General features: G+C 67.4%; 90 protein-coding genes and 1 pseudogene (2 of these 91 cut by a window edge). 39 read left to right on the top strand and 52 right to left on the bottom strand.

Annotated features, from left to right (window positions below; all coding sequences use genetic code 11):
• The 10 genes from ISF28_RS02405 to nadC all read left to right on the top strand — a co-directional run.
• Positions 1-846, top strand: partial view of an extracellular solute-binding protein gene (locus ISF28_RS02405; RefSeq protein WP_198115520.1) — the 3' portion only. It extends 471 nt beyond the left edge of the window; only the last 846 of its 1,317 coding nucleotides appear in the window; its start codon lies beyond the left edge, outside the window; its stop codon occupies positions 844-846.
• 22 nt (positions 847-868) lie between these two features.
• On the top strand, positions 869-4,135 hold the full coding sequence (locus ISF28_RS02400; protein ID WP_198115519.1) for an ATP-binding protein: 3,267 nt from the start codon (positions 869-871) through the stop codon (positions 4,133-4,135).
• Between the two features lie 79 nt (positions 4,136-4,214).
• Positions 4,215-4,850 carry a 7-carboxy-7-deazaguanine synthase gene (gene queE, locus ISF28_RS02395; protein ID WP_198115518.1) on the top strand — a complete coding sequence of 212 codons (636 nt, stop codon included), beginning with the start codon at positions 4,215-4,217 and terminating at the stop codon, positions 4,848-4,850.
• Between the two features lie 5 nt (positions 4,851-4,855).
• Entirely contained in the window at positions 4,856-5,302 is a 447-nt protein-coding gene (gene queD / locus ISF28_RS02390; protein ID WP_198115517.1) for a 6-carboxytetrahydropterin synthase QueD, read from the top strand.
• Positions 5,295-5,807: a tRNA adenosine(34) deaminase TadA gene (gene tadA / locus ISF28_RS02385; RefSeq protein WP_198115516.1), complete on the top strand. Its 513-nt coding sequence runs from the start codon at positions 5,295-5,297 to the stop codon at positions 5,805-5,807. Before queD ends, tadA begins: the two co-directional genes overlap by 8 nt.
• Positions 5,808-5,962: 155 nt before the next feature.
• A complete protein-coding gene (locus ISF28_RS02380) occupies positions 5,963-6,898 on the top strand; it encodes an alpha/beta fold hydrolase (RefSeq protein WP_198115515.1) in 936 nt (311 codons plus the stop codon).
• Positions 6,895-7,812, top strand: coding sequence for a muramoyltetrapeptide carboxypeptidase (gene ldcA, locus ISF28_RS02375; RefSeq protein WP_198115514.1), 918 nt, complete (start codon positions 6,895-6,897; stop codon positions 7,810-7,812). Before ISF28_RS02380 ends, ldcA begins: the two co-directional genes overlap by 4 nt.
• Before the next feature lie 65 nt (positions 7,813-7,877).
• Positions 7,878-9,479, top strand: a complete 1,602-nt coding sequence (locus tag ISF28_RS02370) for an ABC-F family ATPase (protein ID WP_198115513.1) — start codon at positions 7,878-7,880, stop codon at positions 9,477-9,479.
• 170 nt (positions 9,480-9,649) lie between these two features.
• Complete coding sequence (nadA, locus tag ISF28_RS02365; RefSeq protein ID WP_198115512.1) at positions 9,650-10,786, top strand: quinolinate synthase NadA; 1,137 nt, start codon at positions 9,650-9,652, stop codon at positions 10,784-10,786.
• On the top strand, positions 10,783-11,658 hold the full coding sequence (nadC, locus tag ISF28_RS02360) for a carboxylating nicotinate-nucleotide diphosphorylase (RefSeq protein ID WP_198115511.1): 876 nt from the start codon (positions 10,783-10,785) through the stop codon (positions 11,656-11,658). The genes nadA and nadC overlap by 4 nt, the downstream gene beginning before the upstream one ends.
• A 3-nt stretch (positions 11,659-11,661) precedes the next feature.
• Here nadC and ISF28_RS02355 read toward each other — a convergent pair whose 3' ends face one another.
• The 6 genes from ISF28_RS02355 to ISF28_RS02330 form a co-directional block, all read right to left on the bottom strand.
• The gene (locus ISF28_RS02355) at positions 11,662-12,684 is read right to left on the bottom strand and encodes an alpha/beta fold hydrolase (RefSeq protein ID WP_229518813.1); all 1,023 of its coding nucleotides are present in this window, start codon (positions 12,682-12,684) and stop codon (positions 11,662-11,664) included.
• 8 nt (positions 12,685-12,692) lie between these two features.
• On the bottom strand, positions 12,693-13,595 hold the full coding sequence (locus tag ISF28_RS02350) for an NAD-dependent protein deacetylase (protein ID WP_198115509.1): 903 nt from the start codon (positions 13,593-13,595) through the stop codon (positions 12,693-12,695).
• Positions 13,596-13,680: 85 nt separating this feature from the next.
• Positions 13,681-14,589, bottom strand: coding sequence for a DMT family transporter (locus tag ISF28_RS02345; RefSeq protein WP_198115508.1), 909 nt, complete (start codon positions 14,587-14,589; stop codon positions 13,681-13,683).
• An 8-nt stretch (positions 14,590-14,597) separates the two neighbouring features.
• On the bottom strand, positions 14,598-16,277 hold the full coding sequence (nadB, locus tag ISF28_RS02340; protein ID WP_370663376.1) for an L-aspartate oxidase: 1,680 nt from the start codon (positions 16,275-16,277) through the stop codon (positions 14,598-14,600).
• Between the two features lie 30 nt (positions 16,278-16,307).
• A complete protein-coding gene (locus tag ISF28_RS02335; RefSeq protein ID WP_198115506.1) occupies positions 16,308-17,468 on the bottom strand; it encodes a glycosyltransferase family 4 protein in 1,161 nt (386 codons plus the stop codon).
• Positions 17,468-18,655, bottom strand: coding sequence for a glycosyltransferase (locus ISF28_RS02330; protein ID WP_198115505.1), 1,188 nt, complete (start codon positions 18,653-18,655; stop codon positions 17,468-17,470). The genes ISF28_RS02335 and ISF28_RS02330 overlap by 1 nt, the downstream gene beginning before the upstream one ends.
• Positions 18,656-19,006: 351 nt before the next feature.
• On the opposite strand from ISF28_RS02330, the gene ISF28_RS02325 reads away from it, so the two are divergent.
• From ISF28_RS02325 to ISF28_RS02315, 3 genes are all read left to right on the top strand, one after another.
• On the top strand, positions 19,007-19,504 hold the full coding sequence (locus ISF28_RS02325; protein WP_198115504.1) for a pyridoxamine 5'-phosphate oxidase family protein: 498 nt from the start codon (positions 19,007-19,009) through the stop codon (positions 19,502-19,504).
• 76 nt (positions 19,505-19,580) lie between these two features.
• Positions 19,581-20,255, top strand: a complete 675-nt coding sequence (gene pnuC, locus ISF28_RS02320; RefSeq protein WP_441295199.1) for a nicotinamide riboside transporter PnuC — start codon at positions 19,581-19,583, stop codon at positions 20,253-20,255.
• Positions 20,252-21,481, top strand: coding sequence for a cation:proton antiporter (locus ISF28_RS02315; protein ID WP_370663382.1), 1,230 nt, complete (start codon positions 20,252-20,254; stop codon positions 21,479-21,481). The genes pnuC and ISF28_RS02315 overlap by 4 nt, the downstream gene beginning before the upstream one ends.
• A 16-nt stretch (positions 21,482-21,497) precedes the next feature.
• On the opposite strand, the gene ISF28_RS02310 is transcribed toward ISF28_RS02315, so the two are convergent.
• The gene (locus ISF28_RS02310) at positions 21,498-22,205 is read right to left on the bottom strand and encodes a DUF4396 domain-containing protein (protein ID WP_198115502.1); all 708 of its coding nucleotides are present in this window, start codon (positions 22,203-22,205) and stop codon (positions 21,498-21,500) included.
• Positions 22,206-22,545: 340 nt separating this feature from the next.
• Here ISF28_RS02310 and ISF28_RS02305 point away from each other — a divergent pair, with 340 nt between their 5' ends.
• Positions 22,546-22,881 (top strand): four-helix bundle copper-binding protein, encoded by a 336-nt coding sequence (locus ISF28_RS02305; protein WP_198115501.1) that lies wholly within the window; start codon positions 22,546-22,548, stop codon positions 22,879-22,881.
• A gap of 4 nt (positions 22,882-22,885) precedes the next feature.
• On the opposite strand, the gene ISF28_RS02300 is transcribed toward ISF28_RS02305, so the two are convergent.
• Both ISF28_RS02300 and ISF28_RS02295 read right to left on the bottom strand, forming a co-directional pair.
• A complete protein-coding gene (locus tag ISF28_RS02300) occupies positions 22,886-23,290 on the bottom strand; it encodes a hypothetical protein (protein ID WP_198115500.1) in 405 nt (134 codons plus the stop codon).
• 100 nt (positions 23,291-23,390) lie between these two features.
• Entirely contained in the window at positions 23,391-23,669 is a 279-nt protein-coding gene (locus ISF28_RS02295) for a hypothetical protein (RefSeq protein ID WP_198115499.1), read from the bottom strand.
• A 172-nt stretch (positions 23,670-23,841) separates the two neighbouring features.
• Here ISF28_RS02295 and ISF28_RS02290 point away from each other — a divergent pair, with 172 nt between their 5' ends.
• Positions 23,842-25,005, top strand: coding sequence for a tyrosine-type recombinase/integrase (locus tag ISF28_RS02290; RefSeq protein WP_198115498.1), 1,164 nt, complete (start codon positions 23,842-23,844; stop codon positions 25,003-25,005).
• Between the two features lie 50 nt (positions 25,006-25,055).
• Positions 25,056-25,373 (top strand): carboxypeptidase-like regulatory domain-containing protein, encoded by a 318-nt coding sequence (locus tag ISF28_RS02285; RefSeq protein ID WP_198115497.1) that lies wholly within the window; start codon positions 25,056-25,058, stop codon positions 25,371-25,373.
• Between the two features lie 34 nt (positions 25,374-25,407).
• On the opposite strand, the gene ISF28_RS02280 is transcribed toward ISF28_RS02285, so the two are convergent.
• On the bottom strand, positions 25,408-26,892 hold the full coding sequence (locus ISF28_RS02280) for a hypothetical protein (protein WP_198115496.1): 1,485 nt from the start codon (positions 26,890-26,892) through the stop codon (positions 25,408-25,410).
• Between the two features lie 319 nt (positions 26,893-27,211).
• On the opposite strand from ISF28_RS02280, the gene ISF28_RS02275 reads away from it, so the two are divergent.
• Positions 27,212-29,593: a heavy metal translocating P-type ATPase gene (locus ISF28_RS02275; protein WP_198115495.1), complete on the top strand. Its 2,382-nt coding sequence runs from the start codon at positions 27,212-27,214 to the stop codon at positions 29,591-29,593.
• Positions 29,594-29,649: 56 nt separating this feature from the next.
• Here the strand turns inward: ISF28_RS02275 and ISF28_RS02270 are convergent.
• Positions 29,650-29,892 (bottom strand): annotated as a pseudogene (locus ISF28_RS02270) (DUF3141 domain-containing protein); the annotation flags it as partial.
• Between the two features lie 257 nt (positions 29,893-30,149).
• On the opposite strand from ISF28_RS02270, the gene ISF28_RS02265 reads away from it, so the two are divergent.
• The 3 genes from ISF28_RS02265 (at position 30,150) to ISF28_RS02255 (ending at position 37,906) form a co-directional block, all read left to right on the top strand.
• Positions 30,150-31,523 carry a lipase/acyltransferase domain-containing protein gene (locus ISF28_RS02265; protein WP_198115494.1) on the top strand — a complete coding sequence of 458 codons (1,374 nt, stop codon included), beginning with the start codon at positions 30,150-30,152 and terminating at the stop codon, positions 31,521-31,523.
• Positions 31,520-33,490: a CHAT domain-containing protein gene (locus ISF28_RS30990; protein WP_198115493.1), complete on the top strand. Its 1,971-nt coding sequence runs from the start codon at positions 31,520-31,522 to the stop codon at positions 33,488-33,490. Before ISF28_RS02265 ends, ISF28_RS30990 begins: the two co-directional genes overlap by 4 nt.
• 348 nt (positions 33,491-33,838) lie before the next feature.
• Entirely contained in the window at positions 33,839-37,906 is a 4,068-nt protein-coding gene (locus ISF28_RS02255; protein WP_198115492.1) for an NACHT domain-containing protein, read from the top strand.
• 1,393 nt (positions 37,907-39,299) lie between these two features.
• Here the strand turns inward: ISF28_RS02255 and ISF28_RS02250 are convergent.
• From ISF28_RS02250 to ISF28_RS02165, 18 genes are all read right to left on the bottom strand, one after another.
• Positions 39,300-45,998: a hypothetical protein gene (locus ISF28_RS02250; protein ID WP_198115491.1), complete on the bottom strand. Its 6,699-nt coding sequence runs from the start codon at positions 45,996-45,998 to the stop codon at positions 39,300-39,302.
• Between the two features lie 3 nt (positions 45,999-46,001).
• Positions 46,002-46,241 (bottom strand): hypothetical protein, encoded by a 240-nt coding sequence (locus ISF28_RS02245; protein WP_198115490.1) that lies wholly within the window; start codon positions 46,239-46,241, stop codon positions 46,002-46,004.
• A gap of 9 nt (positions 46,242-46,250) precedes the next feature.
• A complete protein-coding gene (locus tag ISF28_RS02240) occupies positions 46,251-48,785 on the bottom strand; it encodes an eCIS core domain-containing protein (RefSeq protein ID WP_198115489.1) in 2,535 nt (844 codons plus the stop codon).
• 5 nt (positions 48,786-48,790) lie between these two features.
• A complete protein-coding gene (locus ISF28_RS02235; RefSeq protein WP_198115488.1) occupies positions 48,791-49,861 on the bottom strand; it encodes a hypothetical protein in 1,071 nt (356 codons plus the stop codon).
• A complete protein-coding gene (locus tag ISF28_RS02230) occupies positions 49,858-50,439 on the bottom strand; it encodes a Pvc16 family protein (protein ID WP_198115487.1) in 582 nt (193 codons plus the stop codon). The genes ISF28_RS02235 and ISF28_RS02230 overlap by 4 nt, the downstream gene beginning before the upstream one ends.
• Positions 50,440-50,500: 61 nt before the next feature.
• Positions 50,501-51,472, bottom strand: coding sequence for a hypothetical protein (locus ISF28_RS02225; RefSeq protein WP_198115486.1), 972 nt, complete (start codon positions 51,470-51,472; stop codon positions 50,501-50,503).
• A gap of 69 nt (positions 51,473-51,541) precedes the next feature.
• A complete protein-coding gene (locus tag ISF28_RS02220) occupies positions 51,542-52,912 on the bottom strand; it encodes an ATP-binding protein (RefSeq protein WP_198115485.1) in 1,371 nt (456 codons plus the stop codon).
• Complete coding sequence (locus ISF28_RS02215; RefSeq protein ID WP_198115484.1) at positions 52,909-56,637, bottom strand: contractile injection system tape measure protein; 3,729 nt, start codon at positions 56,635-56,637, stop codon at positions 52,909-52,911. The genes ISF28_RS02220 and ISF28_RS02215 overlap by 4 nt, the downstream gene beginning before the upstream one ends.
• A complete protein-coding gene (locus tag ISF28_RS02210) occupies positions 56,634-59,498 on the bottom strand; it encodes a hypothetical protein (RefSeq protein ID WP_198115483.1) in 2,865 nt (954 codons plus the stop codon). Before ISF28_RS02210 ends, ISF28_RS02215 begins: the two co-directional genes overlap by 4 nt.
• The gene (locus tag ISF28_RS02205; RefSeq protein ID WP_198115482.1) at positions 59,495-63,223 is read right to left on the bottom strand and encodes a baseplate J/gp47 family protein; all 3,729 of its coding nucleotides are present in this window, start codon (positions 63,221-63,223) and stop codon (positions 59,495-59,497) included. Before ISF28_RS02205 ends, ISF28_RS02210 begins: the two co-directional genes overlap by 4 nt.
• Entirely contained in the window at positions 63,204-63,632 is a 429-nt protein-coding gene (locus ISF28_RS02200) for a GPW/gp25 family protein (protein WP_198115481.1), read from the bottom strand. The genes ISF28_RS02205 and ISF28_RS02200 overlap by 20 nt, the downstream gene beginning before the upstream one ends.
• 4 nt (positions 63,633-63,636) lie before the next feature.
• Positions 63,637-63,885, bottom strand: coding sequence for a PAAR domain-containing protein (locus ISF28_RS02195; RefSeq protein ID WP_229518812.1), 249 nt, complete (start codon positions 63,883-63,885; stop codon positions 63,637-63,639).
• 51 nt (positions 63,886-63,936) lie between these two features.
• Positions 63,937-65,733, bottom strand: coding sequence for a type VI secretion system tip protein VgrG (vgrG, locus tag ISF28_RS02190; RefSeq protein WP_198115479.1), 1,797 nt, complete (start codon positions 65,731-65,733; stop codon positions 63,937-63,939).
• Positions 65,730-66,392: a CIS tube protein gene (locus ISF28_RS02185; RefSeq protein WP_198115478.1), complete on the bottom strand. Its 663-nt coding sequence runs from the start codon at positions 66,390-66,392 to the stop codon at positions 65,730-65,732. The genes vgrG and ISF28_RS02185 overlap by 4 nt, the downstream gene beginning before the upstream one ends.
• 12 nt (positions 66,393-66,404) lie before the next feature.
• Positions 66,405-66,566, bottom strand: coding sequence for a DUF5908 family protein (locus ISF28_RS02180; RefSeq protein ID WP_198115477.1), 162 nt, complete (start codon positions 66,564-66,566; stop codon positions 66,405-66,407).
• Positions 66,567-66,574: 8 nt separating this feature from the next.
• Positions 66,575-67,054, bottom strand: a complete 480-nt coding sequence (locus tag ISF28_RS02175) for a phage tail protein (protein ID WP_198115476.1) — start codon at positions 67,052-67,054, stop codon at positions 66,575-66,577.
• A gap of 8 nt (positions 67,055-67,062) precedes the next feature.
• Positions 67,063-67,515, bottom strand: coding sequence for a phage tail protein (locus ISF28_RS02170; protein WP_198115475.1), 453 nt, complete (start codon positions 67,513-67,515; stop codon positions 67,063-67,065).
• A 32-nt stretch (positions 67,516-67,547) separates the two neighbouring features.
• A complete protein-coding gene (locus ISF28_RS02165; RefSeq protein WP_198115474.1) occupies positions 67,548-69,092 on the bottom strand; it encodes a phage tail sheath family protein in 1,545 nt (514 codons plus the stop codon).
• A gap of 164 nt (positions 69,093-69,256) precedes the next feature.
• Here ISF28_RS02165 and ISF28_RS02160 point away from each other — a divergent pair, with 164 nt between their 5' ends.
• Both ISF28_RS02160 and ISF28_RS02155 read left to right on the top strand, forming a co-directional pair.
• On the top strand, positions 69,257-70,213 hold the full coding sequence (locus ISF28_RS02160) for a helix-turn-helix domain-containing protein (RefSeq protein ID WP_370663375.1): 957 nt from the start codon (positions 69,257-69,259) through the stop codon (positions 70,211-70,213).
• A 537-nt stretch (positions 70,214-70,750) separates the two neighbouring features.
• Positions 70,751-71,548, top strand: coding sequence for a lipid-binding SYLF domain-containing protein (locus ISF28_RS02155; protein ID WP_198115473.1), 798 nt, complete (start codon positions 70,751-70,753; stop codon positions 71,546-71,548).
• 6 nt (positions 71,549-71,554) lie between these two features.
• Here ISF28_RS02155 and ISF28_RS02150 read toward each other — a convergent pair whose 3' ends face one another.
• Complete coding sequence (locus tag ISF28_RS02150; RefSeq protein ID WP_198115472.1) at positions 71,555-72,955, bottom strand: hypothetical protein; 1,401 nt, start codon at positions 72,953-72,955, stop codon at positions 71,555-71,557.
• An 81-nt stretch (positions 72,956-73,036) separates the two neighbouring features.
• A complete protein-coding gene (locus tag ISF28_RS02145) occupies positions 73,037-73,471 on the bottom strand; it encodes a VOC family protein (protein ID WP_198115471.1) in 435 nt (144 codons plus the stop codon).
• 85 nt (positions 73,472-73,556) lie between these two features.
• On the opposite strand from ISF28_RS02145, the gene ISF28_RS02140 reads away from it, so the two are divergent.
• On the top strand, positions 73,557-74,393 hold the full coding sequence (locus ISF28_RS02140; protein WP_198115470.1) for a hypothetical protein: 837 nt from the start codon (positions 73,557-73,559) through the stop codon (positions 74,391-74,393).
• Position 74,394: 1 nt separating this feature from the next.
• On the opposite strand, the gene ISF28_RS02135 is transcribed toward ISF28_RS02140, so the two are convergent.
• The 3 genes from ISF28_RS02135 to ISF28_RS02125 form a co-directional block, all read right to left on the bottom strand.
• On the bottom strand, positions 74,395-76,737 hold the full coding sequence (locus ISF28_RS02135; protein ID WP_198115469.1) for an outer membrane beta-barrel protein: 2,343 nt from the start codon (positions 76,735-76,737) through the stop codon (positions 74,395-74,397).
• A 197-nt stretch (positions 76,738-76,934) separates the two neighbouring features.
• Positions 76,935-78,725 (bottom strand): hypothetical protein, encoded by a 1,791-nt coding sequence (locus ISF28_RS02130; RefSeq protein ID WP_198115468.1) that lies wholly within the window; start codon positions 78,723-78,725, stop codon positions 76,935-76,937.
• 89 nt (positions 78,726-78,814) lie between these two features.
• Positions 78,815-80,752: a patatin-like phospholipase family protein gene (locus ISF28_RS02125; protein ID WP_198115467.1), complete on the bottom strand. Its 1,938-nt coding sequence runs from the start codon at positions 80,750-80,752 to the stop codon at positions 78,815-78,817.
• 126 nt (positions 80,753-80,878) lie between these two features.
• Here ISF28_RS02125 and ISF28_RS02120 point away from each other — a divergent pair, with 126 nt between their 5' ends.
• Positions 80,879-81,253 carry a hypothetical protein gene (locus tag ISF28_RS02120; RefSeq protein WP_198115466.1) on the top strand — a complete coding sequence of 125 codons (375 nt, stop codon included), beginning with the start codon at positions 80,879-80,881 and terminating at the stop codon, positions 81,251-81,253.
• A 70-nt stretch (positions 81,254-81,323) separates the two neighbouring features.
• Positions 81,324-81,764: a DsrE family protein gene (locus ISF28_RS02115; RefSeq protein WP_198115465.1), complete on the top strand. Its 441-nt coding sequence runs from the start codon at positions 81,324-81,326 to the stop codon at positions 81,762-81,764.
• Here ISF28_RS02115 and fdhD read toward each other — a convergent pair.
• The gene (gene fdhD / locus ISF28_RS02110; RefSeq protein WP_198115464.1) at positions 81,749-82,591 is read right to left on the bottom strand and encodes a formate dehydrogenase accessory sulfurtransferase FdhD; all 843 of its coding nucleotides are present in this window, start codon (positions 82,589-82,591) and stop codon (positions 81,749-81,751) included. The genes ISF28_RS02115 and fdhD overlap by 16 nt on opposite strands.
• A 152-nt stretch (positions 82,592-82,743) precedes the next feature.
• On the opposite strand from fdhD, the gene ISF28_RS02105 reads away from it, so the two are divergent.
• From ISF28_RS02105 to ISF28_RS02095, 3 genes are all read left to right on the top strand, one after another.
• Entirely contained in the window at positions 82,744-85,062 is a 2,319-nt protein-coding gene (locus ISF28_RS02105; protein ID WP_229518810.1) for an FdhF/YdeP family oxidoreductase, read from the top strand.
• 96 nt (positions 85,063-85,158) lie between these two features.
• On the top strand, positions 85,159-85,785 hold the full coding sequence (locus ISF28_RS02100) for a response regulator (RefSeq protein WP_198115463.1): 627 nt from the start codon (positions 85,159-85,161) through the stop codon (positions 85,783-85,785).
• A gap of 66 nt (positions 85,786-85,851) precedes the next feature.
• The gene (locus ISF28_RS02095; RefSeq protein ID WP_198115462.1) at positions 85,852-87,828 is read left to right on the top strand and encodes a peptidase U32 family protein; all 1,977 of its coding nucleotides are present in this window, start codon (positions 85,852-85,854) and stop codon (positions 87,826-87,828) included.
• 256 nt (positions 87,829-88,084) lie between these two features.
• Here the strand turns inward: ISF28_RS02095 and lpxO are convergent, their stop codons facing one another.
• The 4 genes from lpxO to ISF28_RS02075 all read right to left on the bottom strand — a co-directional run bounded on the left by lpxO (position 88,085) and on the right by ISF28_RS02075 (position 90,755).
• On the bottom strand, positions 88,085-88,984 hold the full coding sequence (lpxO, locus tag ISF28_RS02090; RefSeq protein WP_198115461.1) for a lipid A hydroxylase LpxO: 900 nt from the start codon (positions 88,982-88,984) through the stop codon (positions 88,085-88,087).
• A 130-nt stretch (positions 88,985-89,114) separates the two neighbouring features.
• Positions 89,115-89,342 carry a DUF6139 family protein gene (locus ISF28_RS02085; protein WP_198115460.1) on the bottom strand — a complete coding sequence of 76 codons (228 nt, stop codon included), beginning with the start codon at positions 89,340-89,342 and terminating at the stop codon, positions 89,115-89,117.
• A 111-nt stretch (positions 89,343-89,453) separates the two neighbouring features.
• Positions 89,454-89,654, bottom strand: a complete 201-nt coding sequence (locus ISF28_RS02080; protein ID WP_198115459.1) for a hypothetical protein — start codon at positions 89,652-89,654, stop codon at positions 89,454-89,456.
• A gap of 177 nt (positions 89,655-89,831) precedes the next feature.
• A complete protein-coding gene (locus tag ISF28_RS02075; protein ID WP_198115458.1) occupies positions 89,832-90,755 on the bottom strand; it encodes a class I SAM-dependent methyltransferase in 924 nt (307 codons plus the stop codon).
• Between the two features lie 219 nt (positions 90,756-90,974).
• On the opposite strand from ISF28_RS02075, the gene ISF28_RS02070 reads away from it, so the two are divergent.
• Positions 90,975-92,315 carry a diguanylate cyclase domain-containing protein gene (locus tag ISF28_RS02070; protein ID WP_198115457.1) on the top strand — a complete coding sequence of 447 codons (1,341 nt, stop codon included), beginning with the start codon at positions 90,975-90,977 and terminating at the stop codon, positions 92,313-92,315.
• On the opposite strand, the gene ISF28_RS02065 is transcribed toward ISF28_RS02070, so the two are convergent.
• Together ISF28_RS02065 and ISF28_RS02060 are read right to left on the bottom strand one after the other, a co-directional pair.
• Positions 92,299-92,988: an ankyrin repeat domain-containing protein gene (locus ISF28_RS02065; protein WP_198115456.1), complete on the bottom strand. Its 690-nt coding sequence runs from the start codon at positions 92,986-92,988 to the stop codon at positions 92,299-92,301. The genes ISF28_RS02070 and ISF28_RS02065 overlap by 17 nt on opposite strands.
• A gap of 2 nt (positions 92,989-92,990) precedes the next feature.
• Positions 92,991-93,773, bottom strand: coding sequence for a TatD family hydrolase (locus ISF28_RS02060; RefSeq protein ID WP_198115455.1), 783 nt, complete (start codon positions 93,771-93,773; stop codon positions 92,991-92,993).
• Positions 93,774-93,930: 157 nt separating this feature from the next.
• On the opposite strand from ISF28_RS02060, the gene ISF28_RS02055 reads away from it, so the two are divergent.
• From ISF28_RS02055 to ISF28_RS02040, 4 genes are read left to right on the top strand one after another with little or no spacing between them, the layout of a single operon-like run.
• On the top strand, positions 93,931-94,275 hold the full coding sequence (locus tag ISF28_RS02055) for a GntR family transcriptional regulator (RefSeq protein ID WP_198115454.1): 345 nt from the start codon (positions 93,931-93,933) through the stop codon (positions 94,273-94,275).
• Positions 94,272-95,171, top strand: coding sequence for an ABC transporter ATP-binding protein (locus tag ISF28_RS02050; protein ID WP_198115453.1), 900 nt, complete (start codon positions 94,272-94,274; stop codon positions 95,169-95,171). The genes ISF28_RS02055 and ISF28_RS02050 overlap by 4 nt, the downstream gene beginning before the upstream one ends.
• The gene (locus ISF28_RS02045; RefSeq protein WP_198115452.1) at positions 95,168-95,842 is read left to right on the top strand and encodes a hypothetical protein; all 675 of its coding nucleotides are present in this window, start codon (positions 95,168-95,170) and stop codon (positions 95,840-95,842) included. The genes ISF28_RS02050 and ISF28_RS02045 overlap by 4 nt, the downstream gene beginning before the upstream one ends.
• 22 nt (positions 95,843-95,864) lie before the next feature.
• On the top strand, positions 95,865-97,100 hold the full coding sequence (locus tag ISF28_RS02040) for an acyltransferase family protein (RefSeq protein ID WP_370663374.1): 1,236 nt from the start codon (positions 95,865-95,867) through the stop codon (positions 97,098-97,100).
• A 28-nt stretch (positions 97,101-97,128) separates the two neighbouring features.
• Here the strand turns inward: ISF28_RS02040 and ISF28_RS02035 are convergent, their stop codons facing one another.
• Genes ISF28_RS02035 through mltG form a run of 5 tightly spaced genes read right to left on the bottom strand, consistent with a single transcriptional unit; the run spans position 97,129 to position 100,760 of the window.
• On the bottom strand, positions 97,129-97,647 hold the full coding sequence (locus ISF28_RS02035; RefSeq protein ID WP_198115451.1) for a GNAT family N-acetyltransferase: 519 nt from the start codon (positions 97,645-97,647) through the stop codon (positions 97,129-97,131).
• A 17-nt stretch (positions 97,648-97,664) separates the two neighbouring features.
• Complete coding sequence (locus ISF28_RS02030) at positions 97,665-98,066, bottom strand: PilZ domain-containing protein (RefSeq protein WP_229518809.1); 402 nt, start codon at positions 98,064-98,066, stop codon at positions 97,665-97,667.
• 13 nt (positions 98,067-98,079) lie between these two features.
• On the bottom strand, positions 98,080-99,123 hold the full coding sequence (locus ISF28_RS02025) for a DNA polymerase III subunit delta' (RefSeq protein ID WP_198115450.1): 1,044 nt from the start codon (positions 99,121-99,123) through the stop codon (positions 98,080-98,082).
• Positions 99,114-99,749, bottom strand: a complete 636-nt coding sequence (gene tmk, locus ISF28_RS02020) for a dTMP kinase (protein WP_370663373.1) — start codon at positions 99,747-99,749, stop codon at positions 99,114-99,116. The genes ISF28_RS02025 and tmk overlap by 10 nt, the downstream gene beginning before the upstream one ends.
• 6 nt (positions 99,750-99,755) lie before the next feature.
• Positions 99,756-100,760, bottom strand: a complete 1,005-nt coding sequence (gene mltG / locus ISF28_RS02015) for an endolytic transglycosylase MltG (protein ID WP_198115448.1) — start codon at positions 100,758-100,760, stop codon at positions 99,756-99,758.
• Between the two features lie 104 nt (positions 100,761-100,864).
• On the opposite strand from mltG, the gene ygfZ reads away from it, so the two are divergent.
• The 3 genes from ygfZ to ISF28_RS02000 are packed head-to-tail and all read left to right on the top strand — an operon-like array spanning position 100,865 to position 102,944.
• Positions 100,865-101,923 (top strand): CAF17-like 4Fe-4S cluster assembly/insertion protein YgfZ, encoded by a 1,059-nt coding sequence (ygfZ, locus tag ISF28_RS02010; RefSeq protein WP_198115447.1) that lies wholly within the window; start codon positions 100,865-100,867, stop codon positions 101,921-101,923.
• The gene (locus tag ISF28_RS02005) at positions 101,920-102,198 is read left to right on the top strand and encodes a DUF4936 family protein (protein WP_198115446.1); all 279 of its coding nucleotides are present in this window, start codon (positions 101,920-101,922) and stop codon (positions 102,196-102,198) included. Before ygfZ ends, ISF28_RS02005 begins: the two co-directional genes overlap by 4 nt.
• Complete coding sequence (locus ISF28_RS02000; RefSeq protein WP_198115445.1) at positions 102,189-102,944, top strand: NRDE family protein; 756 nt, start codon at positions 102,189-102,191, stop codon at positions 102,942-102,944. Before ISF28_RS02005 ends, ISF28_RS02000 begins: the two co-directional genes overlap by 10 nt.
• Positions 102,945-102,967: 23 nt before the next feature.
• Here the strand turns inward: ISF28_RS02000 and ISF28_RS01995 are convergent, their stop codons facing one another.
• From ISF28_RS01995 to ISF28_RS01985, 3 genes are all read right to left on the bottom strand, one after another.
• The gene (locus tag ISF28_RS01995; protein WP_198115444.1) at positions 102,968-103,870 is read right to left on the bottom strand and encodes an SDR family oxidoreductase; all 903 of its coding nucleotides are present in this window, start codon (positions 103,868-103,870) and stop codon (positions 102,968-102,970) included.
• 30 nt (positions 103,871-103,900) lie between these two features.
• Complete coding sequence (locus ISF28_RS01990) at positions 103,901-104,203, bottom strand: Dabb family protein (protein ID WP_198115443.1); 303 nt, start codon at positions 104,201-104,203, stop codon at positions 103,901-103,903.
• A gap of 195 nt (positions 104,204-104,398) precedes the next feature.
• On the bottom strand, positions 104,399-104,599 hold the full coding sequence (locus ISF28_RS01985; RefSeq protein WP_198115442.1) for a DUF1737 domain-containing protein: 201 nt from the start codon (positions 104,597-104,599) through the stop codon (positions 104,399-104,401).
• A gap of 162 nt (positions 104,600-104,761) precedes the next feature.
• Between ISF28_RS01985 and ISF28_RS01980 the strand changes: the two genes are divergently transcribed.
• Both ISF28_RS01980 and ISF28_RS01975 read left to right on the top strand, forming a co-directional pair.
• The gene (locus ISF28_RS01980; protein WP_198115441.1) at positions 104,762-105,811 is read left to right on the top strand and encodes a tyrosine-type recombinase/integrase; all 1,050 of its coding nucleotides are present in this window, start codon (positions 104,762-104,764) and stop codon (positions 105,809-105,811) included.
• A gap of 104 nt (positions 105,812-105,915) precedes the next feature.
• Positions 105,916-107,616: an MFS transporter gene (locus tag ISF28_RS01975; RefSeq protein ID WP_229518808.1), complete on the top strand. Its 1,701-nt coding sequence runs from the start codon at positions 105,916-105,918 to the stop codon at positions 107,614-107,616.
• A gap of 366 nt (positions 107,617-107,982) precedes the next feature.
• On the opposite strand, the gene ISF28_RS01970 is transcribed toward ISF28_RS01975, so the two are convergent.
• Positions 107,983-109,194 carry an MFS transporter gene (locus ISF28_RS01970; RefSeq protein ID WP_198115440.1) on the bottom strand — a complete coding sequence of 404 codons (1,212 nt, stop codon included), beginning with the start codon at positions 109,192-109,194 and terminating at the stop codon, positions 107,983-107,985.
• 46 nt (positions 109,195-109,240) lie between these two features.
• Positions 109,241-111,328 carry a 3-hydroxyacyl-CoA dehydrogenase NAD-binding domain-containing protein gene (locus tag ISF28_RS01965; RefSeq protein ID WP_198115439.1) on the bottom strand — a complete coding sequence of 696 codons (2,088 nt, stop codon included), beginning with the start codon at positions 111,326-111,328 and terminating at the stop codon, positions 109,241-109,243.
• A gap of 164 nt (positions 111,329-111,492) precedes the next feature.
• Between ISF28_RS01965 and ISF28_RS01960 the strand changes: the two genes are divergently transcribed.
• Positions 111,493-114,237 carry a bifunctional diguanylate cyclase/phosphodiesterase gene (locus ISF28_RS01960; protein ID WP_198115438.1) on the top strand — a complete coding sequence of 915 codons (2,745 nt, stop codon included), beginning with the start codon at positions 111,493-111,495 and terminating at the stop codon, positions 114,235-114,237.
• Here the strand turns inward: ISF28_RS01960 and ISF28_RS01955 are convergent.
• A protein-coding gene (locus ISF28_RS01955) for a 3-(methylthio)propionyl-CoA ligase (RefSeq protein WP_229518807.1) crosses the window boundary here: on the bottom strand, positions 114,210-115,343 show its 3' portion. The gene runs 522 nt beyond the window's last position; only the last 1,134 of its 1,656 coding nucleotides appear in the window; its start codon lies off the right edge, out of view; it ends in the stop codon at positions 114,210-114,212. The two genes, ISF28_RS01960 and ISF28_RS01955, sit on opposite strands and share 28 nt — an antisense overlap.

The following is a 115,343-nucleotide window of genomic DNA, read 5'->3' as shown; positions in this document are numbered from 1 at the left end:
GTCCTGTGGGGCAATCTGCGCTACCTGCGCGCCGTCGGCGCGCGTATCCCGACCTTGAAAGCGCCGTGGCGCCTGGACGAGTTCGAGCAGGTACTGGCGCGTCTGGCGGCCACCGGCAAGTTCGCATACCCGCTCACGATGGCCTTCTACAATGGCCGCGGCGACGAGTTCATCACCTATGCCTACTCCCCCATCCTGCAGGGCTTTGGGGGCGACCTGATCGATCGCGGCCCGCACGGCACGGCCAAGGGCGTGCTGGACGGGCCGCGCTCGCTCGCCGCGGTCCGGCGCATCCGGCACTGGTTCGATGCCGGCTGGGCCGGCGTGCGCGACAGTCCGGACGACCTGGAAAAGGGCAGGGTGGCCCTGGCCTGGAACGGACACTGGCACTACCGCTCCGCGCGCCAGGCCCTGGGCCGCGATCTGGTCGTGTTGCCCCTGCCGGATTTCGGCCGGGGCGTCAAGACCGGCATGGGGTCGTGGGCCTGGGCGATCTCCAGCACCTGCCCCGCGCCGGAAGGCGCATGGGCCTTCATGGCCGACCTGCTGTCGACCGAGGGCATCCTGCGCATGACGAATCTCAACGGCGCCGTGCCGGCGCGCCGCTCGGCCTTGCGCCGCTCGCCGCTGTACGGCGCCGGCGGCCCCCTGCACCTCGTCGTGCGCCAACTGGAACTGGGCGGCGTACCGCGTCCGGCGACCCCGGCCTATGGCTCGCTCAGCCAGGAGTTCCGCAATGCCATCGTGAACATCGTGATGGGCGGCGACGCCCAAACCGAACTGAGCAACGCCGCCGACCGCATCGATCGCGAGATCGCCGCGCACGACGGCTATCCGTATCCATGACGGCCGCGCCCGGCTCGCTGCCATGAGCAAACCCGGCATCAAGCGGAAGGTGTTGCTCGTGCTGGTCGGGGTGCTGTCGCTGACGACCGCGCTGGACGCGTTGCTGGCGTCCTATTTCACCGACCAGCAGAATCAGGACACCGCCTTCGTCGCGCTGAATCGTTCACTGCGCGCCTGGCATGACGACCTGCAAACCACGACCCGCCGCCTGCTGGGCGCGGCCCTGTCCACGGCAGGCGACACGAACGTCCTGAACCAGCTCGATGAACTCATCGTGCTGGAAGCGTTGAACGCCGAAGCGAAGACGTGGCCGGCCCTCGATGCCGTCACGCTCGCCCGCGGCCTGTCGTATGCCAAGTCGGTCTCGCTCAACCGCTTGTACCTCGCGCTGCGCACCGGCGGGTTTTCGCGGATCGCCGTCTACACCAATGGCAAGTTGAGCTATGCCGTGTCGGCGTCGGAGGCCGGCATGACGCGCCAGCGTGGAAACGGCGACTGGATCTGGGTCGTCACCCGGGCCACCCCGGACGGCAACCTGAACTTCCAGAATTGGCCGGCCTGGCGCCCCGGGGCGTTGGCGCCCGGCGTCCCGGCCACCCTGGCCGGCGTGACGCATCCTGCCGTGTCGGTCGCCTTTCCCGCTCCCGCGTTTGCCACGCTCGACATCATGGTCCCGGTGCAAGGAGTGTTCGAAGCCTTTAAGAGCGACTTTGGCTTGCGCAGGTACCGCCTGGTGTCCGACATGGCGGTCGCCGACTCGACGCGCCCGCAGCCGCCCCCGCCGGCGGACGGCCAGCGCAAGATCGTCGCGGTCCTGGTGTTCAGCCTGCTGCTCGACCGCTCCCTGCTCGGCGCCGTCGCCGCCCAGACCGGGATGACGCCGGAGCTGTTCTCGCCCGACGGCAGCCATCGCCAGTATCTGGGCGAGGCCTCCGTCATGCCGGAGCCGCTGGTGCGCGCGGCCGCCCGCCAACCCGCGGTCACGATACGCACCGTCCAGGCCGCGCATGGATCGTTCTACGCGGCACTGCTACCCTGGCAACTCGACCACCGCACCCGCCTGATGCTGGGGCTGAGCGCCTCGCGGGCGAGCACCCTGCACAACATCCGCCAGACCGTGAGCGCGATCCTGGTGGCCTCGAGTTTCATCCTGGCGCTCAGCCTTGCCGTGGGCATGTATTGGGTGGGCCGCTTCATCGATCCGATCGTCGCCCTGACCCGCGCCGTCAAGCGCATCGGACGGAAGCGCCAGCAGGCGGTGAGCGCATCGGCCGGGGAGGGCGCCGCGCCGCTGGAACCGTTGGTCTTCGTCCCGGTCACGGCCCCGGACGAAATCGGCGAACTCAGCGCGGCCTTCAACGTCATGACGGCCGACCTCCAGCGCGCGTTCGAGACCCTCGAGCAGCGCGTGCAGACCCGCACCGCCGAGTTGCGCCAGCAGACGCTTTATCTGCGCACGCTGATCGACACGTTGCCCCTGTGGGTCTGGCTCAAGGATCCGGAGCGGCGCTACCTGGCCGTCAACCAGGCCAACGCGGCGGCTTGCGGCCGTCGCGTCGAAGAGATGCTGGGCCGGACCGACGAGAGGCTCTGGCCGCCCGACCTGGCCGAGCGCTTCATGGCCTCCGACGCGGTTGTGCTGGGCACGCGCCAACGCACCACCGTCGAACAGGCGGTGGACGGCCCGCAGGGCCAGGCATGGATGGAGATCTACCGCGCACCGGTGCTCGACGAGGACGGCACGCTGCTGGGGATGGTCGGGGCCGCGCATAACGTCAGCGAGCGCAAGGCCGCCGAGGCGGCGCGCGAGGCGGCGCTGGCCGAAGCGGTGCGGCTGGCGCGCCAGCGCAGCGATTTCCTGGCGCAGATGAGCCACGAACTGCGCACCCCGCTCAACGCCATCATGGGCTATGCCCAGCTGCTGCGGCGCGACACGCACCAGCTGACCGAACGCCAGGCCAGCGCCCTGACCACCATCTACGAGAGCGGCCACCACCTGCTCACCTTGATCAACGACATCCTCGACCTGTCGCGTGTGGAGGCCGGCAAGCTCACGCTGTTCCCGGCGCCCACCCATCTCGCCACCTTCCTGCGCGTGGTGGTCGACATCATGCGCGTCAAGGCCGAAGAAAAGAGCCTGCTGTTCAGCTACGACGCGGCGCCCGACCTGCCCGCGGCCGTCACCGTGGACGAAAAGTGCCTGCGCCAGATCCTGCTGAACCTGTTGGGCAACGCCGTCAAGTTCACCGACCAGGGCGAGGTGGCCCTGCGCGTGACTGCGGTGCCCCTGGCCGGCGCGGACCCGGGCGCGCCGGCCAGGACACGCCTGCGGTTCGAGGTGAAGGACAGCGGGATCGGCATGAGCGCCGACCAGTTGGCCCGGCTCTTCCAGCCATTCGAACAGGTCGGGAATCCGAAGCGGCGTGAAGGCGGTACCGGCCTGGGCTTGGCCATCAGCCAGAAACTGGTGTGCCTGATGGGGGGGACGATCGAAGTCGAGAGCGCACCCGAGCGGGGCAGCCGGTTCTGGTTCGAACTGGATCTGCCCGTGGCCAGCGCGGCCGAGCGCGCGCCGGCTCCGGAACGCGGCGTGGTCGGCTACGAGGGTCCGCGCCGGCGCTTGCTGATCGTCGACGACGTGCCGCAAAACCGCGCCATGCTGCTGGACATGTTGCAGGCGCTGGGCTTCAGCGTCGCCGATGCCAAGAACGGCGCCGAATGCCTGTCGATGCTCGACAGTTTTCAGCCCGACCTGATCCTCATGGACGTGATGATGCCGGTCATGGACGGGCGCGAGGCGACGCGCCGGATTCGCCAGCTGCCCGATTGGTCCCACGTTCCCATCGTGCACGTCACCGCCAGCGCCAGCCAGGAGGACAAGGCGAAAAGCGATGCGGCGGGGGCGAATGCATTCCTGGCGAAGCCGATCGAGCAGGATCTGCTGCTGGCGGCCATCGGCAGCCTGCTGTCCCTGGCCTGGGTGCGCGCGCCCGCGTCCATGGAAGCCCTGGAAGCGAATGCCGAGGAGGCGGTCGAAGCGGCGATTCCGCCTGCGGAGGAAATCGACGCGCTCTTCCAGTTGGTGCGCGTAGGTAACATGCAAACGATCGCCGCACGGGCCGACTACCTGGAGAAGCTCGATCCCGCCTTCGCGCTGTTCGCCAGGCGCGTGCGCGCCCTGGCGCAAGGCTACCAGACGAAGGCGCTGGCGGCCCTTGTCGCGCGGTACCAGGCGGCGCCTCGTCCGGAGCGGCAAGCGGAGCCGCCCGCCGCATCCGCCCCCGGCTGAGCGCGCCATGCTGCAGTAGAAGCCCTCGTCCCCGCGCGGTATAATGGAAGGTTGACGCGCGCTTCCCCGGATCTTTACCGTGACTTACAGCATCAAAGAAATCTTCTATACCTTGCAAGGCGAGGGCGCCCATGCCGGCCGTCCGGCCGTGTTCTGCCGCTTTTCCGGCTGCAACCTGTGGACCGGCCGCGAGAGCGACCGCGCCACGGCCGTCTGCCAATTCTGCGACACGGATTTCGTGGGCACGGACGGCGAACGGGGCGGCAAGTTCAAGGACGCCGCCGGCCTCGCGGCCGAGATCGACGGCCTGTGGCCGGACACCTATCCGGCCAGCAAATACGTCGTGTTCACGGGCGGCGAGCCCTTGCTGCAACTGGACGCGGCCCTGATCGACGCCATGCACGCGGCCGGCTTCACGATCGCCATCGAGACGAACGGCACCTTGCCCGTCCCGCCCGGCGTCGACTGGATCTGCGTGAGTCCGAAGATGGGGTCGACCCTGGTGGTCGAGCGCGGCAACGAGATCAAGGTCGTCATCCCGCAGGCGGGCCAGGACCTGTCCGCCTACGAACACCTGGATTTCGACAACTTCTTCGTGCAACCGATGGATGGTCCGCTGGCGCAGTTCAATACGCAGCTGGCCATCGCCACGTGCCGCCGCAATCCCAAGTGGAAGCTCAGCCTCCAGACCCATAAACTCCTGAACATTCCCTGAAGCACATGCTGACCATTACCCGCAAGCTGGAATTCGACGCCGGCCACCGCATCCCCGACCACAAAAGCCAGTGCCGCAACCTGCACGGGCACCGCTACACGCTGGAAATCACGCTGACGGGCGCCGTCATCGACGTCGAAGGCAATTCCGACAACGGCATGATCATGGACTTTTCCGACATCAAGGCGCTGGCCAAGGAACACCTCGTCGACGTCTGGGACCACGCCTTCCTCGTGTACGAGAAGGACGAGGCCGTGCGCGGCTTCCTCGCCAGCCTGCCGGACCACAAGACCGTCGTGATCGACCGCATCCCGACCGTCGAGAACCTCGCTCAGGTGGCATGGAACATCCTCAAGGCCGCCTACAAGGACCGCTACGGCACCGGCCTGCGCCTGCAGAAGCTGGTGCTGCACGAGACTCCGAACTGCTGGGCCGAAATCACCGATGCCTGAGCACGCCGTCACCGCGTCGCCCGACGCCACGTACATGGGTCTCGCGCTGCAGGAAGCCCGCAAGGCGTGGGCGGCCGGCGAGGTGCCCGTGGGCGCCGTCGTCGTGCGCGATGGCGAAGTCATCGCGGCCGGCTTCAACCAGCCGATCGGGCGCCACGACCCGACCGCGCACGCCGAGATCGTCGCCCTGCGCGCGGCCGCCGAAAAACTCGGCAACTACCGGCTGCCGGGCTGCGAGCTGTACGTCACGCTGGAGCCGTGCGCCATGTGCTCGGGCGCGATGATGCACGCGCGCCTGGCCCGCGTCGTCTACGCCGCGCCGGACCCGAAGACGGGCGTGTGCGGCTCCATCCTCGACCTGTTCGCGCTGGACCGGCTGAATCACCACACGGACGTCGTCGGCGGCGTACTGGCGGACGAAGCCGCCGCCATGCTGAAGGCCTTCTTCGCCGAACGCCGCGCCGCCCGCCGCGCGCCGGCAGCCGACGCCGCACCCGCCGACTGACCCCGCGCGCGTCTCGCCGACGCCACCCCTTTGCCGAAAATGGTATGCTGGTTCCACGCCGCTTCTGCTGCACCGCAGGGGAGTATCCTTGGAGCATACGATCACATTTCGGCACCCCTACCTGATCCGGTCGACCCGGTGCCGGCGACGCCGCCATGCCTAGCCTGAACGCCAACGGGATCCGCATCGCCTTCGACACGGCGGGCGATCCGAAATCCGTACCCCTCCTGCTGATTGCCGGCCTCGGCCTGCAACTGACGGCGTGGCCGGACGAATTCGTCGAAGGCCTCGTCGACCTTGGCTTTTACGTGATCCGTTTCGATAATCGCGACAGCGGCCTGTCCACCAAGTTCGAGCACGCGGGCACGCCCAGCCTCACGCTGGCCTGGTTGAAGTCGCTGCTGCGCATCCCGCTCAAACCGCCGTACAGCCTGGAAGACATGGCCGACGACGCGATCGGCGTGCTGTCGGCGCTGGGCGTCGCGCGCGCGCACGTGGTGGGGTTGTCGCTGGGGGCCATGGTCGGGCAATTAATGGCCTCCAAATTCCCGTCGCGCGTGCTCAGCCTGACGTCGATCATGTCCAGCAGCGGCCGCCGCGGCCTGCCGGGGCCGGCGCCGGCCGTGCGGCGCGCGCTGCTGCGCCGCCCGCGCGGCTGGAACAGCACGGCCGACATCGACGCCGCCGTCGACTACAACGTCCAGCTGCTGCAAGCCATCGGCAGCCCCGCATATCCGACGCCGGAAAAGCACCTGCGCCGCCGCGTGTCGCGCGCGCTGCGCCGCAACTGCTGTCCCGGCGGGGTGGTGCGCCAGATGCTGGCCGTGACGGCGTGCGGCGACCGCACCCCGCAGCTGCAGGCGATCGCCGCGCCCACGCTCGTGATCCACGGCGCGGCCGATCCGCTCGTCCCGCTGGCGTGCGGCATCGACACCGCGCAGGCGATCCCCGGCGCCCGCCTCGAAGTCATCGAGGGCATGGGCCACGACCTGCCGGCCCAGCTGCTGGAACGGCTCCTCGCCTTGATCGACGCCCATGCCCACGGTAAGATGGCGCCCGACTCGACACCAAGGCTCTTCGTCAAACAGTGATCACGCAAAAACTCGGCATCGCCCTCGTCGCGCCGGGCGGCTACGCGCCCGAACCCGAGGCCATCCCGCGCGGCATCGCGCGCCTCGAAGCCCAGGGCATCCTGGTCCACAACTACTACCGGCACGAAGAACGCCACCAGCGCTTCGGCGCGACGGACGCCGAGCGCCTCGCCCAGCTGGAGGCGGCCGCCGCCGACCCGGACGTGCATATCGTCATGGCCATCCGCGGCCAGTACGGCATGAGCCGCCTGCTGCCGGACATCGACTTCGCGCGCATGGCGGCCAGCGGCAAGATCTTCGTGGGGTATTCCGACATGACTGCCTTCCACATGGGGCTGTACGCGCAGACCGGCGCGCTCAGCTACGCTGGGCCCATGTTCGCGGGCGACTTCGGCGCCGTCGAGCCCGTCGACTTCACGCTGGACGACTTCTGGCGCTGCCTGGCCGGCCCCACGCACACGGTATCCGGCCATGGCGCCCTGAATCCGCGCCTTGACGTGACGGGCACGGTGTGGGGCGGCAATCTCGCGATGACCATGTCGGTGGTCGGCACGCCATACTTTCCGCACATCGACGGCGGCATCCTGTTCCTGGAAGACATCGCCGAGCACCCGTACCGCGTGGAACGCATGCTGCTGCAACTGATGCACACGGGCGTGCTCGCGCGCCAGCGGGCCGTCGTGCTGGGCGATTTCTCCGCCTACCGCCTGTCGCCGGCGGACAATGGCTACAACTTCGACGAGATGTTGACGTACCTGCGCGCCACCTTGCCCGTGCCGGTGCTGACGGGACTGGAATTCGGCCACATCCCGCGCCGCGCGACGATTCCGTTCGGCGCGCAGGGGCGTCTGGCGTGCGACGGCGAGCATTGGACATTGACCCTGTCCGATTACCCGACGCTCCAGCGCGGCTGACGCAGGCCACCCCCGCGGTGGTAAAATGTCAGGTTGATCGAATACAAACGCAATAGGGTTTCCCAGTGCTCTCTACAGCAAACATCACGATGCAGTTCGGCGCCAAGCCGCTGTTCGAAAATATTTCCGTCAAGTTCGGCGATGGCAACCGTTACGGCCTGATCGGCGCGAACGGCTGCGGCAAGTCGACCTTCATGAAGATCCTCGGCGGCGACCTCGAGCCGTCCGCCGGCAACGTCAGCCTCGATCCGAACGAGCGCCTCGGCAAGCTCCGCCAGGACCAGTTCGCCTACGAAGACCAGCGCGTGCTCGACGTCGTCATGATGGGCCACACGGAGCTGTGGAACGCCATCCAGGAACGCGACGCCATCTACGCCAATCCGGAAGCGACGGACGAGGATTACATGAAAGCGGCCGAGCTCGAAGGCAAGGTCGCGGAATACGACGGCTACTCGGCCGAGGCGCGCGCCGGCGAACTGCTGCTGGGCCTGGGCATCGGCACCGACCTGCACCAGGGCCCGATGAGCGCCGTGGCGCCGGGCTGGAAGCTGCGCGTGCTGCTGGCGCAGGCCCTGTTCTCCGATCCGGACATCCTGCTGCTGGACGAACCGACCAACAACCTGGACATCCACACGATCAGCTGGCTGGGCGACATGCTGAACCAGCGCAACTCGACGATGATCATCATCTCGCACGACCGCCACTTCCTGAATTCGGTCTGCACGCACGTCGCCGACATGGACTACGGCACGTTGAAGGTTTATCCGGGCAATTACGACGACTACATGGAAGCGTCGACGCAAGCCCGCAACCAGCAGCTGGCCAACAATGCGAAGGCCAAGGAGAAGGTGGCCGAGTTGCAGGACTTCGTGCGCCGCTTCTCCGCGAACAAGTCGAAGGCCCGCCAGGCGACGTCGCGCGCCAAGCAGATCGAGAAGATCAAGATCGAGGAATTCAAGCCGTCTTCGCGCGCCTATCCGTTCGTCCGCTTCGAAGGCGAAAAGAAACTGCACCGCCTGGCCGTCGAGACGGAAGGCCTGTCGAAATCCTACGACCGCCAGCTGTTCAAGAATTTCTCGATCATGGTCGAAGCCGGCGAGCGCATCGCCATCATCGGCGCCAACGGTGCCGGCAAGACGACCTTGCTGCGCTGCATCGGCAGCGCGCCCATCACGGGCCTCGACGCCGACACGGGCCGCGTGAAATGGGCCGAGAACGCCAACCCGGGCTATATGCCGCAGGACCCGACGGAAGAGTTCGCGACCGACCTGAACCTGACGGACTGGATGGGCCAATGGACAAAGGAGGGCGACGACGACCAGGCCGTGCGCTCGATCCTGGGCCGCCTGCTGTTCGGCGGCGACGAGGTCAAGAAATCCGTGCGCGTGCTGTCCGGCGGCGAGAAGGGCCGCATGATGTACGGCAAGCTGATGCTGGGCCGTCACAACGTCCTGCTGCTCGACGAACCGACGAACCACATGGACATGGAATCGATCGAGTCGCTGAACATCGCGCTGGACAAATACGCCGGCACGCTGATCTTCGTGTCGCACGACCGCGAGTTCGTGTCGTCGCTGGCGACCCGCATCCTCGAAATCAAGGAAGACCGCATCATCGACTTCCAGGGCAATTACGAGGATTACCTGAAGAGCCAGGGTCTCGATTGATTTTCGTGACGCGACCCATATATCGCGGATGATTGGTGGGCACTGGGTGCCCACCCTACGAGAGGTTGCCGTAGGGTGGGCACCCCGTGCCCACCTTCGTATCGGAGAGTACAATCGGCGAGATCGGCCCGCTCCGGCAGGGCCATCCGTCTTATGCGATCATATTGCTTATGAATACCATTGCCCCCGTCAAGATCTTTGAATACGACCGCCCGGTCGGCGGCGTCTGCTCCACCGCCGAGGCCTGGGCCCGGACCCCGTCGCCGCTGGAAATCGCGGAGAAGACCGCGCTGAAGGACCGCATCCGGCGCCTGCTGAAGGAGCGCGAAGCCGTCCTCGTCGCCCACTACTACGTCGACGCCGACCTGCAAGACCTCGCCGAGGAAACGGGCGGCTGCGTGTCCGACTCGCTGGAAATGGCGCGCTTCGGCCGCGATCATCCAGCCAGGACGCTCGTCGTGGCCGGCGTGCGCTTCATGGGCGAGACGGCGAAGATCCTGAGCCCGGACAAGACGATCCTGATGCCGGACCTCGACGCGACCTGCTCGCTGGACCTCGGCTGCCCGGCCGACGAATTCGCCGCGTTCTGCGACCAGCATCCGGACCGCACGGTCGTCGTCTACGCCAACACGTCCGCCGCCGTCAAGGCGCGCGCCGACTGGATGGTGACGTCGTCGATCGGCCTGGACATCGTCAAGTACCTGCACGACCAGGGCAAGAAGATCCTGTGGGCGCCGGACCGCCACCTCGGTTCGTACATCCAGAAGCAGACGGGCGCCGACATGCTGCTGTGGCAAGGTTCCTGCCTCGTCCACGACGAATTCAAGGGCATCGAGCTGGACCTGCTGCGCGCCGAGTATCCGCACGCAAAAGTCCTCGTGCACCCGGAATCGCCGGCCAACGTCGTCGCCCAGGCGGACGTCGTGGGCTCGACCACCCAGCTGATCAACGCGGCGCAGACAATGGACGCGACGCACTTCATCGTCGCCACCGACAACGGCATCCTGCACAAGATGCGCATGGCCGCGCCCGGCAAGACCCTGATCGAAGCCCCGACGGCCGGCAACAGCGCCACGTGCAAGAGCTGCGCGCACTGCCCGTGGATGGCGATGAACGGCCTGCAGAACCTGGCGGACGTGCTCGAATCGGGCAAGAACGAAATCTTCGTCGATCCGGAAACCGGCCGGCAGGCCAAGCGCGCGATCGACCGCATGCTGGACTTCGCCGCGGCGAAGAAGGCGAACGCGTTGCCGACCGGCTCGCTGGAACAGGAAGCCAAACTTTTCAAAGGAATCGGACCCGCATGAGCAACCTGCGCAATCCCTACGCCGAAGCGGGCCAGTTCGACGAGAAACTGCAGGCCGCTTTCGAACAGAACCTGCTGGCCGCGCTGCTGGAAGACGTCGGCAGCGGCGACCTCACGGGCAAGCTCGTGCCGGAAGAACCCCGCGCGCAGGCGCGCGTGATCGTGCGCGAGCAGGCCGTCCTCTGCGGCGCGCCATGGTTCGAAGGCATCATGCTCGCCGTGGACCAGGACATCGACATCGACTGGCAATATGCCGAAGGCGACGTGATGGCGGCCGACAGCGTCGTCTGCCACCTCACGGGATCGCCCCGTTCGCTGCTGACGGCGGAGCGCGCGGCGCTGAACTTCCTGCAACTGCTGTCCGGCGTCGCGACGGCCACCCGCACCTATGTGGACGTCATCGCCGGCACGAAAGCGAAGATCCTCGACACGCGCAAGACGCTGCCGGGCCTGCGCCTGGCGCAGAAATACGCCGTGCGCGTGGGCGGCGGGGCCAACCAGCGCATGGCCTTGTACGACGGCATCCTGATCAAGGAAAACCATATCGCGGCCGCGGGCGGCATCACGCCCGCGCTGCGAGCCGCGGCCGCGCTGAACGCGGGCGTGTCGATCCAGATCGAGGTGGAGTCGATCCCCGAGCTGGAAGAGGCGCTCGCCGCCGGTGCGGCGTCTATCCTGCTCGACAATTTCGACCTGGACATGATGCGCACGGCCGTCCGCATCAACGAAGGCCGCGCGTTGCTGGAAGGGTCGGGCGGCGTCAATCTGCAGACCGTGCGGGCGATCGCGGAGACGGGTGTCGACCGCATTTCGATCGGCAGCCTCACGAAGGACCTGAAGGCCACCGACTACTCGCTGCGTATCGTCGGCTGAGGATTATGTCCCGCTTTCGCTGGCCCTAGCCAGCGCCTCCGCCTGCGGATTCCTCCGGTACACGGATTCCCCGACCCGCGCCGCGATGCCGTCGATCGCGGCCAGCAGCTTGTCCGGGTGCGCGTAATGCGTCATGTGCCCGACGCCGGGCTGCAGCTGCAGCTCGCTGTCCGGCAGGCGTTCGTCCAGGCGTTCGGAGTTGTGGCCGAAGTCGACGATCCTGTCCTGCGTTCCCGCGATGATCACGGCGGGCACCTTCAATTCCGGATAGCGCTTGGCCAGGGCCAGCGCGGCCGGGACCATCATCGCCGACTCGGCCGCGCTGGCGCGCAACTGGCTTGGGCGGAGCAACATCCACGCGGACAAGTCACGGAAACGGGCGTCGACCGGCAGCGGCGCGAACACCCGCTTCGTCAGCGGCCGCCACAGCATGCGCGTGACGAGAGGCGACACGGTGTAGCGCATCAAGTCGCCCACGAGCGGAATCGCGGGACCGGACAGCAACGGCACGTCCGCCCGCAAACTCGGGTAGTAATATCCGGACAGCAGCACGAGCCCGCGCACGAAGTCCGGCACCTCCAGCGCCATCGCGAGCGCGACGAGCGTGCCCCACGAATGCCCCAGCACGATGGCCGAATCGACGCCGATCTCCTGCAGCGCGTGATGCAGCAGGCGCGCCTGGGCCTGCGGCGTCCAGACCTTGCTGCGCGGCCGCTCGCTGTAGCCGAAACCCGGGCGGTCGAAGGCGATCACGCGGTAGTGTTCGGCCGCCTGGTCCATCAGGCCGCTGGTCTGGAAATCGCTGGCCAGCACGCCATTGCCGTGCAGCAGCACGAGGGCGGGGCCGCTGCCGCGCTCGATATAATGCAGGCGCACGCCGTCGACCTTGATGAAGCGGCCCTGGGGCGGGTTTGCCGCCTCCGCCTGCTTCGTCTTGGAACGCACGTAAAAAAAGGATGCCGCCAGGCCAAGGCCCGTCAGCAACGCGCCGGCCTGCCACGGCTTGATGCCGGCTGTGCTGCGCAAGGTTGTCGTCACAGTATTCCCCCGTCGAGTGGTATGGATGGTATGTCTGTTCCAGTGTGGTGCGAACCCTTGGTGAACCATTCCAGCGCGAGCGGCAGCACGTGCTCGGCCGTTTCCTCGATCTTGATGTCGAGCAGGTCGTCGGCGCGCGTGCGGCCGAGGTTGATGGCGGCGATCGGCTTGCCGGCCGCCCGCGCCATGCGGCAGAAGCGGAAGCCCGAGTAGACCATCAGCGACGATCCCACGACGAGCAACGCGTCCGCGCGTTCCATCTGTTCCAGCGCGATGGCCGTGCGGGCAGGCGGCACGTTGTCGCCGAAAAACACGACATTCGGCATCAACGTGCCGCCGCAGCAGGTGCAATACGGCAGCCGGAACGACGCCAGCGCCGTCGGCTCGACGGATGCGTCGCCGTCCGGCAGCGGCGTCGCGTGCGCGCCCGTCATCTGCGGATTAAACTCTGCCAATTGCCCCTGCACGAAAGCGCGCGGGAACATCGCGGAGCATTCCAGGCACACGACCGTGTGGATATTGCCGTGCAACTCCAGCACGCCATGGCTGCCGGCCTGGCCGTGCAGGCCGTCCACGTTCTGGGTCAGGACGGACCCGATCCGCCCGATCCGCTCCAGGCCGGCGATCGCCGCGTGGCCGCGGTTCGGCCGCGCCTGCGCGAGCACGGGCCAGCCGATCATGCTGCGTGCCCAATAGCGCCGCTGCACGGCCTCGGATTTACGGAAATCCGGGCCGTGGATGGGCGGTTTGCCGCGGCGGGCGCCGTCGCGGTCGCGATAGTCGGGAATGCCGGAGGCGGTCGACAGCCCCGCGCCCGTCAGCACGAGGGCGCGCGGGTAGCTGTCGAGGAATGCGGCGATGCGGGCCGCATGGTCGCGGATCGTGAATGCTTCGGCCATCGATGGGCTCCTTCCGCTTGGGATCGTAACATCCCCGATGCCCGCACGAAAACACGATTCCCGCAGCCATCGCCGCGGCGCCGCGTCAGCGCCGGGCCGACACGACGATGCCGCCGGCGATCATGCAGAATGCCAGCGCGTGATATCCATGCGGCAGCTCGCCCAGGAAGGCGGACGACAGCAGTGCCGTGAACAGCGGCGTCAGGTTGACGAAGAAGGCGCCGATGCCCGGACCGGCACGGCGGATGCCGGCGCCCCACAGCGCGAACGCCAGCACGGCCGGTCCGACGGCGACGAACAGCAGCGCGGCCGCGACGGGCCAGCTCCACGCGATGGACGCGCCACCCGCCGCCCACTCGACGCCGGCAAACGCGCCCGACCACAGCGCGCCGAAGGCCACCTGCGTGCCGAGGAAAGCGGCCCAGTCGGCGCGCAAGGCGGGATCGTCCCTCGGTTGCAACAGCATCCAGCTGTAGAACGACCAGGCGATCGTCGCCAGGATCATGTACAGGTCGCCCGCGACGAGGCGCAGCGCCAGCAATTGGTCGACGTCGCCGCGGCACAGCACGACGAGCACCCCGGCAATGGATAGCAATGCCCCGACGACCTGGCGCCGGCGTACGGCCACGCCGTAGAACAGGCGCCCGACGAGCATCATCCACACGGGCATCCCGGACGCGACGAGCGTGACGTTGATCGGCGTCGAGCTTTGCAGGGCCAGGTATTGCAGCGAGTTGTACATGCCGATGCCCAGCAGGCCCAGCAGCGCGTAACGGCGCCAGCGCAGGCGGATCGCCGCCAGCACGCCCGCCTGGCGCAACGTCGTCCAGCCCAGCGGCAGCAGCACGGCGAGGGCGATCGCCCACCGGAGCAGGTTCAACGTCATCGGCGGCACGGCCGAACGCACCAGCCGCCCGACGATGGCATTGCCCGCCCACAGCAGGGGCGGGACCGTCAGCAGCAGGGCGGTCTTCGGGGACAGCTTCTGGTTCATCGGGCCGGTCAGCGCCGGCGCGGCGTCAGCACGCTGGGCAGGGCCTTCGGCAGGGTGTCCGGATAATCGCGCGAATAATGCAGGCCCCGGCTCTCGCGGCGCGACAGCGCGCTGCGCACGATCAGTTCCGCCACCTCGACGAGGTTGCGCAACTCCAGCAAGTCGCTCGTGACGCGGAAGTTGCGGTAGTACTCGTCGATCTCTTCCTTGAGCAGCTTGATGCGGTGCTTCGCGCGCTCCAGGCGCTTGGTCGTGCGCACGATGCCGACGTAGTTCCACATGAAGCGGCGCAGCTCGTCCCAGTTGTGGGCGATGACGACTTCTTCGTCCGCGTTGGTGACGCGGCTCTCGTCCCACGCGGGCAGCGGCGGCAGGTCGACGGCCGGCGCGGCGGCGATCTGGTGCGCACAGGCGCGGCCGACGACGAGGCATTCCAGCAGCGAATTGCTGGCCAGGCGGTTGGCGCCGTGCAGGCCCGTATAGGCCGTCTCGCCCACGGCGTACAGGCCCGGGATGTCGGTGCGGCCCGCCATGTCCGTCACGATGCCGCCGCACGTGAAGTGCACGGCCGGCACGACGGGAATCGGTTCCTTCGTGATGTCGATGCCCAGTTCGAGGCAGCGCGCATGGATGGTCGGGAAGTGTTCCTTGATGAATTCCGGGCTCTGGTGCGTGATGTCCAGGTGGACGTAATCGAGGCCGCGCTTCTTCATTTCGAAGTCGATCGCGCGGGCCACGACGTCGCGCGGCGCCAATTCGCCCCGTTCGTCGTGCGCCGGCATGAAGCGGGTGCCGGCCGCCGCGCCCGCTTCGGGCGGCAGTTTCAGCAGGCCGCCTTCGCCGCGCACGGCCTCGGTGATCAGGAAGGATTTCGCGAACGGGTGGTACAGGCAGGTGGGGTGGAACTGGATGAATTCCATGTTCGACACGCGGCAGCCGGCGCGCCAGGCCATGGCGATGCCGTCGCCCGTCGCCGTGTCCGGATTCGTCGTGTACAGATAGACCTTGCCGGCGCCGCCGGTGGCCAGCACCGTGTGCTCCGCTTCGACCGTCAGCACCTTGCCGCTCTTCTGGTCCTGCACGTACAGGCCGTGGCAGCGCGGCTGGCCGACGAGGGCCGGGCCGCTGTGGACGCCGCCCGGCTGCAGCTTGTCGGACGTGATCACGTCGATGGCGCAATGGTGTTCGAACAAGGCGATGTTCGGATGGGCGCGCACCTTCTGTTCCAGCGTCACCTGCACGGCATGGCCGGTGGCGTCGGCCGCGTGGATGATGCGCCGCTGGCTGTGGCCACCTTCGCGGGTCAGGTGAAAGCCGAGTTCCGCCGTCTCGTCGCGGGTGAACGGCACGCCTTGCTCGATCAGCCACTCGATCGCTTCGCGCCCGTGCTCGACGATGTAGCGGGTGGCCGCTTCGTCGCACAGGCCGGCGCCGGCGACGAGGGTGTCGGCGATATGCTGGTCGTGGCTGTCTCCGGAGTCGAGCACGGCGGCAATGCCGCCCTGGGCCCAGTTGCTGGCGCCGTCCAGCAATTCGCGCTTGGAGATGATGGCGACCTTGCGGGTTTGCGCCAGGTGCAAGGCAACCGACAGGCCGGCCAGGCCGCTGCCGACGATGGCTACGTCAAATTTCATCGCATTCTCTTGGTTTTGCTTTTTGTTTTGTAAAGAGGCATCACTATAGACCATTTGGCGCGGTTTTGTGGGAGAAGGCCTTGTTCAATACCGGCGCCGGGCATCCGCGAGGACGGATTCGTACAGGCGGCGGTAGCCGGCGGCGGCGGCCGTCCAGTGATGGGCCGTCGCGGCGCGTTGCGCGGCCGCCTCGCCGAGGGCGCGCAGCCGCCAGGCGGCATCGAGCAGTTGGGCCAGCACGTCGGCGAGCGCCTTCCGGTTGCCGGCCGCGAACAGCATCCCGCTGTGGCCATGGACTAGCAATTCGCGGTGGCAGGCGGTATCCGACGCGACGATCGCGCAGCCCAGCGCCATCGCATTCAACAGATGGCGCGAAGGCGCGAGCGCACCGGCCTCCGCCAGCGCCGGAAACACGGCGACGTCGGCGCGGGACAGGACGTCGGCGGCGCGCCGGCCCGTCAGGCGCCCCGTGACGCGCACGTGGCCGCGCAATCCGGCTACGGTAATCCGTTCTTCGAGCGCTTCCGCGCCCGTGCCGCCGCCGGCAATCAGCAGGCGCAGCGTGCGGTGCCTGCGGCGCAGGTCGCAGACGGCGCCCAGCAGCAAGTCGATGCCGGCGCCGGCGTCGATCTCGCCGGCGTAGGCCAGCAGCGGCGCATCCAGCGTGGCGCGCGGCTTCGCGGGCGCACATGGCGCCACGGGCACGTCGGCCGCCGGCGGCACGATCGCGATCCTGCGCGGGCGCATGCCGCCGGCGCGCAACGCGGCCCGCATTTCGAGGCTCGCCGCGGCCAGCGCGTCGGCGCGCGCGCACGCGAAACGGCTGAACGGCACGCCGCCGCGTCCTTCGACAGCGCGCCGGTCGGCCTCCACGACGAGCGGCACCCGTCCCAGGCGCGCCACCGGCCAGGCGGCGGACGCGTGGACGCTCGGCGCGTGCACGTGGATCAGGTCGGGCCGGGTCAGCTGCGCGACGCTGCGCAGGCGCAACGCCAGCACCGCCATGTGCGCCGCGTCCTTGCACACGGCCGGCAGCCAGCGCGGCGCGCGCGGCGCCGGCGTGCGGTACAGGTGCCACGCATGGTGCGGCCAGGCGTCGGGATGATCGGCGATGCCCTCCGACGGGGCGCTCACGTGCACGGTCTGCACGCCCTGCGCGCGCAGCGCCGTCAGCAGGGATTGCGCGCGCCGCCCGTAGTCGGTCGGGCGCGCGCAGGCCGCGTCGAGCACGTGCAGGACACGCATCAGGGCACCCGCCGCAAATCGTCCGCCTCGCTGCGCGTGAGCGCGTCGTAGACGGCCAGGTAGTCGCGCGCCATCGCGGGGATGCTGTGGCGCGCGATGACCTGGCTGCGCGCCCGCGCGCCGTGGCGCGCCGCCAGGTCGGGAATGCGGCAGTAGTCCGCGATGGCCGCCGCCAGCAGCTCCGTCGACAGCGGCGGGACGAGGATGCCCGTGAAGCCGGGATGCACCAGTTCCGTATTGGCGCCGACGGCGGACGCCACGACGGGCAAGCCAGTGGCCATCGCCTGCAGGATCGCGTTCGAGCTGTCCTCGGACAGCGACGGCAGCACGAACAGGTCCATTGCGCGCAGCAGTTGCGGCACGTCGGTGCGGGCGCCCGGCAGCCAGGCGCGCGCGGCCGCGCCGGCCCTGTGCAGCAGCGCCTGGCATTCGGCGCGTGCCGGACCGTCGCCCACGAGCAGCAGCCGCAGCCGCCGGTGCGCCGGGTGCGGCGACGCGATCAGGCGCAGGAACGCTTCGACCAAGGTCGTGTGATTGCCGACGTCGTCCATCCGCCCGACGGCGCCCACGACGAAGGCGCCGTCATGCATGAAGCCGGGCGGGCCGATGGCGGCGGACGGCCCGAGCCGGGGGTGGAATTGCACGCTGTCGACGCCGTTCGCGATCTGCGACACGCGCGCCGGCTCGGCGCCCACGGATTCGACGAGCCACTGTTCGAGGTCGCTGCTGACGACGATGAAATGGTCGATGAACGGGCGCAGCACCCGGCACAGCAGGCCGGCGCGCGCCGCCGTTCGCCCGTGCTCCGCATGCACGCGCCACTTGACCCCGGCCAGCGCGGCGACGAGCTGGGCCGGCAGTCCGGGCCCGTTGCGCGTGTGGACGAGATCGGGCCGCAGCGCCCGCAGCACGGTGAACATGCGCAGGTAGTGGAGCGGATCGCGTCCGGCTTGCTTGTGCAGGTTGACGATCTCGATCCCGTGTTCGCGCATCTCGCCCTCGTAGGCGCCGCTGTCGCGCAGGCAGACGATCGCATGGCGGTAGCGGTCCGCCGGCAGGTGGCGGATCAGGTTCAGGAGCTCGTGTTCCGTCTGCGCCGTGTCGAGCGCGTCGACCACGTGCACGACGAGGCGCGGACGCTCCGGCGGCTCGCACAGCGACAACTCCCTCGGATGCTGGGCCCCCATACGCGGCGCGTCAGCGGGCGGCGGGGATGAAGTCCATGCGGCCGTGCGGACGCATGACCGGGTAGGAACGGGTTCGTGCATGGCGGTCGGTATGCTTCATGGCGGCAGCTCCACGCTCGTTGACGGTCGCGCCCGGGGCATCGGCCGGCGCTGAGCCATTATATTGGGCTGCAACGCGGCGCATTTTTCGCTTTCCGGCACCGTTGACTCGCCTCAAGCATGGGGCGGATGCATGAAGCGAAAGACGTTCCGGCCGGTCGAATCGCGAACGGAGGCGATCCGTACGGCGCCGCACCGAACGGCGGGCAAGCGCACGCTAGGATGGGGCTTCCATCCGCACGAGGCACCACCATGAGCACACACGACACGAAAGACATCGCCGCCCTCAAATCCAAGGTCAGGGAAGTGCGCTTCCCCATGTTCACGTGGCAGGACGAGCATGGCCACCTGCTGAGCCAGCCGATGACGCAGGAAGAGGTCGACGACGGCGGCGGCATCTGGTTCTTCACGTCCACGCAGACGGCGCTGTGGGACTGCATCGCGCACCGGCCGCAGGTGAACCTGTCGTTCGCCAAGCCGGAAGACAGCCTGTTCGTCTCCGTCAGCGGTCTCGCGGAGCGGGTGGTCGACCGCGACCGCATCCGCGCCATGTGGAACGCGGGTGTCCAGGCATGGTTCCCGGCCGGTCCGGACGACGAGCACGCCGTGCTGATCCGCGTGGAACCGCACTCGGCCGAGTACTGGGATTCGAACGACAGCAAGATGGTGCGCCTGTTCGCCATCGCGAAGGCGGCCATGACGGGGTCGCGGCCGGACGTGGACGCGGAACACCGCACGTTCAAACTGTAAGGCGCGAGCGCGCGAGAAATTCCTCACTTGCAATAAAAGCACGGGCTGGCGTACAGTACACGCTTCTTCGAGGAGCGTGCATGAACAAGGACGGGCAGGGCCGGGCACGATGATCGGCCCGCTGGAACTGGCGGCGAACGGCCTGACCGCCGTGGCCATCGTGCTGGCCGGCCGCAACAACGTCCATACGTGGTGGACGGGCATCGTCGGCTGCACGCTGTTCGGCATCCTGTTCGCGCAGAGCCGCCTGTATGCGGACGTCGCGCTGCAGGCCTTCTTCGTCGCCACGAGCGTCGTCGGCTGGTGGAAGTGGGTGCGGGGCGACCACGGCGACCCGCTGCCGATCACGCACGCGCGCGCCGCGAACCTGGCGTGGACGGTGCCTTTGGGCGTGGCCGCCACGGCCGGCTACGGCATGCTGCTGCACCTGACGACGAACGCGTACGCGCCGTTCCTCGACTCGGCCGTGCTCGTCTTTTCCATCATCGGCCAAATCCTCATGATGCAGCGCCGGGTCGAGAACTGGGCGTTCTGGCTGCTCGTCAACAGCATCGCCGCGCCGCTGTACTTCAGCCGCGGCCTCGTCCTGACGGCCGCCCTGTACGCCGGCTTCTGGGTCAATGCCGTCGTGTCGTGGCGCAGCTGGCACAAGCGGGCTGCGCAACATTCCAAGCTCATCGATTCCCGGCCGCAGGAGCCGGCTCGTCAATCGCCGCCTCGGCGGCAGGGAGAACCGTCTTGTCCGAAGTGATATCCATCGTACTCGCGATCACGGCGTTGATCGCATGGCTGAATGCGCGCTTTCTCAAGCTGCCGTCGACGATCGGCGTCATGGCGGCGGCGCTGATGCTGTCGGCGGCCGCGCTGCTCCTCGACCGGCTGGGCCTGGATGCGCCCCATGCGTTCGGCGCAAAGCTGCTCGGCACGTTCGATTTTTCGGAAGTCCTGATGCAGGGCATGCTCAGCGTGCTGCTGTTCGCGGGCGCGCTCCAGGTCGACCTGCGCGAGCTGGCCGCGTACCGCTGGCAGATCGCCCTGCTCGCTTTCGGGGGGACGGTGGCGGCGGCGCTCCTGGTCGGCTTCGGCCTGCACGCCATCCTGCCGTATGTCGGATTGCCTTTGCCGCTTGGGTATTGCCTGGTGTTCGGCGCGCTGATCGCGCCGACCGATCCGATCTCCGTGACCGGCCTGCTGCGCAAGCTCGGCGCGCCGCACAACCTGGAAACGGTGATTTCGGGCGAGTCGTTGTTCAACGACGGCGTGGGCATCGTCGTGTTCGTCGTCATGGCGGAGCTGGCGGCCAGCCATCAGGTGCCGGCCGCGGGCGACGTCGTCCTGCTGTTGCTGCGCGAAGCCGGCGGCGGCATCCTGTTCGGCGTCGCGCTCGGCTTCGTGTCTTATATTCTGTTGGCCAGCATCGACAGCTACCAGGAAGAAGTCCTGATCACAGTGGCGACCGTGCTCGGCGGCTACGCGCTCGCGCACCGGCTGGGCGTATCGGGGCCGTTGGCCATGGTGGCGACCGGCATCCTGATCGGCAACCTGGGCAGGCAGCACGCCATGTCGAGCAAGACGGAAGAGCACGTCGACCAGTTCTGGGAGCTGCTTGACGGCATTTTCAACGCCATCCTGTTCGTGCTGATCGGTTTCGAGGCGATGGTGCTGCCATTGTCGGCCACGTTGCTGGCCGGCGGCGCGGCGGCGATCATCGTCACCCTGGTAGCCCGGTTGCTGACGGCCGGCCTGCCGGTGGCATGGTTCCAGCGGCATGGCGGCCTGCCCAAGGGTGCCTGGCAGGTGCTGACCTGGGGCGGGCTGCGGGGCGGCATCTCGGTGGCGCTGGCGCTCTCGCTGCCGGCCAGTCCGTACCGGGACATCCTGGTCACGGTGACCTATGAGGTGGTCGTGTTTTCGATCCTGGTGCAGGGGATGACGACGGGACCGCTGGTGCGGCGGCTGGTGCCCTGCACCGGGTGAAGTGCATGGCCGGCGCTCACATCTTTTCCTTGATGCCGGCCTTGAGCAGCCACCAGTTCACCGGGTAGCTGGTGGCGAAGCCGCACAGCATCGCGATCTGCATCATGAACCAGAATTCCGGACTGTTCACTTCCAGCGCCGCGCCGAGCAGCGCGCCGAACAGCCAGAACTTGGCGACGGCCATGAAGCCGTACATGCCGATCTGCCAGGCCGTGAGGGACAGCGCGTCGGCCTTGACAGCCTGCCAGATGCCTTCCAGCTTGCCCAGGTGGCGCATCGGGACGATGGTGAAATACTGGAACGCCACGCCGAGCAGGAACGCGAAGACGAAATCCAGGATCCACACCGCGAACACCTTGTCGGCGAAGATCTTCTGCCAGCCGAACCAGACGGCGACGGCCGGCACGAAGAACGCCAGCCACTCGGCGCAGATATCGCCGATGCAGCAGCCGCTACCGCAATGCGACGCGCCCTTCGCGACCATGATGGGGAACGGCACCTTCTCGTGCTCCCGGTCGGCCGCTTCCTTCGTGGCCAGGCGGCCGTAGCGGAAGTACATCCACGCCGTGGCGCCGGTGCCGAACAGTGCCGTCACCGGCCACACGACGTCCATGATCGCCATCCGCTGCGGATGGCGGATCACGTCGATCGCGAGGACGAGCGCACACGCCGCTCCCAGGACGAGGAAGGCGATCGACAGGTCATGCAGCCATGACGGGATCATGCCGTCCCTCCCGATGGGGCCAGGCGGGGCGCGCTGTCTATCGTGGGGTGGAAACGTTCATTCATCGGCGTTCAGGTGGTTGGGGGACACTGGAGCCCGCCCGTGACGCAACGGGATCGCCCGTCGCCGTGTTCAATATGATTCGACTTTACCGCGCATCGCGCGGGCAATGCGCACTGTTGAATGCGGTTAAAGGCCGCATCCCCGGCAGCGCACGGCCGATCCATTCGTGCCGGCGCCGTTTGTGCTAAGGTGGCCCCGCCAACGCAGGCCGGGAGACACCGGCCGCCGCCTTCGTCGGGATGTCCGGGACACGCTACCAATCCACCGAGGAGGAACGATGTCTTACGATGATTTCAAAGCCTGTATCGACGCCTGCAACGCTTGCGCGGCCGCGTGCGACCGCTGCGCCACCGCCTGCCTGCAGGAGAACGACGTCAAGATGATGGCGCGCTGTATCGCGCTGGACATGGACTGCGCCCAGATCTGCCGGACGGCCGCCGCGTTCATGGCGCGCGGCAGCGATTTCGCCCGCCAGCTGTGCCGCCTGTGCGCGGACGTGTGCACGACGTGCGGCGACGAGTGCGGCAAGCACCCGATGGACCACTGCCAGGCCTGCGCCCAGGCTTGCCGCGCATGCGCCGACGAATGCCGCCGCATGGCGGGCGCCGCCTGACGGGTCAGCCGCGCCGCGGCGGCGCCAGGTCGTCTTCGCTCTGGTTGCCGCCAGTCTCCGGTGCGCCGAGGCCCGTCGAACCGGGGCTGGCCTGGCGGCTGCGCGTATCCTGGTAGCCGCGGTTGATGGCCGTCGCGGCCGTGCCGGCGCCTTCGGCCTCGTCGGACGGCGCTTCCTGGCGCGCATCCTGATGATGACCCGCGCCGCCGGACCGGCGGCCGCCCCGCGCCGACGGCGCTTCTTCTTCGCGTCGCGGCTGCGTCAATGGGCGGCCGCCGCTGCCGCCGGTCTCGGCCATCGTCTCGTGGGTGAGGGTACTGCCCCGCTCGCCGCTCGTCGGATTGCCGACGCTCGTTTCCGATTGCTCGTTCTGCTGGCCCTTGCCTGAGTTGGTCGCTTGCGCGTTCATATCGCCTCCTGATCCGTCGGATGATGCGCGATTGTCGCCCCGTGCGGCGCACTAGTCTGTCGGCAGGGGCTGCGCGCGCGTGTAGGATGCCGGCCCGGCGTCAGACCGGGATCTCCGACGTGCCGCCGCTCACGCTGCCGAACTCCTGCAACTGTTCGATCGACAGGCGGCGATCGTTGAGCGCGGCGAGGATGGCTTTCAATTGCTCGGGATCGGGCTGGATGTAGACGACGCGTTGCTCGATTTCGTCGTCCCAGCAGCGCGTGTAGGGCACGTCCGTCTCGGTCATGATCTTCGCGTCGAAGCTGCCGTCGCGCAGTTCGCCGAACAAGGTAACCCGCGTCGTGTCGGGCGTCGTGTTTTTTACCGTGATGTTCATGCATGCTCCTTTCGGTTGGCAGGGCGTCGGGGCCATTGTCCCGTAGGCGCGGCCGGCGTGCAAACGCGGTTCAAGCGTGCGCGGCGGCGATCGGCCGTCTTGATCCGGCGGGGTGGTCCGGATGCTGGACAAGGTGATATACTGTACAAAAACACAGTATCAGCAGCGCGACATGCCGACCTTTACGCCCATCGACCTTGGCCCATCGATTCCGGTAGACACCTCGACCGGCACGAGCGGCCGTCTCCACGTCAAGATGTTTCGCCAGGCGGACGACGCCATCACGGAAGCGACCACCGACATCGAACTGGCGCGCGAATTCATCGCCCACGGCGAACTCAGCGCGAAATCGATCCAGAATACGCAAAAAGAATTGTTCCGCTTCCTCACCTGGTGCCGCGAGGAAGCCGGCAAGACGCTGGGCCAGTTGAACGTGGCGGACCTGAACGCGTACAAGGAATTCCTCAAGAATCCGCCGCCCGGCTGGGTGTCCACGACCAAATGGCCGCGCACCGATCCGCGCTACCGGCCGTTCACGGGGCCGCTGTCCGACCCGAGCCGGCGCCAGGCCATGATCGCCGTGAAGGGCCTGCTGAACTTCGCCGAGCAGACCGGCTATCTGCGCCGCAATCCAGGCGCGCTCGTGCGCAACGTGCGGGCGCCCTCGGCCAGCCGGATCACGCGCTACCTGACCCAGGGCGCGATCGCGCTGGCGCTGGAGACGGCCGCGCGGCGCCCGGCGGACACGCCGGCCGCAATCAAACGGCGCGCACGCGACCGCTTCCTGCTCGTCGCATTCGCGCACACGGGCGCGCGCCTGAACGAGATCGTCGGCGCGTCCATGGGCGCCATCTACACGGAAGGCAATGGCCGCTGGTGGCTGGACGTCGTCGGCAAAGGCAACAAGCCGCGCCGGCTGCCGGTCCCGCCGGACATGCTCGACGCGTTCCGCAGCTACCGCCAGGCCTTCGAACTGCCGCCGCAGACGAGCCGCGCGGACCGCACGCCGCTCGTCCTGTCGAGCCGCAGCCGCGGCCTCGCGCGCATCACCGACGAAGCGGCGGCGGAAGCGATCAAGGCGATCTTCGCCGACGCGGCAAGCGTGGCGGACATCCGCGGCGACAGGGACGCGGCCGCCGCGCTGCGCCAGGCCTCGGCCCACTGGTTGCGCCACAGCATGCTGACGAACCACGCGAACAATGGCGTCCAACTCAAGACATTGCAGGACACGGCGGGGCACGCGAACATCGCGACGACGGCGGCCTACCTGCACAAGACCGACAACGAACGCTACGACGAAATCATCGCGTCCGCGAACGGACGGGGCATCTTGTAGTCATTGTGATGCGCGCGCGATTGTGTCGACCGTGTCTATACTGAGTCATCATGATGCAGGCACACGACATTGGCAGCGGCATCCGGGGTGACGTCGTCTTGCGGCCGGTCAGCCCGGTCGAACGGCCCGGCTCGATCAACGAGCGGCCTTACCAGGCCTTGATCGGCGTGACGAACGAAGCGGGGCAGACCGTGGCCGAAGTACGCAGCGGCCCGGACGGCCGCTTCGTGATCGTGCTTGCCCCCGGGACGTACGTCCTGCACCCCGAATCGGAAGCGATGTACCCGCAGGCGCCGGCGCAAACGGTGACCGTGGTCAAGAACCATGTCACGCCGGTGCACATCGTCTACGACAGCGGCATCCGCTGAACGGGGTGCGGAGGAGGGCGGCGGCGCGGTTCGATTACGCGAAGCCGATGCCGACGATACGGCTGCCCCAATCGTGGTTCGACAGGATATCCTCGTTGACGAGCCATGCGCGCCGGGCGTTGCGCGGATCGACCGTCACCGCCGAATAATCGCCCCAGCGGCCGCCGCCGAACCAGGTCGGACTCGTGTACGCCGCCGTCCCCGACCCCAGGATGTACTTGCCGCCATCGTTATGGTCGAACCCGGAGAAACGCACCTGGGCATTGGTGCCGCGCGCCGGGTCCGTCATCGTCCACGTCACGAACACGTCGTTGGCGCCATTGGCCGCGATCGACGCGTTGAAATCGTATGAGGTCGACGTCCCGAAGAAGAAATCGGTTTGCACGAGCGAGTGCGTGAGCGTGTTGATCTGGTAGAACTTGGGCGCCGCATAGCCCACCAGATTCACGGTGTGGACCTGCCACAGGAAGTCGCCGGTCTGCGTGCTCGCGTTGACGAAACGGCCGTCGAGCGTATCGAGCACGGCGGTGGTTCCCGGCTGCGGGGCGTCCGGCGGCGCGCTGTAGGCGGGCACCGCGACATCCACGGGCCCCGTCAGCTGGATACCGTTCGGCCGGCTGGAATTGGTGAGCGTGTAGAGGCTCAACGCGCTGCCGCCCGACGCGGCGATCAGGTAAGTCCGCGCGTTCTGGTCCAGGACGATCGGCGGTGCGAGCGTGGCGCGCAGGCCCGTGAAAACCGGCACGGCGAAGCCGAGTCCGTTGTACAGGCGCGCCTTGGCCACCGCGAACATATCGGCGCCGCGGAATCCGCCGGACGACGTGAACACGTTGGCCGTGAAGATGACCGCATCCTGGTCCATGCCCAGTTGCGGGTAATCCCAGAAATCGCCGGCGTTGAAGGTCACGTTCAGCACATAGATGAAATACGGGCCGAGCGGATTCGACGTCGTCGAGATGGCGACGAAAAACAGTTGGCGCGTCGACGATTCCTGGAATGCATCGGCCGTGATGACCCAGCGGTTCCAGACGCTGTCGTACACGGCCCGCGGGTCGAACAATACCCGGGTCGTATAGCCGAAGAACGCGGCGAGCGAAATGCTGGTGCGCTGGCTCGGATTGGTACGGACAAAGATGTCGATGTGCGAATTGGTGATCTCGACGAAATGATCGAGCCCGACAGCGCCGTGCGTGTCGGGCGGGATGAGGCCGTCGACGTCGGTCGCGCCCGGCACGTTGGGACCGGTGAGGATGATCGGGGCACGGGGCAATGCCTCTGCTTCGAGTTCGGCATCGACGTGCTTTTCGGCGACCTGGCCTTGCGCCCGCAATTTTGTCTTGAGCTCTTCGTATTGATCCGCCGGCATGGTCGGCAAGAAGGGCTTGGACTTGCCTTGCGCGACCGCGCGCGGAGCGGGGGAGAGGTTGTTCTGCATATCCTGCAGCATCGCCTCCATGGTCCTGAGTTGGGGCGCGGCGGCCTCCAGCTGGGTCCCGATTTCGATTGAAGAATGTTTCACAGCACGACTCCTTTCCATTGAAATGTCCTGCGGCGCCGGGACCGGCGGCGTGGCCCTGCATCGTTCCCGCCCCGGTTGCCGGCGCCATCCACTATCGGGACAAACCGGACGGACGTCATTGACAGGGGTCACGGCGGGGAGGCCGTGAAGCCATTGTTCCGAAGGACTCTGCCGCGGAACCCGGTAATTAAGTTTTTGACTTGAGTCATGGGTTTTCTTCGATCGGGCTACATAGACCAAACGTATCCGCCTTCATTCCCGAATTCGGTCATCATGGGCGAACAAAGCCCGATATCGCGAGATAAGGAAAGGTTCGGATATGAACGACGTGTCATCCCACCTCGACGATGGGCACGACCACCATCGACATCATGGAACCGGCCACGACGCCCACCACGGGAACGCGGAAGGCGGCAAGCCGTTCACGGATCCCGTCTGCGGCATGAAAGTGGGCGCGGCCCCTGCCAGGGAAATCCGGTACGAAGGCCAGACCTACCATTTCTGCAGCACGAAGTGCATGGACAAGTTCCGCTCGGCGCCGCGGCAATACACCGAGCAAGCGGAGCAGAGCGCCCCCGAACCCGCCGCCGCCGCGCCGGACGGGACGATCTATACCTGTCCGATGCATCCCGAGATCCGGCGGCCGCAGCCGGGCAATTGTCCGATCTGCGGCATGACGCTCGAGCCGATGCTGCCGTCGCTGGAGGAAGAGGACAACCCGGAACTGGTCGATTTCAAGCACCGTTTCTGGTGGACGCTGCCGCTGACCGTCGTCGTGGCCGTGCAGGCGATGGCGGGGCACCGGCTCTTCAACGGCGGCCTGCCGGGGCAGAGCTGGATCGAGCTGGCGTTGAGCACGCCCGTCGTGCTGTGGGCCGGCTGGCCGTTCTTCGTACGCGGGGTGCAATCGATCAGGAACCGCAAGCCGAATATGTGGACCCTGATCGGACTGGGCGTCGCGGCCGCCTACGGCTATAGCGTGGTGGCCACCGCCGTTCCCGGACTCTTTCCGCAGACCTTCGCCATGCACGGCCGTATCGGGGTGTACTTCGAGGCGGCGGCGGTGATCATATCGCTGACCCTGCTGGGCCAGATGCTGGAACTGCGCGCACGCTCGCAAACGTCCGCGGCAATTAAATCGTTGCTGGGCCTTGCGCCGAAGACGGCGCGGCGTATCAATCCCGACGGCACGGAAGAAGACATACCCTTGACGCACGTGCACGTGGGCGATGCGCTGCGCGTGCGACCCGGCGAGAAGGTGCCTGTCGACGGCGTCGTCCTCGAAGGCGAAAGCGCCGTCGACGAATCGATGCTCACCGGCGAGCCGGTGCCTGTCACCAAGCGCCCCGGCGACAAGGTGATCGGTGCCACGATCAATGCCAGCGGCAGCCTGGTCGTGCGCTCGGAAAAAGTGGGCTCGCAGACGATGCTGTCGCAGATCGTGCAGATGGTCGCGCAGGCGCAGCGTTCGCGCGCGCCGATGCAGCGGCTGGCCGACGTCGTCGCCGGCTACTTCGTGACGATCGTGGTGACGATTGCCTTGCTGACCCTGGTCGGGTGGGGCGTGTTCGGACCGGAACCGAGCTGGGTGTACGGCTTCGTCAACGCGGTCTCGGTGCTGATCATCGCCTGCCCGTGCGCGCTCGGCCTCGCCACGCCGATGTCGATCATGGCCGCGACGGGACGCGGCGCCACGCAAGGCATCCTGTTCCGTGACGCAGCGGCGATCGAAGGCATGCGCAAGGTCGATACGCTCATCGTCGACAAGACGGGCACGCTCACCGAAGGCAAGCCCGCGTTCCATGCGGCGACGGCGCTGGGCGGCGGCAACGACCAGGAAGTCCTGCGCCTCGCCGCCAGCATCGACCAGGGCAGCGAGCACCCGCTGGCCCATGCGATCGTCGCCGAAGCACGCGGCCGCGGCCTCGCGCTGTCGAAGCCGGCGTCGTTCGAATCGGCCAGCGGCATCGGCGTGCGGGGCATCGTCGACGGCAAGCGGATCGCCCTCGGCAACACGGCACTGATGGACGTCGAGCGGGTCGACTGGCGGCCGCTGGCGGAGCAGGCCGAAGCGTGGCGGCTGGAAGGCGCCAGCGTGATGTACCTGGCGGCAGACGGCCGTCTCCAGGGCCTCGTCGCGGTCTCCGACCCCGTCAAGCAAACCACCGCGGAAGCGCTGGCGACGTTGAAGGACGCCGGCATCACGGTCGTCATGGCGACGGGCGACGGCGTGACGACGGCGAAATCGGTCGCCGCGAAGCTCGGCATTCCAGAAGTCTACGGCGAGGTCAAGCCGCAGGACAAGCTGGCATTGGTCGAACAAAAGCAGGCCCAGGGAAGGACGGTCGCCATGGCGGGCGACGGCATCAACGATTCGCCCGCGCTGGCGAAGGCCAATGTCGGCATCGCGATGGGCACCGGGACCGACGTCGCAATCAATTCGGCCCACGTCACGCTCGTCAAGGGCGACCTGCGCGGCATCGCGCGGGCGCGGCTGCTGTCGCTGGAAACAGTCCGCAACATGCGCCAGAACCTGGCGTTCGCCTTTGTCTACAACGCCCTCGGCATTCCGCTGGCGGCGGGGCTGCTGTATCCGTTCACCGGCAGGCTGTTGTCACCGATGATCGCCGCGCTGGCGATGAGCCTGAGTTCGGTCTCCGTCATCACCAACGCGCTGCGGCTGCGGGGCGGCGGGAAATAGCGTACGACGGCGGACGGTCGCCCCCGGTCAGCGAACCGCTCCGCCCGGTGCATAGACTTCAGGTTTTCGAAATTTTGCACGAGCCACGCGCCGTCCAACCGCCCGTCGGCCAGATCGGTGATGAGATCCAGGAGCCAGGAGCCGCCCAACAGGCCGCCCGCCAGGCGCATCGGATTCACATCGGATGCGCCCGCCCAGTACGACAGCGGCGACCCGTTGAGTACGGTTGGCCCGGTCAGGCCGCGACAATGCGCGGCGAGCAGTGCGACCGCCCATCCGGCCTGGCAATTCCCGTACAGGCAAGACAAGGTTGTTGCCGCGTCCTGTGCCATGCATCGCCTCCCACGTTTAGTTAGCAGAGCGGTGATGCAGCGGCCTGCAAAGCCGTCTACACGGGCTCGGCTCCCGTCCTCGCCCCAGCATATTGTAGATCGGCGCTTCTGCGCTTCGTTTAACAGGCTCGGGGAATGGACAACTTCTTCGCGCGGATTCAACATCTTGTCGCGACAACGCCGATCCCTTACTATCGAGTTCCCATTTCGAAACTCTTGTCCTCATGTCGGCCTTTACTGATCTGATCGTCCTGCTTCCTGGCATTACCGGCAGTGTGCTTACTGATATTGGCGGCAAGGACATATGGGCGCCGTCGATCTCCACCATTTGGCGTTCCATCACCGCCAGTGCCACAGCCATAAATAGCTTGGCCCTCACAGGCGGCCCTGAAGACGACGCGGTGCAGGCCACGGCGCTGGTTTCGGATGTCACGATCGTGCCCGGTTTCGTGAAGATCCATGGCTATACTCGGATAGCGGATTATCTGGTCAGCGAACTCGGTCTGGAACCGGGCGCCAACTTCCACGAGTTTCCCTACGACTGGCGGCGTGACAATCGGTTGAACGCCCGCCGCCTACGGGAGCAGGCGAGCGCATGGCTGGAAACCTGGCGGGCCACGTCCGGCCACCAAAATGCCAGGCTGGTATTGATCGGGCATTCGATGGGCGGCCTTGTCGCGCGTTATTTTTTCGAGTGCTTGGAAGGGTGGCGCGATACGCGCTTGCTGCTGACGCTAGGGACTCCCCACTCCGGATCGCTGAACGCGCTTGGTTTCCTCGAGCATGGGATGAAGAAGTCGATCGGACCGCTGGGCATCGATCTAGGGCCGGCATTGCGCTCGATGCCCTCGGTCTACCAGTTGCTGCCCAGCTACCGCTGCATCGCAATCGATAGCGGGCCGTTGCTGCACGTGCATGAGGCGGCGGCGAAAGGTGTACTGATGCACGTGGACGCGGCGCGCGCACTGGACGCGAAGAGCTTCCACGCCGAAATCGCCGCAGCGGCCGAGGCCAACAAGGCACAAGAGGGATATCCCGAGATGAGTTCGGTGCTCGTGCCCTTCGTCGGCATCGATCAGCCGACCTTCCAGTCGGCATTGCTCAATGCCAGCGGCCTGCGGCTGGTCGAACGCCTGGATACGGAAGACAGCGGCGGCGACGGCACCGTGCCGCGCGTGTCGGCCGTGCCGCCGGGCTGGAATGAAATGCGCATCGTGTATGCCGGCGAAACCCATGGCGCCCTCCAGAACGCCGACGGCACCTTGGTCAACCTCAAGGGATTGCTGACGGCACATAACGTGGACCTGCGCAAATTTTTCAGCGCGACCATGCCGGCGTCGCTGTCGCTCAGGGTGGATGACGTGGTCGCTCCGGGCGAGATGCTCGAGGTACGCGCCTGCCGCTCGGGTGGAGATGACGAGATCTTCGCCGAAGCGACGCAGCTGGGCTCGGGAGAGAAGGTGAGCGACCGCCTGTACCGCGACGGCGACAGCGGCTGGCAACGCGGCCGGTTCGACCTCGCACCGGGTCTGTGGCAGATACGGGTGCACTCCAAGGGCGCGGAACCGGTACATGAGATCGTGGTGGTGGCCCAGTGACGGAGTACGGACGGCAGATTGAGGCAAGCGACCGTTTCATCGTCGTGCGCTCGGAACTGCCGCGGGAACGCGTCCTGGACAAACTTGAAGCGAGCGATGCGCTCTGGGTCCTGGTGCGCTATCCATTTAGGGAGCGCTGGCTTCTGCTGGCGCGCGACGAGGCGCTGCGGATACTGACCGGCCCGCAGGCGTGGCCCGGCGCCCAATTGGCGCACGTGCTGTTGGGCGAGCGCCAGCGTTCCGTGCGGCTCGAATCCGGTTGGCGCCATCGCGATCGAATGGTGGTGCCGATGGGCGAGGATCGCTTCGTGCGGATGGACCGCGGACGGCCTGTCGCCGTCGTTGCCATGGTAGACGTCCCGCTGTCCGATCTGTCGGAGGACGATGAGGTCCCGATGGTCTCCCGGGTCATCGGGTTCGAGTCCGCACGCGAGCCGCCCGAACGCGAGCAGCCGGAGCCTGATGAAGGCGAGTCCCCGGTGCGGTTTCCGTCGATCGAACCCGAAGGTGCCGTCGCGCCCGGCCAGCCGGTTACGCTGGTGGTGGACCTGAGGCGCGCACCCGGCGCATCGACCCTGGGTGCGCTGGCAATGCACTTGCGGGACAGTGCCTGGACCGAAGTCGCGGTGACTGCCGTCCTGCATTCGGCCGCCATCGAGTTCGAGGCGGGCGGGGCGTGCGTGCTGCACGTGCGGCGCAACGCCGACACGCTGCAAGGGACCGTGCAAGGACGCGTGCTGGACGACGTCTGCCCGGGGGCGACGATCGAGGTCAGGGCCATGTTCGTGCTGGGGACGCGCTATTGTGGCGAAGCCGTACGCCGTATCCAGGTGGCGGCGTCGACGCCGTCGCCGGCCCCGTACGCGCCGGCGTCCTCCTTGCGTCTCGAGCCGCGCGCGCCGCAGCCGGATCTCATCGTCACGATCACGGTGACCGATCCCAACACGCCGGGCAAGATGCACTGGGGGATGCACACCAATTGGTTCCCCGGCCGTCCGGAAAGCATGCATGGCAACATCGACCTGGGTGGGGATCCCGGCGCCGCGGCGGCCAGGCTGCTCGATAGACTCGCGAAGCAGGCGCGCAAGGCGCATGGTCCGGAGATCGCGGCCGCCGGGGAGATGCTGTGGCGACTCGCGCCACCTGCATTTCACGCCTTGTACTGGGCGCTGCTGGACCATCATGGGGACAGGGCGCTGACGATCCAGTTCGTCACGGACGATCCGCACATGCCGTGGGAACTGATGCTGCCTGCGCGTGCCAGCACGTTGGCGCAAGGTGCGCTCGCCCTGCGCCATCATGTGGCGCGCTGGCCCGGCGGCTCCCGCGGCTTCCTGGGCGCACCCTTGCAGGACGGAAGCATGGTCGCGATCGCGCCTCGCTACAAGCGCGCGAATCTCGCGGCGCCTGACGCCGTGGAGGCGACGCAGCGGCTGGCACAGCGCCTGGGCGCGCAACAGCTCGACGGCACCGTTGCGGCGTTGATGGACCTGCTGACCAATCCACCGGCAAGCAGGGTGGCGCTGCTGTATTTCGCCGGCCATGGCGCGTATCCCTCCGACGATCCAGCGGAGGCGGCGATCGCGCTGGAGGACGGCAAGCTGAGCGCCAGCGTTGCCGCCAGCGCCGCCATCGAACTGGGCAGAAAACATGGTACCGTGGTGTTCCTGAACGCCTGCGAGGTCGGCGCGAGCGGCAGCGTATTCGGCGCAACGTGCGGGTTCGCCCAGGCATTCATGTCGCGCATGTTCGGCGGGCTCATCGCTCCTTTGTGGCGGGTCGACGTCGAGGACGCGAACCGCGCGGCGGAATTCGTGATGCGGCTGATCCTGGAAGACTGCGTGCCGATCGCCCAGGCCCTGGCGACGCTGCGCCATGAGCATGGTGGAACGTCGCCGAGCTTCCATGCCTATGTGTTCTACGGCGACGTCACTGCGCGATTGGGCCGGATCATCGAAAACGTTTAGGGCCTACCGCATCGCGAAATGCACGTGGACGCGAGCGCTGATATGGCCCGGATGGCTGTGTCGCCTCGTCCGATCGTAAAAGACTTCGATGTAATCGAAGATGTCGGTGCGGCACAAATGATAGTGCGGTACGTGCGCCGGCTAGAGCGCGCCGGTGGCGGCTTGCCTAATCGGTGGAGGCATTGTCTAGTGCCAATCAGATCTGGCTGGTAGGATTTGCCGGCATGCCGCGAGCGTGCTCAACAAGTAGAGGAAGCCTAAGATGGCAGCGAGCAATGATTGGACTGAATGGCATTTAACGCCGCCGAGCGTAAGCCGTTTAATGGCCGAACTTGGTAGGAAAATCCAGTGCAATCCAGCTTCCCAATAAGCGAATCCATGCACGGCAGCGAATCGTCCCCTGTCAGCGACATCCACGACAGACACGTGAAGTGTGTCTTACCCAACGCCGGGGAGGCGGGAATTTTTTCCGGCTTCCTAGACGACAGATGCGTGGTGCTCCTCGGGCACGCCGGTGCCGGCAAGACAAGCTTGTTCGAGCATTTCTCGGTACAGGAGGACGGCCGCCTGACCACTGCCGCGCGCTTGCTCGGCCTTGGCGCCAATATTGATCTCAAGGGCAGGACAGTGTACGTGGACGCCCTGGACGAACAGCGTGTCGGCAACGATCTCCGCGAAACGCTCGCTAAAGTCCTCTGCGCGCTTCGCGATTTAGGTGCTGCCCGCATCCGTATCGCCTGCCGCGCCTCGGATTGGTACGCAAGCGCAGCCTCGACCATGGAGCTTGGCGATTATTTCCGTCAATACCGAGTGCTCATGCTTGAACCGTTGACCGAGGTTCAGATGCTGCAAGTGCTGCGGTCGCGTGAATTGGAGAACCCAGAGGACTTCGTGAGGCAAGCCAAGCAGCGCGGCTTGCAGGAGTTGCTCGGCAATCCACAGAACCTCCTGATGCTGCAAAAGTTCGTGGCGAGCCGAACCGGTTGGCCCACCGGTCGTTATCCGCTGTACGAGGGCGCCGTCGAAGAATTGCTGGTAGAGCATAACAAACAAATTCGGCACATTGGCCGTCCGTATAAACTCGACAAAATACGTAGCGTTTGCGGTGGTCTGTGCGCCTTGCGTTTACTGAGCGACATCGGTGGCATCGCGCTGGTCCCAGGGGAGGATGAGCAGTTTCCTTACTACCGGGATATCGCACTCGACGATGAGGATGCCATGCTGGCCGCACTCGGACGACGAGTATTCGTGTCGACCGGTGACGAAATGATGGACAATTCGCACCGGACCGTCGCCGAATTTCTGGCGGCGCAGTGGCTGGCCGAGCGGATCGCAACGGGCTTGCCGCTCGGACGGGTGCGTGCGCTCATAGGAGTAGAGGGTACGCCGGCTTCATCCTTGCGCGGGGTACATGCTTGGCTGGCGGTGATGCTGGACATGCAAGGCCCCGATGAGGCATTCGAACTTATCGCGGCCGATCCGACTGGAGTGCTGGTCTACGCCGACGTCGGGATGCTGAAGAGCGCCTCCAAGCGTCACCTGCTACAGGCACTCGCGGCCGACGCTGCGCCCGCCAGCGCCGAATATGACGGATTGCTGTCCGAACTGAACCTGGGTCGCTTGTCCGGACCGGAGATGGTGCCGACCTTTAAGGAAGTACTCGGTCCGGCATGTACGGACGTCCACTTGCGCACGGTTGTGCTCGACGCCATCCGACTGGGCCAGCCGCAAGCGCAGTTACGGAACGAACTCGTCCATATATTGAACGATCGCGATGATCCTGGACGGGAAGCTAGCCTGGAGGCGCTGCTGGCCCTGCCGGAACCACCGTATGATCAGCTGGCGGAGATTTATCCGCGAGTAGGGGTGACCTACTCTGAATTGCCGCTGAAGACAGGCCTGCTTGCAAGCTTGTATGGCCGGCACCTGGGAACCCAGGACGTGCTGGATATGCTGGAGCAGGCCCAGGCCCCAGGCAATGGGCTGAACCTGAACAAGGTGCCACATCTGGATATTCGCGTGGACGATGAGCACGCGCCGGATCTGTTGGACGGGCTGCACGATGCCTGGCAAAGGAAACCCGAGCTTGCCCAGAACCCGGCCGCATTCAGAGTCCTGGCGCTGATCGATGCCGCCCTGGCGCAGGTGCTGGAACGAAGCGAGGCCTACGAGCCTGGACGGTTGTTCGGCTGGCTGTTGCTCCGCTATTACTATTCCGGCGGCGGGGAGTTTATGCCCGCTTCGCCGGCACTGGTGCAGGCCTTTTCCGCGCGCGAAGATGTGTTGAACGGACTGGCGGACCAAAGCCTGCGCTTGCTGGCCGTAGGGCGCGCGGACTTCTCCCGGGTGATGGAACTTCGCGACATATCGTTCGGGCTCATGACAGCGGCTTTCGTGGCGGATCGCGCGATTACTTTGCTGTGCAGCCCAGAGGCGGAGTGGGACATGAAATCCCTGTATGACGCAGCCCTCACGCTGGCGCATGAGGAAGGAGACAGTGGGGCGAAACACCTGGCCATCCTGTCGAATCTCGCGCACGAGGACCCAGCGCTGGCTGCGGTCGCAGAAAAAATCCGCGCACAGGTGCAGCCCAAGCCGGTCAGCGAGCCCGTGTACACGCCCGCGCCAGGTCCGCGACGGACGAGGATCGCGGCGCACATTTTGGAAAACGAAGCCAAGATCCGTGCCGGAGAAAGGGTCGACGTGCTCGCCGAGGTGAGCGAGCTCTATTACCCAACGAATGGTCGGTACGGCATGGAGCGGCTGCGGGAGGAACTGGGGGAGGATGCCTGCAGCATTGTGGCCGAGGGTCTGATTGCGTTCGCCACGCGCGCCGACGTCGCCCCTTTCCCGGAGGTGCTTGAGCTGGCGGTGAACAATCAGCTGCCGAAAAGCCGCTATGCCATCGCGGCGGGCATCGAATTAGGGTGTTCGACTTTTCCGCCGGAAGTGTTGCAAGCGAGACTGGCCGCCGTCACCCTGCTGAACAGTTATATCAGGGGACGGCGCGGGCTGTTCGCCTCGCCTAGCGCGGCACAGTCATGGGAAAAGGAAATTTGTCATCGCTATCCGGTACTGGCGGTCGACACCTACGCGCGCCTTGCCAAGGAATGCTTGGAACGAAATTCCTCTTCCCTTGAGGGATTGCGCCAGCTGTGCGGCAATCCCGCCCTGATGCCGTACAGCAACGAGGCCGCCCTGGGTATTCTGCGGGATCATCCAGACGTGGACGAGGCAAGGGCCAGAATTCTGCTGCCGTTCGTGCTGAACAACGGCAGCGAGGAAGAAAATAGCGCGCTGCTGGCCTCTATGTTGGCAGGAACTGCGGCTTCTCCTCACGGACATGGCTATCTGATGTGGTTGGCGACAGCAATGGTGCTGGAGCCCCGCCGGCATGACGCCGCGGTGGCGACCGCAGCGGCATCTGCTGCCGCGGGTCTGGTCGACGCGCTGTACCTCGTCTGTAGCTTGCGATCCTTGCGTTCAATCGGACTGCATAAGCTGGATGTCGACGCCATCGGCACCTTGGGAGACTTCGTTGTCGCGCACGCTCCCGCCGGGCACTTGAAAAATTTCATGAGCCACGCACATCAGCTGATAATGACGCTAATCGATCTGCTTGAAACAAATCCCAACCCGGCCGCAGGGAGTCTGCTGCGACGGATGCTGGCAAATCCCGCGCTTGCGTCCCTCAAGGCGCGAATCGAAAGGGCTTTGCCAAGACAGCACACCCTGACCGTCGACAGCCATTACCGGCAGTTTCGTTGGCCGGATATTCTCGCAAGGCTGCGCAACGGCCTGCCTGCAAGCGTCGAGGATCTGCAAGCACTGGTCTTGGACCACATGAAAAAGATCCAAGTGGACGTCACCGGGTCAAGTTTCAATTTGCACAAATTGTTCTGGAATGAGGACAAGTACGGACGGGCCACCCAAGAAAAGTGCGAGAACAGCGCGCGCGACGTGCTCATGGGGCTATTTGCTTACCGGCTCGCGCCCTATAGGGTGGATATTCAGCCGGAAGGCAGCATGCGGGACAATAAGCGGGTCGATATCCTGCTGAGTCATGGAAACCTGAAACTCGTCATCGAACTCAAGCGAGATTCGCATGCCGACGTGCCGACTGCAATCCAGGACCAATTGGACCGCTACACACGTCTGCCGCAAGCGTCCGGGCGGGGCATTTTCGGAGTTTTCTGGTACGGTAAGACGCACTCGACATCGCCGGAAACTTTATACAATGACTTAAAGAAGTCGATTCCTCCTGGGATGTCTGAGCGTATCAAGGTGTTTGTGCTCGATGTGTCGGTACCGAAAGGCAGTGTGAAGCCGCCGAAGGCGGCTGCAACAAAGCCGGCCCCGCCCATAAAATCGGCGGGCAGGAAGTCCCAAGGTAGGCGCCAAACTGATAAGGTCTAGGTTGGCGGACTTTCGTTTTGTATAAAAATTAAATTTTAAACTTACGCTGCGCACCAGGATTTAAAGACGCGTGCTACCGATGTCTGTACAACATCCTTCTACCCGAACCGCTAGTAGGAGGCCGCTACAAGTAGGGGAGGGAAGCGGTACGCCGGCAGAAAGCATCGTTATGTCCATAGAGATACCCTCCAGTCTAGCCCCGGTTGCGAGGATAGCTCAAACAGACCGCACGCCGCCCAGCTCTCAGTTCAGCTCAACCCAAGAAGCAGTCGGCAGGGCAAGACAGCAAGCAAAAACGACGCGTAAGCAGTTCAAATTTCCGGCCTTTCTTGACTTTCAGATAGAATCGTCGATGCCTCAATGTTTCCGATAGATCGTAGCAGTCCGCTGATCCATAGCGGATGAGGCCGGCCACGAAAAGCCGGGAATAAAAGCAGGAAATTAGCGCATCGCCGCGCCACTTCGAGCGCATCCTTTCAACTCGACATTATAACGCGTAATGTCGAGTTAATCGCCTTATAGCTCAGTATCGAAGTGGGGTCCGTTTTAGTCACGTAAGACACGAACTCAATTGCTCAGCGTCGTATTCATCTCGTAAAGTTGACCGAGCCGAATGAATTCGATGATTAGCCGCTGCCTAATCTGCCGCTACTTGCCGTTACGAGCCGACCTGCGAGCGTTCGGAATGCTGTCGGCCCTGTGTCGAGTCCAGGGACGAATACTCAGGCCATTTGGCCTCCGTAGTCTGGTGACGGCCAGAGCTACATTGATCGGTATATCTGCTTCGCTTGGTGCGGCACGATTGCTTCAGCGGACGACGTTTGATGAACGGCACTGGAATGTCTCTGTCAGCCAGCTGCGTGAGTTGTTGTCGTCCTTGCGGTAATCGATCTCGACTACCACCAGCTTGGCCGGAGCAGCCAAGCGGAAGCAGCCAAGCGGAAGCAGCCGCAGCGCCCCTGAGTCGACGTTGCAGGCAAAGGAAGTTGTCCTGGCCGAACTCACAAGCGTGCCAGCGCAGCCACGACAGCCAACAGAGTAGATCGCCGGCGAGTACGGGAGCAAACAGAGGAGGTGTCACCGATCCATGTTGGTCCGGTGCTCAGCCCGCGACACGAATTTTTACCTTTTCTGCCGATTCCGCGAAGACCTCATATTCATGTCGCTGCGAACCCGATTTCGTGTCGGCGTATTACTACTGACGTGGGCAGAGAAGAGAACGGGCACAAGCTTATACCATATTTGACATAATATAGATTATGCGAATTTATGTCATTTCCGTAACGCGTCACGGAAAACGACAATACTTACAACCCCGCCGACGCTGGATCGATAGCCGGTTCCCGAACGATCATCCCGGACTCCATGTCCCGGTCGTGGCCGAAAATTATCGTCAGGCCACGGCCAGCCGCCGGACCTCCGCCAGCCGCTTGCGCCAGCCCTCGACACGATCGCTGGCGACACCGGGCACGTCTACGCGGGCATCCGCCCAGTCCACGAGGCGGCGGATCGCCAGCCGCCGCGGGGCGGCGTCCGCCCCCACCGCCTTCGCCACCTCTTCCTCGAGAGCGGCCACGAGACGTTCCATTTGGTCGGCGCGCGGCGCTTGCTCCGGCTTCACCAGTGTGGTCACGACCCCCAGCCGCTCCAGCGCCTCGGGCCGTGGCAGGCGCAGTGCTTCGGCGGGGCGTTGCCGCGGCGTTCGCCGGAAGCAAGTGGCGATCTGCGCCCTTCCGTCGGCCACCTTGACCACCGCCTTGATGTCGCCGCCGACCGCCTTGTGCATGAACACGAATGCCGTGGCGCCGGTCTGCTCGACCTCGACCGACAGGTCCTCGGCCGCCGCGATCGCGTCGTTGGCGGCGGCCACGTAGGCATCGAGTCCGAACGTCTCGCGCGTCGACCCGCTCGGCCCCAGTTCCTTGCCATGCTTGAGCCAATGGTAGGCCGCCGCCGACGGCGTGCCGAACTTCAACTTGCGGTTCCGGGCGGCGACTTGGATCGCGGCCTGCTGCTGGTCGCGCGTCCCACCGTCGATGGCGCCAGGCGCATGCTGCCCGGCATCCTGCAGTGCCCCGTCGAGCACCTCGCCCGGCTCGCTCGCATTCTGCTCGGCCAGCGCCAGGCTGGCCTCGCACAGCTCGACCAGCTGCTCCACGCTCTGCGGGTTATGCTTCAGCGCCGACCGCATCGCCGCCTCCAGCGTCACGGGGCTGCGGTGCCACACGACCAGCAGGTCGTAGAGCCGGATCTTGCCGGCGACCGGTATGTTCGCGAACAAGGCCTCGCCGTCGACACCGAGGGCCTTGAGCATCATGTCGACGTCGGCGAGATGGCGGTGGAAGCGCAGGCGCTCGCCGCCGGTCTTGGTCAGCTCGTCGAGCGACTCGTCCTGCGGCGGCGGCATTTTGCCGTGCGTCACAATATTTTCGACCAACATGAAGACCAGGCGGAGGGTGCCGTTGACCTGCATCTGCCGCACCTTGGCCGGGTGCAGCAACAGCTCGCCGCCGAGATCGACCAACCCGTCGGCCACGGTTGCGTGATACGAAAATCCCTTCAGGCCCTTGTTGAGCTGCTCGACCAAGGTCTTGGCGTCGACCTCGCCGTCGCTGAGCGCCTCCTCGACCAACCACGGCCGCGGTCCGCGGTAGAGGTCGCCGTCGAGGTCGGGCCGGCCGGGCTGCCCGGTCTTCGACAAGCCGGCGATATGCTTGTCCCACGTTCGCGACGAGGCTTTCCAGCGGTAGATGTGATGGTGCTGCGCACGGTGGCCGGGCAAGTCGTGATCGGTGAAGTCGATGTCGATCATCAGCCGCTCTTCCGGGTCCTCGGTGCGCGCGAACACCCGGTACTGGTAGACGCCGCCGTGCTCATCGTCGATCTTGACCTGGGGCGCGGCGCCCGGCACCACGTCGTCTTCGGTCTTGGGGTTGTCGAGGCGACGCGGTACGACATTGCGCTCGAACGCCGGCGTGCGGTCGGCGGCGAGGCCCGCCACCGAGTCGGGGAACAGCGCGCGAATCGCCCGGTCCGAGAAGCCGAGCTTGGTCATCGTCTGCATGATCTCGACCGGCGTTTTCTCGCGCGCCTTCTCCAACATGCGCACGGTGTCCGCAACCTCGGTGGCGTCCTGGCCGCGCGCGCGCTCGATCAGCGCCAGGTACGCCTGGCGCAGCAGCGCCTGCTGCTCTTCCGGCATCCGGTAGTCGCGGCCGACGAACTTGAACGAGCGCCCGATCTCTTCGAAAGGCGGGTCCTCGGATTTGCTCAGATCGCCGAAGAACTTGTCGGCGACGAGCACCAGGCGCTTCTGCAGCGCGTCCGCCACGCCTTCGCCCGTGGGGTCGTGCAGATTGCCTTCGTGGTCGAAGTACAATGCGTTCATGCGGAAGTCGCGCTTGGTGGCATCGTGCGCCAGCCCTTCGGTGTCGAGGGTCTTGTCCTCGCCCTCGTCGGCGCAGGTGATGTCGATCGGGTTGTTCCCGTTCGACAACTTGAGCAGGCGCAGCCCGCGCAGGCGCACCAGCTCGCGGCCCAGGGTGTTGAACCGATCGTGCGACTGGAGCAGCGCGTCGAGCTGCGCCAGCTTCAACGTGCATGTCAGGTCGACGTCGTTGGGCACGTCGCCGTGCACCGCGTCGCGCACCGCGCCGCCGGTGACGACGACCTGGCCGTTACCCGAGCGGATGAGCGCTATCAGGTCGTAGACGTGCAGATCGCGGCTCACCGGGCCGACCGGCCGCATGAAGACTTCGCGCGCGAGCCCGGCCGGCGGCTGGAGCGGCGCGAGATCGACCTGGGGCGGCGGCACGAAGCCGCCGAGATCCGCCGACGGCAGCGCCGGACGGCCGTGGATCTCGAACTCCGCGGGGATGTCGATCGGGAAGACGTCGACATTGCCATTGAGCTTGGCGGTGGTGAAGTGGTACGGATCGGCCTCGTCCCCGTGGCTGCCGAGCACGGCGTTTGAATAGTTTTCGCGCAGGTGCTTGGCGATGCCGAGGTCGGCGGTCATCAGGCGCGTCGGGCTGTCGGGCCGGTGCTCGGTCTGCTGCGAACGCGTGGCGTGCATGGTGTCGGCGACCAGCCCGCGGTCTGGCGCGCCCTTGCCGCCGCCGACCTGCGCCTCCTCCATCGCGATCAGGTCGCTGGCGTACTTACCCTCGCGGCTGGCGTTGTCGCGCGCGCCGTCGATCGGCACACCATAACACGGGATGGGGGCGGAAAGGCCCAACAGCTTCTGCACGGCAACGCTCAACTGTTCCATCACGCCCGGGCCGAAGGCCGACAGCTCGCCGAGCACCATGTTGGGCAGGCGCAGGTCGGCCGGCCGAAGATGCGTGATCAGCGCCAATGCCTTGCGCTGGACCGCGCGCTCCTCGCTGCTCAGGTCCTCGACCTTCAGCAGCAGCGCCTTGACCACGTTCGTGTCGAGCACCAGGGAAGTGTCGGTGAGTGGCGGCCACGCCGCCTCCGCCAGCGTGGGTGCAAGCTTGCGCAGCTGTCCGACAAGGGCGCGGATCGACACGATCGCGTTGTTCGAACGGTAGTAAGAGATCAGCCGGGTCGCCGTATGGAAGCCGAGCAGGCGTTGCAGCATCTCGGCGTCGGCGGGACTGATGAAGAAGCTTTCGGTCGCGGCCTCGATCTCGGCGGGGACGGGCAGAGTCTTCTGCACCCGCGTCTTACGCACCCGCACACCGACATTTCCCAGGTCGATGGGCACGTCCTCGGCCTCGAGGAACTCGGCGCAAACCGCGCGCACGTTGGTATTGTTGAGCTTGCCGAAAATATCGTGGAACGGATCGGCGTCGCCCTTGGCCTTGGCCGGCGCGAGTTCGGCGCCGCTGCCCTCGCCCACCTTTGGCGGGGTCACGCCGAGCGGTTCCAAGGCGCGCGTCGCCTCGTCGAGCGCCCTGCTGTCGGCTTGGCCGTCTGCGGTGCCGTCCGCGATACTCGGGGTCGTGGGAGCGTCGCGGCGGCGCAGCCGCTCCGAGATCTGGTACGCGACCTGCTTGATCTGATTGCCGGGCGTCTCCTGCAGCACCTTCAGCAGGGCTTTCGCGTGGGCGCCGGCATTCTCGTCGGCCAGCACGGCGTGCAGCGTGCGGTAGCCGTCCTCCATGAGATACGCCGGCTCCAACCTGGTGCGCGGATCGACCGGCTCGGGCGTCGACTCGTCGTCGAGGCCATAACCGAACAGGAAATCGTCATCGCCGCCCTCGGGCACTTCCGTGGGCAGCACGGTCGGCAGCGCAGTCGGCAAGGCCTTCGGCAGATCCGGTTGCTGCACCTCCGGTTGCTTGCCCATCCTGGTCTTGCGCTCGCCTTCGGGGATCACGCGCGCGGCGTCGATGCGCTCCGAGCGCTGTCGAACCCGCGCGGCGGCGAGCGGCGTCAGTTGTTGCCACAGGTGCCGCACGAGCGGCCGGATCAGATCGTCTTCGCCATTGACCAGGCCGGGGTTGAAGCTGAGCCACAGCTCGCTCAGCGCCAGCACCAGGTTCGCGGCCGCCGGCTGGGTCATCTCCAGCTGTGCGGCGTAGGCCACCGTCACGTTGAGCAGCCGATCGTCCTCGTCGCCGGCGCCGATCCGGTCGGGCAGCCACGAGGCAAGCGTGGCGTGCACCGTGCTCACGTGCCGCGGCTCGGCGTCGCGGTCGATCAACTGATCCTTGACCACACGGGTGCCGCCGAGCGGTTCGGGCTCGGCGCGCGTCGGCGCGATCGGCGCCTTGTAGCGCAGCCCGGCCAGCGCGCCCTGCCGGATCCGATCGATCGCCATCGCGAACCAGTCGCGCGCGTCGCTCAGATCGGCACGGTTCGATACCATCAGCTGCGGGTGCGCTTCGCCGGGGCCGACCCACATCGGATCGCCGTCGGTGCCCGGATCGGTGACCACGACCTCGATCGACAACTTCCGGCTGGGCAGGCGCGGATCGCGCAATACCAGCGTCGACGGCGGCAGCGGCCTGATGCCGAGGTCGCCGAGCTTGGCGGCCGCCGCCATCACCTCGGAGATCACCAGCGGCTCCTCATCGACGCCGCGCAAGCGCACCGGCGCCTCGATGGGGGCAGTCACCCCGAGCTCGGGCACGCTGGTCGAGCGCGGCGCCGTCGACGTTCCGCGCCGGGTCGACGGGTGGCCGGTGCCGGTCCCCCCGCCGGCCAGCGGGGGCGGCAACCCGGTGGCATCGAAATCCGCGCCGGTGGCCACCTGACCGCCGTCGTCGCACGGTTGATCCTCCTCGAGCACATAGCTGTACACGTAGCCGTGGTTGACGTCGTGCGGCAGGTCGCGTTCGCCGGCCTCGCCGCCGGGCTGCCGATCGACGCGGGTCACGCGATCATCGGCAAGCTGCCATTGGCCCATGTGGCGGCGGTGCGCCCAATAATGGCCGCCCCTGCCGCCGCCTTGATGATAGACGACGCTGGTCAGGCGGTAGCGCTTGCGCCGGACCGGCGGATCGCCTTCGAGCAACGTAAGGCGCTCGGGCATGCCGAAGCGCTTTCCCTCCTTGCGCCCATCGGGCAAGGAGCGTTGCAGCACAATCGTCATCACCTGCGGCAGCCGCGTGAAGCGACTGGCGACCCGTTGCCGCGTGATGTGCACCCCGACGCCATCGTTGCGCGCCCGCATGTCCGCCTCTTCTTCGACGCCGTCGCCGCCGAACGTATCATTGAGGTAGCTGATGAGATCGTCGTGGCCGGCGAGCGGCACCAGCAGCGTGGGCTCCGGTGCCTCGGGTCGCGCCAGGACGCCGTGCGCGAAGTCGGCGACGTCGGCGTGCTCCGCTTCGGGCGCCGGCTCCGAACTCACGATCGTGACCCGCTTGCCGACCTCGATACGGTTGCCTTCGGGCGGAGCGAACAGATCGAGTATCGCGCCCAGCACCTCGTGCGCGTCCTCCTGCGCGGCGGGGCCGCCGATCTCGGCCGGACCGGCGAGGATACCGTTCTCGACGAGCTGGGCGCGCAGCTCCTGCACCTCGTGCGGACCGATCGGCGCGCCGTCGACATCGTTGACCCGCTGTATCAATGACAGCAGACGGCCACGCATGCGCAGCGATGCCCCGCGGCGGTCGTGGATGGCGCGCAGTTGGGCTTGGGCTTGTTCGGCGTTGGCGGCGTCGGGACCGTGGGTGCCGACCAGGGCGCCGAAATCGGGTGCGTCGACCGACAGCGCGTCGCGCAGCGCATCGACCTCCGCCTCGCAGGTGTCGGGCGTGATCGCGCTATTGTGGGCGCGCACGAAAGCGCGCAGCTCGGTACGCATGCTGTCGTTGGCGGTCAGGAGAGCCGGGTAGGCGCCTGCGAGCAGCTGGATAATCGAGTTGAGGAAGCAGTCGTTGTCCTGGTTGGGCAGACCGCGGATCGACGCGTCGATCGGCCCCGCGTCGGCCACCGGCGACTGCCTGTCCGTCAGCGGCTGTCGCTCGGTCGCCTGAGCGCGGCCGCTGGCCTGGCCGCCGCCGCCGCCGCGCCCGCCGCGCCACATCCAGTACAGCACCGTGCCGGCCATGACGAGGCCGGCCGCGATCTTGAAACGCGTCTTCCAGTCATTGGGGGCGATCAGGATGGTAATTTCGAGGCCGTTGCTGCGCCGGGGATCGGGCCCGGCATCGACGGTGATGAACATCCCGATGCCGGGCTCGAGCTGTTCCGAGAAATAGGCCTCGAGCTGACGGGCCAAGCGCCTGCGCTCCGCCAGCGCCTGCGCCGGCGACATGCCCTTGCTCGGCGGCTGCGACAAGATCGCCTGGGCCGCGCGGCCCAACCGCTCGTGCAACTGCGCCGGTGTCTCGTCAGCCTCGGGCGGCGGCGCGTCGATCGGATGCGCGAACGGGGCCTCGATCGGTGCGGCGCCGGGGGCGGAGCCAGTGTCCTCGCCGACGGCGCCCCCGTTGGCCAGCCGCTGCATCGACTGCAACTGCGCCACGCGCGGGCTGCCGTCGACCGCCTGCTGCAGGCTGCTGCGCACGTCGGCCTGCGGACGCAAGTCCTGGATACCGCCGGACCGCGTGGACGCCTTGCCCCTGCCGCTTGCGGCGACGGCACCCTGCACTTTCGGCGCAACCCGGCTACGCATGGCTCAGCCCTTCTCCTCGTCGTCTTCCTGCTGCGCCAGTTCCGCATTCAGCATCACCAGCGCCTGGTGCGCGTTGTCGAGCCGCGCGCGCGGGCTGCGGTTGACGGCTTCGCCCAGCTTGCGCGGTCCGGCCATGCGCGGGCTGTCGGCGGCCATCCGCTCCTTCGCGGTGGCGGGGCGGCGTGCCGGCCTCGCGCCGGCATGCGTGAGAAGCGCGGGCGGTACGGGTTCGGATTTTTTCACGTGCACTCCTCAAGATTGCGGCAAGTAGCGGGCGTCCGGCCGGTAGTCGAGGCGGAAACGGTAAAGGAAGCGTCCCTCGCTCCAGTGCGCGGGCAGCGCCAGCGCCTCGAGCCGGAACTCGTATTTCTTGCGGTCGGCGGTCACGCTGTAGCTGCTGCCCGCCTTGAGCACGCTGGCGAGCGCGATGTCGGGTGCCGCGCTGGCGGGCTTGAGCGCCGGCGTCGAGGCGGCGAAGCCCATGCGCGCCACGGCCGCCGCCGCGGACGTCAGCTGTTGCGCCGCCACCAGCTGGTCGATGCCCCCGGTGAGTTCCAGCGTGGGCGCGAGCAGCACGCCGTCCAGCGTGGCGGGCCCCGTTGCGGCTTCACTGCTGCGCGCATAACGGCGCCGCGTCCCGGCGGCGCCCGCGTGGTGGACGATCGCGTGCAGGCTGCCGGTCTGGAAAACGCCCGCCGGTTCCGCGCCCGCCGCCTGGAGCTCCACGCTGAGGCCGGAATAGCGGCCGGTATTGCGCACCGGATGATTCCAGCCCAAACTGCTGCCATGCAGCTGCGCGGTAATCTGCTGGCCCGCCTGCGTGCCCGGCAGAGTGAGCGACTGTTCGCGCAGCACGGCGCGGTTGCCCGCACCGTCGCTGAGGATCTGGCGTCCGGCATCGGCGTGTGCACCGCCCTCGCCCGCGCGCCAGTGCGCGAGCGTGGGTTCCAGCGTCGCGTCCATGCGCGAATGCAGGGCGCCGCTGCCTTCGAACCGGGCATGTTCCGCGTCCAGCGTGATGAAGGCGTCGGGCAGGCCGATGGTGCCGGACAGCCGGCCGCTCATGCCGCCGTCCGCCTCCGTGCGCGCCGTCAGCCAGGCGCTGGCGGCGCCGGTGCCGCTGGCCATCATGGAGCCGATGTCGTGGCGGCCGCTCATCCCGCTCAGGTAGCCGCTGAAACTGCCCCGCACCGCGCCCTCGTGCTTGCGTCCCGCGGGGTCGGTATAGTCGCCGCCGATGCGCGCCTGGCCGGGACGGCGCTGCACCACCGCGTCGGCCGTTTCGTAGGGGCCGTCGGCCACGGCGGTGCGTACTCTCTCCTGCGCGCCGTGGAAGATGCCGCCCGGCGCGCCCGGCAAGTCGATCGCGGCGAGGGACGCGACGCTGCGGCCGCGGGCCGCGTCGGCCACGCCGATATTGTCCGCGATGTGCGCGCTGCTCCATTGCCGCGCCAGGCCATCCAGCCATTGACCGGGACCCTCGCGCGGCGCGGCGCCGTGCTTGTCGGCGATGCGTTCGATCAGTGCGGCGCGGATGGCGGCGCGCTGGGCCGCCGGGGTCGCCGGCGCGGGCGTCTGGGCCGTGCCGTGCGCGTCGTCCGGCTTGCGTCCGTTCTCCGCGCCGCCCTCCGCCTGCGCGTCGTCCGCGGCGGCTTCCTCGGGTGGAAGCGGAAGTTGCACGGTGCGCCAGGCGCCGCTTTGGACCAGTTCCAACTGCCGTTCGCGCTTGCCGCCGAACAGGCGGCGGAAGTCGGGCCCGCTGGCCGCGCGCAGCAGGTGCGCGACGTCGTGCGCCGGCTGGGCGAACAGCGCCTGCAGCACGTTCAGGTCCATGCGCGCCAGGTTGTCCAGCTGCGCCTCCAGCGCCGCCACCCCGGCCTCGGTGCCCCACAAGGAGAACTGGCGCACGTACACGGCCTGCATGCGCGCCGCGCCGAGCAAGGTGATGAGGCGCGACAGCGCGTCCCAGGGCACCTGCACTTGTCCGGCGAGGCGGTAGATCACGCTGCCGTGGTAGCTGTTCTCGAAGGCCGCGCCGCCGTCCTGGCCTTGCGCCTCGGCGGCGGGGGGCGCGGGCTCCGGCGCCAGCAGCGCGTCCACCTTGCGCGCGTTGTTGATCCATTCCGGCGGATTGCCGTCGCGCCGCAGCCAGAACGCCTGCGCCACCGGCGCGGCGGCGCGCTGGATCGGGCTTGCCGCGGGCGCCGCCGCGCCGCCGCTGCCGCGCCCCAGCCGTTCGGCGCGCGCGCCCATGCGGTCCGCTTCGTGTTCCAGGGCCTTGTCGTCGTTGATGGCGATGCCCTTCGCCTGCATCGTTGCGCGCACCCGGCCTTGCGCCTGCTGGACGAGGTGCCAGGCTTCGTGCGGCAAATGCCTTTCCTGTCCCGGCCCGAGGTGGATCTGTCCCGCCTGCGCATACGCGTGCGCCTGGATGCGGCCCGGCGCGGGCGAGTTGCGGTACACGCTCGCGCCGGCCAGGTCGATGCCGGACAGCTGGAAAATCCCGCTGCGCAGGCCCGCCGGCAACGGCGCGCCGCCGTTCTTGGGCGCGTGCGCCGGTGCGCGCTGGGCCTGCATGCGCGGGCTCTGGGCCACGAGCTGGCACAGGCGGCCCTGTGCCTGTACGCGCCCGCTCGACTGCACCATCGCGGCCAGCCTGCGCTGTGCCGTCGCGCGGCCGCTGTCCAGCGCCATGCGGTGCAGCGCCGTCTGCGCTTGCGGCGTTCCCTGCCGGCGCGGGGCGGCGGCGGGCGGCTGGGCATGGACGCTGTCGTGGCGGCGTTCCATCGGCGTTACAGATAAACGAAGATGTCGCTGGTGCCGCCCAGCGGATCGGCGCCGGGCTGCACCAGCGACGCCCCGCGCGCGTAAGGCAGCGCGATCTTCTGTCCGCCCCGGCCCTTGCGGCCCGCCGCGACCGGCTTGTTCAAGGTGATGCGGTAGGCGTCCGGGAAGGCGGCCATCGCGATCGGCTGCTGCGACTCGAAGATCCACGGCGCCGCCGTGGCGTCGGGATTGGTGCAGACGAAGGACGGCCCCGCCGCATCGCCCGGCGCCGCCGCCTGCACCGTCCACGCGCCCAGCTGCAGGGTGCTGCTGAAGACGTGGTAGCGCCACACCGTCGCCCGCGGCGCCAGCGTAAAGGTGTACTGCGGGTCGGTCAGGCTGCCGTCGGCGGCGATGGCCGGGCAGCCGCGTTCCATCAGGGGCGCCTGCAGCGGCCCGCCGGGATACACCGCCAGCACGCCGAAGCTGCGGGCACAGGGTTGCGGCTGCAGGTAGAAATCGAGCACCGTGGCGTCGTCGGCCAGCACACTGTAGCGGCCCGCCGGCAGCGCGCCCAGCGCGAGCGCGACGGCCGCCTGCGGCGCCTCGGGCGTCGTGCCCGTGTAGCGCGGCTGGCCCAGCGCGTCGATCACTGCGACACGGGCGGCGGACACGGGCGCCGCGAGCGGCACGGTGAAGCCGGACGGGCGCAGGACCAGGGCGCTGTCCGCAAAGTCCGGGCACAGTGCGCCCGCGGCGCTGCCCAGGTTATCGGCATAGAACAGGGTGTCGCTCAGCGCCTGTCCCTTGCCGGACGAGGCGCTCAGCGCGGACTGGTCGATGGCGCTGTAATTGAGCAGCGCCGGATCGCTGTTGTACAGCGTGAAATCCAGCGGCTGCGGCGACGCGTACGTTGCGGCGCGCTGCGGGTCCCTGCAGAACACGGCGCCGCCGTCGGCCAGCGGCTGGAAGTACAAGCCGTATTGCTGCATCAGCCCGAGGCAGGCGGGCGTGGGACGCAGCGACAGGGCCGTGCAAGGCCCGGTGCCGAAATACGGATGCACGATGCCGATGCCGAACAGCCGGGAAAGCCTCATGCCTGGGTGCCCGCCAGGACCGGCGCCGTCGTGTCCACGCCGGGAATCGGGGTGATGACCCAGTCCTCCTGCACCGTCACCATGCGCAGCTTGTACACCACGGACGGCAGGTAGTTGGCGCCCAGGACCGCCCACAGCGTGCTCAGCTCGGACATGCTCAGGCTCACCACCTCCATGCTGAGCTGGCTCATGCCGGGCGGGAAGTCGGCCGAATTCTGCGGATCGAACCCCCACTTCGCCTGGAAAAAAGCCATCGCATGGCTCAGCATCCTGAGCGCGCCGTCGGCGTAGTTGTTGGCGTAGGACGCGGACAGCAGCACGTAGAGGTTGAGGAACAGCGTGGGATTGGTCTTGCCGTAGGCCGCGCCCTGGCGCGAGACGAAGCCGGTGGAGCCGACCGCCGTTTCGCGTTCAATGTTGACCAGCGTGAGCACCAGCTTGTTGTCGATGCCGAGCGGCACGCTGTCGTCCGGATTGGACAGGCTGGCGAGAACGGCCGTCTTCTCGTTGCCGGGAAAGCTGGCGTCGAGATAGTTGTTCAGTTCGGCGAGGATGAACTTGAGTGCTTTGTCGATCATGGCGATGTCCGCTGGTCCGGAAAAACGGCGCGCCGGCCCGCGGGCCGGACGCGCCTTGCGCTTACGCTGCCTGCTGTATCTGCTCCGGCGCGGCGGCGCCGGCATTGCCGCTGCCGCCGGCCGGGGCCGACGGTGCGGACGACGCGGACGGCGCGGACGGTGCCGGCGTGGGCGCGCTGGCGCTGATCACGGTCCAGCCGCTGAAGCTGTTGCCGGTGTTGGCGATCAGGCCCGATGCGCCGGCCAGCGCGGTGCAGCCGTTGACCGGGTCGCCGGTGATGGCGGTGACGGCGAACGGCGGCGGCGGCAGGCGGTTCGGGGTGGCGGCGGCCACGGCCGGCGCGGTGGCGGAGCCGGGGGTGAACTTCACCGTGTAGGTGTAGAACTGGTTTTCGCCAAAGACGATGAAGCCGTTGACATTACCGCACACGAGCGACACCTGGATGCGCGCCACCGGCAGGCTGCTGCCCCCGGCGCTGAGAGGCACCCAGGCGCAGGAGCAGCCACCCGCCGCGTAGTACAGGCTGGACGGGCCGTTGGGCGAGCCGATCACCAGCAGGACGCCAGTGGTCGGATCGCCGGCCACGCCGATGATGGTGCCGGCGGGCGGCGCCGTCAGCAGGGTCCACTCCGGCGCGCCGCCGCTGAACTGCAGGCTGTACAAATTGGTGCCGTCGCTGATCACGAGGCCATTCAGCAGGTCCCCGGACATGGCCTTGATGGAACCGGCACCCGACGGCAGGGCCGGCAGGCTGTACCAGCGCGCGCCGGCCACGCCCACGCTGTTCAGGTACGCGACCTTGGTGCCGCTGTACACGGCGACGCCATTGTTGATGTCGCCGCACAGGCCTTGCGGGTTGCTCAGCGCGGGCGCGGTCGACTGCACCGGCGTGGAGGTGGGGCTGCTGAAGCTCACCACCTGGTTGTTGATCAGGGCCACCACGCCGTTTTGCAGCGGCGCCTTCGCGCCCTGGTAACCGCCGGTGACGAGGAAGGCCGGAGCGGCCTGGGTGTTCTGTGGTGCTTGCGCCATGTAGATTCTCCTTCTTTGTTACGCCTTGTTGATGGGTACTGCGGAACCGAAGCTGCACTGCGAAACCGGTCACATGATCTTGCCCTCCTTGCGCATTTCGCGCTGAATCCCCTGCCGCAGGTCCGCCAGGCTGACCTGGTCGCTGCCGCGCCGCAGCGCCATCAGCGCCGCGTGGCGCGCCACGTTGCTTACGGCGGCGCCGCTGATCTCGTGCTCGCGCGCGAGGCGGACCAGGTCCACGTCCGGCGCCAGCCTCCCCGCCTGCACGAATGCCTGGCGCCACAGCGCCTCGCGTTCGTCCGCGTCGGGCATGGGGAAATACACCATCGACTGGAAGCGCCGGGCGAACGCTTCGTCGATATTGCTCTTGAGGTTGGTCGCCAGGATCACCACGCCGTCGAAGTCTTCCACCCGCTGCAGCAGGTAGGCCACTTCCTGGTTGGCGTAACGGTCGTTGGAGCTGCTGGTCTGGGTGCGCTTGCCGAACAAGGCGTCGGCCTCGTCGAAGAACAGGATCCAGCTGCGGCCCTGCGCGTAGTCGAACACGCGGCCCAAGTTCTTTTCCGTTTCGCCGATGTACTTGGAAACCACCATCGACAGGTCGATGCGGTAGACGTCGCGTCCGCACACCTTGCCGAGCAGGCAGGCGGTGAGCGTCTTGCCGGTGCCGGGCGGGCCGTAGAACAGGCTGCGGTAGCCGGGCTTGACGTGGCGCGCGAGCTGCCAGTCGTGAAACAGCGTATCGCGGTGTTCGATCCAGGCGCGGATCTCTTCCACCTCGTCCATCACGCTGTCGTTCAGCACCAGCTCGTCCCAGTCGAGCGCCGTTTCCAGCCGCCGCGCCGGGAAAGCCGGCGAATACTCGGGCTGGAAATCGGCGCCCGTAGTGAGCCGGCCCAGCTGCTGGGGATGGATCGCGAGCGGGCTGGCGAACAGTCCCTGCGGGCCCTTGGCATCGTCCAGCTCCAGCAGGCCGGCGCGGCGCAGCGGCTGGCCGGGCTGGAACAGCTCCAGCAGCTCCAGCCGGCGCGCCACGTTTTCGCCGCACAGGACGAAGGCCGCCGTTTCCACCGTCGGCTGGAAGCCGCCGTGCGTGACGGGCAGGCCGCCGAATTCGGTGAAGCCCCGCTCGTAGTGGACGTTACGCATCAGGAAGTGGTCCAGCAGTTGCGGGCGCAGGTGCGGCGCCAGCGCCAGGATCAGGACCACGCGCGCGTCGAAGCCCAGCAGGCCGTGTTCGCGCAGCAGGCGTGCGTACGCCGCTTCGCTGTGCTCCAACGCGGGCGCGTGCAGCTCGCGCACGTCGGCAATGCCGCACTCGTGGCCGAAATACAGCTTGATGCTCGCTTCGATCACGCCGGCCGCCCAGGCCAGTTCGTCTTCCAGCACGTGCGCGTCGGCGTGGTTGTGGTTGTGGTTGTGGCTAAAGGGTGCGTTCATGCCCAGTTCACCGTCAGTATTCCGCGCATCCAGGACAGGCGGATCGTCCCCAGCGCCCAGGGCAGGCTGCCCATCAGCACGTCGAAAGCCTGGCGCGGCACCGCCAGGGTCCAGTTGTCCTCGTTGCGCACCAGGCTGCCCTCGCGGCGCAGGAAGGTCGACTGCAGTCCTTCCGCATCCGTGTTCGCGAGCTTGTCCCAGTTCTGCGTGACGGCGCGCAGCACGCTGACGGACAGCTCGCGTTCCTGATCCGTCAGCGGGCCGCCGGCGTCGAGCGGCTCGGCCGGGGCGATACCGCACAGCACCTTGTTCAGCAGTTGCGCGTGTTCCGGCGCCTGCAGCTCGCCGTGGCTCAGGTGGCGCAGCAGCTCCACGGCGCGATGGCGGTGCTGCGCGCTGCGAAAGGCGCCATCCTCGACCATGCCCAGCATGTTGAAATAGCGGTCGAGGAAGGGCCACAGCAGGACGATGCCCGCGTTGTCGACGGCGAACGGTTCGCCTTCCGGCACGGTTTCCTCGACCTCGGCCAGTTGCGGACGGCGGACGGCCGGCGTGCGCTCCTCGCCGCGCAGGCGCGCCACGGCATCGTCCAGCTGCCGGGCGCGGCGACCCGCCACCGAGGCCGGCAACCGGTCCATCGGGGCGCGCAGCGCCTTGGCCAGCGCCTGCCGCGCAGGCCCGTCGGCCGCTGCGAGTCCGGCGTCGAGCCAAGCCGCGACGCCCGGTGCCCCGTGCGCGCCCTTGCGCGACACGTCCGCCAGCAGCGCGTGCAGCGCGGCGTGGGCGGCGGCCGGGCCGTGGCCGCCCGCGGCGGCGAGCGCGTCGCTCCACCATTCGAATTCCTGCGCGGCCGCGCCGAGCACGAGGCGCAGCACGCGGCGCCTCAGGTCGTCCGACAACAGCGCGACGAGGCGGTGCCGTTCCAGCCGCCGGCGCGCGGCGGCCAGGACCAGGCCGCGCGCGGCCAGCGGGTGCGCCGCCATCAGGCTCTCCAGCAGCGTCCGTGGATCGGCGCCATCCGGCATGGGGCCGCCGTAACGCAGCCATGCTTCGAGTGCGCCGGCCGCGCCCGGCGCTTGCGCGGCGCCGTCCCGTCCAGCCGGCGGCGCGGCCATCCGACCGCCCGCCTGCGCGAGGAGATCCAGCAGGACGCGATAGCGCGGCGCGTTGCCCATGCGCGCGGCGGCCACCGCCATCAGGCGCGACGTCAGCGTGGCGCTCGACAGCCCGAGCTTTGGGGCGAGCAGCGCGGTGGCGGCGGCGAGGAAGGCGCTGGCCGAGAATTCGCCGCGTTCACGCCGCAGCAGCACGCGGAAGACCGCGCGCCAGGCCATCGCTTCCAACGGCGCCGGGCGCCGCGCCGCGCTCGCGGCGGCCAGGACCGCCAGCCGCCAGGTCTCGGCCAGGCCGGCGGCGCCCGAGGCCAGCGCCTCGACCAGCGCATGCAATTGCCGCGGCGGCAGGTGCCGGATCAGGCGTTCCAGCATCGCGACGGGATTGGCGGCGCCGCGCAGGGCCGCCGCCAGCGCCTGGACGTCCAGCGCACCCAGGCCATCGCGCGCCAGCGCGTCGCCGCGCCCGCCCGCCAGGTGTCCGGTGCGCAGGAAGCGCCATACCGGGTCCGCATCGCCGGCCTCCGCGTACGGCGGCCGGACCGCACGCGGCACCCCCGCGCCGGTCTCGGCCTTCAGCGCGAGCAGGATGCCCGGCAGCGTGGTCTGCGCCGGCGTGCTCGCGATGCCCGCGCGCGCGATCAGGCCGCGCAACAACGCCTCGTACGTCAGCCCGTGCCGGGCCGACAACTGGTGCAGCAGCTGGTCGACGTAGCTGCGGTTGTTGAAACTGGAGCCGCGTTCGATGCGGAAGCTGCGCAGCACGAACTCGCGCGCGGCGCGGGCAAAGCCGGCCGGTTCGCGCGCCGGTGCGGCGGCGGCCGACGCCGCGGGGGCCGCGGCACGCGTCGCGCCCGCGTCCGCAGCCGCGAGTTCTTCGGCGAGTGCGCCGAGGATGGCGCCCAGGTCCTCGCGCCGCAGCAGCAGGCGCTCCAGTTCCGCCCGTTCTCCGATGGCCGCCGCCAGCCAGGCCGGCAGCGCCGCGCCGCCCTGCCGGGCGCGGTCGCGCAGCGCTTCGCCCAGCAGGGCGCGCAGGCCGGACGGCGTGCCGCCCGCGCCCAGCAGATGGCGCAGCACGGCCCCGCGCAGCGCGCGCCGCAGTTGGTGCCGCTGGTCCTCGTCGGGCGCCGGCGACGGCGCCGCGCCGGACCGTGCCTGCTCCTTGTGCAGCCAGTGCAGGATGGCGGGCAGGCTGTGCGCGCCGGCGGCCGGGGCACGCAGTCCCGCCGCCATGCCGACCAACGCATGCAGCAGCCGGCGGTACGCCATGTTGTAGTGCGCGGCCAGCTGCACCACCAGGCTGCGCACGAAGCTGCGCGTGTTGAACACCGAGCCGCGCTCGACCAGCAAGGCGTTGAATACGAATTCCCACAGCCGCTGGCCGAAGCGCCGGCCATCGTCCTGCACCACTTGGCGCTCCGACTGCGCCTTGCCGATGGCGTCCACCGTGCCCACGATCCACGCACCGTGCACCGGTTCCAGCAGGTGCACCAGGCGCGCCCGCGCCGGCGCCGGGAGCTGGCCGGCGAGACGGCGCAGCGCGGCCGGACGGGATGCCGCGCGGCGCAGCATCGCAACCAGCGCGTCGGGATCCTCGTCGCAGGCGGCCGCCATCAGCGCTGCGAGCCCGTCGCGCGCACCGGCCTGGGCCGGCGAACCGCTCCACACGCCGCGCTCCAGGAAGCCGGCGATGGACTCCAGCCGGCTGCGCGCGACGGGTACGCCCGTCTCCGGCGCGCCGCCCGGCGGCTGGGCCGGCGCCACCTCGCGCAGGTCGAGCAGGATGGCGTGCAGTCCGGCGCGGTCGGCGAGCGGCAGCGGCTGCTCCGCGAGGCAAGCCGTAAGCCGGTCGAGCAGCTCCGCGTAGGCCACGCGGTAGCGCCGCGCCATCTGCAGCAAGGTGTGGCCGATCATCGACCGGGTATTGAAGTAGGAACCGCGTTCCAGCAGCAGGTAGCTCAGCACCAGTTCCCACATGACGGCGCGAAAGCCCAGGCGGCTCTCGGGCGCGAGCGGGCGCTGGCGGTGCAGCACGCACACGTCGCCCACGTAGCGGACGATGAGCGGCGCTTCGCCCGGCTCGAGCGCGCGGACGAGCTTCTCCATCGCTTGCGGCGGCAGGGCCAGCGCCAGATGGCGCCGCACCGGCTGCTTGCGGCCCTCGGCGCGCAGCCTGGCCAATGCCTCCAGCGGCCAGCGCCGCAGCGCGTCTTCCAGCACGCGCCCGGCCTGGCGCGCGCCCGCGCCGGCCAGCAACTGCAGATACTGCTGCCAGTGCGCGTCGCCTTCCGGCGCCGGCCTGGCAAGCCGCGCGCGGCCGGGGCCCGGCACGGCGCCGTGCTCGAGCAGGTAGGCGCGCAGCGCCCGTTCCAGCGCTTCGCCCAGCCGGCGTTCCAGGCCCGCCTCGGGCAGCGTACCCAGGTCGAGCACGACGCTGTCCAGGCGCAGCACCTGGCCCGGCGGCGCCGCGTCGGCCATCACGTCGGCCAGCAGCGGGGACAGGCGATTGCGGCCGAAGCCGCTCACCCGTTCGCTCACGGCGCGGGCGCGCGGCAACGATGCCACGTCCAGCTCGAAGCGCACCTGGCCGATGTGGACCGACGTATCGCTCATGCCGATGCTCCCGCAGGATCGTTGCGGCCGATGAACTCGGCGAGCATCGCGCTCGCCTGCCCCGAGCCCTCCGTACCGCGCGCCGCGAGCCAATCGGTGTACAGGCGCTCGAACTCGTCCAGCGCGGGCGCCTCCAGCCACAGGCAGTCCGCCTGCAGGTGGGCCGGGCAGTTCTCGGCGACCAGCTGTTCCGCCAGCGCGCGCATGGCGGGCGAGTGGAAGCGCGGCCTGGACGCGGGGAGCACCACGCTCAGCCGGTGGGCGTAGAACCCGGCGTCGATCTTGTCCGGCGGCGGCGCGGGGAGCAGCAGCAGGTGTTCCACCACGTACAGCCGGTCCGACGGCTGGCCGGTCGCGGGGTCGCGCGGCGTCGCCAACAGCAGCTCCAGCCGCGCGGCCAGGCCGCTGCCGTGCATCGAGCCGGTGCGCGCGGGCGCCCGGCCGATGCCGCGCATGCGTCCGCCGCTCAGGCCGTAGGCCATCCGTTGGTCGTGCGTTTCGTGCTCCGGGCAGCGGTCGATGAAATGGGCGAGGAATTGCAGCTTGTTGTCGATGAGGTCCTGGTCGAAGGCCTCCGGGTCGCTCACGCTGCGCGGGTCGGCCTGGCGCAGGGCGTCGTCGCGGAAGGTCTCGTCAAAGCGCGCCAGCAGGTGGTCCAGGAAGCGATTGCGGCGCGCGCGCCAGGGATCGTCCGCCGCCGCGAGCGCGCGGATGCCCGCTTCGTACGCGGCCTTGCCCGGCCGTGGCGGCGCAGGCGGCGCGAGCGGCGGCTGGAAGCGCAGGTGGACGCGCTGCGCGGCCTCGTTGCAGCACAGCGTCTGGACCAGGGCCACCATCGCCGCGATGGCGGCGGCGGCCGCGCTTTCGTCCGGATAGCGCCGCGCGCCTTGGGCCAGAACCGCGCCCTGCCGCATCAGCTGCACCTGCAGGCCCCCGTCCGCCTGCGGCGCGGCGCGGTAGTTGGCCGGATTGCAGCCTTCGCGCAGCAGGCGCGCCGTCCAGTCCGACTGTTCGGCGGCCGTCATGCCGTCCGCCGCGAGCAACACCTCGCCCTCGTCGGCCACCAATTGCGCGCTGCAGCTGGCGTGGGAGACGATGCGCAGGTCGCGCGCGCGGGCGCCGGCGTCCGCGGCCAGGAGGCGCAGGTGGGCGATCATCGCCTGCTTGTCCGGATCGGCCTGGTCGCTGCCCGCGTACAGGCGACTGCCGACGGCCAGCGCGCGCCCGTCGCGCGCCTTCAGGATCCAGAGCTGCCCGTCCCGCGGATCGGCGGGCAAAGGACGCAGCACGTACGCGTCCTCGTCGCCGCCCCGCTCCAGCATGGCGGCGGCCGCGGCGGCGGCGCTGCCCGCGTCGTCGTACGCGCGGCTGCGCAAGCCCAGGCCTCCGGGAATATCGACGTGCGCGGTGTGGCGGTCGCCGGCGATCGAGGTCGGCGCGGGAGCCGGAGGACTGCGCAGCAGCTCGATCATGTCCGGCGGGCCTTCCGGCAGGTCCGGCAGCGACTGGCAAAAATACGTTTGCGCCAGGTCGGGATCGAGCGACAGCAGGCGCCCGGCGTTGGCCAGCTGCGCGCCGCAGTCGGCCAGCATCTGCTCGAAGTGCAGCAGCCATCCCTTGAACTGGCGCGCCTGCGCCCGGCGCACGGCCTGGTGCTGCAACTGGTCTTCGTCCTGCGCCAGGCCCGCGGCGACGCCGCCCGGCCCGATGCCATAGGTGTGGGGGAAGTGACGCTGCACCGAGACATAGCGCGCCACGTTGCGCGGCCGTCCGGCCGGCAGGCGGCTGTAGGCGATGGCCACGTTGGCCGCGGCACTGGCCGACGCGTGCAGTGCGCCCAGCATTTGCTGCAGCAGGCGATGGACGGCGTCGCCGTCGACCGGCAGCGGCTGGCCCCTGCGCGTGAGCACCAGGCCGCCCCAGTCCACCCGCGCCGCGAAGATGGACGGCGCCAGGCGCGGCACTTGCTGCGCGCCGATCGAGATGCCGGTGGCGTCCGGCGTGCCCTTGTCCGTCCCGAGCCGCAGCCCGTCCAGCGAGCGCACGCCGGGCACCGCGAGGATGGCGGCCGTCGCGTCGCTGCCGTCCACGCGCAGGCGCCGCGGCCGCAGGTACTCGTCGGCGATATGGCCGCATTCGAGCAGCGGTCCCAGGAACACCTCGTCGGGGGACTGGCCGCCGGCGAGGCGCCGCCCCACGCTCTCGATGGGGACGAACGGCACCAGCATGTCCTGCAACGCGTACAGGATGTCGGCCATGGCCTGTTCCGGCGGCACGCCCGCGTCCAGCTCGATGCGCGCGTCCACCGTGATGCCGCACGGTTCGAGCACCGCGGCGTGGCGCAGGTCCTCGCACAGGTTACGGTGGGCGAAGAAGACTTCGCGGCAGGCGTCCAGCAGCGCGGACAGGTCGTCGCCGTCGTCGTACACTTCGACCTGCATGTCGTACATGCCGCCCACGCCCTGCACCGTGACCGGTTCCAGCCAGAGGTTCTTGAAGTTGGCCAGGCCCGCACTGCGCGCCATGCTGTGCGCCATCTTGCGGTAGTCGTAGCGGGTGAGCGGCGCGGAACTGAGCGCCCGGTCGCCCGTGTACAGGCTGGTGTACCCCGGCTTGCCGCCGCCGGCATCCTCGGCCAGCAGGTCCGGCATGGAAAAGCCGGCGCGATAAGCCAGGTCGGTAAGCGCATAGCACAGCTGTTCCAGCGTCGTGACGCCCGGATCGTGCTCGTTGTAGTCGGTCCAGTGATCGCTGCCCAGCGCCTGGCACTGGCTGATCCCGGCGCTCAGCAGGGCGTTGTAGTCCAGGCTCGGTTGCGGCGGCGCGGTGCGCACGTGGCCTAGATCGTTCAGCAGCGTCATGCGGCCTCCTCCGCCGGCGCGGCCTGCGGCGCGGGGAGCGCGGCGATCGCATGGCGCGGTGCGGACACCAGGGCCGACCACGGCGTGCCCGGCGCCGCCGTGTCGGCGATGCCCAGTTGCAGCGGCGGCCGGGAGCCGTCCTGGGCGCGCTGCCAGACACACAGGCTCTCCAGTCTCGCCACATAGGGCTGCTGGCGGATCAAGGCCGCCACCAGACCCACGGCGATGGCGCCGCTGCCCAGTTCGAGCTGGTCGCCGGCGGGCGACAGGTAGCCGCGCAGCAGCTGGTTCAGCTTCGTGCTGCACTGGTTGACGTCCATGCCCGGTTGGAAGCTCACCGCGGCGTCGACCTGCAGCGTTTCGTACAGCACGTTGCGCACGGTGACGTCCGCCACGGCACCGGAAGCGAGCGCGCTCACGGCCTGCGCGGCCCCCAGCAGCAGCGGGCGCGGGAACGGCACCCCAAGCTGCCCGTCCTGCCCCGGCGCCGGCGCGAGGACCAGCACCAGTTGGCCGCCCTTCAGAGGCGCGCTGAACGGATAGTCGCGGCTGTTGTTCGGTCCCACGCACTTGACCTGCGCCACCATGGGGAAGCGGTCGAGCACCAGCTGCTCGTAGTCGCGCGCCTGGCTGGCGCGCTGCTTGTGGCGCAGGCGTTCGCTGACCCGCACGTGGAAGGCGCGCGGGTCCTCGGCCGCCTCGCCGCCGCCGGTCGCGTAGGGCTGGATCACCTGCTTGATGGCCGCGATGTGCGGCATCATGGTGGTGATGCTGCCCGCCGGGAGCGAAGCCCCGGCCCGGCTGGACGGCGGCGCCAGGCGCCGCACGGTGGCCGCCTGTGACAGGATGGCGATGGTGGCGGGCGTGCCGTCCGGATCGGTGCCCACGCTGGCGGCGATCCAGCCCAGCGGCTTCGTCCCCGCCGGCCCCATGATGGTCGAGGGGCCGCCGAAATCCGCAGGCAGGTTCAGCGTGACAATGCCCGAAACGCCCAGGTCCGACGTGGCCGACGCCACGGTGCCGGGCGGGAACGCCTGCCAGCGGTCACCGGCCAGGTAACGCCAGCTCACCGGGCCGGCCCCGACGACCTGCCCGTCCAGCAGGCGCACGGCGCTTGCGGGTTGCGCGCGCAGCTCGACGTGCAGGCTCACCGGCTGGCCCGCGCCGGCATCGGCCAGGCCGACGTACAGGTTGCCGTCGCCCGGCTCCAGCGGGAACAGCGAAGGCTGGGCGGGCGGCGCGAGTCCGAACGCGTGCACGTGGTAGAACTGGTCGCCGTCGAGCGGCACGGCGGTGACCGACTTGTACGACAGCTGCACCGTTTTCAAGGTCGGCACGAACGGCGGATTGAGCACGATGACGCCCGGTATGGGAGCGACGGCCGGCGCGGGTGTGGTTGCGGCCGCGGATGCCGGCGTCGTGTCGGGCGCCGCGGCGTCCTTGTGGAACACGCTCTTGATCTTGTCCACCACCCATCGCAACGCGTCCCCGATGCCGCCGGCCGCCTTCTTCAGCGCCGACGCCCCCTTGCCGAACAGCTTGCGCAACCCGTCCGTGAATTGCTTCCACAGGCTGTCCTTGCGCATCGCCTTCTCGATGGCGATGACGTTCTGGACGGCCGCCGCCGCGAACAGAGCGGGAAACTGCGCCTGGCCGAAACCGTAGGGAGGCGCCAGGAGGCCGGCGCGCAGCGTGCCGTCGGCCGGGGCGATGGATGAGGGACCGCCGGCGGACGTGGCCGCCGCGCCGCGGAAGAACCACGAGGAGACGGCAAGGACGCTGCCGTCCTGGTCGGCGAACAGCGCGAATTCGGTGGCGCCGCTTGCGGGCGCCAGTTGTTCCCAGCGGCCGCCGCGGTAGAACGCCAGGTCCGCGCCGAACATGGCGTTGCTGAAGTTGAACGGCTTGTAGCCGCTGTAGTACTGCGCGAAGCCGTTGGGCGCGCCGGGCAGCGGCGGCGCGGTGCTCACCAGCGGCAGGTTCAGCCACTCCATGTCCACCCGCACCCAGCTCAGCGTGGGCAGGGTCAGTTCGGGATGCGACAGGCTCCAGCTCATGCCGGGCAGCGGCGCACTGGTGAACGGCGTGAACGGCTTGCCGACCGCGATCGGGCCCGTACTGTTGTTCATCTGCGCGGGTGCCAGGCCCCAGACCTTGGCGCGCACCTGCAGGGCGCTCAGGCGCAGCTGGTCCACGAAGCTGTAGGCGTAATGGACGGCGTTCGGATTGAGCACCAGCTTGAGCATCGGCCAGCCGTTGGTCACGCCGGGTTCCAGCTTGCCATTGGGCGCGACGGCGGGAAAACTGGCCGGAAGGACGAAGCGCAGCAGCCAATCCGTCCCCGGCGCCAGGCGCACCAGGCGAAAGCGTGGGACGCGGGTCCAGCCGGCCGCTCCGCTCACGTAGAGCAGGAAGGCATCGGCCGGGAGCGCCACGCGGTGCGGCGCCGACGTCGCCGGCGGAGGCACCGGCGCGGCGGCGGCAAAGGCGTCCTGGAGCGCGGCCGTGTCGCCGCCGAATTGCATGTGCAGCACCACCTGCCGCTCGCCCTGCCGGAGCGCCAGCGCCGGCGACGCGAGCAGCAAGCCCGGCGTGGCGGCGAGCGCGCTTTCCGGCCCACCGGACGGCACCGCGCCAAAGGTCGGCCAGCCATGCTCCGGCGCGAGCAGCGGGGCTCCCAGGCCGTCCTGCGAGTCGGCGACGGGCGCGGCGTAGACGGCGCTCACCCTGCCGTCGGCGCCGCGCTGGCGCAGCACGGTGCGCAGCGCGCCGATCGCGGCCTGGTTCAGCGACACCGCCTGCTGCGTCGCGTACAGGATGGCCTGGCCGCTGCTGTCCTGTCCCGCCGACACGGTGGAACCCTCGGGCAACAGGTAGGACGGACAATTCGCGGCCAGCGCGAACACCAGCGTGCCGGCGTCGGGCGTACCGGACGAAGGCTTCAGCCGCAGCACGTCGTTGTAATAGTAATCGAGGTGGCGCGCGGTGAAGCAGTTGACGTCGTCCTGCATCCGGACGAACAGTTGGACGAAGGAGACGAACAGCGCGCTGTGCGCCGGATGGTTCGAGCGCTGCAGCGATTGCGCGAGCGCCAGCTCCGCCTGTTGCGAGAGCTTGGCGCAGGCGCCGTCGAACTGCGCCGCGATGCCGATGAGCGTCAGCGGTATCGCCGCCGCCGGGCCGTTGCCGGCCGTGAGGTCGGCCGGCTGCCATTCCGGCGCCCAGGGCTCTTGCGGCGCGGGCAGCGCCGCTTCCAGCGCGCGCCACTGTGCGTCCCACGCGCTCTGGCCGCGCAGGCCGGCCACCGCGGGCGCCAGCCGGTGCACGATCAGCGACACCAGGACCGGCAGGATCGGGTTGACGTCCGTCGTCGGATATTGCAATTGCAGCCGGATCTGGTGCAGCCAGCCGTTGAAGCGGCGCGCCGTCGCATGCAGGGCCGTGACCTGCGCCGAGTCGCCGCCCGCGCGGTGGCTGGGCGTGCGCAGCGCCATCTGCGCCAGCAGGTAGACGGCGTCGCTCGACCAGAAGCTGCTCCAATCCGCGACCGGCGTGCCGCTGGCGTCGAAGTAGTTCAGCAGCTTGGCATAGGCGGGCGCGCGCGCCAGCCATTGCGCCAGCGTGCGCTCTTCCACCGGCGCGCTGGCCGGGTCGAGCGCGGGACGGAAGCGCGCCGCCCGGCTCAGGCCAGCCGTGCGCGCAGCCTTAAGGGAGGCGGCGCACATTCGTGCCCTCGCCTTGCAGGTAGAACGGGAACACCATATTGCTGCGCGTATTGGTCTGGCGGATCAGGTACGTGAGCGAGATGTTCAACTGCCCGTCCACCGGCGCCACGGGCGCGATAGCGATGTCCAGGATCGTGATGCGCGGTTCGTAGAACAGCACGGCGTTCATCATCTGCTTGCGGATGCGCGCGAACAGCGCCGGCCCGGCCGACTCGAACTGATACTGGCGCAGGTCGCAGCCGAACAGCGGCAGCATGACGCGCTCGCCCGGCGTGGTGGTGAACAGCACGTGCAGGCTCTGCTGGATGTCGACGTCACCCGCGACCAGCTGGGCGGTGCCGGTCTGCAGCTCGAAGCTGGGCGGAAAGGACCAGCCGCGGCCGAGAAAATTGTCGTCATGCCGCGCCATCGCCTCATCCCCCGATCATCACGGTGAAGCAGCCCAGCACGACCGTGCCGCCGTGCGCCGTCGAATCGCCCATGCGCGCCGCCGGGCGCCCGCCGATCATCACGCTCGACGAGCCGGACACGATGGCGTCCGGCGGCCCCACACAGACCAGGGTGTCGCCGACGACGGCGGCGGGCAGCTTGCCGATCATTACCGTGGGAACGCCCGGACCGATGACCGGCCCGCCCACGTGCGGGACAGGGCCGGTCGTCATGGGGCAGGTATGCATGTCGGTCAGTCGGGCGGCAAACGGCATCGGAAGTCCTCAGTTGATCATGACCATGGTGCCCTGGATCGTCGTCTCGCCGCTGGAGCTGAGCTTCGCGCTCAGGTCTCCCTGCAGCGCGAGCGAGGCCGAGGCGCTGGCGCTGATGGAAGGCGCGCTGGCGGTAATCTCCGCGCTGCCCTTCACGTTGACGGCGCCGCCGTTGGCGTTGAGCGCGATATTGCCGGTGGCGGTGAGCGTGATGTCGGCGCAGCTGTCCAGGGTGATGCCGCCGCTTTCCATGTTCAGCTTGTTCCCGTTGGAGTCCACCAGCGTCACGCTCTTCGCGTCGTCGCTCATGGTGAGAACGTGGCCGCCCGGCGTGCTGACGACGACCACCTTCTTCACGTCGTCCATCGTGATCTTGAGCTGGTTCTTGGTCACGATGACCTTGTTGGTATTCGGCGCATCCGGCGCATACGCGGGCGCGTGCTGGCTGCTGTACAGGCTGCCCAGCACGACGGGGGCGCGCGGATCGTTGTTCAGGAAGCCCAGCACCACCTCGTCGCCCACTTCGGGCACGAACATGATGCCTGCGTTCGACGTGGCGTAAGGGCTGGCCATGCGGGCCCAGATGCCGTCGCCGCTGCTGGCGATCACCGGCACCTCCACCAGCACCCGGTCCTGGCCGGCCGGGTCGCTGTCGATCTGCTTGACGGTGCCGATCAAGAGGCCGCCGGCCGCCGGCAGCAGGCCCGAGGCGGGCGCCGCTTCCACGTCCGACACTTCGTTGACGAACCACTGCGGCGACAGGCCGAAGCCGGCTTCTGTGCTCCAGTTGCCGTTCTCGATGTGGTGCACCACGCTGGAAACGAAGGCGTCGCCGTTGAAGCGGTCGCCCACGCCGGCCAGCCGGATCAGGCCCCCCGGCTTGGGAAGCGCGTTACCCCGGAACGTCACCTTGCCGCGCACGCGCGCCAGGCGCGACTTGAGCAACTGGGCACTGGCCCAGCCGGCCAGCTCGTCGCTGGTGGCGGGCGCGTTGGACTGCAGCTGGTAGGCGGGCAGCCCGAGCACCGCCGCCAATTCCGCACCGGTCAGGTTGCCCTGCTCATTCACGTCCGGCTCGCTCGACTGCCCCGCCAGCACCGCCTGCTGCCCGCAGTCCCACGACGTGGCGGCCACCGACGCCAGTTGCAGGCTGGCGTCGATCTCCGCGCTCACCTCGTTCAGGCCCACGCCGTATTCGACCTGCAGCACGGGGCTGCCGCCGACCTTCGGCTTCTGCACCGCCACCACGCCGTCGTCCACCAGCACGATCATGCCGTTGATCTCGGCGCGCGCCACGAGGAAGTCCCAGTCCGTGGCGTAGTAGCGCACCATGGGGCTGCTGGCGGCCTGGGTGGCGTCCACTTGCGCCGTCAGCCCGGCCCCGCCGATGATCTGGCTGAACACGGCGCTGTCGGTGGCCCCCACATACCCGCTCTTGCGGCCGATGGTCAGGGCCAGCGCCTTGTCGAAGCAGGTCAGCGTCAGGTAAGACTTGCGGTCGCCGCGCACCTGGATCGCGTGGCGGATCACGACCCCGTCGAACAAGGTGGACTCGGTGCCGTTGTGATAGCCGGCCTTGATCGTGATCGTGGTGCCGGGCACCAGCATCGACGACGAGCTGATGGCGAACGCCTCGCTGGACGGGTCGCCGTCGTACAGCACGAGGCGCGCACTGGCGATGCGGTTGATTTGCTTGTGGGTACGGATCTGCTGCACCTGGCACGTGTCCGGCAGGGGCTTGCCATTGGCCAGCACCGTCGTGCTGACCAGGTCGGTATTCGGGCCGAGCGGAGTAGGCAGCGTCATGTGCGGGCGAGCGGCGGGAAATACAGGGTGGTCCCGGCCTGCAGCTGGCGGAAATTGTCCAGCTGGTTGTAGGCCGCGACGCCGAGGTAGTGGCGGCTGTCGCCGTAGATCTCGTGGCACAGGTTAGGCAGCGTGTCGCCGCCGATCACGACGCGCGCGTGGGTCAGGTCGGGCGAACTCTTGTTGGCGCGCTGCGCGATCTCCTGCGGCGACAGGTATTCCTCGAAACCCACGCTGAGCTTGGCGCGCACGGGCGTGCCGTCCGACTGGAACAGCGTGTAGTCGATGTCGAGGCTGGTCAGGCGGCAGTTGAACGAGACGCCGTTGCCCCACACGATTTCCAGGTAGTTCGGCGCGTGGATGGTGCCGTTGTACGAATAGGCCACGCTCTTGAAGTCCTCGATCTCGCCGGCCACGCCGGCGATGGCGGGCTGCACCACGCCCGTGGCGTCGAGGTAGAAGTCGAAATTGAGCTTCTGCGGATCCTGCACGTAGAACTTGGTCGTCACGCCCGCCGTGTCGGTGGAATCGTTGTCCGTGTACTGCGTGCTGTGCGTGTGGCGGTAGGACTCCGGGTTGATCTGCAGCGAATAGGCGCCGACCTTCTGGCTGAAGCCGGGGTCGGCATAGGCGATGATCGAGAGCTTCTTGAGCGACATGACGGGCTCCGGTCAGCGGCGGTCGGCCGCTTGCAGTTGCTCCAGCACCCGCTCCGTGCATTCGCGCACCAGGTCCTGGCGCAGCTGCGCCAGCACGTCCGGCGCGAGGCGGGCGTCGGCCGGCGCGGGAGCGACGTTGGCCTTGATGATCAGTTCGCGGATTTCGATCGGCATCGCGTTCCTCAGTTGGCAGGCGCCTTCTGCGGCTTGCCGGGCGCCTTGATGAAGTAGTTGTACGCCAGTTCCATCGATTCCACGGCCAGCTCGTTTTTGTCGGCGCCGAGATCGGCGACGCTCCACTTCACCGGCCAGGCGCCGATGAAGTTCCAGGACAGCAGGGGCGCGCCGTTGGCGTCGAGCAGCGACAGCAGCACCGTGGTCGTGGTGATCGGCGTGTCGAAGTTCGACTCCAGCACGCTCTTGCACCAGGCCCCGAAACCGGAAGTGGGCAGCAGCACGCCGCGCTTGAGGATCAGGTTGCCGTACTTGGCGCGATCCGGCAGCCGGTGGCTGAAGCGGTTCTCGCCGCCCTCCTTCACTTCGAGGATGTCGCGTTCCGCTTGCAGCCCCTGCACCTCCATGAAGCTGGAGTCGCCGCCCGTTCCCTCGTCCACGATGTCGACCGTGAAATAGAAACCGACCGGCGGGTAGTACACGCTCACCGCTCGCCTCAGGCGTTGGCGATGGTCAGGCCTTCATGGGCCACTTCGATGGTTTCCACCGCCACCTCGTTGCCGTCCGCCTTGAGGTCGGTGCCGGTGATCTTGGTGGGCCAGGCATTGGCCAGGGTCCAGACCATGGTGGCCTTGCCCGTCTGATCCAGGAGCGAGATCGTGAGCGGGGTGCGCGGCACCGTGTTCATCTTGATCGTGTCGAACCAGGCCCAGAAGCGGTTGTCGTGCACGAATATGCCCTTCTTCAGGGTCACGTTGCCGAACTTGCGGATGCCCGGCATCTTGACCGTCGACCATTCCGGCGAATCGCCCGCACGGTATTCGATGATCTGGGCCTCGATGTCGAGCCCGGTCACCTCCTGGAACGAAACGGTCTGGCCGTTCATGTTGACGGAAAACTGAAACTTGGGTAACGGCCAAACGGACGGGTCTTGTGCTCCACCTGCCATGTCATTCTCTCCTTACGCGCCAATTGATCTGATCAGGAAGTCTGCATCTGCTGCTGGAACGTCAGCACGATGAATTCGGCCGGGCGCACCACCGCCACTTCGATCTGCACCCGCAGGTAGCCCTGCAGGATGTCTTCGCCGGTCATGGTGCTGCCCAGCCCCACGGCGACCGAATAGGCTTCCGACGGCTTGGAGCCCACCAGTACGCCGGCCTTCCACTGCGCGTTCAGGAAGTTGCTGACCGTGCTGTTGATGGCGACCCAGGTCAGGTTGTCGTTGGGCTGGAACACATACGCCTGCAGCGCGGCCTTGATCGACTGCTCGAGCATGATCATGCTGCGGCGCACGCTGACGTAGCGCCAGTCGTCGCTGTTGCCCGCCAGCGTGCGTGCGCCCCAGACCAGCAGCCCGTAGTTGGGGAACGTGCGGATGGCGTTGATGGCCATGCCGTTCAGCGGCATGTTGAGGCTGGCCTGATCCTGGTCCGACAGCGTGACCGCGGGCGAGATGGCCGACACGATGGTGGTGTTGGCCGGCGCCTGGGATACGCCGAAGGTATTGTCGTTGCGGGTGTACACGCCCGCCATGGCGCCGGCCGTCGGCAGCAGGTTCACGCTGGTGCCGACGTCCGTCATGGCCTGCCGGTACTCCGGCGACACGGTCATGGCCATGCGGTGGATGGTATTCACGCCGATCTTGCCGTTCGGGTCGTTCGCGCTGGTCACCGGCGGCAGGACCATGGCGGTCACGCACTGCGCCAGATATTGCTGCAGCTGCCCCCCCGCGAACAGGCTGTTCGCCTCTTTCGTCATCACGTCCTGCAGGGCTTGCAGGCTCGCCGCGCTCAGCCAGGTATAGTCGATGGAATTCTGGCTCACCACCGTGGTATTCACCCACGGATAGTAGGCGACGCCGTATTTGTTGAATGCCTCGCCCAGCCCGCCGATGGCGTAGAAGCCGTTCTTGCCGGTGATCGGATCGGCGTCGGTGCCGTCCGCCGGCATCCAGCCCTGCCACACGTCGTAGATGGCCACGCGGCTCTGCATGGCCTCGCAATGCTCGAGCACTTGCTGCGACAGCGTGACCCAGTCCGCGTGCGACAGCAACATCGCATCCGGCGTGACCACCATCGTGGGTTCCAGGTAGCGCACCAGGTTCTGCAATGCCGTCGTGTAGGCACCCGCCGACATGCCTTTCGCCACCGCGTCGGCATAGCTGCCGATCGACATGATGTAGCAACGGCTGCCGCCGTTGTTAAAGAACATCATCAAGCTGTAGAACAGGTAGAAACAGGGGCTGGCGGGGTCGGTCGCGAGCGGCGGGTTGCTCGTCGATGCGTGCACATAGGTGTACTGCGGCTGCGGCGCGCCGTTGTTCGGGCCCGCGAAATACTTCATGAACTCGGCCATCGAGGAAATCGGCATGGCCACGTTGGTCAGGTCCTGGTTGCCGTTGCGTGCCACTTCGGTATAGCCGATGAAGACCGGCACTGCGGTCGGCACCTGCACGACCGAACTGGAGAAACCATCCTGTTCGACCACGTACACATTGGGTGTCTGGTACTGCGCTTGAGCCATATGCAATTACTCCATAACTTCAAAAAAAGCATGGTTTGGTGTGCCTTGCCAGACGCGCCTCCACATGCGTTACAGAAAAAATCTGTGCCATATAGATAGGATTTCGCGACAAATCAAGGCGCCAACATCGAGCCAGCAATAATTTGCATCTTGCTAGGCGACCCGTGGCACATCGGCCTGTTTGGACATACGGCGGGGTCGGGGCGTATTATCTGTGGGCGGTCGAAAAAAGAAGTTTAAAAAAAGAGAAAAAAGTTCTGGCAGCAGAGATTTATTTTTGTGGTGATTGCGCTGCCTTTTTCCAAAACAGTCTGTGTCACGCTTCGATATCCATGTACGAAACCACCGGGCCCCGAAAACACATCCTGATCATTAATCCTTCCAACTTTGAACAAAGCCGGCTCGTCGAAGCGTTGGGACGGCGGCGCTATCACTTCGATTCCGCCCGTAACGGCGCACAAGGCTACGAATTGGCGCGCCTGCTGGCGCCGGACCTGATCCTGCTAGGCGCGCGCATGCCGGACATGGACGGCCTGACCGTGTGCCGCTTGCTGAAAGCGAATGCTGCAACGCAACCCATTCCGGTGATCTTCCTGGACGACGCGGCACAGGCCCAGCAGCGCATCGACGGCTTGACCGTCGGCGCCGTGGACTACGTCACCAAACCGTACTCATCCGAAGAACTGTCGGCGCGCATGCAGGTCCACCTGAGCCTGGCCGAGCGACATCCGCCCAAGCAAGCGGATGTGCCCGCTGCCGCCCCATTGCCCGCCGTGCGGGAAGACGTGCGCGTGACTGCCGCCAAGCGCGTCATTCGCGAGTCGCTGGCCGCGATGCCGCCGGTGGCCGAGATCGCGCGCCAGGTGGGCAGCTACCGCGAGAAGCTGTCGCCGCTGTTCCGCGCCCAGACCGGCATGAGCATCGTCGAATTCGTGCGCCGTACCAGACTGGAACGGGCGTGCGAACTGCTCGCCACCACCCAGCTCCATATTCAAGAGATTGCCTTGCTGATCGGCTTTAACAACAGCGGCAATTTCGCGACAGCGTTCCGGCTGGAGACAGGACTGACGCCGCGCGATTTTCGCCGCCGCGCGGCGTCCGTACCATGCCGGGGCGACTAACGCGCATAAGCGAGAAGTTCCGGAATTCGATAACTATCCAAAACTCACACAAATAATGCGGGAGAATAAATACGCCGGCCGGCTTCGATTCACACGCCCGAAACGAATTACCGCGCAATAATCAATGCCGTGTTTCAAGCGCTCGGCAATAATGATTGCGCCCGGAATTAAATCGCGCCGGCGAGATGGCGGAAAATGAAATGAAGGATTTTCAGTATTCGATCGCGGCGATTTGGCGTGACGCATCACCGCAATATGGAAAAATCCACTCGTTGCAGGCGAAAGCATTAACAGGCTGCCGAAATACCGCCCCAACGTCTGTCGTTCATGGGGTAGCGCTTCCGCAACCTCGCCTGACCAAACCTGCCGTCACGGAGATTGCGGATGTGCCAGTAATGCCGGCGTATCGCGGAATGGATTCCCCCACAGCCGCGTACCTGGGCCCACAGAGGACGCGCATGCCGAAAAGCAAGCTCGCGCCGGCCACGCGAGAATTGCGACATACTGCGATGCCCACAATTTGGACAGGAGAACGGCATGAAAACTGCACGTACAACGCATCGACTGATCCTTGCATCGATCACCCTGGCCCTGGCCGCAGGCAGCGGCGCGAGTATGGCGCAAACGGCGACGGGCACTGCCCACGCCGGCAAGTCCCAGAGCACCGAAGAGCGCACGGACGCGTCGAAGCACCTCGAGAAGACAGCCCAGGTATTGCAGAAAATGCAGCAGGACCGCCAGCTCGCCGCCCTGATGAAACGCTCGAAGGCCGTGTTCGTGGTGCCCGACTATGGCCGCGCCGCCGTCGGCGTGGGTGCGCGTGGAGGCGCGGGCGTCCTGCTGGTGCGCCGTGGCGCGACCTGGTCGGATCCGGCCTTCTACAATATGGGCGGCATCAGCGCCGGACTGCAGGCTGGCGTGGAGGCCGGCCCGATCGCGCTGGTCCTCAACAACCAGAAGGCGCTCGACGCCTTCAAGCAGGACAATAAGTTCTCCCTGAACGCCGGTGCCGGCTTGACGCTGGTGAATTGGTCTGCCAAGGGCCAGGCTTCCGCCGGCCGGGGCGACATCACGATATGGTCGGATACGAAAGGCTTGTTCGGCGGCGCCTCGGTCAGCATTACCGACGTCAACTTCGACCAGAAGGAAACCGCGGCCTACTACAATCGCGAGGTTGCCGCACGCGACGTCGTGTCCGGCAAGGTCACGGATCCGAACCCGGCGGGCTTGCGCCAGATCCTGGCAAGCGCGGGTACCGGCAGCGCCGCGAGCAGCACCGGCACCAGCGGCACCAGCGGCACGTCGGAGTCCGGCAACCCCAACAACCGCAAGTAAGCCGCCTCAGCCACACTGGCCGGCGCAGCATGCGCGGCCAGTGTCCGCCTGCCGGCCGATGACGTCGATCTCCACGCGCGCATCCTCGTCGCGCAGCGGATAGACCGGGGCGAAGCCGCCGCCCGGCGTGCGGAAATTGGTCGTCTGTCCCTGGTAGAGCCTCGCCGCGGTCCACTGGACCCGGCCGTCGTAGACATAGGTGCGCAGGTCGAACTTGAGGTTGTCCGGCTCGTCCCTGGTGCCGGCCGCCCGCTCGCCCGGGGCGACGATGGCCTGAGCGATGTAATCGCCCGCGAGGATGTCCTGCCAGACCCGCTTGGTCAGTTTGTCGCCGCGGTAGGCCGCCCTGCTTCCATAGCCGGCCATCGGCTTGAAGAGCAGTCCGCGCCGTTCGCTCCACAGGCGCTCGGCATTGGCGCCGCCGACGACTTCCGTGCGCGGGATGTTGGCAAGCAGGATGTCGGCAACGTGGCGCGGCACCGACAGCTCCGCCAACAGGTCGGCATTGCTCAGTATGACGAGATTGCGCTTGTTGGCGTACAGCGCGTGCGCTTGCGGGTGCGGCGTCACGACGGCGGCATGCTCGAGGTAGGCCTGCCGCAAGGCCTGGCACGCCGGGGTCTCGAGCATGAAGTCGGTCAACCTGTTGTAGACGAGATCGATCTGAAGATCCCCCATCCACAAGCCCCCGTCGCGGCACGAGAGCTGCGCCGGATCGGCGATGACGGCGTCGATGCCGGCGCGGCCGAACAGGCGCTGGAACAGCAGGAATTCCGGATAGAGGTACTGTTCGGTGGGCGCCAGGTCCACGATCGCGATCCGTTTCAGGGGTCGCCCGCGCCCGGAGAGCGTCCACTCGGACTGGAACATCGCCAGGATGGCGTCTTCGAACACCGCACCGGACACGACCGCCCGCTCGAGCAGCCTGTCGTCCGTACAGCAGACCCGGTGCGCGCGCGCCATGGCCGCGTTGAGCATGGCGCCGCCCGCGTTGGTATTGATTTCGATGAGTCCGAGCCGGTCCCCGCGCGGGTGGAAGTCGTAACCGAAAAAGACGCCGCGGGCACCGCCGGGATCGTGCCGCGCGATGTCCGGGGCATGCGCCAGCACGCGCTGCCGATACGCCGGCATCGCCACCACCGATTCGACCGCCCGCACCAGCTCGTCGATGCGCGTGGCCTGGCTCTCCGACACGAACACGGGCCGCGCCGAAAACAGGTAGGGACAGCGCTGCTCGACGAGCGCGTACAGGGTGTCCCCGCCGAGTTCGTCCGCCAGGGCATGCCTCAGGGCCCCTTGGTCGAGGCTGCTGCAAAAACACGTGCTGTTGAGCTTCTCGGCCGGCAGGCGGCAGCCCTGTTCACTCACCGGCGCGATGCCGTCATCGCCCTGCTTCGTCTCGTCCATGCTGCTCCATGACCCTATGAATGCGTCGTCATCTTAGCGGGACGGGCCCAGCGGCTTCGCACGATAGGCCCAGGGATCGAGTCAAGAGGCCGCTTCGGCCAGCCCGACAATGAGCCCCTCGGGACCGCGAATGTACGCAAGCCGGTACGACTCTCCGTACTGCATTTCGCCGATGACCTCGGCGCCGTGCTCGCGCATGCGGGCGACGACCGCGTCGATCCCGTCGACGGCGAACATGACGCGGCGCAGGCCCAGCGTATTCACGGGCGCGTCGACGGGTCCGAACCGGACCGCGTCCGGCGTGTGGAATTTGTCCAGCTCGATGCCTTGTCCGTCGGGCGTACGCAACATCGCGATCGTGGACCGGACATTCTCGAGGCCGATCAGTTGCCCGACCATCGGTCCCTCGACCGTCGTCTCGCCCTCGAGTGTGAGGCCCAGCGCGATGAAGAACGCCTTCACGGCTTCCAGATCGTCGACCACGATCAGGACGTTGTCCATACGTTTGATTGCCATACCTCGCTCCATTGTGAGTTTGCGGATCGTCAATGCAGTGGCATGATACCGGTCAGTGAACAATTATGGGAACTGCGGGGCCGCCATGCCGCACATCTACAAGCCCGAGGAACGCTGGGACAATGCCGACATCGGTTACCCGTCCGCGCTCGCCATCGGCGATTCCTGGTTCTGGTACGTCAACAACAATATCCTGGGCACGATGATCAATCATCGCGCCCTGTCCGACGACTATCGCAATCTCCAGCTGGTGGGCTATAACGGCGCCCGCCTCAAAGATTATGTCGGCGAAGGCAAGTATGCCGACACCGTCGAGCACTTCCTGCGCCCCGGATTCGTGGAAGGGTTTGCGGCGTTCTACATCAGCGGGGCCGGCAACGACGCGGTCGACGTCGGCATGGCGCTGCGCGACCGCTGTCCGGCCGGGACGGATGCCGACGGCTGGATCGACGAGGGCAGCATGGACGCGATGCTGTTCCGGCTGCGCCAGTCGCTGACCCGGCTGATCGCGGGCATCCGTTTCGCCAAGCGCGACAGCGCCAGCCTGGCGCCGATCTTCCTGAACGGCTACGACTATCCGATACCGGACGGCCGCGGGTTCGAATTCGGCCTGATCCACGCGGGCCCGTGGCTGGCACCGGCGATGGACGAGCACGGCGTGCCGGCCGACATGGCGCTGCGGTCCGGCATCGCGCGCATCCTCATCGACCGCCTGAACGACGGCCTGCTGGCGCCGCTGGCGGCCGCGACGCCGGGCGTCGTCCATATCGACAGCCGCGGCATCCTGCCGCGCGACGGGACGTACCGCGACTACTGGGCCAACGAAATGCATCCGACCAACCTCGGCTTCCGCTGCATCTTCGAACAGGCCTGGCTGCCGCGCCTGTTCGAACACGGTATCGCGCTGCGTCCGTCGCCGTGAGCTAGAAGCTCCCGCCTCCGCCCCCTGCTCCGCCGCCGCCGTATCCGCCATTGCCGTACCCGCCGTGTCCGCCCGGACCGCCGCGGAACATGCCGTGGCCGCCATTGCGAATGCGGTCGTCGCCGGTCACGCCGCCCCACTGGTAGCGCAGCCCGATCTGGACGATGCGCGGCTGGCTCACGTTCAGCGTGTGCAGGCGCAGCACCTCGTTCTCGACGTCGCTTTCCATATTCCCGGTGTGGAACACGTTATACACGTTCAGGTTCAGCGACAGGCGCCGGCTCAGGTTGTGCCGCCACGTGAAATTCGTCAGCGTGACGGCGCTGTTGACGCCCTGGCCGTTCAACGACGCGCCGTTGTGGTTCACGTTCAGCTGCAGCGCTTCCTGGCCGACCTGGTAGGCGAGCCGCAGCTTGATGTTTTCGCGGTGGTTCTTTTGCTGCACCGTGGTCGTGTCGGTCGTGAAATTGGAGATGCGTTGGCGCGTCTCGTTCGCGAGCGTCGCGCCCAGGTTGGCCGACAGCCCTTGCAGGAACAGTTGCCGCACGTTGAAGTTCAGGTCGACCCCGACGGAATCGTTCGCGCCGAAGTTGATGGGCGACGTGACGATGACGTTGGGATCGGACGCCAGCGCATAGCTGCGATTGCCGATCACGGGCGATTCGCGCCGCTTGAACAGCACGACACTGCTGTCCACGCCGAAGATGCGGTCGCGGTACGCGAATTCGACCAGGTCGTTGTTCACCGGCTGCAGGTGTGGATTGCCCTGGCGTGCATTGACGTCGTTCAGGTAGACGAGGTTCGGATTCAGGTCGCGCTCGTTCGGACGCGCGATGCGCCGGGCCGCGCGCAGCTGCAGCATGCCGTCCTTGCCGATGTCGCGCGTGGCGTAAAAGCTCGGCAGCCAGTTCATGTAGTGGTATTGGTCTTCCTCGTTCAGCAGCGGCTGGTGCACGTCGAGGGCCGTGTACTCGCCGCGCAGGCCACCCTGGAGACTGAGATTCGTGGACACCTTGGTGCTCAGGATGCCGTAGACGGCCGCGTTGCGGTCGTTCGATTCGAAGTCGCTGATGCGGCTCGCGACCGGCACGTAATCGCCCGTCGCGGGGTCCTGGGCCAGGTAGCCGGTCGGGTTGCTGTTCTTGCTGTCAGCGATCTTGCCGCCGGTCTTGAGGTGCCAGGTGTCCCACAGGTTGCGCTCGTAGTCGACGGACAGGTCGAGGATGCGGTTGTGCGGGTCGGACGAGCGCCGGCTGTTCGCGATGGACGCCGCCGGGCGCAGCCGGTAGTCGTACAAGACGTCGGAATCGGCGCTGCCGTTCCGCCCCGTGTAGCGCAGGTCGAACTTGAGGTCTTCGCCCGGCGCGCCGCTCTTGTGGTCGTACGACGCGCCGACGCCGAAGTTCTGGGCCGGAGAGCGGCTGCGCGCGCGGCTGGTGTAGTCGGCCAGCGGCGACGAGTCGGCGGCGAAGCGCTGCGTCGTGCCCGTGCTGTCCGACTCGTTGCGGATGTTCGAATAGCTGGCCGTCGCGCCCACCTGGTCGCGTGCGCCGACGTTGTACGTGAGCGTCGACGCCATGTGCAGCACCTTCGACCGGATATCCCGGTTGCCCACCGAGTCCTGGCCGTCCTTGACGCCGCCCGTGGCCGGGTCGAGATCCTGGCGCTGCGATTCGGTGTGGACGTGGCGGACCCGCTCGGCCACGCCGAGGTTGCCGCTGATGGAATACGGCCCTTCCGCGTGCTCGCCGTTCAGGAACGCGTTGCCGCGGCCCTCCGTGCCCTTGTTGGCGCTCAGGGTCGCGCGCGAGCCCGCCTTGCGGTTGCGCTTGAGGACCAGGTTGATGATCGGCCCGTTGCCGCCCTCGTTGCCGAACTCGGCGCCCGGCACGTTGATGACTTCGATGGATTCGATGGATTCGGCCGGGAACGCGTTCAGCGCGTCGCCCCGGTTTTGGCCCTGGAACTGGGCGTCGCGCTTGCCGTTGACCATGATCTGCACGTTCTGGTTGCCGCGCAGCGCCACGTTGCCGTCCTGGTCGACAGTGACGGACGGGACGTTGTTCAGGATATCGGCGGCGGACGCGTTGCTGACGCTGATGTCGTTCTTGAGGTCGTAGACGTCGCGGTCGACCTTGTTGGTGGGACGGGTCGCCACCACTTCCACCGTCGCGACGCCGTCGTCGGCGGTGGAAGTGGTGGACTTGACGGGCGCCTTGGCGCGAACGGGATCCGGCACGGCCGTCTGCGCGAACAGCGGCTGCGCGGCGAAACAACTGAGGAACAGTGCGGGCAGGACCTTCAGCGCCCGCGCGTCGCGGGCGGCGTACATGGTAGGAATCATCGGTAAAATCGGGTTGTCGTCAATGCCGGGGCTCGAACTTAACGCGGCGGCCGGCGCCCGGATGACGCCGGCGCCAAACACTCATCGCCTTGAGCGGATGTCAAGACAGGTTCGACGCCGGGCGGCGGGCACGGGCCGGTTTCCGCTCCAGCCCAGTATTCCCGCGACGACCCGATAAAGTTCCCGATATTACTGACTCACTTGCGCACAGGCGGACTCAACAACGCCTTGGACGGGTCCGGATTCTGCGTCTGCTGGCTGAGAATGCCCTGAGCGTCTTCCAGGCCGGCATTGTATTCCACCTCGCGCATCATGCTGATCTGGTCGAGCGTCCACTCGCTGAACCCGACGCTGGACGACGCCAGGCGCATCTCCCCCGTGATGTCGGCGAGCGTCAGGCCGCGATCGAGGCGCTTCTGGAACTGCACCGCCCACGCGGCCGTGGCGGCGTCGCGCGTATCGTTCGACAGCATGCGCAGGATGTGTTCGGCGCCTTGCGCGTCGACGAGGTAGCAGTGCGCCAGCACCGCAGCGCGGGCCAGCGGCGCCGAGTCGCGGGTCGCGCGCCAGGCGGCGAGCACGTCGTCCAGCACGGCGCGGCTCGGCTTGCCGTCGGCCAGCAGCGCCAGGTCCAGCTGCGCCAGCGCGACGGCGCCGGAGCCCGGTTCGCGCTCGCGCGCCCGCGCGAGGCTGGCACGGGCGGCGTCGAGGTAGGCGCCGCGCGCGCCGGCGTCAAGCTTGGCCGCCAGCTTCAGGTTCGCCCGCGCGTGCAGCACCAGCACGTCGGCGCCGGCGTCCGCGTGGCGCGCCGCCCGTTGCAGCCACGGCAGCGCGGCGGCCGGATCGCCCCAGTCGACGCGGGCGCGGCTCAGGGCCAGTTGTCCGGCGTCGACGTTCGGCACGGCGCCGGCGTCGGCCGTCAGCGTGCGCAACAGCCCTTCGCCCTGCGCCCGCGTGGGGCAGGCCTTGAGCGCGGCGTCGGCCAGCAGGAAGCCGCCGGACGTCGCCGACATCGTCGTGAAGGCGATCTTCGGCCGCTTGCCCGGCGCCTCTTCGACGCGCAAGACCTCGGCCGCGCGCAGCCGGTAGCGCCACAGGGCCGTCGATGCGTCGTCAGCGTCCAGGCCGAACACGTCGTGCAACGCGGCGGCCGGGTCGCCGCCTTTGTAGATCGCGTTCAGGAACGGCAAGAGCTTCTTGCGCCGCTCGCTCGCGCCCAGGATGTAGTGCGTCAGGATCCACGACCGTGCTTCGAATTCCACATTGCCCGCCACGGCGCGCGCGCCGGACAAATGGTCCAGCGGATGCGGCCCCAGGACGTCGTTGTAATCGAGGTTGTAGCGATGCCCCTGGTCGAGGAAGGCGAAGTAGCGGCCCACGCCCGGCGGCGTGCGCCCGATCACCATCTGCTTGTCGCCGAAGCGCGCGCTGGCGAAATAATTCGCGAAGCCTTCGATCCACGCCGACGGGCTGCGCACGTTCGTGTGACGGTACAGGAAGTGGCGGGCATAGGCTTCCGACACGTACGACAAGCCTTCGTCCAGCGGGGCCTTGACCAGCCGGTCGTCCGCAATGGCGGTCAGCGGCTCCGTGCGCACGAGGAAGCCCTGCGCGCCGTCCGCGCAATCGCGGAACAGCGCGATGCCTTCCGCCGGCTTGTCCGCATCGATCCGGTCCAGGTCGCGAACGTCGTTCAGGTATACCAGGTTCAGCTTGGGTTCGGGGCCCGCGCCCGCCGCCCGATAGTCGTCCGTGTAGGCGCGCAGCAGGCCGTCGAGGCGCTCCAGGTGGTCGACGAGCAGGCCGACGTCCGCGCGCGGCGCATCCGACAGGACGACCACATGGGCGCTCTCGGCCCGTATCCAGGGCGACGTGCCGCGCTGCCCCGTGACGACGACGCTCTGGGGCCCCGGGTCCTGCGCCAGGCATGCGCCGGCGGCCAGTGCGCAGACGGCGGCGACGGCCGCCGCCGTCCTATTAAATAGCATTACCACGATTCCGGACTCCTCAGCAAGATGACAAACACACAATCTACTCATTCTAGCCGCATCGTGGCAAGTTGCCTAGTGGGAAACAATCAGTGCCGGACCTCCTGCGAAGGCCGCGCCGCCACGGGCTGTCCGGCCTGGCGCCGCGCGCGCGCCCGGGCCGGGGTCAATACGGGCTGCGCCGGCACGGTCGGCACGACGGCCGTGATCCGCACGTCTTTCAGGCGCCAGTCGGCCGGGGTGCCGTCGCCGGCGGCCAGTTCCGTCCGGCCTTCGATGCGCACGGGCCGGCCGTTGATCTGCGTATGCGCCGAGCGCCACTGCACGAGCGCCTGCGGGGTCTCCGGAACGTCCGGCGCGATGCCGTGCACGGTGGCGCCTTCCACGATGAGCTCGCCGAAGCGCGCCGCGCCATCCGGCCGGATCGCCGCGGCCGGTCCGCTGGCCGCGCCGGCGGGCGGCAAGCCGGCCGCGCACGCGCAGGCGCCCGCGAGCGTGCCGTCCAGGCCGGAGAACAGTTTTTCCACATGGCGCCGCAGGGCCAGATAGCGGTGGGCCTGCACCGTGCCGTGTTCCCACAGGGCGGCGCGCAGGCCGGGATCGCGGTCCAGCTTGGAATTCGCGCCCAGCGGCATGCCGGTCGCCGCCGCGACGGCGCTGCCGTCCATGACGATGCGGTCGACCTGCACGAGCTTGTCGCGCCGCTGCGCGGCGGTGCTGGCGGGCGCCTCGTCGCCGCCGCGTCCCGTCTCCATGCGCCGGTTGATCGCGTCCACGAAGCCCAGTTCCTGGTTCATCGACAGATTGCCGGCCAGCGAATTGCGCAGGTCCCAGATGTCGCTGCCGGAGAACGCGATGCCGCGGCGGCCGTGCGGCGCGCCCGCCTCGGCCTTGGCCTGGATCGGATTGATCTGCACGACCCAGATCTCGTCCGGCTTGCGCGCATCGTCCACCACGCCGGAGAGGAAGTTGCGGATCGGCGGATTCTGCGAGAACAGGCCGTCCCAGAACGTCAACGGACGGGGTTCGAGCGTCAGGTCGTCGGTGCCGCCGACCTCGTGGGCCCGGAACAGCCACGGCGCCGAGGCGGAAGCCAGCACCGAGTCGATCGAGATGCCGCCGTCGCCCGGCGCCCGCTCGGAGCTGAACGCGACGAACTCGCCTTCGTGCAGTTCGACGGCGCCCAGCAGCAGGCGCGGGATCGGCCGCAAGGCGTGCCGCACGCTGTCGGCCAGCCCGCTCAAGGCGTCGGCCTCGAAGCGCACGGCGGGCGGGCGCCAGCCGGCGATGGCCGCGTGCAGCAGCGTATCCTCGCCGATGCCGAGCTGCGCCATGCGCGCGCGCAGACGGTCGGCGGCGGCCAGCCTGGCGGTGATCCGGCCTTCGACCGCGGCCCGCTCCGCGCGGTAACGTTCCTGGCAGGGCGCGCCGGCCGGGAACATCGCCGCTTCCAGGTCGCCGCGCAGCCAGCGCTCGACTTCGACGGGAATGCTGGCGAACTCGCCCAGCTGGGCGACGAGGGGCCAATCCACGCCGGGTTCCAGCAGGGCCTGCAGCGAATAAAAGTCAGGCCGCATCCAGGGATTGTCCGCTCCGAACATGCGGGCCAGCATGGGCCAGACGTTCGTGTTCCACCACACCATGCCGGACAGCGGCAGCACGTACGGGCTGGCCTTGATGTCCCAGCCGCCCATCGAGGCGAGGTCGGCGGCGGCGCGGCCGAGGCGGTTGGTGACCGCCTCCACGACGCCGAGCGCGGAATTGCCCCGCCAGAACGTGTCCAGCCGGTGCGCGGCGTCGGGCGCGCCGCCCGTGATGAAACCGTACCAGGCGAGCAGCGCGCTGATGGCGCCGCCCGACGTGCCGCTGATGGCGACCAGCGCCGAGCGGTCGGTCGCCGCCTCGTCCTCGGCGCGGGCCGGCGGCAGGTTGTCGAATTCTCCCAGCAGGATGGGAAGGACGCCGCCCGTGTAGGCGGCGTGACTGCCGCCGCCCTGGCAGGCGATTGCGATGTGATTGGTTGCCATAAGATCTCCTTGACGGCCGCGCATTGATCCCTCCCGCACCCTTAGGCAGGCCGCGGCACCGCGGGTTCCCGGCTGAGGCGGCGCCACGTCGATCTTGCTTTATTGAAATGCGTCACGAATAATGTGGTGACGACCACTCTCGACCGCACCATGAAGCAACCGGAAGACCTGAGCACGATCGAATTGCCGCTCCAGGCGGCCACCGCGAAAAAGCGGGGCCGGCCGCCCAAGGACGACAAACTCAGCGATGCGGAGCGGGCCCGCCGCTACCGTGCGCGCCAGAAGATGCTGCCGAAAGGCGCCTGGAACTACGAGCAGGTGACGGCGCTCGCCCGCGCCGAAATCGAACGCCTGCTGGGCGGCGCGGCCGCGCGGCCGGCGGAGGAAGCGGAATTGGTGACGCAATGGGCCTACGGCATGTTCCTGCTGTGGGACCGCGTCACGGCCCAGCGCCAGCAGGCGGGCGACCGGGCGGCGCTGCTGGCGCTCGTGTCGGGCTGACGCCGCCCACGCTTGACATGGCGGCGGCCGGCGGCCACCATGGTTCCCCGATTATTTGCTGGGAGACACCATGACGCTATCCTCCGATCGCCGGCACCGCCGCCAACTCCTCGCCGGCTCGCTGGCGCTGGCCGCCGCGGGCAGCGCGGGCGCGGCGCCGGCCGCCGCCGGCTACAAGGCCGTGTTCCAGGTCAGCGACGCCGACCCGGCCAAATGGAACCTCACGCTGAACAACGCGCGCAATGCCCAGGCCGAACTCGGGGCCGGCAACGTCGTCATCGAGATCGTCGCCTTCGGACCGGGCATCGCCATGCTCAAGGCCGGCTCCGACGTGGCGGCCCGGCTGGCGGAAGACGGCCAGGCCGGCATCCGCGCCCTCGCCTGCGAAAATTCCATGCGCGGCTTCAAGCTCACGCACGACCAGATGGCGCCGACGGTCGGCTATGTGCCGTCCGGGGTCGCCCACCTCATCCGCCGTCAAACGGAAGGCTACGCCTACATCCGCTCCTGACCCTGCAGCCGGTCCCCGTGCGCGTAGCAGACGAAATCCTGCCCGCGCGCGAACGCGAGCAAGGTCATGCCGGCCCGGTCGGCCAGATCGACGGCGGCCAGCGTCGGCGCCGACATCCCGACCAGCGCCGGCACGCCGATCTCGGCCGTCTTCTGCGCCATCTCGAAACTCACGCGGCTCGTGATCAGGACGAAGCCGTCGCCGGGCCGCACCCGGCCGCGCGCCATCGCGCCGATCACCTTGTCCAGCGCGTTGTGGCGGCCGACGTCTTCGCGCACGATGGCGAGCGTCCCGTCCATGGCGCACCAGGCGGCGGCGTGGGCGGCCCCCGTGAGGCGGGCGAGCGCCTGCCGGTCGCCGAGCGCCGCCAGGGCATTGCGCACGCCGGCCGCATTCAGGCCTCGCGCCGGCGGCAGCGCCGGCACGGGGCGGCAGACCTGGTCCAGGCTGTCGACGCCGCACAGCCCGCACCCCGTGCGTCCGGTCAGGCTGCGGCGCCGTTCCTTGAGCGCCATGAAGGCGCTGCCGGCGATGTCGAGCTGCACGGCGATGCCGCCGGCGGTCCGCTCGACCTCGATGCCGTAGCATTGGCCGGGGCCCGCGATGATGCCCTCGGACAGCGAAAATCCAAGGGCGAATTCTTCCAGGTCGGCGGGGGTCGCCATCATGACGGCGTGCGAGATGCCGTTGTAGACGAGCGCGACCGGCACTTCTTCGATCAGCATGTCGTCCGCCTCGGCGAGCGCGCCCGCGCGCATGCGCAGCACGCGGCGGCTGCGTGCCGGCGGCGGCATGGCGGGGTCTTCGGGATGGTCGGACGAATGCATCGGGTCTGGCCTGCGGGACGGGAGGCCGATCATAGCAGACCGGCCGGCAGGTGCCGGCACCGCGTGTGCGCTGTCGAACAGACGCGGCCTCATGTTGCGCTCAAGCTCACTGCTATTGGGGCAATATGTGTCCCCGACGACGGAGTCTTGATATGAGCAAGCAAGGCGGCAAGGAACCCAACGAACCCAACGAACCCAGGATGCCGGCCGGCGGCTGGGGATCGCTGAAGGAAGTCGGCACGATCCTGCTCAAGGAGCGCGTCCCGGTCGAAGGCGCCCAGTTGCTGGTCCACCAGAACAAGTCCGACGGCTTCATGTGCGTCAGCTGCTCCTGGGCCAAGCCGGCGCATCCGCACCCGGCCGAGTTCTGCGAAAGCGGCGCCAAGGCGACGGCCTGGGAAGTGACGAGCAAGACGATCGGCGCCGACTTCTTCCAGCGCCACACGCTGCGCGAGCTGGAAAGCTGGCACGATCACGAGCTGGAACAAGCGGGCCGGCTGACCGTTCCGATGCGCTACGACGGCGCCCTCGACCGCTATGTGGAAATCACTTGGGAGCGCGCCTTCTCCGAGATCGGCGCCGAACTGCGCAAGATGGATCCGAAACAGGTCGTGTTCTACAGCTCGGGCCGCGCCTCGCTGGAAACGTCGTACATGTACCAGCTGCTGGCGCGCATGTACGGCAACAACAACCTGCCCGACAGCTCGAACATGTGCCACGAAAGCACCTCGGTGGCGCTGCCCAAGTCGATCGGCGTGTCGATCGGGACCGTCGTGCTGGACGATTTCGCCCGGACCGACTGCATCTTCTTCTTCGGCCAGAACGTGGGCGTGAACAGCCCGCGCATGCTGCACCAGCTGCAGGATGCGCGCAAGCGCGGCGTGCCCATCGTCACGTTCAATCCGCTGCGCGAACGGGGCCTCGTCAGCTTCGTCAACCCGCAATCGCCGACGGAGATGTTGACCGGCCACGAGACCGTGATCAGCACCCAGTACCACCAGGTGAAGGCCGGCGGCGACACGGCCGCGCTGATGGGCCTGTGCAAGGCCGTGCTGGAAGCGGACGAGCGCGCCCAGGCCGAAGGCGGCCCGCGCGCGATCGATGCCGCGTTCATCGCCGAGCACTGCCACGGCTTCGACGAATTCGCGGCCGCCGTCCGCGACTGCGGCTGGGACGAGATCGAGCGCGAGTCGGGCATCAAGCGCGCGCAGATCGAGCAGGCGGCCGGCACCTACATCCACGCGAAGACCGTGATCGGCGTGTACGGCATGGGCCTCACCCAGCACCGCAACGGGGTGCAGAACGTGCAGATGCTCGTCAATCTGCTGCTGCTGCGGGGGAATATGGGCAAGCCCGGCGCCGGCATCTGCCCGGTGCGCGGCCACTCCAACGTGCAGGGCCAGCGCACCGTCGGCATCACGGAAAAGCCGGAGCTGGCGCCGCTCGACAAGCTGAAGGAGCTGTACGGCTTCGAACCGCCCCGCGACAAGGGCATGAACACGGTCGAGGCCTGCGAAGCCATCCGCGACGGCAAGGTGCAAGCCTTGATCAGCCTCGGCGGCAACCTCGTGCGCGCCGTGCCGGAACACGGCGTGATGGACGCCGCCTGGCGCCGCGTGCCCCTCACCGTGCTGATATCGACCAAGCTGAACCGCAGCCACCTCGTGCATGGCCGGACGGCCTACATCCTGCCGTGCCTGGGCCGCATCGAGGTCGACCGCCAGGCGAGCGGCGAACAGGCCGTGTCGATGGAGGATTCGACGGGCTGCATGCACGGCTCGCGCGGCCGCGCGGAACCGGCGGCGGACACCTTGCTGTCGGAACCGGCCATCGTGGCCGGCATCGCCAAGGCGGCGCTGGATCCGAATCCGAAAGTCGACTGGGACGGCTGGGTGGCGGACTACGCCAGGGTGCGCGACGCCATCGCCGCGACGTATCCGAAGATCTTCCACGAGTTCAACGAGCGCATGTGGACACCGGGCGGCTTCCGCAAGCCGCTCGCCGCGGCCGACCGCAAGTGGAACACGCCGACCGGCAAGGCCAATTTCACGGTGCCGGAGACGCTGTCGACCGATCCCGACATGCCGATTCCCGCCGACGCCCTGCGCCTGTTCACGGTGCGCAGCGACGGCCAGTTCAACACGACGATCTACAGCCTGGAAGACCGATTCCGCGGCACGCGCGACCGCATGGTGTTGCTGATGGCCGGCGCCGACATGGCGCGCCTGGGCCTCGCGGACGGCGACGTCGTGACGGCCAGCACGGCCGTGGACGACGGCATCGAGCGCAAGGTCGAGGGCTTGCACGTGATGGAATACGGCGTGCCGGAGGGTTGTGTCGCGGGTTATTACCCGGAATGCAACCCGCTGATCCCGCTGTGGCATTACGCGAAAGAGAGCAAGGTGCCGGCCGCGAAATCGATCGCGATCCGCATCGAACGCACGGGTGGGCCGGGCCGGCCGTTGCATTGACGGGTAACGTTTCGCAAATATTGCTGTCACACGTTGTGATTATTTGATAGATTCCTGAATGCATCAATGGAATCGACACAACGTGACACGACAGCCATGACATTGCCATTCAGCCAGCCCTCGCCCGCGCAGGACTTCGACGCCGCCGCCTATTGTTCCACCCGGCAGGCGGCGGCCCTGCTCGGCGTGTCGCACCGCACGGTGCAACTGTGGGTGGAGAGCGGCACGCTCGAAGCGTGGAAGACGGCCGGCGGGCACCGCCGCATCGCCATCGCCTCGATCACCCGCCACGTCGAGCGGCGCCGGCAGGCGATGGCCAACCGCTCCGCGCCCGCCCGCTACAAGGTGTTGCTCGTGGACGACGACGCGGCAATGCTCGCGCTGTACGAATCCGCGATGGCCGGCTGGGACTTGCCGGTGGACGTCGTCCGGGCCGGCAACGGCTTCGATGCGCTGATCCGCATCGGCGAAACCCGGCCGCACCTGCTCGTGGGCGACCTCAGCATGCCGGGCGTGGACGGCCTGCGCATGATCCGCACCTTGCGCGCGAGCGTGGGTTACCGCGACATGGCCATCGTCGTGATCAGCGGCCTCGATCCGGCGACGATCCGGGCCATGGGGCTGCCGGACGACATCCCGGTCCTGTCCAAGCCGGTGGCGCCGGACGCGCTGCGGGACGCCGTCGAGGCGGCATTGCACGGGGAGGCGTTGACCGAGCGGTGACGTTGGACGGTGACATAAGCCCTTGATCTGGCTATAATTTCCGCCTTCGATAGCCAGGAATCGCCCATGTCACTGCTTGCCCACCAGCTCGAACTGCTGTCTCCCGCCAAAACCGCCGAGATCGGCCGCGAAGCCATCCTGCACGGCGCCGACGCGGTCTACATCGGCGGCCCCGCGTTCGGCGCGCGCCACAACGCGAGCAATACGCTGGAAGACATCGCGGCCCTCGTCGAATTCGCGCACCGCTACCGCGCCCGCATTTTCGTGACGATGAACACGATCCTGCACGACGCCGAGCTGGAAACGGCCGAGAAGCAGATCCGCCAGCTGTACGACGCCGGCGTCGACGCGCTGATCGTGCAGGACATGGCCATGCTCGAGATGGACCTGCCGCCGATCCAGCTGCATGCGAGCACGCAGTGCGACATCCGCACGGTCGAGAAGGCAAAATTCCTGTCGCAGGTCGGCTTTTCGCAGCTGGTGCTGGCGCGCGAGCTGACCATCGAACAGATCAAGGCAATCCGCGCCCAGGTCGACACCCCGCTCGAGTACTTCATCCACGGCGCGCTGTGCGTCGCGTTCTCCGGCCAGTGCTTTATCTCGCACGCGGACACGGGCCGCAGCGCCAACCGCGGCGACTGCTCGCAGGCGTGCCGCCTGCCGTACACGCTGTCGGACGGCGAGGGCCGCGTCGTCGCGTACGAAAAACACCTGCTGTCGATGAAGGACAACGACCAGAGCCGCAACCTGGAAGCGCTCGTCGACGCCGGCATCCGCTCCTTCAAGATCGAAGGCCGCTACAAGGACATGGGGTATGTGAAGAACATCACGGCCCATTACCGCCTGCTGCTGGACGAGATCCTGGAGCGCCGCCCCGAACTGGCGCGCGCGTCGAGCGGCCGCACGGAGATCCTGTTCACGCCCGACGTCGACAAGAATTTCCATCGCGGGCACACGGATTATTTCGCCCAGGGCCGCCAGCAGACCATCGGCGCCTTCGATTCGCCCAAGTACGTGGGCGTGGAGCTGGGCACGGTGACGCGCATCGGCGGCGACAATTTCGACCTCGTCACGAACACGGCCATGGCCATGGCCAACGGCGATGGCCTGAACTACATGCACAAGCGCGACACGGTCGGCATCCAGGCCAACACCGTGCAAAAGCTCGGCGAGGATGCGGAAGGCCAGCGCTGGCGCGTGTTCCCGAACGAGGCGATCGCGGCGCTGGCCGGGCTGAAGGTCGGCACCGTCGTCCACCGCAACCGCGACCATCAGTGGGAAGCGGCGCTCACCAAGAAATCGTCCGAGCGCAAGGTGCGCGTGGACCTGCGGCTGGAAGACGTCGACGGCGGCCTGCGCCTCACCGTCACGGACGAAGACGGCATCACGACGACGACCCATGCGGCGCTGGCCCTGCAGCCGGCGCAGCAGGCCGAGCAGGCGCTGGCCGGCCTGCGCGCGAGCGTGGGCAAGCTGGGGAACACGATGTTCGCGGCGGGCGATATCGACGTCGCGCTGTCGCAGCCGTGGTTCGTGCCGTCCAGCGCCATCAACGGCCTGCGCCGCGACGCCATCGCCGCCCAGGAAGCGGCCCGGCTGGCCGCGTGGCGGCGTCCGGAGCGCGCGCAACCGGCGGAGCCGCCGGCCGCCTATCCGGAAACGCAGCTCAGCTATCTCGCCAACGTGTACAACGACAAGGCGCGGGCGTTCTATCACAAGCACGGCGTGCAGCTGATCGCCGCCGCGTACGAGGCGCACGAGGAGCCGGGCGAGGTGTCGCTGATGATCACCAAGCACTGCCTGCGCTTCTCGTTCAACCTGTGCCCCAAGCAAGCCAAGGGTGTGCAGGGCGTGCAGGGCCAGGTCCGCGCCGAGCCGATGACGCTCGTGTCCGGCGACGAACGCTACACGCTGAAATTCGACTGCAAGCCGTGCGAGATGCACGTGATCGGCGCGATGAAACCAGGCATCCTGCATTCGCCGCCGCCGTCCGCCATCCCGTACAGCCCCCTGGTATTCCACCGCCAGCGCCCGCGCGCCTGACGTCCCAAATTCGGGGTCAGAGCACAAATTCGGGGTCAGAGCACATTTCGGGTCAATGTCCAGACGGACAGCAATGGGCCACTCGACTGCACTGCGGCAAGCTGCGAACAAGCGCGTGTGAGAATTCACAGCTGCTGGCGCCGAAAGGTTCTTCGGGCGAAATTACCTTAAAAAGTGCTCTGACCCCGAATTTTGCGGCAAATATGCTCTGACCCCGAATTTTTCGCTGGGCGGTTCGGTTGTCGGGGTGGGCGGGTCAGATGTAGTAGACGAGCGCGGCCAGGCCCACGATCAGCGCGACCTTCGTCGCCTTGTACGCGGTCTTGTTCCACGCCTTGTAGCGGCGGCGGTACTGGCCCATCACGTAGGAGATGCGGAACAGCTTGCTGACGAGCCCGGTCTGGTCGCCGCTTTCGTTCGGCGACGCGGCCGCCGTCATCATCGTGCGGCCCAGCCAGCGGTTGACCGCTTGCATCCAGCGGAAGCGCATCGGGCGCTCGACATCGCAGAACAGGATCAGGCGGTCGCTGTCGCTGGTGTTTTCCGCCCAGTGGATATACGTCTCGTCGAAGATGACGCCCTGGCCGTCGCGCCAGCTGTAGCGCTGGCCGTCGACTTCGATGAAGCAGCGGTCGTCGTTCGGCGTCGCCAGGCCCAGGTGGTAGCGCATCGAGCCGGCGAACGGGTCGCGGTGCGGGTTCAGCTTGGCGCCCGGCGGCAGCTCGGCGAACATCGCGGCCTTCACGGACGGGATGCTTTGCAGCAGCGCGTGCGTCTGCGGGCACAGGCGTTCGGCCGACGGGTGGCTGGCGTCGTACCACTTCAGATAGAAGCGCTTCCAGCCCGTCTTGAAGAAGGAATTGAAGCCGGCGTCATTGTTCTGCTCGGATGCCTTGATCTTCTTGAGTTCGATGAGGCGCAGCCCTTCCTCGCGGATCGTCGGCCAGTTTTCCTGCAATACCGACAACTCGGGAAATTCGCGCACGGGGATGTACGGCGTGCTCGGCACCTTGGAGAACAGGTGCATGAAGATATTGATCGGCGCCATGAACGACGAATGGTCGAACAGCTGGCGGCCGAACGGCAGCCGCACCTTGCCCCGGAAATGGATGTGCAGGACCGACAGCACGAGAAAACCGACAACGAACCACTTCATGACGCCTCCGACAAAACGAGGCGCAAGGATACCATATGCGATACGCGGCCGTACGCCGCCCGCCCCCGCTGGTCGGGACGGACGGCGTACGGCCGCGGATGTCCGTCGTCTTGTCGCGACGGCGCGACGGTCAGTGCATCGACGACGTGACGGCGTACCCTTTTTCGGCCAGTTGGCCGGTCAGGTTCTGGATATCGTAATCCGGCAGATCGCCGGCGCCGTCGTCGACTTCGAAGGCCCGCGCTTCGACTTCCCAGTCGGTATTCGTGGCTTCCTCGGGGATGTTGCGGGTCTCGGGGACGGCCAGGTAGGAGAACTTGCCGTCGTGCTCGGCTCTGCGGTAGATGTCCAGGCGCATAGTCATATCCTTTAAAAGCATGGCCCTCGGATGAAAGCCATCAGTATGGCACGATAGGCGAACGGTTCGTGTCCGTCTGTTAATCGGCGCACACTGGCCGGACGTCAATGCTCAGCGCCCGGCGCCGCCGCCGAGCACGCGCGCCGGCAGCATGACGACGGCGCGCAGCAGCTCGAACACGGCCTCCACGCCGATCCCCAGCAGCCGGAACGGCAGCAGCACGAGCCACACGAGCGGATACATCACGAGCGCCAGCAACGCCAGCGGCCAGCACAGGAACAGCAGGAACAACCACATGAGGAAACCCAGCATCGCCAGCTCCATCGGTCAGGACAAGGGCCGGTGCGGCCCGACGTGGTCACTGTAGTTGTATGGACGCCAACGCGCAACGATTCTGCGATGGACGGCGGACGGGGGCGGATGGACGGGGAAAATGCGGGGACGAGCGGATGGCGCCGCCCCGCGCCGCGGGGCGACCGTTCGGACTGCTTACGCGAGCGCGGTCTCGCGCGCGCGCACCGGCTCGCCCGCGCGCGCAACGACCTCGGCCCGCATCGACGCTTCCAGCGACGGGATCGAGCCGCCCGCGCGGTACGCGAAGCTCACCTGCACGACGTCGCCCGCCTGCACGTCCAGCGGCGTGGCCAGCGGCAGCATCATGTAGTGGTTCAGCCAGTCGATCGTGGTGCCGCGCTCCTCGATAATGGACAGGACGTTCTTGGTGATGAAGCGCAGCGCGTTCAGGCGCCCGCCCTGCTCCATGCGGAACTGGCCTTCCCACGCGATGGCGTCGCCCACCGGCTGGCTGAAGTCCATGATCGAATACACGCCCGGCTGCGCCAGCTCGACGGTGCCCGGGTAGATCACGTTGGTCGGCTGGAACTGCACGATGGGCGCGTAGAAGCCTTCGAAATCGTATTCCAGCTGCAGCGGCTGGGCGGCCATGATGACGGCTTCCGGCATGAAGATCGGCAGCGGACCGCCGAAGCGCGCCAGGTAGCGGCGCTTGAACGATTCGATCACGTCGACCTGTTTTTCGCGCAGCATGCCCACGTGGATCATCTCGCAGATGACGATGTCGACCGGCTCCGGCGGCAGGTATTCGAACGCGTCCGCGTGCACGACCTCCACCTTGTGGCCGTTCTCGTTCATGGCCAGGAAGCGGCGCGCCTCGTGCACCATGTCCGGATTGAACTCGACGCAGTAGACCTTGTCCGCGTTCTGCGCCGCGAAGAACGACAGGACGCCCGTGCCGCCGCCCAGTTCCAGCACCTTCATGCCCGGCTTGACGGCGTGGTAGATCGCCGACTTGAAGCTGTGCATGCGGTTGTGATCCATCAGCATGTTGTGGTGGTAGTGGACCGGGATGAACTGCCCCAGATAGCAACTCTCGATTTCGCGTTCGTTCAGCATTGTGTCCTCGTTGTCGGGCCCGCGGTCCTGCCGGCGCCATGTTGATCTCAGGATGCATTATGTACACGGTGGAAAACCGGCGATGCGTGGAGGTGACGGGGATTTGCAGTTCAGTTTGTCGGATCGGCGGAACAGCACCGGCGTTGAGAAAATACTATTAGCTATTTCCTGAGAGAGAATGTTAGTATTTTCACGCCGCCCGTCATCACCGCTTTTCACATGGTCCATTCGATTCGTTCCCTCTCGGCGAATATTGCCGATCTGTTGCTGGACGTCGTGTTCCTGGTGGATCGGCACGGCGTCATCGTCGACGTCAGCGCGGGCAGCGAGCGCATCCTCGGCTACCGCCCGACCGAATTGATCGGACGGCACATCCTCGATTTCGTCGTTCCCGAAGACCACGACCGGACCCTCGCGGAAAGCGCGCGCATCGCGGCCGGACAGGACAGCATCGGCTTCGAAAACCGCTACCTGCACAAGGAAGGCCACTGGGTCGACGTCATGTGGTCGGCGCGCTGGATCGCCGACCAGAACCTGCGCCTGGGCGTCGCGCGCGACGTCACCCTGCGCAAGCGCGCCGAACGGCGCCAGGCCGCGACCTACGCCATTTCCGAGGCCGCCTTCGTGGCCGGCGACCTGGCCGGACTGTGCGCCGACATCCATGGCATCCTCGACCGGATGGTCGGCGCGCCCGGCATGGTCGTCGTCACGGATCCCACCGCGCAACAGGGTTTCAAGGTCATCTACCGGCGCGACCACGACGAACGGACGCGCCCGCCGTCGCGCGCCTGCCTCGCGCGCTGGCGCGCGGCGACGTCGAATCCGGACACGCTCGCGCCGGACGCCGTACGCCACGTCGCGGCCGGCCGCCTGAACACCTGGCTCATGATCGACTTGAAGGGGCCGGCGGGCACCATCGGCGCCCTGCTGTTGCGCGACCGCGCCGGTACCGGCTACTCGCCGGCCGACCGCGGCCTGCTGCGCTTCGTCGCCGTCCAGGTCGGCCTGGCGCTGGAGCGCAAGCGCCTGCACGACGACCTGATGCGCTCGGCCTGCCACGACGAATTGACGGGATTGCCGAACCGGCGGCTGTTCTTCGACCGCGTCCGCACGGCCGTCGCCCGGGCCCGGCGCAGCCAGTCACGGCTGGGTCTGCTGTACGTGGACGTCGACGAATTCAAGCAGGTCAACGACCATCATGGCCACGCCACCGGCGACGCGCTGCTGCGCGAGGTGGCCGCCCGGCTGGTGGAGTGCGCGCGCGAGTCCGACACCGTGGCCCGCCTCGGCGGCGACGAATTCGTGCTGCTGCTGGAAGACCTGCAGGCGCCCGAAGACGCCGACCGCTGCGCCGACAAGATCCGCGCCGCGCTCGCGCAACCGGTGCCGACGCCGTGCGTGCCGCTCCACATCGGCGTCAGCATCGGCATCGCGCTGTTCCCGGACCACGCGGACCAGGTCGAAACGCTGTTGATGCACGCGGACGCGCGCATGTATGCGGCCAAGCGCGCGCACCCGTGCCAGGCGGACGGCGCGGATCCGCTCAGCGGCCGCTCTTAGCGCGCTGCTCGAGCGCCTTCGCGATAGCGCCGTGATCGGCCCGCCGCGCGATCTCGGCCGCCGTCAAGCCTTCGCTGTTCTTCAATCGCGGATCGGCGCCCTGGCCGAGCAGGAACAGCGCGCTGTCCTGATGGCCTTCGCGCGCCGCCATCATCAGGGGCGTGTAGGCGCCGCTGGCGGGCGGCGACGCCGCGTCGATGCGGGCGCCGTGCGCCAGCAGCAGGCGCGCGATGTCGTCGTCGCCGCTGGCGGCCGCGTAGTGCAGCGGCGTCCAGCCGGGACGGTTCACGGCCGCGCCCTTCGCGATCAGGGCTTCGGCGGCGGGTTTGTCGTGCTTGTACGCGGCCATCATCAGCGCCGTGTTGCCGTTCATGGCTGGTGCGTCGACGTTCGTGCCGGGATAGCGCAGCAGCGCGTCGAACACCTGCATCGCCCCTTCGCGCACGGCGAGCACCAGTGCCGGTTCGCCGCCGACCGGGTTCACCTGGTTCGGGTCGACCTTGCCCAGCAAGGCCCGCACGGTGCCCGCATCGTCCATCTGCACGGCGCGGAAGAAGTCGGCCGTCTGCGCCGGCGTCTGCGCAGCCTGCGCCGGATGGATGCCCGCGGCCAGCGCCACGGCCAGCACGAAAGATCGGAGAACGGTACGGCGCAACGGGCGGTGGGACGTCATGGTCAGTTCCTCGCGGCCTTGAACAGGTTGAAGAAATTCTCGGTGGTGCGGTCGGCGATCTCGCGCAGCGGCACGTCCTTCAGCGTCGCGAGGTATTCCGCCACGTGGGGCACATAGCCCGGCTCGTTCATCTTGCCGCGATAGGGCACGGGCGCCAGGTACGGCGAATCGGTCTCGATGAGGATGCGGTCCAGCGGCAGCGCCCTGGCCACGGCCTGCAGGTCTTTGGCGCTCTTGAACGTGACGATGCCGGAGAACGAGATGTAGAACCCCATCTCGATGGCGGCCAGGGCGACGTCCAGCGACTCCGTGAAGCAGTGCATCACGCCGGCCACGCCGCCCGCCTCGACGCCCGCGCCTTCTTCGCGCATGATGCGGATCGTGTCCGCGCTGGCGGCGCGCGTGTGGATGATCAGCGGCTTGCGCGTCTCGCGCGACGCGCGGATGTGCGTGCGGAAGCGCGCGCGCTGCCATTCGAGGTCGCCCTCCAGCCGGTAATAATCGAGGCCGGTCTCGCCGATCGCGATCACCTTGGGGTGATCGGCCATCTCGACCAGTTGCGCGACGGTGGGTTCCGGCGTGTCCTCGTAATCGGGGTGCACGCCGACCGAGGCGAAGATGTGCGGGTATTCTTCGGCCAGGGCGAGCACGCCGGGGAAATCCGGCAGGTCGACGGACACGCACAGCGCGTGCGTGACCTTGTTCTCGGCCATCCTGGCCAGGATTTCCGGCATCCGCGCGGCCAGTTCCGGGAAGTTGATGTGGCAGTGGGAATCGATGTACATCCCGATATTGTACGCGACCCGCGAGAGTGACAGCCCCGCACGATCCCATGCCGGAACTCGGCAAAAAAAATTTCTGCGCGCAGCGGCCCAGTGTGTATATACTGTGTATATGGATAAGCACAGTGACCTCGTCATCTCCCAGGCTGATGGCCGGCCCATGTATCTGCAGATCATGGAGCAAATCCGTAATAAGGTCGCGCTTGGGGATTGGGCGCCAGGAGACGAGATTCCGTCCATCCGTCAATTGGCTGCCCAGTTATGCGTCAGCGTCATCACGGTCAAGCGTGCCTATCTCGAGCTCGAACGCGAAGGGGTCATTTCGACCCACCAGGGCCGCGGCTCGACGGTCGCTGCCGCACCGAACCTCCCCAGCCAATTGTGGGCCCAGGACCTGAGCTGGCATCTGGGCGAGGTCGCGCGCCTTGCCCACATGCTCGGGCTTTCGCCGGAAGACACCACGTCTCGTCTCCTCCAAATCATCAACAAGACAGGAACCCGATGAACCCGTCACCTGCCATTGAATTGCACGGCATCAGCAAACGCTACCCTCATTTTCATCTCGACGGCATCGACATGACGATGCCGACCGGCTGCGTCATGGGGTTTCTCGGTGCCAATGGCGCTGGAAAATCCACCACGATTCGTATCATGCTGGGCCTGGTCACCCAGGACAGCGGGCAGGCGAGCGTTCTCGGCTATGACATGCCCCGCCAGCAGGCACTTGCCAAACAGGATATCGGCTTCGTTTCAGAAGATGTGCGCCTGTATCCCAACGCCAATCTGGCCTGGCATATGGAATGGATGGCATCGATCTATCCCGCCTGGGATCAGGTTTATGCGATGGCGCTGGCGAAGAAGCTTTACCTGAATCCCGTGCAGTCGATGAGGCAACAGTCGCACGGACAACGCGTCAAGGCCGCGCTCCTTCTGGCGCTCGCTCGGCGGCCGCGCTTGCTGATCCTGGATGAACCGACGACCGGCCTCGACCCCGTCGCCCGTCACGAGGTGCTCGCCGCACTGATGGAAGTCGTGACCGACGAGGAACGCACCGTCCTCTTTTCATCGCAGAACACGCGCGATGTCGAGCAAATTGCCGACCGCCTCACCTTCATCGACCAGGGTCGCATCGTCGATTCCGACGACACCGCACACTATACCGAGCGGTGGCGCCGCTTGCGCCTGGACGTGCCGAACGACGTCACGCTGCCCGAGCTTCCCGGGACGGTCGAGGTGGCGGGACAAGGCAGGGCGCGGACGCTGACGACATCCCGCTTCGAACCCGCATTGGCGGCCGCATGCGAGGCCGCGGGCGCGACCGTGCGCTCCGTCGAACAGATGAACCTGGAAGAAATTTTTGTCTGCAACGTCCTGGCAAAACGTAAGGAGCAAGCCGAATGAACACATCGATGATCGCGATGTTGATACGCAAGGACGTCCACTTCTTCCACCGAATCGTCGCGGGCTATATTGTGTTCGGCCTGTTGGCGATCGCTCTGGCCAGCATACCCGGGGCCACGTTTTTTCGTGCCGGCGGCGTCCTGCTTGTGACCACGCTCGTTACACTAGGCATGCATTTGCCTGTTGTAACGGTTCTCGGAGAAAGCAGGAACCAGACGCTTGCCTTCCTGATGAGTCTGCCGATCACGCCGGCGGAATACACCTGGTCGAAGCTCGCTTTCAACCTGCTGAGCTACTTCGGCGTGTGGAGTCTGTTGCTGTTTGCCTCGATCGCCGCCGTTCACCTGCAGGGTCACCTGCCCCGTGGGCTGATCCCTTTCCTGCTTATTGTCTTCGGCGGCTGTGCCGCGAATGCGGTGTTGGTGCTGACCGCCGCATTGGTGCGCGATTCGCTCGACAAGACGATCCGTGCGGTCGTCTTCTGGAACGTCGTGTTGCAGGGGACCGTCTACAGCGCGGCGACGAACCGCGCGATTCATGCGTCCATGCAAGGCGGCGCCGTGGTCTGGAGCGCGGACGTATTCGGTTTCCTGCTGGCAGAACTGGTGCTGATTGTTGCCGGCTTGGGCGCCACCCTTTGGCTGCGGTCACGCAAGACGCAGTTCATCTGAAATCTATCGGAAAGGAGTACCAGTGAACGCACCGTCCCGCATACACGCATTGGACAATCTGCGCGCGATGTTGATGTGGCTTGGCATCGTATTGCATGTCGCCGTCAACCACATGGCGACGCCAACGATGCCTTGGCGCGACAGCCAGTCCTCGCCGGCCGCCGACTTGATTGTCTTGCTGATTCACTCGTTCCGAATGCCTGCGTTCTATATTCTTGCCGGGTTCTTTGTCGCCAGGATGCTTGAAGAGCGTGGCCGTGCGGGCATGCTGAAGAATCGCGCGCGGCGCATCGGACTGCCGTTCGTCATTTTCTGGCCAATTCTTTTCGTCTGCGTTTCGAGCTTGATAGTGATATTTGCACACCTCATGCAGCGCGGCACGATCGGATTCGATCTCACCTTGCTTCCCAAACGGGAACCCCATCAAACCGCATTCAACACGATGCATCTTTGGTTCCTGTACGACCTGCTATGGCTTTGTCTGCTGGCCGCGGTCGCCAGCCGTCTTGGACAATATTTGCCGCACCGGGTGCTCGCCGCGGCACGCAGCGCCGCGGGCAACATGCTCGCGACGTGGTGGGGCACGATCGTCCTCGCGATTCCGGTGGCGCTTATCGGGACCGCGTATCCGCACGGCATCCTGGCGCCCAGCGGGTCCTTCGTGCCGAATCTGGCCGAGATTGCCGACTATGGATTATTCTTCGCCGCCGGCGCGACCGTGTATTGGCAACGCCACGACCTTCTTCCCCAGCTCGAGCGACGTTGCTGGCGCAATGGCATCGCCGGCTTGGTCGCGTTTATCCTCAGCCTGGTCACGTTGAAAGCCGGCAGTGCGGCAGACGCTCGCATGGCGTATCCGGATCTCGGCACCGCACTGTTCTTCGGTTGCACCAACTGGCTGTGGAGTCTCGCTGTGCTGGGATTCTTTTCGCGATATCTTCCTCGACAAAACCGCGTCCTGAAATACCTGTCCGACAGTTCGTACTGGGTCTATCTGGTCCATTTGGCGGGCACGATCGGCTTCGGCATCCTGTTGTATGACGCGCCCTTCGGTGTCGCAGGGAAGATGTTGCTAAACATTTCCGCGACCACGGCCGTATGCCTGCTCAGTTACCACTGGTTGGTGCGCAATTCGTGGATCGGTGTCTTGCTCAACGGCCGCCGCGCCCGCGATGGCTCACCCGCATCGATTGGGTTGCCCCAGCTCGAACAAAGCCCAGCCGGTGCCGCCGCAGCCGCAAAGACCACGCCGCTTTGATCTTGAGCGAAGACCTCGCATGCCCGCGTCAGGCGACGCGCTTGCCGAGAATGATCAGGTCGCGCTCGGTGCCGTCCAGGTTCGCGACGCGCGGAAAATTGGCCCACGTCTCGAAGCCATATTTACGGAACAACCCCAGGCTGGGCACGTTGTGGCCGAAAATAAAGCCGAGCAAGGTGTGCACCTTGACGTTCGGCGCGAACGCCATCGCCTGTTCCAGGCAGTAACGCCCCACGCCCTTGCCGCGCCAGCTTTCCGCGATATAGATCGACAGCTCGGCCGTGCCCGAATACGCCGGGCGGCCGTAGAAATTCGAGTACGAGCACCAGCCGATCACGGCCGGATTATCCGACGCGTCGGCCGCATCGTGGATCACCCACAGCGGGCGGCGCTCCGGCGTGTGTTCGTGGAACCAGCCTTCGCGCGACGCGACGGTGACGGGCTCGGTGTCGGCCGTGACTTCGCGCGACGCGATGGTGGAATTGTAGATGTCGACGATGACGGGCAGATCTTCGATGCGGGCGAGGCGGTGGACGTAGGACGGCATGTTGAAACGAACAGGAACTATAGGGTATGGGTGGCGCGCGACGAGCGCAGCGCGGCGCCGAGGATTTCTTCGATGCGCAGGCGGGCGCGCTGCCCGGTCTCGTCGGCCGGGAAATGCACGCCGATGCCCTGCGCCTTGTTGTTGTTCGCCCCGGCCGGCGTGATCCACGCAACCTTGCCGGCGATCGGGTATTTGTTGGGATCGTCCATCAGCGACAGGATGAGGTAGATCTCGTCGCCGACCTTGTACGGCTTGTTGGTGGGCACGAACATGCCGCCGTTTTTCAGGAACGGCATATAGGCCGCGTACAGCGCGGCTTTTTCCTTGATGGCGAGCGACAGCACCGACGGCCGCGCGGGCTGCGGCGCGTTCGGATCGGCGGGCAGGCCGCTGATCGGACCGTTAGGCGTTACACTCATCGTCGTCCTTTCGTCAAACAGCCCCGGCACCGCAACGGGCTATGTAATCGAGCAACATGTCTTCGACAAACAGTTTCGGAGACAACGGGTGATCGGCCACGGCGCGGCGCTCGTTCGTGGATTTAATTGCTTGCACCAAATTGGCCACGTTCACGCGTCCAGCCAGGGCCGCCAATTCCCGTTGATACCTCGGATAATACCGGATCACCCCCGACAGCTTGTACGAAAACACGTCATACAGCCACCGCTGCTGCCACGCAACGAGGGACGCCAGCGGCGCCTTGCTCAATTTGTCGGCACTGCGCAACGCGGCGTCCACGCTCGGCTGGGCGAGGATCTGCAGCAAGCCGTCGAGTTCCTCGCGGCTGCCCGTCTCGGCCTGGGCCAGGGCCGCCAGCGGCGCGCCGCCCTGCTCGCGCAGCCAGCCGTCCGCGTCCTGCACGCCCTGCGCTTCCAGCCAGGCGAGCGCCTCGGCGTGCTCGGGCATGGGCAGGGCGAACTTGCGGCAGCGCGACAAGATCGTCGGCAGCAGCCGGTCCAGGCCGTTCGATGCCAGCAGGAACACGGTGCCCGGCGGCGGTTCCTCGAGCGTTTTCAGCAAGGCGTTCGACGCCGGCATGTTCAGGCTTTCCGCCGGATACAGCACGACGACGCGCAGGCCCTGGCGGTGCGTCGAGATGTTCATGAAATCGGCCAGCGCGCGCACCTGCTCGATCTTGATCTCTTTCGACGCCGTCTTCGTTTTCGTCTTTTTCTCTTCGGCCGGCGCGTCCTCGCCTTCGGCCGCCGGGACCTCGTCCTCCAGCGCTTCCGGACGCACGCGGCGGTAGTCCGGATGATTACCCTGGGCAAACCACCCGCACGACGCGCACGTGCCGCAGGCGTGCCCGTCCGGCCTCACGTTCTCGCACAGCAGCGCCTGGGCGAACGTTTCGATGAAGTCGGCCTTGCCGACGCCGGCCGGGCCGTGGAACAGGATCGCGTGCGGCAGGCGCGCGCGCATCGCCTGCAGCCGCGTCCAGGCGTCCTGCTGCCACGGATACATGCTCACAGCCATTTCTCCAGCGCGGCTTGCAGCGCGGCGCGCACGTCGTCGATCGACCGCGTGGAGTTGATGACGACGATGCGTCCGTTCGATGCCGCGGCGCGGCGCAGGTATTCGTCGCGCACCCGAGCGAAGAAATCGGCCTGCTCCATCTCGAATTTGTCGAGCGTGCGCGTGGCCGCCAGGCGCGCGCGGGCGACCTCCAGCGGCACGTCGAACAGCAAGGTCAGGTCGGGCTGCAGGTGCGGATGCACCCATTGTTCCAGCGCGTCGAGCTTCGCCCGGTCCAGGCCGCGGCCGCCGCCCTGGTAGGCGAAGCTGGCATCCGTAAAGCGGTCGGACAGGACCCAGTCGCCGCGCGCGACCGCGGGCTCGATGACCTGGGCGACATGCTCGCGCCGGCTGGCGAACATCAGGAGCGCCTCCGTCTCCAGATGCATTTTTTCGTGCAGCACCAGGTCGCGCAGTTTTTCGCCCAGCGGCGTGCCGCCCGGCTCGCGGGTCGAGACGACGGTCTTGCCCGCGCCCTTGAGCAGCGAAGTGACGTAGCCGATGTGCGTCGATTTGCCCGCGCCGTCGATGCCTTCGAAGGTGATGAAGCGACCGCGGACGGCATCGTTGTGATTCATTGCATTCATTCGTATTTACTGGGGCGGCTGGTTGCGCTGGTATTGGTTCACGGCCTTGTTATGCTCGTTGAGGTTGACCGAGAAATGGCTCGTGCCGTCGCCGCGCGAAACGAAATACAGCGCTTCCGTCCTCGCGGGCGCCGTCGCGGCGGCGAGCGACTGCACGCCCGGCAGCGCGATCGGCGTCGGCGGCAGGCCAGCGCGCGTATAGGTATTGTACGGGGTGTCGGTCTCGAGGTCCTTCTTGTGGATCTTGCCGTCGTATTTGTCGCCCATGCCGTAGATGACGGTGGGATCGGTCTGCAGCATCATGCCGGCCTTCAGGCGGTTCACGAACACGCCGGCGATCATCGCCCGCTCGTTCTTCTGGCCCGTCTCCTTTTCCACCAGCGACGCCATGATCAGCGCCTGGTACGGATCCGTGTACGGCAGGCCGGGGTCGCGCTTGTCCCACGCGGCCTTGAGGCGCTTCATCATCATCTCGTGCGCCTGCTTGTAGATGGACAGGTCGCTTGCCCCCTTGGCGAACAGGTAGGTGTCGGGGAAGAACAGGCCTTCCGGCGCCTTGTAGCCGGGATCCACTTTCGCCAGCAATTCCTGGTCGGACAGCTGCGCCGTCTCGTGTTTCAGGTTCGGCGCGGCGTCGATGGCCTGGCGCATCTGGCGGAACGTCCATCCTTCGATGATCGTCAGCGACTCCTGCGCGAACTCGCCGCGCACGAGCTGCGTGAGGAGGCGGCGCGGCGTCGTTGCCGGTTTCAGCTCATAGCTGCCCGCCTTGATCCGGCCGGCCTTGCCCGTGACGCGGGCCAGCACCCCGAACAGGAAGGGATTGACGGGCACGCCCGCCGTCGCCATCTGTTGCGTCGCGCCGGCCACGCCGCTGCCTTGCGCGATGGCGAACGGAATCTCCGGGGCGCCGGCCGGGGTGATCGGCTGCTTGCTCCACCATTGGAAGCCGCCCCCGGCGGCAATGGCGACGATCACGCCGGTGACGATGAGTTTTCTGAACAATGCCATACTGGTTTCGGTTTTTCGCCGTCGTCGGCGCGTTTTTGAAGGCGAACTTATAATGAGGCCGTAATCATAAAGCCGATACTGCCAAACCGGAAATAATTCGTGTCATGAACCATTGGATCGAACATCTCGCCGCTCAAGGCGCCCGTTTTCACCCCGATAGCCCGACCCAGGTCGAGGATTTCGGCCGCGCGCTCGGCACCGCCGACCTCGAACGAGGCTTCGTCGCCCCCGTCACCGACCTGGGGCTGATCGCCGCCGCGGGCGAGGACGCGGCCAGCTTCCTGCACAACCAGCTCACCAACGACGTCGAACACCTCGGCACAGGCGAGGCCCGGCTGGCCGGCTATTGCACGCCGAAAGGCCGGCTGCAAGCCACGTTCCTGATCTGGCGCGACGCGGAAAGCATCTATCTGCAACTGCCGCGCGCCATCCAGGCGCCGCTGCAGAAGCGCTTGACCATGTTCGTGCTGCGCGCGAAAGCGAAGCTGCGCGACGCCACCGCGGAACCGCGGTGCGCGGCCGTCCTCGGCCTGGGCGGCGCGGCGGCGGGCGACGCGCTGCGTGCCCGTGTCGGCGCCCTGCCCGACGCGCCCTATGCGAAGGTCGACGGCGACTTCGGTACGGTGATCCGCCTGACCGACGCATTCGGCCACCCCCGCTACCTGTGGCTGACGACGGCCGACGACGCCGTCAAGGCGCTGCCGCTGCTCGGCGAGACGCTCGCGCTGGGCGGCACGGCCGCATGGCGGCTCGCGGCCATCCACGCCGGCGTGCCGCAGGTCGGCCAGGCCACGCAGGAACAGTTCGTCCCGCAGATGGTCAACTTCGAGCTGCTCGGCGGCGTCAATTTCAAGAAAGGCTGCTATCCGGGCCAGGAAATCGTCGCCCGCAGCCAGTATCTCGGTAAGCTGAAACGCCGCATGGTACTGGCCACCTTGCCCGACCCGGCCGCGCGTCCCGGCGACGACGTCTATTCCGTCGCCGACCCGGACCAGCCGTCCGGCATGATCGTCGACGCGGCGCCCAACGGTGCCGGCGGGGCCGACGCGCTCGTCGAGATCAAGCTGGCCGCGCTCGACGGCGAGGTGCGCCACGCCTCCGCCGGCGGCACGAAGTTGGAATTCCTTCCGCTGCCGTATCCGCTCGACGCCCCCGAAGCATGATCGACCTGTACGTCTATTACAAGGTGCGCGCGGCGGATGCCGGCGCGCTGGCCCCGCGCGTGCGCGCGCTGCAGGCGCAGGTGGGGTTGCCGGCGCAGCTGAAGCGCCGGCCCGACGTCCGCGACGGCTTGCAGACCTGGATGGAAGTCTATCCCGGCGTCGCACCCGACTTTCCCGCGCGCCTGGACGCCGCCGCCCGCGCCGCCGGCCTGGAAGCCCTCATCGCCGGGCCCCGCCGCGCCGAAATCTTTACGGATCTCCCGCCATGTGCCTGATCGTTTTTGCCTGGCGCGTGATCCCCGGCCTGCCGCTGGTCGCCTGCGCCAACCGCGACGAATACTATGACCGCCCCGCCACCCCGGCCGGCCCGTGGCCGGACGCGCCCGACATCATCGCCGGCCGCGACCTGCGGGGCGGCGGCAGCTGGATGGGCGTGACGAAGAGCGGGCCGCACGGTCCGAAATTCGCCGCGCTCACGAACATCCGCGCCCCGGACGAACGGCGCTCGGACGCCCCGACGCGCGGCGCCCTCGTCGCCGACTTCCTCAAGGGCGACCTCGATGCGCCGGCCTACCTCGACCGCATCGCCGGCGACGCCCATGCCTACAACGGCTTCAACCTGATCCTGGGCGACGCCGCCGCCATGTACTGGTTCTCGAACCGCGCCGGCGCCGACCCGCGCAACGGCAAGGCGCTGGAACCGGGCATCTACGGCGTCTCGAACGGCCTGCTCGACGCGCCGTGGCCCAAGGTCCTGCGCACCAAGGCCACGTTCGCGAGCCTGCTGCTGCAAGGCGCGCCGGAAGAAGCGTATTTCGAAATGCTGGCCGACACGACGCGCGCGCCGGACATGCGCCTGCCCGACACCGGCGTGCCCCTCGACCTGGAACGCCAGCTGTCCGCCGTCTGCATCGAGATTCCCGGTTACGGCACGCGCACGTCGACCGTCGTCAAGCTGTACGGCGACGCCGAACCGGAACTCCACGAACGCATCCTCAAACCCTGCCAGGCCGCGGCCTGAGCGTGGCGGTCCAGCGCCCGGGTTCAGCGCTTGATGCCCGCCTTCAGCGCTGCCGTGAACTGCGGCGTCGCCGCGTAGGCGTCGGCCGGCGGCCCGGCGTGGACGATGGCATCCATGCGCTGGGCCACGCCCTGCAACGTCTGCGGGTGCGTGTAGATGTAGAAGTCGCCGCGCCGGATGCCGTCGAAGGCGATGCGCGCGACGTCCGCCGCCGACACCTTGCCCGCCGCGACAGCCTGTTCGAGCAGCGCCCGGGCCGTCCGCTGGCTCGGCGTCGGCGCGCCGTCGTGGCGCAGGTCGCCGGGGCGGTGCGCGTCCGAGTGCGCGATCTCCGTCGGGACGAAATACGGGCACAGGACGGACGCCTGGACCGGCGCGCCGACGAGACGCAGGTCGTGATACAGCGTCTCCGACAGCGCGACGACGGCATGCTTGGACGCGTTGTAGACGCCCATCGCGGGCGGCGCCAGCAGGCCGGCCATCGACGCCGTGTTCACGATGTGGCCTTCGTAGCCCAGGTCGTTGCGCGCCGCGTCGAGCATCAGCGGCGTGAATACGCGCACGCCGTGGATCACGCCCCACAAGTTCACACCCAGGACCCACTCCCAATCGGCCTCGGTGTGTTCCCAGACCAGTCCCGCCACGCTGACGCCCGCGTTGTTGAACAGCAGGTGCACGCCGTGGAAGCGAATCATCGCGGCGTCCGCGAGTTCTTCCACGTGGGCGGCCTTGCCCACGTCGCAGACCATCGCCAGCACGTCGGCGCCGCCCGCCTGCAGTGCGCTGCTGACCTGCTCCAGCGCGTGCGTGTCGACGTCGGCCAGCACCACCTTCATGCCGAGACGGGCCGCTTCATGAGCCAACGCGCGTCCGATGCCGCTGCCGGCGCCCGTGACGACGGCCACTCTTCCCGCAAAATCCTTCATGGCGTCCTCCCGTGGACGGCGTCCCCTTCGTCAGACGATATAGTCCATGCACTGGCGCCCTTCGCGGATCGCCCCGATGAATGGGACGACCGCCTGGTGCACCGGATGCTGCGCATACGCGTCGAGCGCGGCCTTGTCTTCGAACTCCGAATACAGCACGACGTCGTACGTGGCTTCCAGGCCGGGCTGGGCGATGACGACCTCGAACTTGAGCTGGCCCGGGACGATGTGGGCGCACTCGTCCAGGCGGCGCTTCATTTCGATGGCGTTGGCGGCGCGGTCGGCGCCTTCGGCGTGGTCTTTCAGTTTCCACATGACGATGTGCTTGAGCATGGATTTCCTTGTGTAGCGTTCGATATCGGTGGGTGTCGGGCCTGCATGGTTCGACACCGGTGATTATAGGAGCGATAAGCCGCGGGCGCCCGGATCGTTGGCGGCGAGGTTTTTGGTTGGCGGGCGCCAAATATCGGTTAGTTGCAAAATTACTGGACAGGCCGAGGCCTGCCGCGCCGCCGTACGGCGGACTTCCTAGGCGATCGACGACCGGATGCTCGGCCAGACGATCGCTTGCGCCACGACGACGGTCTCGCCGTTGAACGTCGCGGTGGGCGATCCGTACAGCAGATAGCCCTGCGCGAGCGCGGCGCTCACGCGGCGGCAGAACGAGGCATCGTCCGGGCCGGTCAGCAAACGGTAGGGCGGGAGGTCTTCGGGTGGATGATCCGACATCTGGTGTACTCCAAAGTGGTGAGTGGATGCGTGCGACGACAACGCCCAAGTATATTGACAAACGCGCCGCCCCGCTCGGCGTGGGGCCGGCCGCCCCTGCGCACGCTTGACGCCGCAAGTCGGTTAGTTGCAATATATGGGAAACCACCGCCCGCCACCGCCATGAGCCACCCACCCTCCCTCGCCGAATGGGACAAGCGTCCCATCGACGCCTTCGCCGCCTTCGTCGTCACGCAGGAATTCGTCCTCACGTCCAGCCGCCAGCGCGACGTCCCGCTGCCCGTGTCGAACGAGTCCGCGGCGATCTACAAATTCATGTTCGGCAAATTCGCCGCATGGATGCTCGAGCGGGGCCTCAAGATGTCGACCGTGAACGCGGCCGACCTGCGCCGCTTCATCGAGTTGTCGAAGGATGGCCAGCGTGACCTCAACAGCAAGATCGCCTACCGCTACCTGCGCCTGCTGGAACGCTGTTTCGAATACCTGGGCCGGACGCCCAATCCCGCGCGGCAGGCGATCGTCGCGACGGACCGCGCCCACCTGGCCGAGGATGCCCCGATGACGGCGCTCTCCGCCGGCGACCTGCAGCGCTTCCTCGCCGCGCTTCCCGCCGGCCGCAGCGAGGACACGGAGGGTCACGCGGGCTGGAAGCGCCGGCGCGACCGCGCCATGCAGATCGTGATGGCGCTCGCCGGCCTGCGCGTGGCGGAAGCCATCGGCCTGCTCGTCGACGAAGTGGGCCGCCAGCCCGACATCGAGGGCGGCATCGCGCTGAACATCACGCCCGAGGCCAAGCACCGCACCAGCTACGAACACACGACGACCCTGCCCCGCGCCGGCGTCGCCGAGCTGACCACCTGGTTGCAGGAGCGGGCGGAACTCGACATCCCCGGCGGCCTCGTATTCCCCGCGAACCTGGAAGGCGAGCCGCTGCACAAGGCCACCGTCTACCGGCAGACCCGCGCGACGTTCGAGCGGGCCGGCATCGCGGTCTCGCGCGCGGGCGGGCGCACCTTGCGCAACAGCTTCGCCGTGCAGCAGCTGGAACAGGGCGTGTCGTGCGGCGAGCTGACGACGGCGCTCGGCCTGGCGCTGGAGCGGTCGACACAAGCGTACCGCTACGCGCGCCTGCACGAGGCGCCAGCCGACGACGCGGACGATGCCGACGAGGCGGACGATGCGGACGGCGCGCCGGATGTAAGCGCCACGTAAGTTTGCAGCAAGCATCCCGTAAGCTTCCCGGCGCACAGTCGACGGGCGGCCCGCGCCATCGCGCCGCGCATCAGAAAATACAAGAAACAAGACAGGAGACCACAATGGCAATCACACCCGGCATGGCCGCGGGCGGCAAATCCATGCCTTCGGGCGTCGGGCTGACGAGGGAGGAGCGCAAGGTCATCTTCGCGTCCTCGCTCGGCACGATCTTCGAATGGTATGACTTTTACCTCTACGGCTCGCTGGCGACCGTGATCGCCAAGCAGTTCTTCATCGGCGATGCGACCACCTCGTTCATCTTCGCCCTGCTCGCGTTCGCGGCCGGTTTCATCGTGCGGCCGTTCGGCGCGCTCGTGTTCGGGCGCCTGGGCGACATGATCGGCCGGAAGTACACGTTCCTCGTCACGATCCTGATCATGGGCGGCTCCACGTTCATCGTCGGCCTGCTGCCGGGCTATGCGGCCATCGGCATCGCCGCGCCGATCGTCCTCGTCACCCTGCGCATCCTGCAGGGCCTCGCGCTCGGCGGCGAATACGGCGGCGCCGCCACCTATGTCGCCGAACACGCGCCGCAACGCCGCCGCGGCTATTTCACGTCCTGGATCCAGACGACGGCCACGCTCGGGCTGTTCCTGTCGCTGCTCGTGATCACGGGCGTGCGCGCCGGCATGGACGCGGCCGCGTTCGACGCGTGGGGCTGGCGCATCCCCTTCCTCGTTTCCGTGCTGCTGCTGGCGGTCTCCGTCTGGATCCGCATGTCGATGAACGAATCGCCCGCGTTCGCGCGCATGAAGGCCGAGGGCCGCACATCCAAGGCGCCGCTCAGCGAAGCCTTCCTGACCTGGAAGAACGGGAAGATCGCCCTGCTCGCGCTGCTGGGCGTCGTGATGGGCCAGGCCGTCGTCTGGTACACGGGCCAGTTCTACGCGCTGTTTTTCCTGACGAAGACCCTGAAGATCGACGACCCCACGGCGAACGTGCTGATCGCCATCGCCCTCGCGCTGGCGACCCCGTTCTTCATCGTGTTCGGCGCGCTGTCGGACCGCATCGGCCGCAAGACCATCATCCTCGCGGGCTGCCTGATCGCGGCACTGACCTATATCCCGATCTTCAAGGGCCTCACGCACTACGGCAACCCGGCGCTGGAGGCTGCGCTGAACAGCGCGCCCGTCGTCGTCGTGGCCGACCCGGACTCGTGCCACTTCCAGTTCAACGCCACGGGCACGAAGACCTTCCCGTCGTCGTGCGACATCGCCACCGCCCAGCTGACGGCGGCCTCCGTCAGCTACACGCGCCAGGACGCGCCCGCCGGCACCATCGCCAGTGTCAAGGTCGGCGACAAGGTCTACCCATCCTTCAACGCGACCATGACCCGGGACGGCCTGAACTTCGACCAGGCCAGCAAGGACCGGGAAGCGTCGTTGAAGAAGGACCTCGGCGCCGCCCTCAAGGCCGCCGGCTATCCGGCCAAGGCCGATTCCACGCAATTGAACAAGCCCATGCTCGTGCTGCTGCTGTTCGTCCTCGTGCTGTACGTGACGATGGTGTACGGCCCGGTGGCAGCGCTGCTCGTCGAAATGTTCCCGACCCGCATCCGCTACACGTCGATGTCACTGCCCTACCATATCGGCAACGGCTGGTTCGGCGGACTGCTGCCGACGACCGCATTCGCGCTCGTCGCGGCCAACGGCAACATCTATTACGGCCTGTGGTATCCCATCGCGATCGCCGTCGCCACCGTCGTCATCGGCATGGTGTTCGTGCGCGAGACCAAGGACAACGATATCTACGCGGCCGACTGACCGTCGCCCTCGCCCCTCCCAGCCGAGCCGCCGTCACCGGCGGCTTTTTCGTTCGCGTCACGATAATAAAATTCGGGGTCAGAGCACATTTTCGGCTCAATTCGGGGTCAGAGCACATTTTCGATCAATGTCTCGAACTAAACGAATGGCGTCAGAAAGTCCCGTCCCAGCGAGATGGTAGCCACTGGCAGCCCTGATACCGTCTGACCCGCACTTGCTCGAAATCATGTGCACCGAAAATCGCTCTGACCCCGAATTTCGCGAAAAAAGTGCTCTGACCCCGAATTTTGACCCCGAATTTTTGGCCCGGAATTTACCGCCTTGGCCCGCGGTAGCCGGCGAATAAGTCCGTCACTCCGCGAAGTGTCACGCCGCCGGCGGCGCCCCGGCCACCGGCACCCGGCCCCACGTGCGCATCCGGTTCGCCGCCCACGCCGTGAGGATCGCGCCGGCCAGCAGCACGAGACGCATGTCGACCAGCGTGAGCACGGCGCCCGCCGCCGCCATCAGGATGTTCGCGAGGCAGAACGTCGTCGACAACAGGCCCATGACGGCGCCTTGTCCGTGGCCGCCGCCGAAGCGGTCCGCCGCCCACGCCTGCACGACGGCATTGTAGAACGCATGCGGCAAGCCGAACGCCATGATGCCGACGAGTCCCACCCACAAATGGCCCACCCCCAGCGACCCGATGGCCAGCGCGACGCACGCCGCCAGCCACGCGGCGCGGCGCATCGGTTCCGTGCGGCTGGCGCGGCCCGCGAACAGCGCGGAACACGTCATCAGCCCGCACATCCCCACGTTGACGAGGGCGATGGCGCGCGTGTCGTAATGGCCCACTTCCACGAGCCACAGCGGATAGAATTCGTAGAAGGCGGTGACGCCGCACGTGTACGCGAGCTGCACGCCGAACAGGGCGCGCAGGCCGTCGTGACGCAGCAGGTTGAACGCATGCCGGTCGCGCGCGACTCGCCACCACGACGGTCCCTCCGCGCGCGGCTTGCGCTCCAGCGCCGCGCCGACGAGGATTGCACCCAGCAACAGCGCGCCGGCCGCGATGTAGAACGGCACCGTGACGCCCCACGCGATCGTGAAGCCGGCCAGCAGCGGCCCGAACAACCAGCCCAGGTGCAGCGCGCCGTTCAGCCACGACAGCGCGTGGTTGCGCAGCGGCCCTTGCAAGCGGTCCGCCAGCATGCCCCGCACGATCGCGCTCTGGCCCTCCAGCAGGCCCGTGCCGAAACGGGCGGCGAGGAACAGCGGATACGAGCGGCTCGCCAGCGCCCATGCCGTGAGCACGTGGCCGACCGCCGCGCCGAGCGCCGTGACGAGCAGCAGCGGACGCCGGCCGTAGCGGTCGGACAGCGACCCGAGCACCGACGTGCCCAGCAACAGTCCGACCGGATTGACCATCAGCGCCAGCGCGAACAGCAGCTTGGGCGGCAGGCCGAGGAAGTGCGTGAGGCTGTCCGGCGCGCCGTTCACGAACAGCGGCGGCAGGATGGGATAAGGCAGCGACGCGCCCGTCGTGGACAACAGTCCGAGCAGGCAGGCGGTCGCGATCAGCAGGGCGTTTTTCATGTGGGCCGGGTCGTCGCGTTGACCGCTAGCCTAGCATGGCCCATCGTCAAGCGTTGAAGGTCTTGCCTTCCCGCGCCAGGCGCACGAGCAGCGGGGCCGGCGTCCAGGCCTCGCCGTGGCAGCCGCGCGCGTAATTCTCGACGGCGGCCAGCACGTTCGCCAGGCCGACTGTGTCGGCGTAGAACATCGGTCCGCCGCGGAACAGCGGGAAGCCGTAGCCGGACAAATACACCATGTCGATGTCCGAGGCACGCAGCGCGATCCCCTCTTCCAGGATCCGCGCACCCTCATTGACCAGCGCATACACGAGCCGCTCGACGATCTCCTCGTCGGAAATCGCGCGGCGCGCGAGACCCAGGTCCTGCGAATGCCTGACGATCATCTCGTCGACCCACGTCGATGGCTGCGGCGTGCGGTCGCCGGCGCGGTAGTCGTACCAGCCGGCGCCCGTCTTCTGGCCGAAGCGGCCCTGTTCGCACAGCAGGTCGGCCGTCTTCGAATACCTGACGTCCGGCGTCTCCACGGCGCGGCGCTTGCGGATGTACCAGCCCACGTCGTTGCCGGCCAGGTCGCCCATACGGAACGGGCCCATGGCGAAGCCGAATCGTTCGATGGCCGCGTCGACCCGCTGCGGCAGCGCGCCCTCGTCGAGCAGGAAGCCGGCCTGGCGGATGTACTGTTCGACCATGCGGTTGCCGATGAAACCGTCGCACACGCCCGACACGACGCCCGTCTTCCTGAGCTTCTTCGCCAGCGCCAGCGCCGTCGCCAGCACGTCCTTGCCGGTCGCCGCGCCGCGCACGATCTCCAGCAGCTTCATCACGTTGGCGGGGCTGAAGAAATGCAGGCCGATGACGTCCTGCGGGCGCGCCGTGAACGACGCGATGCGGTCCAGGTCCAGCGTCGACGTGTTCGAGGCGAGGATCGCGCCCGGCTTCAGCGCCGCGTCCAGCTTGCGGAACACGGTCTCCTTCACACCCATGTCTTCGAACACGGCCTCGATGACGATGTCGGCCTGGGCGATGTCGGCATAGTCCAGCGTGCCGCGCACGAGGCCCACGCGCTCAGCGGCCTTCTCGGGCGCCAGCCTGCCCTTTTTGACCGTGTTCTCGTAATTCGCGCGCAGGGTGGCCAGGCCCTTGTCCAGCGCCTCCCGGCTCGTTTCCAGCAAGGTGACGGGGATGCCGGCGTTCGCGAAATTCATCGCGATGCCGACGCCCATCGTGCCGGCGCCGACGACGGCCGCGCTGCGGATGTCGCGCACCGGCGTATCGGGCGGCACGTCCGGCACCTTGCCGGCGGCGCGCTCGGCGAAGAAGGCATGGCGCAGCGCCTTCGATTCCGTCGTCTGCGTGAGGCGGATGAAGCGCTCGCGCTCGAACTTCAAACCCTCCTCGAACGGTTGTTCGACGGACGCGGCGACCGTCTCCACGCATTCGACGGGCGCCGGGAACGGCCCGGCCTCGGCCTTCACGCGCGCACGCGCGGCCGCGAGGAAGCCCGCGGCGTCGGGATGGTCGACCTGGCGGTCGCGCACCCTGGGCAGAGGTCGCACATCGGCGACGCGGCGCGCGAACGCGACGGCCCCGGCCACGAGGTCGCTGCCCGGCTCCAGCAGTTCGTCGAACAGCAAGGTGCCGGCCAGTTTTTCGGACACCACCGGCGTGCCCGTCACGATCATGTTCAGCGCGGTCTCCAGGCCCAGCACGCGCGGCAGGCGCTGCGTGCCGCCGGCGCCGGGGAGCAGGCCCAGTTTCACTTCCGGCAGCGCGATCTGCGCGCCCGGCAGCGCGACGCGGTAGTTGGCGCCGAGCGCCAGTTCCAGGCCGCCGCCCATGCACACGGTGTGGATGGCGGCGACGGTCGGCTTGCCCGAATCCTCGACCGTGCGGATCAGGGTGTGCAGCGTAGGTTCCGTGAGCGCCTTGGGCGAATTGAACTCGCGGATGTCGGCGCCGCCCGAGAACGCCTTGCCGGCGCCCGTGATGACGATGGCCTTGACGGCCGCATCCGCGGCCGCACGGCGCAAGCCCTCGACGGCGGCGGTGCGCGTCGCGAGGCCGAGGCCGTTGACGGGCGGGTTGTTCAGCGTGATGACGGCAACGTCGTCGATGACCTGGTAGTCGGCACTCATGGGTCTCCTCTTCTCTCTTCTCTTCAGGTGGTATGGGGTCGGTGGCGACAATATAACCGATAAAAAGAACGATCGTGTTATTTATCGGAAAGCCCCGCGCGGACGCGTATTGACACCGGCGTGCAGATGGAGGAGGCTTCCTCCTTTCTCTATGCGCGAACATCATGCCGGACTCTTCCCGGGCGACGATCGAGCCCGCTTCACGCGCAACGCTGGCCGTCCCCAATATTCGCAATCTGCATCGCGCGCTGCTCGGGCTGGCCATCGTCATTCCGGCACTCTATATCTATTTTGCCTACGAATTCATCGCGCAAGATTACCGCGCGACGATGGCCCGCACCGCGTCCGACGTCGGCAATATCTCGACGATCCTGGTGGAACACGCCGTGCGCACCATCGGTGAAGCGGACAGCAGGCTGCAAGGCGCGATAGGCGATATCGAAGAACGCGGATTGACGCTGTCCGCGCAGGACGATCCGAAGGTCAATGCCATCCTCGTGAGGCAGGTCAGCAACCTGCCGCAAGCACGGGGCCTGAGCGCGGTCGATGCGCAGGGCTGGGTGCGCGTCAGCAGCATGGCGTATCCGTTCGACCCCATCGACGTTCGAGACCGCGAATACTATCGTTTCCACGTGGAGCATCCCGGCAGCGCACCGCATCTCTCGAGGCCGATCAGGAGCCGGTACAACGGCAAATGGACCATTCCGCTCAGCCGCCGCATCGACCATCCGGACGGCACGCTGAAGGCGATCGTGCTCCTCTCCATCGACCTCGCTTATTTCAACGCGTTCTACCGCACCTTGCGCGTGGGCGAAGGCAGCGCGTTGACGCTGGCCCGGCCGGACGGCTGGGTGCTGATGGAAACGCCCATGGACGAAAGCGTCCTGAGCCGGAATTTCGCGGACGCCCCGCTGTTCCGCCACGCGCGCCTTGCCAGCAGCGGCACGTACGAGGTCGAGCGCAGCGCCCTCGACGACAGCGCGCGCATCGCCGGTTTTGCCCGCGCCACGCGGTATCCCCTGATCGCCGCCGTCAGCATGTCGCGCGATTACGTGCTGATGCCATGGCGCGACAGGATCCGCGACATCATCCTGATGCGGCTGTTTTCGATCCTCCTGGTGGAATCGCTGATCGTCCTCTTGTGGCGCCGCCTGAACGAGCTGATGGCGACGCAGGACGACCTGGCGCGGCGCAACGACGCGCTGGCGCACTCCCGGCAGCGCTACGAGGAGCTGGTGGACGGCATCGACGGCATCGTCTGGGAAGCGACGCTGCCCGACATGCGCTTCACCTACGTCAGCGGCAACGCCGGCGCCATCTCCGGCTATCCCTCCCGCCAATGGCTGTCCGACCCGCGATTCTGGCTGGAGAAGCTGGGCGGCGGCACGTCGACCCCGCTGCCGCCTTTCGCGCCGGACGGGCGCACGACGGCCCTCCAGCCGATCGAGCACCACGTCGTCACGCCGGACGGCCGCGAACGCTGGTTGCGCAGCAACGTGATGGTCACGGCCACCGGCAGGAACGCGCTCCAGCTGCGCGGCGTCACCGTCGACGTGACCGACCTGAGGCTGTCGGAACAACGCCTGTTCGAGGTCACCCACTTCGACCCGCTCACGAAGCTGCCCAACCGCTTTACCTTGCTGGGCCGGATCGAACACGCCATCGCCCTCGCCGCGCGCAACAAGGCGTGGGTGGCCGTCATCCTGATCGACCTCGACCAGTTCAAGACCATCAACGACAGTCTCGGCCATGAAAAAGGCGACCAGATCATCTGCACCGTGGGCAAGCGCATCCAGGATGCGTTGCGCCGCAGCGATTTCCTGGCCCGCCTCGGCGGCGACGAATTCGTCGTGCTCATGGAAGATTTCGGCGACAGCGTCGTCGGCGTCGAGCAATTGGTGGAGCGCATCAGCCGCTCGTTCGACGAGCCCATCGCCCTCGACGGCCGCGACCTGTACGTCGGCATCAGCATGGGCATCAGTCTCTTTCCGGAAGACGCGTCCGACAGCAAGTCCCTGCGGCGCCACGCCGACACCGCGCTCTACCGCGCCAAGGCGGCCGGGCGCAATTGCTGGCGCTTCTTCGACGAATCGATGGCGCACCAGGCGAGACGGCGCCTGGAAATCGAAACGGCCATGCGCCGCGCCACCGAGCGCCACGAATTCCAGCTGTACTACCAGCCGCAGCAATCGCTCCGTACCGGCCAGATCACGGGCGTGGAAACCCTGCTGCGCTGGCCGCGCGAGGGCGGCGAAACCTTCGCGCCCCCCGAATTCCTTCCGCTGGCGGAAGAAAGCGGCCAGATCGTCCCCCTCGGCACCTGGGTGCTGCAGTCCGCCTGTGCCGAGGCGATGGTCTGGGACAAGGAACACGGCCTGCCGCTCCGCCTGGCCGTGAATATCGCGGCCAAGCAGATCCACCACGCGGATTTCGTCGCCCAGGTGCACCGCATCCTGGACACCACGGGCCTGCCCCCGCACCGGCTGGAACTCGAGCTGACGGAAAGCTCGATCATCGCCGGCGTCGACGACACGGTGTGCAAGCTGCAGCAACTCAAGGCGCTGGGCGTCGAGATCGCCATCGACGATTTCGGCACGGGCTATTCGTCGCTCTCGTATCTGAAGGACTTTCCGATCGACCGCCTGAAGATCGACCAGAGCTTCATCCGCGACCTCCCGCGCAACCGCGAGAACCGCGCGATCGTCCGCACGGTCATCGCCATGGCGAAGAACCTGGGCCTCGGCGTGATCGCGGAGGGCGTGGAAACCCAGGCCCAGCTCGAGTTCCTGCGCGCCGAAGGGTGCGACGAGATCCAGGGCTATCTGCTGTCCCGCCCGATTCCCGCGCAGGAGTTGATCGACCGGTATGCGCGGCGGACGCCTCAGACGGCGCCGTTGAGCACGAAATAGTCCCCGAACCGCTCCCGCAAGCGGTTTTTCTGCACCTTCCCGGTCGCGCCGGTCGGCAGCGCGTCCACGAACACGACGTCGTCCGGCATCCAGAACTTCGCGACCTTTCCCTCGAAAAAGCGCAGCATCTCCGCGCGCGTGAGCCGGGCTTCGGGCCGCAGCACGACCACGAGCACGGGCCGCTCGTCCCACTTGGGGTGCCGGACGCCGATGCAGGCGGCCTGCAGCACGGCCGGGTGCGCCATCGCGATGTTCTCCAGGTCGATCGACCCGATCCACTCGCCGCCGGACTTGATGACGTCCTTGCTGCGGTCCGTGATCTGCAGGAAACCGTCCGGGTCGATGGTCGCCACATCGCCCGTGGGAAACCAGCCGTCCTGCAGCACGTCGCCGCCCTCGTCGCGGAAATAGCGCGACACGACCCACGGCCCTTTCACGAGCAGGTGTCCGGGCGTACGGCCGTCCCACGGAAGTTGCTTGCTGTCGTCGTCGACGATCTTCATGTCGACCCCGAAGATGGCATGTCCCTGCTTGCGCAGTACGGCCCGCTGCCCGGCTTCGGGCAAGTCGCGGTGCCGCGCCAGCAAGCCGCCCGTCGTGCCGAGCGGCGACATCTCCGTCATGCCCCAGGCGTGGATCACCTTGACGTCCAGGCGGTCGATCAGCGTGTCCATCAGCGCGGGCGGGCAGGCGGCGCCGCCGATCACGGTGCGCCGGAACGTCGAGAATGCGAGGCCGTTCTGCAGCACGTGGTTCACGAGGCCGAGCCAGACGGTCGGCACGCCCGCCGAGAACGTCACGCCCTCGACCTCGAACAGGTCGTACAGCGACTTGCCGTCCAGCGCCGCGCCCGGCAGCACGAGCTTGGCGCCGGACAGCAGCACGGAATACGGCAAGCCCCACGCGTTCACGTGGAACATCGGCACGACGGGCAGCACGACGTCGGCCGCGGCCACGTTCAGCGCGTTGGGCATGGCGGACGCGTAGGCGTGCAGCACCGTCGAGCGGTGCGAGTACAGGACACCCTTCGGATTGCCGGTCGTCCCTGACGTGTAGCACAGCGCCGCGGCCGCATGCTCGTCGAACTCGGGCCACGCATAGTCGTC

It is taken from the genome of Massilia rhizosphaerae, assembly GCF_016093545.1.
Taxonomy (GTDB): domain Bacteria; phylum Pseudomonadota; class Gammaproteobacteria; order Burkholderiales; family Burkholderiaceae_D; genus Telluria; species Telluria rhizosphaerae.
This window is presented reverse-complemented; position numbering and strand designations above follow the sequence as displayed.

Excerpts from the sequence above, each read along its gene's own strand:
- ISF28_RS02400 (WP_198115519.1), top strand. The coding sequence starts at position 869 with ATGAGCAAACCCGGCATCAAGCGGAAGGTGTTGCTCGTGCTGGTCGGG.
- queD (WP_198115517.1), top strand. The coding sequence starts at position 4,856 with ATGCTGACCATTACCCGCAAGCTGGAATTCGACGCCGGCCACCGCATC.
- tadA (WP_198115516.1), top strand. The coding sequence starts at position 5,295 with ATGCCTGAGCACGCCGTCACCGCGTCGCCCGACGCCACGTACATGGGT.
- ISF28_RS02380 (WP_198115515.1), top strand. The coding sequence starts at position 5,963 with ATGCCTAGCCTGAACGCCAACGGGATCCGCATCGCCTTCGACACGGCG.
- nadA (WP_198115512.1), top strand. The coding sequence starts at position 9,650 with ATGAATACCATTGCCCCCGTCAAGATCTTTGAATACGACCGCCCGGTC.
- nadC (WP_198115511.1), top strand. The coding sequence starts at position 10,783 with ATGAGCAACCTGCGCAATCCCTACGCCGAAGCGGGCCAGTTCGACGAG.
- ISF28_RS02350 (WP_198115509.1), bottom strand. The coding sequence starts at position 13,595 with ATGGCCGAAGCATTCACGATCCGCGACCATGCGGCCCGCATCGCCGCA.
- ISF28_RS02345 (WP_198115508.1), bottom strand. The coding sequence starts at position 14,589 with ATGAACCAGAAGCTGTCCCCGAAGACCGCCCTGCTGCTGACGGTCCCG.
- nadB (WP_370663376.1), bottom strand. The coding sequence starts at position 16,277 with ATGGTCTATAGTGATGCCTCTTTACAAAACAAAAAGCAAAACCAAGAG.
- ISF28_RS02335 (WP_198115506.1), bottom strand. The coding sequence starts at position 17,468 with ATGCGTGTCCTGCACGTGCTCGACGCGGCCTGCGCGCGCCCGACCGAC.
- ISF28_RS02330 (WP_198115505.1), bottom strand. The coding sequence starts at position 18,655 with ATGGGGGCCCAGCATCCGAGGGAGTTGTCGCTGTGCGAGCCGCCGGAG.
- ISF28_RS02325 (WP_198115504.1), top strand. The coding sequence starts at position 19,007 with ATGAGCACACACGACACGAAAGACATCGCCGCCCTCAAATCCAAGGTC.
- ISF28_RS02310 (WP_198115502.1), bottom strand. The coding sequence starts at position 22,205 with ATGATCCCGTCATGGCTGCATGACCTGTCGATCGCCTTCCTCGTCCTG.
- ISF28_RS02305 (WP_198115501.1), top strand. The coding sequence starts at position 22,546 with ATGTCTTACGATGATTTCAAAGCCTGTATCGACGCCTGCAACGCTTGC.
- ISF28_RS02300 (WP_198115500.1), bottom strand. The coding sequence starts at position 23,290 with ATGAACGCGCAAGCGACCAACTCAGGCAAGGGCCAGCAGAACGAGCAA.
- ISF28_RS02295 (WP_198115499.1), bottom strand. The coding sequence starts at position 23,669 with ATGAACATCACGGTAAAAAACACGACGCCCGACACGACGCGGGTTACC.
- ISF28_RS02290 (WP_198115498.1), top strand. The coding sequence starts at position 23,842 with ATGCCGACCTTTACGCCCATCGACCTTGGCCCATCGATTCCGGTAGAC.
- ISF28_RS02285 (WP_198115497.1), top strand. The coding sequence starts at position 25,056 with ATGATGCAGGCACACGACATTGGCAGCGGCATCCGGGGTGACGTCGTC.
- ISF28_RS02275 (WP_198115495.1), top strand. The coding sequence starts at position 27,212 with ATGAACGACGTGTCATCCCACCTCGACGATGGGCACGACCACCATCGA.
- ISF28_RS02265 (WP_198115494.1), top strand. The coding sequence starts at position 30,150 with ATGTCGGCCTTTACTGATCTGATCGTCCTGCTTCCTGGCATTACCGGC.
- ISF28_RS02250 (WP_198115491.1), bottom strand. The coding sequence starts at position 45,998 with ATGCGTAGCCGGGTTGCGCCGAAAGTGCAGGGTGCCGTCGCCGCAAGC.
- ISF28_RS02240 (WP_198115489.1), bottom strand. The coding sequence starts at position 48,785 with ATGGAACGCCGCCACGACAGCGTCCATGCCCAGCCGCCCGCCGCCGCC.
- ISF28_RS02235 (WP_198115488.1), bottom strand. The coding sequence starts at position 49,861 with ATGAGGCTTTCCCGGCTGTTCGGCATCGGCATCGTGCATCCGTATTTC.
- ISF28_RS02230 (WP_198115487.1), bottom strand. The coding sequence starts at position 50,439 with ATGATCGACAAAGCACTCAAGTTCATCCTCGCCGAACTGAACAACTAT.
- ISF28_RS02225 (WP_198115486.1), bottom strand. The coding sequence starts at position 51,472 with ATGGCGCAAGCACCACAGAACACCCAGGCCGCTCCGGCCTTCCTCGTC.
- ISF28_RS02220 (WP_198115485.1), bottom strand. The coding sequence starts at position 52,912 with ATGAACGCACCCTTTAGCCACAACCACAACCACAACCACGCCGACGCG.
- ISF28_RS02215 (WP_198115484.1), bottom strand. The coding sequence starts at position 56,637 with ATGAGCGATACGTCGGTCCACATCGGCCAGGTGCGCTTCGAGCTGGAC.
- ISF28_RS02210 (WP_198115483.1), bottom strand. The coding sequence starts at position 59,498 with ATGACGCTGCTGAACGATCTAGGCCACGTGCGCACCGCGCCGCCGCAA.
- ISF28_RS02205 (WP_198115482.1), bottom strand. The coding sequence starts at position 63,223 with ATGTGCGCCGCCTCCCTTAAGGCTGCGCGCACGGCTGGCCTGAGCCGG.
- ISF28_RS02200 (WP_198115481.1), bottom strand. The coding sequence starts at position 63,632 with ATGGCGCGGCATGACGACAATTTTCTCGGCCGCGGCTGGTCCTTTCCG.
- ISF28_RS02195 (WP_229518812.1), bottom strand. The coding sequence starts at position 63,885 with ATGACGACCGGCCCTGTCCCGCACGTGGGCGGGCCGGTCATCGGTCCG.
- vgrG (WP_198115479.1), bottom strand. The coding sequence starts at position 65,733 with ATGACGCTGCCTACTCCGCTCGGCCCGAATACCGACCTGGTCAGCACG.
- ISF28_RS02185 (WP_198115478.1), bottom strand. The coding sequence starts at position 66,392 with ATGTCGCTCAAGAAGCTCTCGATCATCGCCTATGCCGACCCCGGCTTC.
- ISF28_RS02180 (WP_198115477.1), bottom strand. The coding sequence starts at position 66,566 with ATGCCGATCGAAATCCGCGAACTGATCATCAAGGCCAACGTCGCTCCC.
- ISF28_RS02170 (WP_198115475.1), bottom strand. The coding sequence starts at position 67,515 with ATGGCAGGTGGAGCACAAGACCCGTCCGTTTGGCCGTTACCCAAGTTT.
- ISF28_RS02165 (WP_198115474.1), bottom strand. The coding sequence starts at position 69,092 with ATGGCTCAAGCGCAGTACCAGACACCCAATGTGTACGTGGTCGAACAG.
- ISF28_RS02155 (WP_198115473.1), top strand. The coding sequence starts at position 70,751 with ATGAAAACTGCACGTACAACGCATCGACTGATCCTTGCATCGATCACC.
- ISF28_RS02150 (WP_198115472.1), bottom strand. The coding sequence starts at position 72,955 with ATGGACGAGACGAAGCAGGGCGATGACGGCATCGCGCCGGTGAGTGAA.
- ISF28_RS02145 (WP_198115471.1), bottom strand. The coding sequence starts at position 73,471 with ATGGCAATCAAACGTATGGACAACGTCCTGATCGTGGTCGACGATCTG.
- ISF28_RS02140 (WP_198115470.1), top strand. The coding sequence starts at position 73,557 with ATGCCGCACATCTACAAGCCCGAGGAACGCTGGGACAATGCCGACATC.
- ISF28_RS02135 (WP_198115469.1), bottom strand. The coding sequence starts at position 76,737 with ATGATTCCTACCATGTACGCCGCCCGCGACGCGCGGGCGCTGAAGGTC.
- ISF28_RS02130 (WP_198115468.1), bottom strand. The coding sequence starts at position 78,725 with ATGCTATTTAATAGGACGGCGGCGGCCGTCGCCGCCGTCTGCGCACTG.
- ISF28_RS02125 (WP_198115467.1), bottom strand. The coding sequence starts at position 80,752 with ATGGCAACCAATCACATCGCAATCGCCTGCCAGGGCGGCGGCAGTCAC.
- ISF28_RS02115 (WP_198115465.1), top strand. The coding sequence starts at position 81,324 with ATGACGCTATCCTCCGATCGCCGGCACCGCCGCCAACTCCTCGCCGGC.
- fdhD (WP_198115464.1), bottom strand. The coding sequence starts at position 82,591 with ATGCATTCGTCCGACCATCCCGAAGACCCCGCCATGCCGCCGCCGGCA.
- ISF28_RS02105 (WP_229518810.1), top strand. The coding sequence starts at position 82,744 with ATGAGCAAGCAAGGCGGCAAGGAACCCAACGAACCCAACGAACCCAGG.
- ISF28_RS02100 (WP_198115463.1), top strand. The coding sequence starts at position 85,159 with ATGACATTGCCATTCAGCCAGCCCTCGCCCGCGCAGGACTTCGACGCC.
- ISF28_RS02095 (WP_198115462.1), top strand. The coding sequence starts at position 85,852 with ATGTCACTGCTTGCCCACCAGCTCGAACTGCTGTCTCCCGCCAAAACC.
- lpxO (WP_198115461.1), bottom strand. The coding sequence starts at position 88,984 with ATGAAGTGGTTCGTTGTCGGTTTTCTCGTGCTGTCGGTCCTGCACATC.
- ISF28_RS02085 (WP_198115460.1), bottom strand. The coding sequence starts at position 89,342 with ATGCGCCTGGACATCTACCGCAGAGCCGAGCACGACGGCAAGTTCTCC.
- ISF28_RS02080 (WP_198115459.1), bottom strand. The coding sequence starts at position 89,654 with ATGCTGGGTTTCCTCATGTGGTTGTTCCTGCTGTTCCTGTGCTGGCCG.
- ISF28_RS02075 (WP_198115458.1), bottom strand. The coding sequence starts at position 90,755 with ATGCTGAACGAACGCGAAATCGAGAGTTGCTATCTGGGGCAGTTCATC.
- ISF28_RS02070 (WP_198115457.1), top strand. The coding sequence starts at position 90,975 with ATGGTCCATTCGATTCGTTCCCTCTCGGCGAATATTGCCGATCTGTTG.
- ISF28_RS02065 (WP_198115456.1), bottom strand. The coding sequence starts at position 92,988 with ATGACGTCCCACCGCCCGTTGCGCCGTACCGTTCTCCGATCTTTCGTG.
- ISF28_RS02060 (WP_198115455.1), bottom strand. The coding sequence starts at position 93,773 with ATGTACATCGATTCCCACTGCCACATCAACTTCCCGGAACTGGCCGCG.
- ISF28_RS02055 (WP_198115454.1), top strand. The coding sequence starts at position 93,931 with ATGTATCTGCAGATCATGGAGCAAATCCGTAATAAGGTCGCGCTTGGG.
- ISF28_RS02050 (WP_198115453.1), top strand. The coding sequence starts at position 94,272 with ATGAACCCGTCACCTGCCATTGAATTGCACGGCATCAGCAAACGCTAC.
- ISF28_RS02045 (WP_198115452.1), top strand. The coding sequence starts at position 95,168 with ATGAACACATCGATGATCGCGATGTTGATACGCAAGGACGTCCACTTC.
- ISF28_RS02035 (WP_198115451.1), bottom strand. The coding sequence starts at position 97,647 with ATGCCGTCCTACGTCCACCGCCTCGCCCGCATCGAAGATCTGCCCGTC.
- ISF28_RS02030 (WP_229518809.1), bottom strand. The coding sequence starts at position 98,066 with ATGAGTGTAACGCCTAACGGTCCGATCAGCGGCCTGCCCGCCGATCCG.
- ISF28_RS02025 (WP_198115450.1), bottom strand. The coding sequence starts at position 99,123 with ATGGCTGTGAGCATGTATCCGTGGCAGCAGGACGCCTGGACGCGGCTG.
- tmk (WP_370663373.1), bottom strand. The coding sequence starts at position 99,749 with ATGAATGCAATGAATCACAACGATGCCGTCCGCGGTCGCTTCATCACC.
- mltG (WP_198115448.1), bottom strand. The coding sequence starts at position 100,760 with ATGGCATTGTTCAGAAAACTCATCGTCACCGGCGTGATCGTCGCCATT.
- ygfZ (WP_198115447.1), top strand. The coding sequence starts at position 100,865 with ATGAACCATTGGATCGAACATCTCGCCGCTCAAGGCGCCCGTTTTCAC.
- ISF28_RS02005 (WP_198115446.1), top strand. The coding sequence starts at position 101,920 with ATGATCGACCTGTACGTCTATTACAAGGTGCGCGCGGCGGATGCCGGC.
- ISF28_RS02000 (WP_198115445.1), top strand. The coding sequence starts at position 102,189 with ATGTGCCTGATCGTTTTTGCCTGGCGCGTGATCCCCGGCCTGCCGCTG.
- ISF28_RS01995 (WP_198115444.1), bottom strand. The coding sequence starts at position 103,870 with ATGAAGGATTTTGCGGGAAGAGTGGCCGTCGTCACGGGCGCCGGCAGC.
- ISF28_RS01990 (WP_198115443.1), bottom strand. The coding sequence starts at position 104,203 with ATGCTCAAGCACATCGTCATGTGGAAACTGAAAGACCACGCCGAAGGC.
- ISF28_RS01985 (WP_198115442.1), bottom strand. The coding sequence starts at position 104,599 with ATGTCGGATCATCCACCCGAAGACCTCCCGCCCTACCGTTTGCTGACC.
- ISF28_RS01980 (WP_198115441.1), top strand. The coding sequence starts at position 104,762 with ATGAGCCACCCACCCTCCCTCGCCGAATGGGACAAGCGTCCCATCGAC.
- ISF28_RS01975 (WP_229518808.1), top strand. The coding sequence starts at position 105,916 with ATGGCAATCACACCCGGCATGGCCGCGGGCGGCAAATCCATGCCTTCG.
- ISF28_RS01970 (WP_198115440.1), bottom strand. The coding sequence starts at position 109,194 with ATGAAAAACGCCCTGCTGATCGCGACCGCCTGCCTGCTCGGACTGTTG.
- ISF28_RS01965 (WP_198115439.1), bottom strand. The coding sequence starts at position 111,328 with ATGAGTGCCGACTACCAGGTCATCGACGACGTTGCCGTCATCACGCTG.
- ISF28_RS01960 (WP_198115438.1), top strand. The coding sequence starts at position 111,493 with ATGCCGGACTCTTCCCGGGCGACGATCGAGCCCGCTTCACGCGCAACG.